The sequence below is a fragment of the Bradyrhizobium sp. SZCCHNR1017 genome, assembly GCF_032381375.1.
In the GTDB taxonomy this organism is placed as follows: domain Bacteria; phylum Pseudomonadota; class Alphaproteobacteria; order Rhizobiales; family Xanthobacteraceae; genus Bradyrhizobium.
Genome location: NZ_JAUHIR010000002.1, coordinates 56,693 through 172,035, shown reverse-complemented (window position 1 = coordinate 172,035; position 115,343 = coordinate 56,693). Strand labels below are relative to the sequence as shown.

Annotated in this window: 95 protein-coding genes (1 of these 95 cut by a window edge); 35 read left to right on the top strand and 60 right to left on the bottom strand. The window is 65.7% G+C overall.

Going from position 1 to position 115,343, the window contains the following annotated elements; genetic code table 11:
• Window positions 1–228: 228 nt before the first annotated feature.
• Both egtB and egtD read left to right on the top strand, forming a co-directional pair.
• Window positions 229–1,479, top strand: a complete 1,251-nt coding sequence (egtB, locus tag QW863_RS06350) for an ergothioneine biosynthesis protein EgtB (protein ID WP_315714831.1) — start codon at window positions 229–231, stop codon at window positions 1,477–1,479.
• 56 nt (window positions 1,480–1,535) lie between these two features.
• Window positions 1,536–2,507 (top strand): L-histidine N(alpha)-methyltransferase, encoded by a 972-nt coding sequence (gene egtD / locus QW863_RS06345; protein ID WP_315714832.1) that lies wholly within the window; start codon window positions 1,536–1,538, stop codon window positions 2,505–2,507.
• Here the strand turns inward: egtD and QW863_RS06340 are convergent.
• The gene (locus QW863_RS06340) at window positions 2,483–3,685 is read right to left on the bottom strand and encodes a low temperature requirement protein A (RefSeq protein ID WP_315714833.1); all 1,203 of its coding nucleotides are present in this window, start codon (window positions 3,683–3,685) and stop codon (window positions 2,483–2,485) included. The two genes, egtD and QW863_RS06340, sit on opposite strands and share 25 nt — an antisense overlap.
• Window positions 3,686–3,717: 32 nt before the next feature.
• On the bottom strand, window positions 3,718–3,957 hold the full coding sequence (locus QW863_RS06335; protein WP_315714834.1) for a BolA family transcriptional regulator: 240 nt from the start codon (window positions 3,955–3,957) through the stop codon (window positions 3,718–3,720).
• Between the two features lie 255 nt (window positions 3,958–4,212).
• Between QW863_RS06335 and QW863_RS06330 the strand changes: the two genes are divergently transcribed.
• Entirely contained in the window at window positions 4,213–4,578 is a 366-nt protein-coding gene (locus QW863_RS06330; protein WP_315714835.1) for a DUF427 domain-containing protein, read from the top strand.
• 82 nt (window positions 4,579–4,660) lie between these two features.
• Here QW863_RS06330 and QW863_RS06325 read toward each other — a convergent pair whose 3' ends face one another.
• A complete protein-coding gene (locus QW863_RS06325; RefSeq protein WP_012045337.1) occupies window positions 4,661–4,834 on the bottom strand; it encodes a DUF1328 domain-containing protein in 174 nt (57 codons plus the stop codon).
• Window positions 4,835–5,268: 434 nt separating this feature from the next.
• On the opposite strand from QW863_RS06325, the gene QW863_RS06320 reads away from it, so the two are divergent.
• Window positions 5,269–6,465 (top strand): acyltransferase, encoded by a 1,197-nt coding sequence (locus QW863_RS06320; RefSeq protein WP_315714836.1) that lies wholly within the window; start codon window positions 5,269–5,271, stop codon window positions 6,463–6,465.
• Window positions 6,466–6,655: 190 nt separating this feature from the next.
• On the opposite strand, the gene purL is transcribed toward QW863_RS06320, so the two are convergent.
• On the bottom strand, window positions 6,656–8,866 hold the full coding sequence (gene purL / locus QW863_RS06315) for a phosphoribosylformylglycinamidine synthase subunit PurL (RefSeq protein ID WP_315714837.1): 2,211 nt from the start codon (window positions 8,864–8,866) through the stop codon (window positions 6,656–6,658).
• Between the two features lie 196 nt (window positions 8,867–9,062).
• Between purL and QW863_RS06310 the strand changes: the two genes are divergently transcribed.
• Window positions 9,063–9,545 (top strand): PaaI family thioesterase, encoded by a 483-nt coding sequence (locus QW863_RS06310; protein WP_315714838.1) that lies wholly within the window; start codon window positions 9,063–9,065, stop codon window positions 9,543–9,545.
• 245 nt (window positions 9,546–9,790) lie between these two features.
• On the opposite strand, the gene QW863_RS06305 is transcribed toward QW863_RS06310, so the two are convergent.
• The 5 genes from QW863_RS06305 to QW863_RS06285 all read right to left on the bottom strand — a co-directional run bounded on the left by QW863_RS06305 (window position 9,791) and on the right by QW863_RS06285 (window position 13,762).
• Window positions 9,791–10,528, bottom strand: coding sequence for a tetratricopeptide repeat protein (locus tag QW863_RS06305; RefSeq protein ID WP_315714839.1), 738 nt, complete (start codon window positions 10,526–10,528; stop codon window positions 9,791–9,793).
• Window positions 10,529–10,704: 176 nt separating this feature from the next.
• Window positions 10,705–11,565 carry an amidohydrolase family protein gene (locus QW863_RS06300; protein WP_315714840.1) on the bottom strand — a complete coding sequence of 287 codons (861 nt, stop codon included), beginning with the start codon at window positions 11,563–11,565 and terminating at the stop codon, window positions 10,705–10,707.
• Between the two features lie 16 nt (window positions 11,566–11,581).
• Complete coding sequence (locus QW863_RS06295) at window positions 11,582–12,382, bottom strand: SDR family NAD(P)-dependent oxidoreductase (protein WP_315714990.1); 801 nt, start codon at window positions 12,380–12,382, stop codon at window positions 11,582–11,584.
• Window positions 12,383–12,384: 2 nt separating this feature from the next.
• A complete protein-coding gene (locus tag QW863_RS06290; protein ID WP_315714841.1) occupies window positions 12,385–12,933 on the bottom strand; it encodes a carboxymuconolactone decarboxylase family protein in 549 nt (182 codons plus the stop codon).
• 13 nt (window positions 12,934–12,946) lie between these two features.
• Entirely contained in the window at window positions 12,947–13,762 is an 816-nt protein-coding gene (locus QW863_RS06285; protein ID WP_315714842.1) for an alpha/beta fold hydrolase, read from the bottom strand.
• Between the two features lie 98 nt (window positions 13,763–13,860).
• Between QW863_RS06285 and QW863_RS06280 the strand changes: the two genes are divergently transcribed.
• A complete protein-coding gene (locus QW863_RS06280) occupies window positions 13,861–14,805 on the top strand; it encodes a LysR family transcriptional regulator (protein ID WP_315729347.1) in 945 nt (314 codons plus the stop codon).
• Window positions 14,806–14,807: 2 nt separating this feature from the next.
• Here QW863_RS06280 and QW863_RS06275 read toward each other — a convergent pair whose 3' ends face one another.
• The 6 genes from QW863_RS06275 to purC all read right to left on the bottom strand — a co-directional run bounded on the left by QW863_RS06275 (window position 14,808) and on the right by purC (window position 20,406).
• Window positions 14,808–16,118 carry a cation:dicarboxylate symporter family transporter gene (locus QW863_RS06275; RefSeq protein ID WP_315714843.1) on the bottom strand — a complete coding sequence of 437 codons (1,311 nt, stop codon included), beginning with the start codon at window positions 16,116–16,118 and terminating at the stop codon, window positions 14,808–14,810.
• 165 nt (window positions 16,119–16,283) lie between these two features.
• Window positions 16,284–17,546 (bottom strand): DUF1236 domain-containing protein, encoded by a 1,263-nt coding sequence (locus QW863_RS06270; RefSeq protein ID WP_315714992.1) that lies wholly within the window; start codon window positions 17,544–17,546, stop codon window positions 16,284–16,286.
• A 214-nt stretch (window positions 17,547–17,760) separates the two neighbouring features.
• Window positions 17,761–18,336: a hypothetical protein gene (locus QW863_RS06265; protein WP_315714993.1), complete on the bottom strand. Its 576-nt coding sequence runs from the start codon at window positions 18,334–18,336 to the stop codon at window positions 17,761–17,763.
• Window positions 18,337–18,493: 157 nt separating this feature from the next.
• On the bottom strand, window positions 18,494–19,195 hold the full coding sequence (gene purQ, locus QW863_RS06260) for a phosphoribosylformylglycinamidine synthase subunit PurQ (protein WP_315714844.1): 702 nt from the start codon (window positions 19,193–19,195) through the stop codon (window positions 18,494–18,496).
• Window positions 19,196–19,382: 187 nt separating this feature from the next.
• The gene (gene purS / locus QW863_RS06255; protein WP_315706343.1) at window positions 19,383–19,625 is read right to left on the bottom strand and encodes a phosphoribosylformylglycinamidine synthase subunit PurS; all 243 of its coding nucleotides are present in this window, start codon (window positions 19,623–19,625) and stop codon (window positions 19,383–19,385) included.
• 13 nt (window positions 19,626–19,638) lie between these two features.
• Window positions 19,639–20,406, bottom strand: coding sequence for a phosphoribosylaminoimidazolesuccinocarboxamide synthase (gene purC, locus QW863_RS06250; protein WP_016843454.1), 768 nt, complete (start codon window positions 20,404–20,406; stop codon window positions 19,639–19,641).
• A gap of 310 nt (window positions 20,407–20,716) precedes the next feature.
• Here purC and QW863_RS06245 point away from each other — a divergent pair, with 310 nt between their 5' ends.
• The gene (locus QW863_RS06245) at window positions 20,717–21,040 is read left to right on the top strand and encodes a DUF1476 domain-containing protein (RefSeq protein WP_315714845.1); all 324 of its coding nucleotides are present in this window, start codon (window positions 20,717–20,719) and stop codon (window positions 21,038–21,040) included.
• 84 nt (window positions 21,041–21,124) lie between these two features.
• On the opposite strand, the gene QW863_RS06240 is transcribed toward QW863_RS06245, so the two are convergent.
• The 8 genes from QW863_RS06240 to QW863_RS06205 all read right to left on the bottom strand — a co-directional run bounded on the left by QW863_RS06240 (window position 21,125) and on the right by QW863_RS06205 (window position 28,370).
• Complete coding sequence (locus tag QW863_RS06240; RefSeq protein ID WP_315714994.1) at window positions 21,125–21,469, bottom strand: gamma-glutamylcyclotransferase family protein; 345 nt, start codon at window positions 21,467–21,469, stop codon at window positions 21,125–21,127.
• Window positions 21,470–21,598: 129 nt separating this feature from the next.
• Window positions 21,599–22,087, bottom strand: a complete 489-nt coding sequence (cynS, locus tag QW863_RS06235) for a cyanase (protein ID WP_315714846.1) — start codon at window positions 22,085–22,087, stop codon at window positions 21,599–21,601.
• A gap of 46 nt (window positions 22,088–22,133) precedes the next feature.
• A complete protein-coding gene (locus QW863_RS06230) occupies window positions 22,134–23,036 on the bottom strand; it encodes an ABC transporter ATP-binding protein (protein ID WP_315714847.1) in 903 nt (300 codons plus the stop codon).
• Window positions 23,037–23,198: 162 nt separating this feature from the next.
• Complete coding sequence (gene ntrB, locus QW863_RS06225; protein WP_315714848.1) at window positions 23,199–24,038, bottom strand: nitrate ABC transporter permease; 840 nt, start codon at window positions 24,036–24,038, stop codon at window positions 23,199–23,201.
• A 211-nt stretch (window positions 24,039–24,249) separates the two neighbouring features.
• Window positions 24,250–25,635, bottom strand: a complete 1,386-nt coding sequence (locus tag QW863_RS06220; protein ID WP_315714849.1) for a CmpA/NrtA family ABC transporter substrate-binding protein — start codon at window positions 25,633–25,635, stop codon at window positions 24,250–24,252.
• A gap of 96 nt (window positions 25,636–25,731) precedes the next feature.
• The gene (locus tag QW863_RS06215; protein WP_315714850.1) at window positions 25,732–26,607 is read right to left on the bottom strand and encodes a sulfurtransferase; all 876 of its coding nucleotides are present in this window, start codon (window positions 26,605–26,607) and stop codon (window positions 25,732–25,734) included.
• A gap of 49 nt (window positions 26,608–26,656) precedes the next feature.
• Window positions 26,657–27,793 carry an acyl-CoA dehydrogenase family protein gene (locus QW863_RS06210; protein ID WP_409977891.1) on the bottom strand — a complete coding sequence of 379 codons (1,137 nt, stop codon included), beginning with the start codon at window positions 27,791–27,793 and terminating at the stop codon, window positions 26,657–26,659.
• Window positions 27,794–27,827: 34 nt separating this feature from the next.
• Window positions 27,828–28,370 carry an OsmC family protein gene (locus tag QW863_RS06205; RefSeq protein ID WP_315714851.1) on the bottom strand — a complete coding sequence of 181 codons (543 nt, stop codon included), beginning with the start codon at window positions 28,368–28,370 and terminating at the stop codon, window positions 27,828–27,830.
• A gap of 257 nt (window positions 28,371–28,627) precedes the next feature.
• On the opposite strand from QW863_RS06205, the gene QW863_RS06200 reads away from it, so the two are divergent.
• Complete coding sequence (locus QW863_RS06200; RefSeq protein ID WP_315714852.1) at window positions 28,628–29,311, top strand: TetR/AcrR family transcriptional regulator; 684 nt, start codon at window positions 28,628–28,630, stop codon at window positions 29,309–29,311.
• A gap of 31 nt (window positions 29,312–29,342) precedes the next feature.
• Here QW863_RS06200 and QW863_RS06195 read toward each other — a convergent pair whose 3' ends face one another.
• The 4 genes from QW863_RS06195 to QW863_RS06180 all read right to left on the bottom strand — a co-directional run bounded on the left by QW863_RS06195 (window position 29,343) and on the right by QW863_RS06180 (window position 33,204).
• Window positions 29,343–29,558, bottom strand: coding sequence for a hypothetical protein (locus tag QW863_RS06195; protein WP_315714853.1), 216 nt, complete (start codon window positions 29,556–29,558; stop codon window positions 29,343–29,345).
• A 39-nt stretch (window positions 29,559–29,597) separates the two neighbouring features.
• Window positions 29,598–30,716 carry a DUF2336 domain-containing protein gene (locus QW863_RS06190; protein ID WP_315714854.1) on the bottom strand — a complete coding sequence of 373 codons (1,119 nt, stop codon included), beginning with the start codon at window positions 30,714–30,716 and terminating at the stop codon, window positions 29,598–29,600.
• A 187-nt stretch (window positions 30,717–30,903) separates the two neighbouring features.
• Window positions 30,904–31,749 (bottom strand): hypothetical protein, encoded by an 846-nt coding sequence (locus tag QW863_RS06185; protein ID WP_315714855.1) that lies wholly within the window; start codon window positions 31,747–31,749, stop codon window positions 30,904–30,906.
• A 255-nt stretch (window positions 31,750–32,004) separates the two neighbouring features.
• Window positions 32,005–33,204, bottom strand: a complete 1,200-nt coding sequence (locus QW863_RS06180; protein ID WP_315714856.1) for a TrmJ/YjtD family RNA methyltransferase — start codon at window positions 33,202–33,204, stop codon at window positions 32,005–32,007.
• Window positions 33,205–33,502: 298 nt separating this feature from the next.
• Here QW863_RS06180 and QW863_RS06175 point away from each other — a divergent pair, with 298 nt between their 5' ends.
• Entirely contained in the window at window positions 33,503–34,717 is a 1,215-nt protein-coding gene (locus QW863_RS06175; RefSeq protein ID WP_315714857.1) for an NADP-dependent isocitrate dehydrogenase, read from the top strand.
• Between the two features lie 99 nt (window positions 34,718–34,816).
• Window positions 34,817–35,323, top strand: coding sequence for a DUF3455 domain-containing protein (locus QW863_RS06170; protein ID WP_315714858.1), 507 nt, complete (start codon window positions 34,817–34,819; stop codon window positions 35,321–35,323).
• A 6-nt stretch (window positions 35,324–35,329) separates the two neighbouring features.
• Here the strand turns inward: QW863_RS06170 and QW863_RS06165 are convergent, their stop codons facing one another.
• Window positions 35,330–36,988: a copper resistance D family protein gene (locus tag QW863_RS06165; protein WP_315714859.1), complete on the bottom strand. Its 1,659-nt coding sequence runs from the start codon at window positions 36,986–36,988 to the stop codon at window positions 35,330–35,332.
• 2 nt (window positions 36,989–36,990) lie between these two features.
• Window positions 36,991–37,356, bottom strand: coding sequence for a copper resistance protein CopC (locus QW863_RS06160; protein WP_315714860.1), 366 nt, complete (start codon window positions 37,354–37,356; stop codon window positions 36,991–36,993).
• A gap of 319 nt (window positions 37,357–37,675) precedes the next feature.
• On the opposite strand from QW863_RS06160, the gene ilvD reads away from it, so the two are divergent.
• The 3 genes from ilvD (at window position 37,676) to QW863_RS06145 (ending at window position 41,597) form a co-directional block, all read left to right on the top strand.
• Entirely contained in the window at window positions 37,676–39,517 is a 1,842-nt protein-coding gene (gene ilvD / locus QW863_RS06155; RefSeq protein WP_315714861.1) for a dihydroxy-acid dehydratase, read from the top strand.
• Window positions 39,518–39,733: 216 nt separating this feature from the next.
• Window positions 39,734–40,699: an amidohydrolase family protein gene (locus QW863_RS06150; RefSeq protein WP_315714862.1), complete on the top strand. Its 966-nt coding sequence runs from the start codon at window positions 39,734–39,736 to the stop codon at window positions 40,697–40,699.
• 394 nt (window positions 40,700–41,093) lie between these two features.
• Window positions 41,094–41,597 carry a hypothetical protein gene (locus QW863_RS06145; protein WP_315714863.1) on the top strand — a complete coding sequence of 168 codons (504 nt, stop codon included), beginning with the start codon at window positions 41,094–41,096 and terminating at the stop codon, window positions 41,595–41,597.
• Between the two features lie 105 nt (window positions 41,598–41,702).
• Here the strand turns inward: QW863_RS06145 and QW863_RS06140 are convergent, their stop codons facing one another.
• Together QW863_RS06140 and QW863_RS06135 are read right to left on the bottom strand one after the other, a co-directional pair.
• Window positions 41,703–42,725, bottom strand: coding sequence for a fatty acid desaturase (locus QW863_RS06140; RefSeq protein WP_315714996.1), 1,023 nt, complete (start codon window positions 42,723–42,725; stop codon window positions 41,703–41,705).
• A gap of 443 nt (window positions 42,726–43,168) precedes the next feature.
• On the bottom strand, window positions 43,169–44,248 hold the full coding sequence (locus tag QW863_RS06135; RefSeq protein ID WP_315714864.1) for an AI-2E family transporter: 1,080 nt from the start codon (window positions 44,246–44,248) through the stop codon (window positions 43,169–43,171).
• 286 nt (window positions 44,249–44,534) lie between these two features.
• On the opposite strand from QW863_RS06135, the gene QW863_RS06130 reads away from it, so the two are divergent.
• On the top strand, window positions 44,535–45,182 hold the full coding sequence (locus QW863_RS06130) for an ATP-binding cassette domain-containing protein (RefSeq protein ID WP_315714865.1): 648 nt from the start codon (window positions 44,535–44,537) through the stop codon (window positions 45,180–45,182).
• Here the strand turns inward: QW863_RS06130 and QW863_RS06125 are convergent.
• The 5 genes from QW863_RS06125 to QW863_RS06105 form a co-directional block, all read right to left on the bottom strand.
• On the bottom strand, window positions 45,179–48,301 hold the full coding sequence (locus QW863_RS06125; protein WP_315714866.1) for a CusA/CzcA family heavy metal efflux RND transporter: 3,123 nt from the start codon (window positions 48,299–48,301) through the stop codon (window positions 45,179–45,181). The genes QW863_RS06130 and QW863_RS06125 overlap by 4 nt on opposite strands.
• 42 nt (window positions 48,302–48,343) lie before the next feature.
• Window positions 48,344–49,582 carry an efflux RND transporter periplasmic adaptor subunit gene (locus QW863_RS06120; protein WP_409977890.1) on the bottom strand — a complete coding sequence of 413 codons (1,239 nt, stop codon included), beginning with the start codon at window positions 49,580–49,582 and terminating at the stop codon, window positions 48,344–48,346.
• 1,135 nt (window positions 49,583–50,717) lie between these two features.
• Window positions 50,718–54,329, bottom strand: a complete 3,612-nt coding sequence (locus tag QW863_RS06115) for an error-prone DNA polymerase (RefSeq protein WP_315714868.1) — start codon at window positions 54,327–54,329, stop codon at window positions 50,718–50,720.
• A gap of 325 nt (window positions 54,330–54,654) precedes the next feature.
• Window positions 54,655–56,244 (bottom strand): DNA polymerase Y family protein, encoded by a 1,590-nt coding sequence (locus QW863_RS06110; protein ID WP_315714869.1) that lies wholly within the window; start codon window positions 56,242–56,244, stop codon window positions 54,655–54,657.
• Window positions 56,138–56,932: a DNA repair protein gene (locus QW863_RS06105; protein ID WP_315714870.1), complete on the bottom strand. Its 795-nt coding sequence runs from the start codon at window positions 56,930–56,932 to the stop codon at window positions 56,138–56,140. The genes QW863_RS06110 and QW863_RS06105 overlap by 107 nt, the downstream gene beginning before the upstream one ends.
• A gap of 183 nt (window positions 56,933–57,115) precedes the next feature.
• Here QW863_RS06105 and QW863_RS06100 point away from each other — a divergent pair, with 183 nt between their 5' ends.
• Both QW863_RS06100 and QW863_RS06095 read left to right on the top strand, forming a co-directional pair.
• Window positions 57,116–58,354, top strand: a complete 1,239-nt coding sequence (locus tag QW863_RS06100; protein WP_315714871.1) for a putative DNA modification/repair radical SAM protein — start codon at window positions 57,116–57,118, stop codon at window positions 58,352–58,354.
• A gap of 152 nt (window positions 58,355–58,506) precedes the next feature.
• On the top strand, window positions 58,507–59,988 hold the full coding sequence (locus QW863_RS06095; protein WP_315714872.1) for a UdgX family uracil-DNA binding protein: 1,482 nt from the start codon (window positions 58,507–58,509) through the stop codon (window positions 59,986–59,988).
• 48 nt (window positions 59,989–60,036) lie between these two features.
• Here QW863_RS06095 and QW863_RS06090 read toward each other — a convergent pair whose 3' ends face one another.
• The 7 genes from QW863_RS06090 to QW863_RS06060 form a co-directional block, all read right to left on the bottom strand.
• Complete coding sequence (locus QW863_RS06090; protein WP_315714873.1) at window positions 60,037–61,392, bottom strand: TfuA-like protein; 1,356 nt, start codon at window positions 61,390–61,392, stop codon at window positions 60,037–60,039.
• Window positions 61,389–62,678, bottom strand: coding sequence for a YcaO-like family protein (locus tag QW863_RS06085; protein ID WP_315714874.1), 1,290 nt, complete (start codon window positions 62,676–62,678; stop codon window positions 61,389–61,391). Before QW863_RS06085 ends, QW863_RS06090 begins: the two co-directional genes overlap by 4 nt.
• A 39-nt stretch (window positions 62,679–62,717) precedes the next feature.
• A complete protein-coding gene (locus QW863_RS06080; RefSeq protein WP_315714875.1) occupies window positions 62,718–63,833 on the bottom strand; it encodes an aKG-HExxH-type peptide beta-hydroxylase in 1,116 nt (371 codons plus the stop codon).
• A gap of 93 nt (window positions 63,834–63,926) precedes the next feature.
• Window positions 63,927–65,132: a radical SAM protein gene (locus QW863_RS06075; RefSeq protein WP_315714876.1), complete on the bottom strand. Its 1,206-nt coding sequence runs from the start codon at window positions 65,130–65,132 to the stop codon at window positions 63,927–63,929.
• Entirely contained in the window at window positions 65,129–66,160 is a 1,032-nt protein-coding gene (locus QW863_RS06070; protein ID WP_315714877.1) for an aKG-HExxH-type peptide beta-hydroxylase, read from the bottom strand. The genes QW863_RS06075 and QW863_RS06070 overlap by 4 nt, the downstream gene beginning before the upstream one ends.
• 239 nt (window positions 66,161–66,399) lie before the next feature.
• Window positions 66,400–66,747 carry a hypothetical protein gene (locus QW863_RS06065; RefSeq protein WP_315714878.1) on the bottom strand — a complete coding sequence of 116 codons (348 nt, stop codon included), beginning with the start codon at window positions 66,745–66,747 and terminating at the stop codon, window positions 66,400–66,402.
• Window positions 66,748–67,224: 477 nt separating this feature from the next.
• Window positions 67,225–68,394: a M20 aminoacylase family protein gene (locus QW863_RS06060; protein ID WP_315714879.1), complete on the bottom strand. Its 1,170-nt coding sequence runs from the start codon at window positions 68,392–68,394 to the stop codon at window positions 67,225–67,227.
• A 173-nt stretch (window positions 68,395–68,567) separates the two neighbouring features.
• Between QW863_RS06060 and QW863_RS06055 the strand changes: the two genes are divergently transcribed.
• The gene (locus QW863_RS06055) at window positions 68,568–70,187 is read left to right on the top strand and encodes a GMC family oxidoreductase (protein WP_315714880.1); all 1,620 of its coding nucleotides are present in this window, start codon (window positions 68,568–68,570) and stop codon (window positions 70,185–70,187) included.
• Between the two features lie 156 nt (window positions 70,188–70,343).
• Here the strand turns inward: QW863_RS06055 and QW863_RS06050 are convergent, their stop codons facing one another.
• Window positions 70,344–71,516, bottom strand: a complete 1,173-nt coding sequence (locus QW863_RS06050; RefSeq protein WP_315714881.1) for an acyltransferase — start codon at window positions 71,514–71,516, stop codon at window positions 70,344–70,346.
• 223 nt (window positions 71,517–71,739) lie between these two features.
• Between QW863_RS06050 and QW863_RS06045 the strand changes: the two genes are divergently transcribed.
• From QW863_RS06045 to QW863_RS06030, 4 genes are all read left to right on the top strand, one after another.
• A complete protein-coding gene (locus tag QW863_RS06045) occupies window positions 71,740–72,684 on the top strand; it encodes a metallophosphoesterase family protein (RefSeq protein WP_315714882.1) in 945 nt (314 codons plus the stop codon).
• 14 nt (window positions 72,685–72,698) lie between these two features.
• Complete coding sequence (locus tag QW863_RS06040) at window positions 72,699–73,016, top strand: cupredoxin family copper-binding protein (RefSeq protein ID WP_315714883.1); 318 nt, start codon at window positions 72,699–72,701, stop codon at window positions 73,014–73,016.
• A gap of 97 nt (window positions 73,017–73,113) precedes the next feature.
• On the top strand, window positions 73,114–73,662 hold the full coding sequence (locus tag QW863_RS06035; protein ID WP_315714997.1) for a sigma-70 family RNA polymerase sigma factor: 549 nt from the start codon (window positions 73,114–73,116) through the stop codon (window positions 73,660–73,662).
• Between the two features lie 3 nt (window positions 73,663–73,665).
• The gene (locus QW863_RS06030) at window positions 73,666–74,454 is read left to right on the top strand and encodes an anti-sigma factor (protein ID WP_315714884.1); all 789 of its coding nucleotides are present in this window, start codon (window positions 73,666–73,668) and stop codon (window positions 74,452–74,454) included.
• A gap of 110 nt (window positions 74,455–74,564) precedes the next feature.
• Here the strand turns inward: QW863_RS06030 and hpnO are convergent, their stop codons facing one another.
• On the bottom strand, window positions 74,565–75,956 hold the full coding sequence (hpnO, locus tag QW863_RS06025) for an aminobacteriohopanetriol synthase HpnO (protein WP_315714885.1): 1,392 nt from the start codon (window positions 75,954–75,956) through the stop codon (window positions 74,565–74,567).
• A 101-nt stretch (window positions 75,957–76,057) separates the two neighbouring features.
• Between hpnO and QW863_RS06020 the strand changes: the two genes are divergently transcribed.
• The gene (locus QW863_RS06020) at window positions 76,058–76,684 is read left to right on the top strand and encodes a DUF2147 domain-containing protein (protein ID WP_409977889.1); all 627 of its coding nucleotides are present in this window, start codon (window positions 76,058–76,060) and stop codon (window positions 76,682–76,684) included.
• A 62-nt stretch (window positions 76,685–76,746) separates the two neighbouring features.
• On the opposite strand, the gene QW863_RS06015 is transcribed toward QW863_RS06020, so the two are convergent.
• Window positions 76,747–79,347, bottom strand: coding sequence for an MMPL family transporter (locus tag QW863_RS06015; RefSeq protein WP_315714887.1), 2,601 nt, complete (start codon window positions 79,345–79,347; stop codon window positions 76,747–76,749).
• A 486-nt stretch (window positions 79,348–79,833) separates the two neighbouring features.
• On the opposite strand from QW863_RS06015, the gene ispH reads away from it, so the two are divergent.
• Both ispH and hpnH read left to right on the top strand, forming a co-directional pair.
• Window positions 79,834–80,760, top strand: coding sequence for a 4-hydroxy-3-methylbut-2-enyl diphosphate reductase (gene ispH, locus QW863_RS06010; protein ID WP_315714888.1), 927 nt, complete (start codon window positions 79,834–79,836; stop codon window positions 80,758–80,760).
• 34 nt (window positions 80,761–80,794) lie between these two features.
• Entirely contained in the window at window positions 80,795–81,943 is a 1,149-nt protein-coding gene (gene hpnH, locus QW863_RS06005) for an adenosyl-hopene transferase HpnH (RefSeq protein ID WP_315714889.1), read from the top strand.
• Window positions 81,944–82,051: 108 nt separating this feature from the next.
• Here hpnH and QW863_RS06000 read toward each other — a convergent pair whose 3' ends face one another.
• The 5 genes from QW863_RS06000 to QW863_RS05980 all read right to left on the bottom strand — a co-directional run bounded on the left by QW863_RS06000 (window position 82,052) and on the right by QW863_RS05980 (window position 86,583).
• Window positions 82,052–82,816, bottom strand: a complete 765-nt coding sequence (locus QW863_RS06000) for a phosphorylase (RefSeq protein WP_409977888.1) — start codon at window positions 82,814–82,816, stop codon at window positions 82,052–82,054.
• Between the two features lie 343 nt (window positions 82,817–83,159).
• A complete protein-coding gene (gene hpnE / locus QW863_RS05995; protein WP_315714891.1) occupies window positions 83,160–84,410 on the bottom strand; it encodes a hydroxysqualene dehydroxylase HpnE in 1,251 nt (416 codons plus the stop codon).
• Window positions 84,410–85,249, bottom strand: coding sequence for a presqualene diphosphate synthase HpnD (gene hpnD / locus QW863_RS05990; RefSeq protein ID WP_315714892.1), 840 nt, complete (start codon window positions 85,247–85,249; stop codon window positions 84,410–84,412). The genes hpnE and hpnD overlap by 1 nt, the downstream gene beginning before the upstream one ends.
• On the bottom strand, window positions 85,246–86,124 hold the full coding sequence (hpnC, locus tag QW863_RS05985; protein WP_315714893.1) for a squalene synthase HpnC: 879 nt from the start codon (window positions 86,122–86,124) through the stop codon (window positions 85,246–85,248). Before hpnC ends, hpnD begins: the two co-directional genes overlap by 4 nt.
• A 222-nt stretch (window positions 86,125–86,346) precedes the next feature.
• Window positions 86,347–86,583, bottom strand: a complete 237-nt coding sequence (locus tag QW863_RS05980) for a hypothetical protein (protein ID WP_315714894.1) — start codon at window positions 86,581–86,583, stop codon at window positions 86,347–86,349.
• A gap of 476 nt (window positions 86,584–87,059) precedes the next feature.
• Between QW863_RS05980 and QW863_RS05975 the strand changes: the two genes are divergently transcribed.
• Window positions 87,060–87,554, top strand: coding sequence for a hypothetical protein (locus tag QW863_RS05975; RefSeq protein WP_315714895.1), 495 nt, complete (start codon window positions 87,060–87,062; stop codon window positions 87,552–87,554).
• A 319-nt stretch (window positions 87,555–87,873) separates the two neighbouring features.
• Here QW863_RS05975 and QW863_RS05970 read toward each other — a convergent pair whose 3' ends face one another.
• Both QW863_RS05970 and QW863_RS05965 read right to left on the bottom strand, forming a co-directional pair.
• Window positions 87,874–90,231, bottom strand: a complete 2,358-nt coding sequence (locus QW863_RS05970; protein ID WP_315714896.1) for an efflux RND transporter permease subunit — start codon at window positions 90,229–90,231, stop codon at window positions 87,874–87,876.
• 394 nt (window positions 90,232–90,625) lie between these two features.
• Window positions 90,626–92,212: a B12-binding domain-containing radical SAM protein gene (locus tag QW863_RS05965; RefSeq protein WP_315714897.1), complete on the bottom strand. Its 1,587-nt coding sequence runs from the start codon at window positions 92,210–92,212 to the stop codon at window positions 90,626–90,628.
• Between the two features lie 582 nt (window positions 92,213–92,794).
• On the opposite strand from QW863_RS05965, the gene QW863_RS05960 reads away from it, so the two are divergent.
• The 9 genes from QW863_RS05960 to QW863_RS05920 all read left to right on the top strand — a co-directional run bounded on the left by QW863_RS05960 (window position 92,795) and on the right by QW863_RS05920 (window position 103,492).
• Complete coding sequence (locus tag QW863_RS05960; RefSeq protein ID WP_315714898.1) at window positions 92,795–94,531, top strand: methyl-accepting chemotaxis protein; 1,737 nt, start codon at window positions 92,795–92,797, stop codon at window positions 94,529–94,531.
• A gap of 90 nt (window positions 94,532–94,621) precedes the next feature.
• Window positions 94,622–95,242, top strand: coding sequence for a GTP cyclohydrolase I FolE (folE, locus tag QW863_RS05955; protein WP_315714899.1), 621 nt, complete (start codon window positions 94,622–94,624; stop codon window positions 95,240–95,242).
• Between the two features lie 205 nt (window positions 95,243–95,447).
• Window positions 95,448–95,993, top strand: coding sequence for a sigma-70 family RNA polymerase sigma factor (locus QW863_RS05950; protein WP_315714900.1), 546 nt, complete (start codon window positions 95,448–95,450; stop codon window positions 95,991–95,993).
• Window positions 95,990–96,640 carry a ChrR family anti-sigma-E factor gene (locus tag QW863_RS05945; RefSeq protein WP_315714901.1) on the top strand — a complete coding sequence of 217 codons (651 nt, stop codon included), beginning with the start codon at window positions 95,990–95,992 and terminating at the stop codon, window positions 96,638–96,640. The genes QW863_RS05950 and QW863_RS05945 overlap by 4 nt, the downstream gene beginning before the upstream one ends.
• Before the next feature lie 162 nt (window positions 96,641–96,802).
• Window positions 96,803–97,399, top strand: a complete 597-nt coding sequence (locus QW863_RS05940) for an RNA polymerase sigma factor (protein WP_315714902.1) — start codon at window positions 96,803–96,805, stop codon at window positions 97,397–97,399.
• Window positions 97,400–97,429: 30 nt separating this feature from the next.
• Window positions 97,430–98,956 carry a cryptochrome/photolyase family protein gene (locus QW863_RS05935; protein WP_315714903.1) on the top strand — a complete coding sequence of 509 codons (1,527 nt, stop codon included), beginning with the start codon at window positions 97,430–97,432 and terminating at the stop codon, window positions 98,954–98,956.
• Window positions 98,957–99,071: 115 nt separating this feature from the next.
• Window positions 99,072–100,355, top strand: a complete 1,284-nt coding sequence (gene nhaD / locus QW863_RS05930) for a sodium:proton antiporter NhaD (protein ID WP_315714904.1) — start codon at window positions 99,072–99,074, stop codon at window positions 100,353–100,355.
• Between the two features lie 13 nt (window positions 100,356–100,368).
• Complete coding sequence (locus tag QW863_RS05925) at window positions 100,369–102,417, top strand: PQQ-dependent sugar dehydrogenase (RefSeq protein WP_315714905.1); 2,049 nt, start codon at window positions 100,369–100,371, stop codon at window positions 102,415–102,417.
• Window positions 102,418–102,598: 181 nt separating this feature from the next.
• Window positions 102,599–103,492 (top strand): SMP-30/gluconolactonase/LRE family protein, encoded by an 894-nt coding sequence (locus QW863_RS05920; protein WP_315714906.1) that lies wholly within the window; start codon window positions 102,599–102,601, stop codon window positions 103,490–103,492.
• A 733-nt stretch (window positions 103,493–104,225) separates the two neighbouring features.
• On the opposite strand, the gene QW863_RS05915 is transcribed toward QW863_RS05920, so the two are convergent.
• The 4 genes from QW863_RS05915 to QW863_RS05900 all read right to left on the bottom strand — a co-directional run bounded on the left by QW863_RS05915 (window position 104,226) and on the right by QW863_RS05900 (window position 111,457).
• A complete protein-coding gene (locus tag QW863_RS05915; RefSeq protein WP_315714907.1) occupies window positions 104,226–104,606 on the bottom strand; it encodes a hypothetical protein in 381 nt (126 codons plus the stop codon).
• Between the two features lie 99 nt (window positions 104,607–104,705).
• Entirely contained in the window at window positions 104,706–105,584 is an 879-nt protein-coding gene (locus QW863_RS05910; protein WP_315714908.1) for a transglutaminase family protein, read from the bottom strand.
• Entirely contained in the window at window positions 105,581–108,112 is a 2,532-nt protein-coding gene (locus tag QW863_RS05905; protein ID WP_315714909.1) for a circularly permuted type 2 ATP-grasp protein, read from the bottom strand. The genes QW863_RS05910 and QW863_RS05905 overlap by 4 nt, the downstream gene beginning before the upstream one ends.
• A gap of 30 nt (window positions 108,113–108,142) precedes the next feature.
• Entirely contained in the window at window positions 108,143–111,457 is a 3,315-nt protein-coding gene (locus tag QW863_RS05900) for a transglutaminase family protein (RefSeq protein ID WP_315714910.1), read from the bottom strand.
• A 432-nt stretch (window positions 111,458–111,889) separates the two neighbouring features.
• On the opposite strand from QW863_RS05900, the gene QW863_RS05895 reads away from it, so the two are divergent.
• On the top strand, window positions 111,890–112,087 hold the full coding sequence (locus tag QW863_RS05895) for a hypothetical protein (protein WP_008964013.1): 198 nt from the start codon (window positions 111,890–111,892) through the stop codon (window positions 112,085–112,087).
• 207 nt (window positions 112,088–112,294) lie between these two features.
• On the opposite strand, the gene QW863_RS05890 is transcribed toward QW863_RS05895, so the two are convergent.
• The 3 genes from QW863_RS05890 to QW863_RS05880 form a co-directional block, all read right to left on the bottom strand.
• Window positions 112,295–113,818 (bottom strand): altronate dehydratase family protein, encoded by a 1,524-nt coding sequence (locus QW863_RS05890; RefSeq protein ID WP_315714911.1) that lies wholly within the window; start codon window positions 113,816–113,818, stop codon window positions 112,295–112,297.
• 111 nt (window positions 113,819–113,929) lie between these two features.
• Complete coding sequence (locus QW863_RS05885) at window positions 113,930–114,709, bottom strand: HpcH/HpaI aldolase family protein (RefSeq protein ID WP_315714912.1); 780 nt, start codon at window positions 114,707–114,709, stop codon at window positions 113,930–113,932.
• Between the two features lie 131 nt (window positions 114,710–114,840).
• A protein-coding gene (locus QW863_RS05880; protein WP_315714913.1) for a malate/lactate/ureidoglycolate dehydrogenase crosses the window boundary here: on the bottom strand, window positions 114,841–115,343 show its final stretch. The gene runs 583 nt beyond the window's last position; the window shows 503 of its 1,086 coding nt (coding positions 584–1,086); its start codon lies off the right edge, out of view; its stop codon occupies window positions 114,841–114,843.

Genomic DNA, 115,343 nt, shown 5'->3' with positions numbered 1-115,343 from the left:
CGCAGCCGACCGTCACTCCTCTATATGTAGCGCAAACCGTTGTTCAACCAAAGTAAAATGCCGAGGATCGGCCGGCGACCCAGGCCCCGGCCGGACCATAGGCTGACGGCAGCAATATTATAGCCGGCACGAGGGTTTCATCCCGTAACCAAGCCCCTATTTAGGACGAACTGTCGAAAGGAACTTGTTCCGTCGAACATCGTTTTCTGCTGGCAAACGGAGACCCTCGTGACCAGTTCTGCCTCCGCTACGGCCCCGATCCCCGTTACTGATGCGCTTCAGAGCAGGTCCGGCTCCCTCGCCGGGCGCCTGACCGAGGCGTACCTCGCCGTCCGGGGCGAGACCGAGCGGCGCGCGGCGCCGCTGAGCCCGGAGGATCAGGTCATCCAGTCGATGCCGGACGCCAGTCCGGCCAAGTGGCATCGCGCCCATACGACCTGGTTTTTCGAGCAGTTCGTGCTGGGCGAGCACTGCCGGGGATATACCCCTTTTCACGCCGACTACGCGTTCCTGTTCAATTCCTATTACGTCAGTGCCGGCCCGCGCCACACGCGGGGCGAGCGCGGCCTGATCACCCGCCCGGGCGTGGCCGACGTCACGGCATATCGGCGGCATGTCGATGCGGCGATGGTGGACTTCCTGGGCAGCGCCGATACCGCCACATTGGCCGCGGTGGCGTTGCTCGTGGAGGTCGGCCTCAACCATGAGCAGCAGCATCAGGAGCTGATGCTGACCGATATCCTGCATGCGTTCGCGCAGAACCCGACGGCCCCGGCCTACGATCCATCCTGGACCTTCCCTGCCCCCACGGAAACGGGCGAGGATTGGATTCACCTCCCCGAGGGCATCCATACCGTCGGGCACGCCGGCGATGGTTACCATTTCGACAATGAGGAGCCAGCCCATCGCGCGCTCGTCGGGCCGGTAGGCATCGCGCGCAATCTCGTCACCAATGCCGAGTGGCTCGCCTTCATGGATGACGGCGGCTACCGGACCGCCACGCTCTGGCTCATGGACGGATTCGCCACCGCCAGCCGCGAGGGCTGGCAGGCTCCCGGGCATTGGTACAAGGTCGAGGGCGAATGGCGCATCATGACGCTCGGCGGACTGCGGCCGGTCGATCCCGCTGCTCCGGTGTGCCACGTCAGCTACTACGAAGCTGACGCCTTCGCGCGCTGGCGCGGCAAGCATCTGCCGACCGAGATGGAATGGGAGGTCGCCGCGCGCGGCAACCAGCTCAACGATGCCTTCGGCATTGTCTGGCAGTGGACCCGCAGCGCCTACAGTCCCTATCCCGGCTATCGTGCCATCGAGGGTGCGCTCGGCGAGTACAACGGCAAGTTCATGGTCAATCAACTGGTGCTGCGCGGCTCATCGCTCGCGACGCCGGTGGGCCACAGCCGCGTCACCTATCGCAACTTCTTCTATCCGCATCATCGCTGGCAATTCACCGGGCTCCGGCTCGCCGACTACACCTGAGCTATCAGCATTCGTTGCCCGACAGTCGCGCGTGTGTGCGCGTCCAGGAGAGTATCATGAACGTGCACGTCAACGCGCTGCTCGACGCCCATCTCCCCGACGACAAGACGTCGGCCTTTGCGACGGACGCAGTCGCAGGCCTCGCCCAGCAGCCCAAGCAGCTATCGCCGAAATATTTCTACGATGCCGCCGGATCCGATCTGTTCGAGCAGATCACGCGCCTGCCGGAGTACTATCCGACGCGGACCGAGCTCGGCATCTTGAGGGATCGCGGCGCCGAGATCGCGGCAGTCATTCCCGACGATGCCGCCCTGGTCGAGTTCGGCGCCGGCGCCACCACCAAGGTGCGGCTGCTGCTGGAAAGCTGCCGCTTCGCGGCCTACGTGCCGGTCGATATTTCCGGCGAGTTCCTGACCGCACAGGCCGACAGCCTGCGCCGCGACTTCCCGCAGCTCGCCGTGCACCCGGTCGTCGCCGACTTCACGACGGCGTTCAAACTACCTGACGCCATCGAAGGCAAGCCGAAGGTCGGCTTCTTTCCGGGATCGACGATCGGTAATTTCGAGCCGCATGAGGCGTGCCGCTTCCTGCGCTCGGCACGCGAGATCTTGGGGACCGGCGCGCGGATGATCGTCGGCGTCGACCTGGAGAAGGACGAACGTGTGCTGCACGCCGCCTACAACGACGCGGCCGGCGTGACCGCGCGCTTCAATCTCAATCTGCTGCTGCGGATCAACCGCGAACTCGGCGGCAATTTCGACCTGTCCGCCTTCGTCCACCGCGCGATCTACAATCGCGAGCAGCACCGCATCGAGATGCATCTGGTGGCGCGGAAGCCGCAAACGGTGCGGCTACTCGGCACCACCATCTCGTTCCGGGCCGGCGAGAGCATTCACACCGAGAACAGCTACAAATACAGCATCGCGCGCTTCAGCGCGCTGGCCCGCGGATCCGGCTGGAAAGTCCAGACCGTGTGGACGGATGCCGAGAAGATGTTCTCGGTTCAGGCGCTCGTCGCCGAGGCGTGAGGCTCCGGCTTCGACCGCAACGACAGCGTCTCCCACAGCGCGACGATCGCCAGTAGCGCGCTCGTCAGCGCCGAAAGCACGAGAGGCGACAGTTCGGTCGCGAACCAGCCGAGCCCGATCAGTGCGAGCAGTCCGGCGCCGTGCGACAACTGCAGGAAGCCGCGGATGTTGAACTTGAAGAGGATGGTCCCGAGCAGAAACACGAACGGACCGCCGATCGTCGTCGCCGCCGTATTCAGGTCGGTATGCCCGAGCGGGTGCTTCAGGACGATCTCGTCCGACACCGCCGAAACGATGATGCCGGCGACAATCGGCATGTGCAAGTAGGTGTAGGCCGAGCGCGCCATCAGCCCGGATTGGGCCGACTGCGAAATCACTTCCGATCCCGCCTCAGCGCCGCGGTTGAAATACACCGCCCACATCGCCACCGTGCCGATGAAGGCGCTGGCGAAAGCGGCAATGTTGGCTCCAGTCCAGTCGAGCTCGGCAAAGGTCGCGCCGGTGACGACGATGGATTCGCCGAGCGCGATGATGATGAACAGCGCACATCGCTCCGCCATGTGGCCGCCTTCGACCATCCAGTCCTCGACGGTGGATGCACCCAGCCCGGGCACCCAGAAGCGGACGGCCGGCGACACATATTCCAGGGTGAGCGCCGCCCCCCACAGCCCCATCCGCGCCGGGCCCTCGGCAAGGCCGCCGAGCAGCCAGAGCACGGCGGAGGCACTGAGCCAGGAGAGAATGCGGCCGGCGTTGCGGCGGACGGCAGATCGCTGCGGCGGCGTCGCGGTCAGCCAGAACGCGGTCCGGCCGACCTGCATGGCGGCGTAGGCCATGGCGAACCACAGGCCGCGGTCCTCGAACGCCCGCGGGATCGACATCGACAGAACGAGGCCCGCCAGCATCAGCGCGAACAAGAGACCTCGGACCAGCGCCTTCTCGGGATCGAGCCAGTTGGTAACCCAGGCGGTGTAGACCCACACCCACCAGACCGCGAGAAACAGAACGGCCGTCTGGGCGGCGCCGAGCGGCGAGAAATGGCCGATCAGATAATGCGAGATCTGCGTGACCGCGTAGACGAAGACGAGATCGAAGAACAGCTCGACGAACGTGACCCGGCTGTGCCGGTTCGGCTCGATGACGCGAAACAGCGCACCACGCGGATTGTCCACCGCCATCTCCCCCGGATGAGCGATCTCCCCCTAAGCAGTCAGCGCTGGTCCGGCACCCCGGTCTGCAGGGCCAGAGCATGCAGCACGTCACCCATCTGGCCGCGCAGCGATTGATAGACGAGCTGATGCTGCTGAACGCGGGATTTGCCGCGGAACGATTCCGAGATCACCGTCGCGGCGTAATGGTCGCCGTCGCCAGCGAGATCGCGAATCGTCACCTGTGCGTCAGGGATGGCAGACTTGATCATCTGCTCGATATCGTGGGCATCCATGGGCATCCCGGTGCATCTCCTTGTGTCGGGCAGGCGCCGCATCCCGTGGACGATGTAGCCCGCAGGGCCCGCGGCTTGGCTGCAGCTCCCATCAGTGGCCCGCGGAGCGCGGCGAATCAAGGCGTTCTCGCGGGACCGTGATAGTGAAATCTAGCGCGAACCGCTTTCGAGGTCACGCGCGGAACCACTATATACCGGGACCAGACGAGATGCGTCGGACTGGGTGACGCACCCAAATGGCCGAATCGCGAGGACGACGACATGAAGCTTCCAGGACCGGATCATCCGATCACCGTCACCCCCAATCCGAAACGCGTACGGGTGATCGCCGACGGCGTCGTGATTGCCGACACCACCCGCGCGTTGACGCTCAAGGAAGCGAGCTACCCCGCGGTTCAATACGTGCCGCGGGCCGACGCCAACATGGCGGCCTTGCACAAGACTGATCGTGTCACCCATTGTCCGTACAAGGGGGATGCGAGCTATTTCAGCGTCATCGCCAACGGCAAGACATTGGACAATGCGATCTGGAGCTACGAGGCGCCCTTCCCGGCGATGACCGAGATCTCGGGCCACCTGGCGTTCTATCCGGACAAGGTACGGATCGAGGAGGTCGCAGCTGATTGAACTGCGGTGACAGCCCGCCGCGCGGCCGGCACGAGGCCCATACCGGCGCGGCGGTCGTTTCGGTCACTGACCTGATGGCGTGCTACACTCTGAAAATCGTAAGCCCGAGAATCAGCAGCACGAGGAAGATCACCAGGAAGATATAGAACAGGATCCGCGCAATGTCGGCGGAAGCTGCCGAGATGCCGGTGAAGCCGAGAATACCGGCCACCACCGAGATCACGAAGAACAGCAGCGCCCATTTGAGAATAGTCACGGTATGGTCCTCCGGTTCTGCGCCGCGCCGGCGCGGCGCCTCACTAACGATGACGCGGGGAACCGGTTCCTTCGGCCATCGGTCCCGGTGCCGAAGAAATGCGCAACCCACGACAGTCCCGGCCGTAACTTCGTAGGTCGTCGGTTCGTAAGGATATCCGGAGCGGAAATCGGCAGAGTGTGTGAGAAACCGGCTTGCGGACCGCGGCACTTGCTGATTTGCAGCACCAACGACGACATCTGGTAGTCCGGCGCCGTCATTCGCTCGCTTTTGGGCGACTCCAGCGAATGGCGGTGCCAGAGGGTCACACGAGCTCATCCACTCATTCCAGCTCGCGCAGCCTTGGACGACGTTTGCATGACGCCCCGCGGCGAAGGGGGATGCGAACGTCACATCCGCTGCACGGGCCGGGCAGCAGCGACGCCGGGGGGCGTATGGTCATATCGGTTACACAATCGGCGGCGGCCGCAAAGGTCGAGCTTCAGGCCCGCCCGCGCGCTCGGGCACGCAACGCCGCGCTCGATCACGCCCGGACATTCCTGACGCTGGTGGTGCTGCTCCACCACGCCGTGATTCCCTATACCTATTTCGGGCACACCGATCCGACGTCCTTCCTCGGTTTCGACGCCATCGTGCTGGCCACCGACAGCTTCTTCATGGCCATGTTCTTCTTTCTGTCGGGCCTGTTCGTGTGGTCGGGCCTTGCCCACAAGTCGACGCTGCAGTTCCTGCGTGACCGGCTATTGCGCCTTGGCCTGCCCTTCGCCATCGCGGCCCTGACCGTCATTCCGCTTGCCTATTACGCGATCGAGCTGCGCGCCAATCCCGACGCCCGCTTCGCTTCCTTCTGGTGGAAGACGGTCACGGTCGGCCCATGGCCGAGCGGGCCGATCTGGTTCATCTGGGTGCTGCTGGCGTTCGACACCTCGGCAGCCCTTTTGTACCGCGTCTCGCCCCGCCTGCTGGATCCGATCAATCGGCTGTCGCAGCGCGCCTTCGAGCATCCGCGCGACTTCTTCTTCGTCTTCCTGCTGATCACGGGCGGGCTCTACATCCCGTCCCGGCTCTATTTCGGCCCGACGTTGTGGTTCGAGGCAGGGCCGCTCTCGGTGCAGGCCAGCCGCGTCTTGCTCTACGCCGCCTATTTCTACGTCGGGGCTGGCATCGGCTCGGCCAATTTCGAACGCGGCCTGCTGGCCGCAGAAGGGCAGATGTCGCAGCGCGGACTCGGGGCCTGGATCGTGGTCACGCTCGTGCCCTATGCGCTGCTCTGGGTGCTCATCACGATCAAGCGCCAAGTGCTGGGCAATCCGCCCGTGTTGCCGCAATGGTACGAGGCGGCCTATGGCTTCTTGTTCGTCATCTTCAGCGCCGCGATCCTGTTTGCGATCCTGTCCTACTTCCTGAACAACCGCCGCTCGGAATTCTCCGTGCTCGATCGCATGCAGGCCGATGCCTATGGCATGTTCCTGGTGCACTATCCGATCGTGCTGTGGATCCAGTACTGGCTGTTCGACTTCGGCCTGCCAGCCATCGCCAAGGCGACGATCGCCTTTGTCGGCAGCATGCTGCTGAGCTGGGGCGCGACCTGGGTGCTCAGGCAGATTCCGGGGGCGAAGAACGTGTTGTAGGACGGTCCTGCCTCCTCCGTCATTGCGAGGAGCGCAGCGACGACGCAATCCAGACCGCATCCGCGGATGGCGGTCCTGGATTGCTACGCTGCGCCCGCAATGACGCTGGGCGAGGCCAACGCTTTCACGACGAACTCCGTCGTCGTTTGCCAGCGTGCCTGACCGTGACCGCCGCGGCGTGCGTCCGGGGTCAGGCGGCTGACCCGCCCATGTATTTGGGCAGCCAGCTTTCGAATCCCGTCTTGAGCGCGGCGACCTCGACGGCACCATCGCCGGCGATCGCCAGCGCAGTGCCGCCTGTCGTGCCGATGCGCGTGCACGGCACGCCGGCGCCGCGCATCTTGGCCAGCACGCGGCCAGCCTCGGTCTCCGGCACCGTCACGAGATAGCGCGCCTGGTCCTCGCCGAACCAATAGGCATGCGGCACGATCGAGGCAGGCGCGGCCAGCAGCCGCGCGCCGATGCCGGAGGCCATTGCCATCTCGGCGAGCGCGACGAGCAGACCACCGTCGGCCAGATCATGCGCAGCTGTCGCCGTGCCCGCATGGATCATGCCGCGGACGACATCGCCGATGCGCTTCTCGGCGGCGAGGTCGACAGGCGGCGGAGCGCCCTCCTCCCGGCCGCAGACGTCGCGCAAGTAGACCGACTGGCCGAGCCAGCCATGGGTCTCGCCGATCAACAGGATCGCCTCGCCCTCGGCCTTGAAGGCGATGCTCGCCGACTTGGTGAAATCATCGAGCAGGCCGACGCCGCCGATCGAGGGCGTCGGCAGGATCGCGCGGCCGTTGGTCTCGTTGTAGAGCGAGACGTTCCCGGAGACGACGGGGAAGTCGAGCGCGCGGCAGGCCTCCGAAATGCCTTTCAGGCAGCCGACGAACTGGCCCATGATCTCGGGCCGCTCCGGGTTGCCGAAATTGAGATTGTCGGTGATCGCAAGCGGCCGGCCACCGACCGCGGTGATGTTGCGCCAGGCTTCGGCGACGGCCTGCTTGCCACCCTCGAAAGGATCGGCCTCGCAATAGCGGGGCGTGACGTCGACGGTGAGCGCAAGCCCCTTCGGGCCATCCTGCACGCGCACCACGGCGGCATCGCCGCCCGGCCGCTGCACGGTGTTGCCGAGGATCACATGGTCGTACTGCTCCCAGATCCAGCGCTTGGAGCACAGATCGGGCGTTGCGATGAGCTTCTCCAGGGCCGGGATGATGTCCAGGGGCGGCTTGACCTCGCGGGCATGGATCACCGGCAGCGCCGACGAGGCCACGTGCGGGCGGTCGTACAGCGGCGCCTCGTCGCCGAGCTCCTTGATCGGCAGGTCGGCCATGACGTCGCCGCCATGCTTCACCACGAACCGCTTGCTCGGCGTGGTGTAGCCGACCACCGCGAAATCGAGCCCCCATTTGCGGAAGATCGCTTCCGCCTCCTTCTCCTTCTCCGGCTTCAGCACCATGAGCATGCGCTCCTGGCTCTCGGAGAGCATCATCTCGTAGGCGCTCATGCCGATCTCGCGGGTCGGCACGGCATCGAGATCGAGATCGACGCCGAGGTCGCCCTTGGCGCCCATCTCGACCGCCGAGCAGGTCAGGCCGGCCGCACCCATGTCCTGGATCGCGATCACGCAATCGGCAGCCATGATCTCCAGGCACGCCTCCAGCAGCAGCTTCTCGGCGAAGGGGTCGCCGACCTGCACCGTCGGGCGCTTCTCCTCCGAGGAATCGTCGAACTCGGCCGAGGCCATCGAGGCGCCGTGGATGCCGTCGCGGCCGGTCTTGGAGCCGAGATAGACGATCGGCATGTTCACGCCGGAAGCCGCCGCATAGAAGATCTTGTCGGCGTCGGCGAGGCCGACCGCCATGGCGTTGACCAGGATATTGCCGTCATAGCGGGTGTGGAAGCGGGTCTGACCGCCGACCGTCGGAACGCCAAACGAGTTGCCATAGCCGCCGATGCCGGCCACCACCCCGGACACCAGATGCCGGGTCTTGGGATGCTCCGGCGCGCCGAACGACAGCGCGTTCAGGCACGCGATCGGGCGTGCGCCCATGGTGAACACGTCGCGCAGGATGCCGCCGACGCCGGTGGTCGCACCCTGATACGGCTCGATGTAGCTCGGGTGGTTGTGGCTCTCCATCTTGAACACGACGGCCTGGCCGTCGCCGATGTCGATCACGCCGGCGTTTTCGCCGGGGCCCTGGATCACCCAGGGCGCCTTGGTCGGCAGTCCCTTGAGATGGATGCGGGACGACTTGTACGAGCAGTGCTCGTTCCACATCGCCGAGAAGATGCCGAGCTCGGTGAAGGTCGGCACCCGCCCGATCAGCTTCAGGATGCGCTCATATTCATCGGGCTTCAGCCCGTGGGCGGCGACGAGCTCGGGGGTGATCTGCGGTTCATTGCGCATGGAGAAATGCCTTTGCCCGTGGGCCGCTGGTCCCTTGAAGCCTGCTTCATAGAAAGATCGCCAGGGCGGGAAAAGGCCTTTTACGGCCCTATTCCGCCCTGTCCAGAGCTTTGGCCCGGACCGCCAGAAGGGATATTTGCAGATTGGCGACCAATCGGATTTAAGACGGTAAATCAACAGTTAAAGGCCCTGACACGTGCACGACCTGTCCCGTTCCGCCTTCGAGAACCGCCCTGGCATCCACATCGCGACCGACGGCGAGTTCGCCGGCTGGCGGACCTGGATGCGCGACAGCTACGAATCCCACACCGGGCCATTCTGGCACCGGATGGAGGACGATGGCTCGATCCGCTGCGCCTTCCGGGTCGAGAAGAAGCACCTCAACGGCGGCGGTAACGTCCACGGCGGCTGCCTGATGACCTTCGCCGACTACTGCCTGTTCGCCTTCGCCGCGCCGATCATGCAGGGCCCGGGTGTCACGGTGTCGTTCTCGTCCGAGTTCCTCGATGCCGCGCGTGAGGGCGAACTGATCGAGGCTACCGGCGAGGTCACCCGCGCCGGCGCCTCGCTGATCTTCCTGCGCGGCATGCTGCATTCCGGCCCAAAGCCGCTGTTCTCGTTTTCCGGCACCATCAAGCGCATCAGGCGGCGGACACCGGAGGCGGCGAACTCGCCGTAGGGACGGAGCAAGGGGGATCGCGCTCAACTCTCTCCGTCATTCCGGGGCATTCGCGCGCAAAATGGCGTAGCCATTTTGAAGCAGCGCGAATGAGCCCGGAATCCATAATCACAGCCGCAAAATGGTCGAAGAACAGCGCCACGCGCATCCCGCCTCCCAAGACATGCGTGGTTATGGATTCCGGGCTCGCGCTTCGCGCGCCCCCGGAATGACGCGCGGAGAAGATGTACCCTGCCGTTGCGGAGCTACCCCGCGAGCTGCTTCTCCGCGATCGATATCCACTCGGCCTGCGCCTTGCGCACATGTCGTGGCGCGCGCTTCATCTGGATCAGCAGCTCGGTGAACACGACCTTGGCCTCATCGATCCGGCCGACTAGCTTGAGCAGCGTGCCGTAGCGGACCTTCGCCTCGCTGCCCGGCGCATAGTCCAGCAGCGCCTGGTACTCCTCGATGGCCTCATCGGTGCGGCCGGCTTCCTGCAAAGCCCGCGCATAGAGCAGATGCGCCTCGGCCGAATTGTAGTCCGGCCAGCTCTTCTGCAGCTCGTCGAGCGTCGCCAGCGCATCCCCTGGGCGGCGGCGCGCGAACTGCGCCTTGGCCTTGCCGAGCGCGAACAGCGGCTCGTGGCCCATCGGCAGGCTCAGGATGTGATCGTAATGCTGCTCGGCCTCCTCATAACGCCCGACCGCGACGCATTCCTCGGCCAGCGCCGCGCGGTTGGCGATCGTGTCCGTGATCGCGACACGATCGGACAACTCGCGGTAGTCTTTCTCGGGGTCCAGCTTGTTGGCGACGCGCTTGCGCGCCTTCTGGACGTCGTGGCTGCCCAGCCATTCCGGCACCAGTTCGACGACGATGTAGGCGAGCGCGCCGATCATCGGCACCATCAGGATGATGAAGGCCCAGGGCTGCAGACGGCCAGTCCGCGACGCATGGTAGATCAGCGAAATGTCGAGCAGCAGTACGACGAGCGCGATAGGCACGGCAGATCCCCAACTCACGGCGAGATTTTACACGCCGACGTTGATAGCGTGGCCGGCCAGCCCGGACAATCCCGCGCTCACGCAGGCCGTTGCGGACGATCCCGTTTTGACGCATCACGGCCACAGCAGGTTCAATGGACGCACGCCTGTGGCGGCGGCCTCCGCGACGCTCGTAGCTAAGCTCCCACGGGGCCCCGGCGAGATTCATCGAAGCGAAAGAACGCCGAGGGATTGTCGACCAGAAGCCGCTGTCGCGCCGTCTCCGACGGCGCGATCTCGGCCACGAGGTCGGCCAGCACCGCATCGTCCGGCATTTGTCCCTTGATGTTGACGTGCGGCCAGTCGCTGCCCCACAGCACGCGCTCAGGGGCGTGCGCGGCAAGGCTTCGGGCGAACGGCACAACGTCATGATAGGGCGCGCCCTCGCGCGAGATGCGATCGGCACCGCTGAGCTTGATCCAGACCCGCCCGCTGTCGAGCAGGCGACACAGGATCGCCTGACAGGCGCCGAGATTCCGGCCGAGGTCCGGCCGGGCCATGTGGTCGATCACCATGCGCACCTCGATGGCCGCGATCAGCTCGGCATAGCGGATGAGATCGGCGGCCGTGACATGAATGGCGACATGCCAGTCGAACGGCCTCACCAGCGCGAGCACGGCCCGCATGCGCTCCGCCGACGGCGCGCCGCCGAGATGCGCCAGAAAGTTGAAGCGGGCACCGCAGACGCCGGCTGTATCGAGGCGCGCGACCTCTGCAGCCGTGACCTCCGCGCCGAGCACGGCGACGCCGCGGTAGCGGCCTTCTCCCACGGCCAGCGCATCGAGCAGCGGGCGATGGTCGCGGCCATGACCCTGGCTGTGGACGATGACCGCGCGATCGATGCCCAGCCGATCGTGCAAACGGCGCAGCGCCGTTTCCGGCGCGTCCGGCGGCGTGAAGCTGCGATCGTCGGGCAGCGGAAAGCGGTCGAACGGACCGAAGATGTGACAATGCGCATCGCAGGCCCCTGCCGGCCATGCGCGGGAAACGGCAGCCATGCCCGTGCTCATGGGTTCAGTCACAGCGGGCGCTCATGCCGCCATCGACAACGATCTCGGTGCCGGTAACGAAGCGCGCCTCGTCGGAGGCGAGGAACAGCGCGGCGTGGGCGGTGTCGCGGCCGTCGCCCATGAAGCCGAGCGGGATGCGAGCCTGCCGCGTCCGCAGCAGCGCCGCGACATCGCCGCCGGCGCGCTGCCCGGCGAGGCGCGCCTCGACCATCGGCGTGTGCATCTGGCCAGGCACCACCGTGTTCACGCGCACGCGCTGCGGGGCATACTGCACGGCAACGACGCGCGAGAACTGGATCACCGCGGCCTTGGCCGAGGCGTAGCCGACCTGCGCCGATCCGGTCCAACGGATGCCCGAGGTGGAGGCCGTGTTGACGATGGCCCCGCCGCCCTGCGCCGCCATGTGCGGCAGCACCGCCTTGCAGGTGAGGAAGACGCTCTTCACGTTGAGATCGAGCTGCGCGTCCCAGCCCTGCTCGCTCAGCTCGACCGGGCCTCCCGGCGCCGAGCCGCCGACATTGTTGACCAGAATATCGACGCGGCCGAACGCTGCGATACAGGCGTCGACCATCGCGGCGACATCCGCCGCATCGGTGACGTCGCAGCGGCGGGCCTGGATGACGCCGCCGTGGTCCCGGGCGCGCGCCAGCGTCTCGTCCACGCGGCCGCCATCGCTGTCGACGGCGAGGACCCTGGCGCCCTCGCGCGCGAAGATGACCGCAGCGGCGCGGCCGTTGCCCCAGCCCGGACCGACGCAGCCGGCACCGGTGATGATCGCGACCTTGCCCTCCAGGCGCTTCGTCATGGTCATGGCTCCAGCTCCGGCGTCTCGCCATCGGGCAGGCCGATGTCGAACGCGTTGAGGGTCAGCGCCACCAGCCCGTAGTAGCCGATGATGCCGACGAGATCGACGACGCCGCGCGTGCCGAGGGTTGCGGCCGCCAGCGCGTGCAGATCGTCCGGCACGCGGCCGCTGGCGAGCAGCAGCCGGGTGTAGTCGTGAACGAGCTTCGCGGCGGGATCGGTGAACTCTGGATCACGCCGTTGCGCGATCGCGTCGATGACCGACGGGGCGATGCCCGCCGCGAGCCCATCCCGCTTGTGGGCATACCATTCGACATGCGAGGTCCAGTGCCGTGCCGTCACGAGGATCGCGAGCTCGGACAGCGCAGGCGGCAATGACGTCTCGTAGCGGGCGAACTCGCCGAGCTTCTGGGCCCGGCGTCCGAGCTCCGGACTGTGCAGCCAGGCCCGCAGCGGCGCCGGGATCCGGCCGCGCCGGCCGGCGATGGCCTCTTTGGCCACCGCGCGCTGCGTCTCGTCCATCTCGGCCAGGGCAAGGTCCTCGATGCGCATGCGATGCTCCTGGTCACGAGGCGCGAGGAATCGGCCGTGTCGCGGGCGTGGCAAGAAAAGCCGTCAGCCGCCCCGCCAGCTCGGCGGGGGCCTGCACCTGCATCAGATGACCGGCCGTGTCGACGGTCGCGAACGCCGCGCCGGGAATGAGACGGGCGAGCGCCTCGACCTGCGCCTGCGGCCGCAACAGATCATGCGCGCCGGCAAGCAGCAGACAGCGCTGCCGAACCTCCGCGAGCCGTTCGCGCAGATCGACCTCGGCGAACGCCAGGTTGTTATGGGCATATCCGACCGGATCGTTGCCGAGGAAGCGGCCGAGATAAGCGAGGTAGGCATTGCGGTCGGTTCGCAGCACCGGCGGATAGGAACGATCGAGCGTATCCGCCGCCACGGCGCGCATGCCGGCGCGCACGCAGAGCGCGGAGCGCGCCGCCAGATACTGCACGCGACCAGCATCGACGCTGAGGGCCGGCGCGCACAGCGCCAGCGCGCCCACGCGCTGCGGATGCGCCAGCGCGAAGCTGACGGCGAGCGCCGCACCGGCGGCGACGCCGGCGATATCGACCGGTCCGTCGGCGCCGAGCGCCCGCAGCAGCCGGTCGAGGTCGCCGACGTGATCGGCGAAGCCGAACGGCGCGCGCGGCTTTTCCGACAGGCCGGCGCCGCGCAGATCATAGCGCAGCACCCGCAGGTCGTCGGGCAGCTCTGGCATCAAGGCATCGAAGCTTTCGAGGCTGCCGCCGAGCTCATGCAGCAACACCAGCGTCCTCGCGCCACCGCCGCGCAGCTCATAGCGCAGCGTCAAGCCGTCGAGATGGATGAAGTTCATCGGCAAGGCGCCCGTCTCATCGTTGTCGGCGCGCGGTTTGACTCGCCCTGGGCCGCTTGCAATAAACTGCGGCGGGCAGCGGCGCGGAGGACACGGCCATCGACATCCGCGAGCTTCGTTACTTCGTGCAGGTGGCGCGCGCCGGTAGCCTGAGCCGGGCATCGGCATTGCTTAATGTCGCGCAATCCGCGCTCAGCCGGCAGCTGATGAAGCTGGAGGACGAGCTTGGCGTCGCGCTGCTGGTGCGGCACGGCCGCGGCGTCCGCCTGACCCGCGCCGGCACGACGTTCCTCGAGCACGCCCATGCCGTCCTGCTGCAGATCGACCAGATGCCCGGCGCGGTGCGCTCGCCGGATTCGAGCTTCGCCGGTCACATCGCGCTCGGGGTGCCGCCGGTCGCGGGCCTGCGCATCGCGCCGTCCGTGGTGGTCGAACTGCGCCGGCGCTGGCCGCAGGCCTCCGTGCAGGTCCGCGAGGGCATCAGTTCGTCGCTGGAGGAATGGCTGCTGGACCGCCGGCTCGACATCGCCGTGCTCTACAATCCCCCGCCGCTCGACGGCATCGCGCTGACCCCCATCCTGCACGAGCGGATGGTCGTCGCCCTGCCGCCGGCCAAGCGCGGCGACACCGTGGCCGAGACGATCGGCTGGCGCGAGCTGGCCGGCCTGTCGCTGATCCTGCCGAGTCTTCCGCACAGCAACCGGCGGCTGATCGAGCAGGCGGCGATCCAGAACGGCACGCGGCTCAACGTCGCCTTCGAGGTCGACAGCGTGAGCATGACGAAGGCCATGGTTCGGCGCGGTCTCGGCGCAACGATCCTCGCCCATGCCGCGGTCGTCGCCGAGGCGAAGCGCGGCGAGCTCACCGTGCGGTCGATCGAGCGGCCGCCGCTGATCTCGACCGTCTCGATCGGCATGCCGCGGGAACGCCAGCCGACCTGGCTGGCCGACGAGCTGCTGGCGCTGATGCGCGAGGTGATCGCGCAGAGCGTGGCGGACGGCGCCTGGCCCGGCGCCAAGATCATCGGCGACTACGTGCGCTGAGCTCATTCGCCCGCACCGGCGATTGCAGCGTGGCCCTCGTCGACGGCCGCCTCCGCGACCGTCGCCGCGGTGCCGCCCGCGAGATAGGCATCGAGCCTGGCGGCATCCAGCGCATTTTCCCAGCGCGCGATGACGAACACGGCAACGGTGTTGCCGACGACGTTGGTGAGCGCGGTGCAGGTCGCCATCAGGCGGTCGATGCCGAACAGCAGGCCGAGGCCGTTGAGCGGCAGCACGCGGACGGATTGCAGGGTCGCCGCGAGCTTGATGAAGGCGCCGCCCGCGACGGTGGTGCCGCCCTTCGAGGTCAGCAGCATGACCGCGAGCACCGCCAGCTGCTGGCCGTAGCTGAATGGCGTGTCGGTGGCCTGGGCGATGAAGCCGACGGCAATCGCCATGTAGATGCCCGTGCCGTCGAGATTGAAGCTGTAGCCGGCCGGCAGCACGAAACCGACGATGGCGCCGTCGCAGCCGGCCTGCTCGAGCTTCTGCATCAGCCGCGGCAGCGCAACCTCGCCGGACGCGGTCCCGAGCACCAGCAGCAGCTCCTCGCGGATCAGCCGCAGCAGCTTGAGCAGCGACAGCCGCATGATGGCGCACACGCCGCCGAGCACGACTGCGACGAAGACGACCGCCGTGATCCAGTACAGCAGCACGACCTTGCCGAGATAGAGCAGCGTGGCGCCGCCATGCGTGCCGATCGCCGCCGCCATGGCGCCGAACGCCCCGAGTGGCGCCAGCTTCATGATGAAACCCAGCATGCGGAACAGCACGTCCTGCCCCTCCTCGATGCCGCGCAGGATCGCCGACTCCGTCTTCAGGCCGACGCTCAGCGCCGCGCCCACCATCACCGAGATGAACAGGATCTGGAGAATCTCGCCCTTGGCGAAGGCGTCGACGATCGTGGTCGGGATGATGCTGAGGAAGAAGCCGATAGCCGTGAAATTGCTCGCGGCGTTGGAGATGCGCGTCACGCTGTCATTGAGCGCGAGGTTGCCGGCATGGAGCCCGTCGCCGGGCTGGAACACGTTGACCGCGATGAAGCCGACGACCATGCCGAGCGTGGTCAGGATCTCGAAATACAGCAGCGACTTGAACGCGAGCCGGCCGAGCTGCCTCATATCGCGGACATGCGTCAGCCCGAGCACCACCGAGCAGAAGATGATCGGCCCGAGCATCATGCGCAGAAGTGCGATGAACGCATCGCCGAGCGGCTTCATCTGAACGGCCGCCTCTGGCGCCAGCAGGCCGACGGCGATCGCGAGCAGGATCGCGATCAGGACTTGGACATACAGCTGGCGGATGATCGCCATGGCTCGTTTCGCTCCCCTTGTGGACGAGATGGAATCTCGTTCCCCGTTGTGAGCGAACTGAAGCAGAGCCGGACGTGCTATGTCCAAATCAATCTTTCGATGGCCTCCCATGCCGCAGCGGCAAGGGAGGCCATCGATGAGACAAGGCGCAGCCGCGCCTCGGCCCTACTGCTGCTGGTCGATGACCTGCACCACCTTCTGATCGCGCGGGTCGACCAGCACGACCTGCTCGCCGATCGCTAGATACTGGTAGTTGGCGAGCTCCGGATTGCTGCGCGCGAGCTCATCGGGCACGCGGCGCAGGCTCAGGCAGCTCGATCCGGACGAGGACGACGACGATGTCGTCGAACCCACAGTGCCCGTCTCGGTGGCGGCGCGGCGCAGAATCTGGCGCTGATCGTCCGACAGCACGATGCGGGTCGAGCCGACGCCATAGCCGCCGCGATCATAGCCGCGGTCCGCGCGCATGCCGTTCTGCGGGATTACGTCGACGATCTCGCGGCTGCGCGGGTCGACGATCGCGATCTCGTCATGGATCACGGTGTACTCGTAGCCGCGATATTCCGGCACGATCGTCACGATGTCCGACGGCAGCGGACGCGGCCGCACGCGCTCGGGCAGGCGCTCGCCGACGTTGATGTTGATGTTGAGATTGGTACGCGCCTGGTCGAAGTCGTGATCGCGCTTGAGCTGATCAACCACGCGGGTCTTCTGCTGCTCGTTGACCGACACCTGCGTGCTGGAGCGGCTGCCATTGGGCTGGGTCTGATTGTTGGCCTGCCCGGTCTGATCACGCTGACCGGCGCCGGTCTGCTGGTTCTGCTGCGCGGTCGTGTTCTTGCTGTCGGCCGCGTTCGGCTGGTTGGCCTGCTTGTTGCGGTCGCCGGTCTGCTTGTCCGCGGCCTCGTCGGACGTGCCGGTCTTGCGCTCGTCCTGGCTCTGCCGGGTCTTGTCCTTATCGTGATCATTGCGATCGGCCTCACGGTCGGACTTCCGATCCGTCGCCCCCGACTTACTCTCGGCGGCGCGATCCTCGCCCTTGCGCGGCTCGTCGGCGCGCCCCTGCTGTTGCTTCGACTCAGCCTTGCTCTTGCTGTCAGACTGCTTGTCGGCCTGCTTGCTGTCAGTCGACGACTTCGACTCGGCGTTCTCCTTGGCCTCGCGGCCACGCTCGGCGGCCGCACCGCCCTTGCTCTCGGCGCTCTGCTTGGCATCATGTGCCGACCGCTCGGAGGACCTTTCCTGAGCCTGCTCGCGTCCTGCTGCGGATGAAGGCTCGCCACGGCGCTGCTCCTGCGCGCTCTGCTTTGCCTCGGCGCCGGCACGTTCCGCCGCGGCGGCGCCGCCCTTTGCCTCTCCCTTCGCCTCGGCCGCCGGACGCGTGGCCTCGTGCGCCGTCGCAGCGGCCGGGCCTCCCTCGCGCTTCATGTCGCCTTGCGCCGATGCAGCACCTGATGCCGTTCCGATCGCCAGGATGATCGCGGCCGTTCCCAGCCAATGTTTCGTCGTCATATGAGAACCTCCTTGGATCCCTGCCCCATTCGCTGGCGGACAACGCAAACAGCCGCCCGGCGTTGCCGGACGGCGCGAGAAAAAACTCCGGAACGATTTTGATGAACGGCTTCGGCGCGCCGTCACGCGATCATTTTGACCGTGGCGCGAGCAGAAGCATGACCGGGACCGCGAATTGCTTGAAGTTGGCCGTGCTGTTCGCCTCGCCAGTAGCGGAGCTGATCAGGCTGGCACTGCCTCTCGCGCCGAACAGCATGCCGCTCACTTGATATTCCTTCTCTCCGCCTGGCGACACTTTCAGGCGCCGTGCATAGAACATGCGCGGCAGCCCGCTGCCCTTGCCGCCCTCGACGCCCAGAATCGTCGTGGTCTGCCCCGGCACGCGCTGGTCGAGCAGCTTGACGGTCTGGTCCTGGGAGGCGCGGAATTGCTCGATCGTCATCGTCGTGTTGGGTCCGTAGAGCCGGTAGCTCACCTTCGAGCCAGGGCCGCATTTCGCATCGTCGCACAGGAAGAAGGTCACATCGGTGCCGTTCGGCCGCTGCGGTTTCCAGCCGCCCACGGTGAACGGCAGAGGCGGTGGGGCGACCGACGGCGTCGTCGACGGGGTCTCGGCCCGAGCGGCGCCAACGCCCGTGACGAGCGAGAGCGACACGGACAGGAGAAGCCAGCGCAGGGCGCGCTGAGTGAGAGGCAGCGTCGACATCAAGGCACCGTCGGGATCGAGGAAGTGGCAGGCAGGACGGACGTCAGGGACGATCCGGGAGATGGAGGACGTCCCGCAACCTCGATCACCAATCGGTCGTTTGTGGGTCGGGCCGGGCGAGCGGCCCGACGGAAACGTCACGGGCGCAGCCCGCCGATCAGGCCGCGCGGTCGAGATGGGCGACGAGGCCGGCGAACAGGCCACGGCCGTCGGTGCAGCCCATGATGTCCTCGACGTGATTCTCGGGATGCGGCATCATGCCGAGCACATTCCCGTTCTCGTTGACGATGCCGGCGATGGAATGCGCAGCGCCATTGATGTTGCTGAGGTCGCCGACCTCGCCATCGGCCGAGCAGTAGCGATAGAGCACGCGCCCATCGCCGTTCAGCCGCTTCAAGGTCTCCTCGTCGGCCGCATAATTGCCCTCGCCGTGAGCGACCGGCACGCGGATGACCTGACCCGCATTGTAGCCGCGGGTGAACGGCGAATCGGAGCGCTCGACCCGCAGATGCACGTCCTTGCAGATGAATTTCAGCTTATCGTTGCGCATCAGCACGCCCGGCAGCAGGCCCGACTCGCACAGGATCTGGAAGCCGTTGCAGACGCCGAGCACGAGCCCGCCCTTGGCGGCGAAATCGCGTACTGCGTCCATCACCGGAGCCCGTGCCGCGATTGCGCCACAGCGCAGATAGTCGCCATAGGAGAAGCCGCCGGGCACCACGACGAGATCGGTGCCCTTCGGCAGCGACGTCTCGGCGTGCCAGACCATCGCAGGCTCATGGCCGGAGATCATGCGCAGCGCGCGGGCCATGTCGCGTTCGCGGTTGATGCCGGGGAAGACGAGGACGGCGGATTTCATGATGCTACGTGTTTGCTCGATAATGATCCCCTCGCAGCGTCGCGAGAGTGTGTGAGTCCGACGAGAGCTCTCTGTTCAACGCTCGCGCACCAGCAAGCAGCTCATCGACTGAATGTTCGACACGGACCTGAGCACGCGGGATTTCCAGCAGAAGCTCGTAGATCTCGCGGTCGATCACGGCCATTGCCTACCCCAGCAACTCCACCCGGTAATTCTCGATCACCGTATTCGCCAGCAGCTTGTCGGCGGCCGCCTTCAGGGCGGCCTCCGCCTTGGCCTTGTCGGCACCGGCGAGCTCGATGTCGAACACCTTGCCCTGCCGCACGCTGGCGACGCCGTCGACGCCGAGCGATTTCAGGGCGCCCTCGATCGCCTTGCCCTGCGGATCGAGGATGCCGGATTTCAGCGTCACCGTGACACGCGCTTTCACGTCTTGTTCCCTTTTAGCTCTTGACCAGGACCGGGCCGGAGCCCGCCGGGCGCTCGTTCTCGATGAGGATGCCGAGCCGCTTGGCGACCTCGGTATAGGCCTCCAGAAGGCCGCCAAGATCACGACGGAAGCGGTCCTTGTCGAGTTTCTCGTTCGACTTGATGTCCCACAGCCGGCAGGAATCGGGGGAAATCTCGTCGGCGACGATGATGCGCATCATCTCGTTCTCGAACAGCCGGCCGCATTCCATCTTGAAGTCGACCAGGCGGATGCCGATGCCGAGGAAAAGCCCGGTCAGGAAGTCGTTGACGCGAATGGCGAGCGCCATGATGTCGTCGATTTCCTGGGGCGTCGCCCAGCCGAACGCGGTGATGTGCTCCTCCGACACCATGGGGTCGTTGAGCTGGTCGTTTTTGTAATAGAATTCGATGATCGAACGCGGCAGCTGGGTGCCTTCCTCGATGCCGAGGCGCTGCGACAGCGAGCCCGCCGCCACATTGCGGACGACGACCTCGAGCGGCACGATCTCGACCTCGCGAATCAACTGCTCGCGCATGTTGAGCCGGCGGATGAAGTGAGTCGGAACCCCGATGTCGTTGAGGTGCTGAAACAGGTACTCCGAGATGCGGTTGTTGAGGACGCCCTTGCCTTCAATCACCTGGTGCTTCTTGGCATTGAAGGCGGTGGCGTCGTCCTTGAAGTGCTGGATCAGGGTGCCCGGCTCGGGGCCTTCATACAGGACCTTGGCCTTGCCTTCATAAATGCGACGCCGACGGCTCATTGGGATGTACCGTGTTTTGTTGAAATCCATGAAATGGTGGGCTCCGGATGACTTTGGACAGGACCACGACGGAGCTGCCGCGAGGGCCCGGACGGACGGAAACAGAACAAGAACCGGGCCTGTGGGAAACCTATCTCATTGGTGTCCCGAGCACAATCGATCCGGGCCTCGGGAGCGGAGTTTTACCGCCCTTCCCTGCGGCCTCGTACCCGTTGTATTGGCAAGATGTTCCAATTATTTAGGCGTGCGGCCACCGCCCCGCAACCGCCTGCGCGGTTAACCCTCTTCGGCAACACTGGAAGTTCCGACCATGACCACGTTCGACAAGCGCGAGGACGCCTTCGAGAAGCAATTCGCCCATGACGAGGAATTGAAGTTCAAGGCAGAAGCCCGCCGCAACAAGCTGCTCGGCCTGTGGGCAGCCGAAAAGCTCGGCAAGTCCGGCGCTGACGCCGACGCCTACGCCAAGGAGGTCGTCGCGGCCGATTTCGAGGAAGCGGGCGATGCCGACGTGCTGCGCAAGGTGCTGGGCGACCTCACCGCCAAGGGCGCGGCCGTCACCGAGGCGGACGTGCGCGCGAAGATGAGCGAGTTGCTGGTGACCGCCGTGGCGCAGGTCAAGGCGGGACAGTGAGAAGAAGCGAATAGCGAGTGGGCGAATAGCGAATAGGGAGTGGCGGACAGCGATGTCCTTCCCGTATTCGCTACTCCCTATTCGCTACTCGGCTGCTTTGACGTACACCCACGCCCGCGTGCCGGAGCGCAACACAACGTCGACGCGCTCGTAATCGGCGACTTCGTACTGGTCGGCTGCACGCAATTCATCTGACGTGATTTCAAACACAGTCCCGTCGACAGCGTCGTCAGGATCGTCGCTCGGCACGACGATAGGGTGAAACCGCTCACCACTGCTAGCGAGCACGTCTGGATCCGTGATCTCGATGAAGCTCTTTCTGAAGCCCGGCATCGAATCCGGACGACCGACAAGCCGTCGACCGAAAGATTTCAGTTGAACGCTTTCGAGCTGAAGCGTGCCATAAGAAAATAGGAAGTTGGTCTGCATGACGCTCACGCCGATTCTCCGCCGATATGGGCCCATCGCGGCTTGAGATATCCGAGACGAGAGTGAATGGCGAGTAGTGAATAGCTGAGATCCCTATTCACTACTCCCTATTCGCGACTCGCCCCTCCCCTATTCCTCCTTGAAGCCATATTCCGGCACGTTGCCGCTGGCGCCGTAATATTTGTACGGCAGGAACTTGCCCGACATCGTGATCTTGACGCGGTCGCCCTTGGCATTGGGCAGGCGCTCCATCACCATGTCGAAATCGATCGCCGACATGATGCCGTCGCCGAATTCCTCCTGGATCAGCTCCTTCCACGCCGGGCCGTTGATCATCACGAGTTCGTAGAAGCGGTAGATCAAGGGATCGGTCGGGGGCATCTGCACGCCCTCGCCGCGCATCGGCGTCTCGTTCAGCATCGCGATCTCGGATTTGGACAGGCCGAACAGCTCGCCGGCGTTCGCCGCCTGCGGCTTGGTCAGCTTCATCTGGCCGAGAACGGCGCCGACGATCAGCACCTCGGAATAGCCGCCGATCTGATCGCAGATGTACTTCCAGCTCCAGCCCTTCTCGCGCTTGATGTCGAGCAGCTTCTCGGTGAGGTCGGATCGCTTCATGCTTGGTCTCCCTTGATGGCTCTTCGTTGATGGGTTTCTCCGAGCCTCAGCGCGCGACGGCCTGCGGCGCGTCGCTGTCGGCCGGCTTGGACGCGACGATCGTCGGCTCGGTGCGCCCGATCTTCACCACCGGCACCTTACGCGGATCGTGATCCGGCGTCTCGGCAGTGAAGGTCCTGCTGCGGCTGACCAGGAAATCGATGATGTGGTTGCGCAGCGCGTAGTACAGCGGATGGCGATGCAGGTCGCCGCGCAGCCGGTCCTTCGGCAGCGGGTTCTCGACGATCTCCGCGAGCACCGCGCCGGGTCCGTTGGTCATCAGCACGATCTTGTCGGCGAGATAGATCGCTTCGTCCACGTCGTGGGTGATCATGAACACGGTCTGCCCGGTCTCGACGCAGATGCGGCGGACCTCGTCCTGCAGGGTGCCGCGCGTCAGCGCATCGAGCGCGGAGAACGGCTCGTCCATCAGCATGATCTTCGGCGTGATCGAGAGCGCGCGGGCAATCCCGACGCGCTGCTTCATGCCGCCGGACAGCTCCGACGGCCGCTTGTGCTCGGAGCCGGACAGGCCGACGAGCTCGATGTATTTCAGCGCATGCGCCTTGACCTTGGCGCGATCCCATTTGCGCCATTTCGACGAGACGGCATAGGCGACGTTGCCGAGCACCGTCCGCCACGGCAACAGCGCATGGCTCTGGAAGATGACCGCGCGGTCGAGACTCGGACCTTCGATGGCCTGGCCGTCGACGATGACGGCGCCTCCGCTCGGCACGTCGAGGCCGGCAAGAACATTCAGCACCGTGGTCTTGCCGCAGCCGGAATGCCCGATCACGCAGACGAACTCGCCGCGCGCCATCGCGAGCCAGAGATTCTCGAAGATCGTCGTGCTGCGCGCCCCGTCGTAGCGCTTGGCGATGCCCTCGATGGAGATGAATTTGTCGGTCATGGCAACATCTTTCCGTTCCCTCCCCCCTTGTGGGGGAGGGTCAGGGAGGGGGGTCCCCCACGAAGACTCGCGCCTGGGGCACCCCCACCCCTGACCCCTCCCCACAAGGGGGAGGGGAACAGAGGTACGCGCGTTGCAGCAGCTCGCTTCATCATCACCGCCCTACTCCGGAAACGTCACGAGTCGCGAGACGCGGGCCAGCATCTGATCCAGCACCATGCCGACCAGGCCGATCAGCAGGATCGCGATGATCACGTTGGTGATCGAGAGGTTGTTCCACTCGTTCCAGACGAAGTAGCCGATGCCGGTGCCCCCGACGAGCATCTCGGCGGCGACGATGACGAGCCAGGCGATGCCGATCGAGATCCGCATGCCGGTGAGGATCGTCGGCGCCGCAGCCGGCAGGATGACCGTGAAGGCCCGGCGGAAATTCCCGACCTCGAGCGTGCGGGCGACGTTGATCCATTCCTTGCGCACGCTGGCGACGCCGAAGGCGGTGTTGATGAGCATCGGCCACACCGAGCAGATGAAGATCACGAAGATCGCCGACAGGCTGGAATCCTTGATGGTGTAGAGCGCGAGCGGCATCCAGGCGAGCGGCGAGATGGGCTTGAGAATCTGGATGAACGGATCGAGCGCCTTGCTCATCAAGGGCGACATGCCGATCAGGAAGCCGAGCGGGATCGCGACCGCGACTGCGATCAGGTAGCCAAGCATGACCCGCCCGAGCGAGAAGGCGAGCTGGATGCCGAGCCCCTTGTCGTTCGGACCATTGTCGTAGAACGGCCGCCGCAGATGCTCCCACAGCTTGGCACCGACATCGAGCGGCCCGGGCATCGCCGACTTGCCCTGCGTGGCCGTCATGCCCATCAGCTTGGCGTATTCCGGGCTCATGTTGGCCGCGGCGCCCGTGCTGCGCGTCGCGATATGCCAGGCGCCGAGGAACACGGCCAGCAGCACGATCGAGACGACGGCGGCGCGCAGACGAAGAGAGGAGGTCATGCCGGCGCTCCACTCACAGTGTCGTCCCTGCGAACGCAGGGACCCATAACCACCGTCGTCAGTTGGTGGAAACGATTGTCGCTACCGCCCCCGCCCCAAGACAGGTCACGGCGTATGGGTCCCCGCGTTCGCGGGGACGACACCGGTGGTGTGGTTGGCGGCGTGTTCATCACCATGGGTGGGATCAGCAGCGTCGCGCCCATTCCTCCCATCACGACGCCTTCTTGATCTTGAAGCTGGCGACGTAGTCGTCCGGCTTGGTCGGATCGAACGACTTGCCCATCACCGAGAACGATTTATAGGAGTCCGTCGGCGGCGTCAGGCCCATCTCGGTCATGACCTTGCGGGTGTCGGTGGCGAGATAGATCTGCTCGGCGACCGCCTTGTAGTCGACGTCGCCCTTGATCTGCCCCCAGCGCTTCATCTGCGTCAGCATCCACACCGCGAAGGACTGCCACGGGAACGGATCGAAATCGACGCGCTTCGGATCGGTCTTCACGCCGCCGAGGCCATCGGCGTAGGTGCCGGTCAAGACCTGCTCCATGACGGTCACCGGCGCATTGATGTAATTCGCCGGAGCGATCGCCTCCGCGATCTGCTTGCGGTTCTCAGCCTTCGACGCGTACGCGGTGGCATCGACGATGGCGCGGGTGAGAGCGGCAAAGCTGTTCGGCGCCGTGGTGATGAACTCGCGGCTCGCCGCGAAGCTGCAGCAGGGGTGACCGTCCCAGATCTCCTTCGACAGGATGTGCAGGAAGCCGACGCCGTCAAAGATCGCGCGCTGGCAGATGTTGTCGGGCGCGAGGAAGCCGTCGATGTTGTCGGCGCGCAGGTTCGCGACCATCTCCGGCGGCGGCACCGAGCGCAGCTGCACGTCGGTGTCGGGATCGATGCCGTGCTCGGCGAGATAATAGCGCAGGAGATAGTTGTGCATCGAATAGTCGAACGGAATGGCGAACTTCATGCCCTTCCAGTCCTTCGGGTTGCGCTTGTCCTTGTGCTTCATCGCAAGCGTAATGCCCTGCCCGTTGATGTTCTCGATCGCGGGCACGGTGAACGGGATCGGCTGTGCACCGAGGCCGAGCGAGATCGCGATCGGCATCGGCGCCAGCATGTGCGAGGCGTCGTATTCCTTGTTGATGGTCTTGTCGCGGATGACGGCCCAGCCGGCGGTCTTGACGACCTCGACGTTCAGCCCGGCCTTGGCATAGAAGCCGAGCGGCGCCGCCATGATGATCGGGGTCGCGCAGGTGATCGGGATGAAGCCGACCTTGAGATCCTTCTTCTCGGGCGTGCCCGCTTCGGCGAACGCCTCGGTCGCGGTCTTCAGCGGGAAGAACTGGGACACTGCGGCGAGCGCAGTGGCGGCGCCGACCGACTTCAGAAACGCGCGGCGGGTGGCAGCTTGCGGAAACACCGCGCGCAGCACGGCTGACGCGACCACGTTCTGGTAGCGCTTCTCGGTGGAGTCCGCCACGGGCTCGCAGCGCAGCGCCAGCGCGGCGTGCTCATGTTCGGCCGGGCTGCGATGCTGGCCGCAGATACAACCGGCATTCACGCGTGAATCGGCATCGAACGGATCATCGAAAATCGACATGTGCTGCGCCCCTTTGTCACACCTGCGCTGTCAGCGCCTTCGAACTGCTCATCCGGCCGCATTTTTCAGCGGCCGGACGTGCTTAACATGCAGCTTCTATGCCGCCTTGCTGGTCATCGCCGGCATCGGAAGTCCTTCCTCGATCGGCAGGGACGGGTCGCGCGACCACTCGTTCCACGAGCCGAAGTACATCCGCACATCCTTCACGCCGGCGTTCTTCAGCGCCAGGAAGGTGTTCGAGGCCCGCGCGCCCTTGAAGCAGTAGAGATAAACCGGCGTGTCGACCGTGATGCCGACGGTGGCGCATTCGGCGAGGATCTCGTCCTTCGACTTGAAGCGCGGGCCTTCGGCGGTCGGCTTCATCATGCGGTACCATTCGAGCCAGACGGCGCCGGGGATGCGGCCTTTGCGCGGACAGAAATCCTTGCCGTAGGGCGAGGAGGAATCGCCGATCCACTCATCGACATCGCGGACGTCGAGGATCGCGATAGCGGGATTGCCAACCGCCGCCAGCATCGCCTTGGCGTCGATCAGGATGCTGCCCGCCTCCGGCACGATGGCGAACGAGGCCTTGGCCGGCGACGGCACGTCGGTCGTCACCGGCATGCCGGCGGCCACCCAGGCATCGTAGCCGCCATGCAGCACCTTGACCTTGGGATAGCCGAGCATCGTGAGCAGGAAATAGCCGCGGCACGACTGGCCGAAGCCGGAGTTCATCGACTGTTCGTAGACGACGGCGGTCTCGGCGCCCGAAAGGCCGGCGGCGCCGAACGCGTCCGCAAACTTCGTCTTCAATTCCTCCATGCCTTCCGGCGTGGACGTCGCGAGATAGGTGAAGATCTCGTGGACGTTGACGGCGCCGGGGAGATGTCCCGCGGCGTAGGCATCGGGATTGCGGGTGTCGATCACGACACACGGCTCGGTCTTGGTGAACTCAGCGAGTTCGCCGGCTGTAATCAGAACGTCCGTCATGGCAGGCCTCTCCTGGTTGGGATTTGTTGGTTTGCCGTTCTCGCCGGCGTCAGCCGTCGGCGAGCATCTTGCGGAGCTGCTTGGTCGCGGGAGTCACGATCGCGACGAAATAGGCCTCGCGCAGGCGACGTTCGGCGCGATTGCCCTTGAGGTAGCCGCGGGCTCCGCAATGGAGCATCGCGGCATGAGCCGCAGCGACGCTGGCCTCGCCGGCACGCAGGCGCAGCGCCACGACCTTGCGCCAATAAGTCTCGTCGGGGTTGAACGGATCGCTGGCGAGTTCGGCCGTCTCCTTCGCGAGTTCATCGGCGAGCGCGCTGAAATCGACCGGCTGCTGCGGCAGATAGCGGTTGACGTGGCCGAGCGGCGCCTCGACCTCCTGCATGATCTTGATGCAGTCCTTGATCAGGCCGAGCGCCATGCCGGCCTGCAACATGATGAATCCGGCACGGATCTTCTTGACGAAGGGACCGGCGGGATCGGCCAGGATCAGTTCGTCCGGCACGAACAGGTCGCGAAACTGGATGCCGTAGGTGCCGGTGCCGTCCATCGCCAGGAACGGCTGGCATGGCTGCAGGGTCACCGCCGGATCGGCACAGTCGGCGATGAACATCACGATCTCGCCGGGCGCGTCCTCACGCTCGAAGATCGTGCCGAACATGTGGTCCGGCCCGAGGTTCGAGACCCAGGGCAGCACGCCGCGCACGACGTAGCCGCCCTCGACCTTGCGCCCCCTGAGCTTGAGCTTCTCGATACCGAAGAAGCTCTTCATCGGATTGGACAAGCCGGTGCCACCGAGCAACCGGCCGCTCGCGGCGTCGTCGAGAAGACGGTCGACGAGCGCCTTGTTGGGCGAGTTGGCGATGTACCAGACCAGCGTGTTCTGGCACCACGCCATGAAGGCAGAGGCGCCGCAGACCTCACCGATCGCGCCGATGGTGTCGATCGCGCAGTTGAGATCCGCCGCGCCATTTTCCGGCACGTGGCTGCTCCACGCGCCGACCTCGCCGAAGCGGCGGAGCACGTCGGCCGGGTACACCGTCCCGGCGTCGATGCCAGCGGCCAGCGGCGCGAGCTCCTTGCGCGCGATCGCCGTGACCTGCTCCACGGTCGACGGTATGGGCATGACGCCCGCGCCGTCGACCGCCAGATGCTGTCCGAGTGAACCCGAGACTACTGAGTTCATGACGTCCTCCGCTACGCTGACCTCGAGGGCCGCCTCAGATCCCGACCTCGAGATTGACCGGACGCGTGAAGGTGTTGGCGACCGGCGACCACTTCTTGACGTGGTCGATCAGCGCCTTGACCTCCTCCTGCGGAATGCCCTCGCACTCCATGTCGACCTTGACGCGGACGTCGGTGAAGCCGACCGGCTTCTCGCTGACGTCGCCGGTGCCCCAGACTGCGGTGATGTTGAGATCGCCCTCGAGCTCCAGCTCGAGCTTGTTGACGGTCCAGCCGCGATGCACCGCATTGGCATGCAGGCCGACGGCCAGGCAGGAGCCGAGCGCGGCGAGCGAGGCTTCCGACGGATTTGGCGCAGTGTCGTCACCGAGCAGCCCCGGCGGCTCGTCGACGATGTAGGGCGCGAGGTTGCGGATGTAGTTGGCGTGGCGGAACTTGCCCTCGGCGACGGTCTTGCACTTCAGGGTCTTGATGACCTTGGGGTTGGCCTTGCCGTTGACGATGAGCTGTTCAAGCCCGTTCTTGTCGATGGGTGCAAGGCAGCCCGTCAGCGCCGTCTTCTGAACCACAGCGGTCATCTCATTTCTCTCCCTGGGATGAGGATACCGAACGGTCTGTATCCTGCACGAAGCGTGCCAGAGAGGCCGAAAATCAAAAGCCGGAGTGATCCTCGCGGCTTACGCGATCATCGCGGCAAGTGGCGAGCCGTTGCGTCACCTCCGCTGCCCAAGCGCAGTGCAGAATGCCGCCTTCGGAGATCAAATTGAGCGCAATGCTGCCTCGAGCACATCAGCAGTCTTGCTGAGTCACGCGCACAGCGATTAAGCTTGCGCGCATGGCAAAGTCAGTTGCGGGCAAACAAACCGGCAAGAAGCAGGCGATCGCGAGGACGATCTCGGCCGGCGATGACGAATCCGCGCGCGGCCGCCTGCTCGGCGCCGCCACGCGGCTGTTCTGCAAGAACGGCATCAATGCCACCGGGATCGATGCGATCATCAGCGAGGCCGGCACCGCGAAGACCACACTCTACAAGCTGTTCGGATCGAAGACCGCGCTGGTTACCGCCGTGCTGGAAAGCGAAGGCAAGCAGTGGCGCGAATGGTTCATCGCGGAAATGGAGAGCGGCGGCGGTGACGCCGAGACCAAGCTGGCACGCATCTTTCCGGCGCTGAAGAGCTGGTTCGGCGAGGAGCGCTTCTACGGCTGCCCCTTCATCAATGCGGTCGGCGAGCACGACAAGGACCAGAAGCAGTTTCGCACCATCGCAATGCGCCACAAGAAAGTGGTGCTGGCGCATATCGAGAAGCTCGCCCGTGAGATGGGCGCTGCCGAGCCGGAGAGCTTCTCGCATCAGCTTGCACTGCTGATCGACGGCGCGATCGTGGCGGCGATGGTGTCGCGCAATCCCGAGGTCGCGGACACCGCCGGGCTGGCCGCGAAGGCGCTGATCGAGCCGGCGAAGCTGAAGGCGGGCCAGCGCAACAGCAAGGCGGCGGGCCCGCAGCTCGCTGCGGTCTGAGCCGCCCTGCCCCGCGAACCGAGCGACAGAACTAGCGGAAATACTCCGTTACCAGCTTCAGGTCCGCCTGATCTGCGCCCGCGCCGTTGAGGCTCGCATCGATGACGCGGCGGCAGGCGGCCACTGCAGCCTCATCGCCGAGCTCGTTGGCCGCTTCGAGCACGTGCCAAGCCGCATCGACCGCCGCGCGGTCCGCAGGCGCCTCGCGATGGCCGAGCCGTTGCTCTCTGCGAAGAGGAAGTCCCATACCCTTCATCCGCGATCACCTCCATCCGTCGCTGCAGGTTCAATAGGCTACGGCGCGCGGCGCGGATGCTTTGCCGCCTTTGCCTGGATTCTTGCGGGACTGATAGAATTCGAGCACGCTGCGCGATGTCAGCGACTGGAGCTTGGCATAGTCACGCTCCAGCTCCTGCAACTCGCCGGCCGTGATGCGGTGGTCGCGGGCGCCGAGGAACGCGAGCGCCATCATCGTATCCCAGGTAAAGCCAAGCGCCTTGGCGAGCATCAGCAGCATCTCGCGGTTGCGGTCGAACAAGGCGCGCTCGACGACGTCGACCGGCAATCCCGACAGCAGCGCGAGGCCGATCGTCACCTCCTCGACCTTGTGCGCGGTCGCATAGCCGGCGATGGTGCTCTCGTGCAGATTGCCGAGGCGGTGCTGGATCGTCACGGTCCGCTTGGCGACGAAGTAGTTGCGCGAGCCGGGTCCGAACTTCGACTGCAGGTCGCCGGCGATGTTGGCGACCGAGCTGTTGATCTCGCCAAGCAGCTCCGGCCGCTCCCCTGCCAGCCGCTTGCCGACATCGTCCGAGGCCTTGGCGATCAGTTGCTGGAACAGATGGCGGGGGATGTCGAGCCGGCGGCCGAGATGCTCGGCGAGAATCGAGTCGTTCTCGGCCCGCTTGACCATGTGCAGGAATCCGGCGCCGGAGAACTGGGCGCCCTGATTGCGCGCCACCGCCGTGGCGACGGCACGGTCGCCGCGCGTCGCCAGCACGTCGGTCACGGCGGGGCTCAACGTCTTTCGTTCGGCGATCGCGAGCAGATGGTCCTGGCTCTTGGTGCTGGCGTTCTCGACCAGCGTGGCGTCATCGAGCCGCTCGGATTCGCGCAACACCGGGCCGGCGACCCAGATCTCGTCGTCGAAGGCGAGCTTGCGGATGACGCTGGCCGGCGAATATTCGATCCTGGCGAGGCGATCCGCGAGCTTGGCGCGCGCTTCGATCTCGATCTCGTCGGCGAGCCGGCCGATCACCTCGCCGAAGGTGGCGATCTCCTCCTCGCAGTAGCGCCCCGCGATCAGCAGGTCGGTCGCATGCCACAGCGCGCGCTCGCGGCTGTCCGCGGTCCCCCGCGCAATCGCATCCTCGAGGTCCCGCAACACGGATCTGGTTTCGTTCATGATGAAAGGCCGCACAGTTGCAACGATGAAAGGGCAATGCGCAGACCATACCGTTCGAACCCGAGCGTTCCGTAACCCGCCGCGTGCGGATTTGACCGGGCATTTTCACTCAAATGCGCACGCGCGCGTTAAGCATGCGGCCGGAGAACAGCTCGCTGCGGGATTGCCGCGCCTCTCCGCATGACTTTTACGGCATGATGCGGAGCGCGCGCGCCTCCGCCTCGGCGACCGAGCGTTCGCGCGATGTCAACGGACACTCGGCGAGAGCCCGGTCGATCAGTTGCATGGCGTCGCGCTCACGACTCTGGTCGAGCATCAGCTCGCCGGCGAAGAAGCTCGCCTCGCAACGCCGTGCCCGGCGCGTGACGGGAGCACCGCGGTCGGCCGCCGCAAGCACAGCCTCCGTCGTCTCCTGCCCGAGGAAGAGACGGACGATCGGGGCCGGCCATTTGCCCATGTCGAGCCGCTTCGCGTGGTCGGCGAGCTCGCTCCCCAGCCCGGCACGGCGGCGCGCCAGATCCAGCCACAAGGCCGCCTCCGCATTGTGGGGATCGATCTCGCTGAGCCATCTGAAATCGTCCTGCGCCTCCTCCAGGAGACCGGCCTGGAAGCTTGCGATCCCCAGCGCGCGATAGGCCTGCGCGCGGTAGCCGTTGCGACCGAACGCCCGCCCGAAACCCGACCCCGGCTGCGGCTCGCTCTCGCGCAGATCAGGAGCGGCGCGATCGAATGCGGCAAGAAGACCAGCCGAGGACTGCTCGATGACGATCTTGTAGTCGTCGATCGCATGCTCGACGTCTCCCTTGTGGAAGTAGGCGCCGGCGCGTGCGAAACGGGCTTCGATCACCTGCGGCGTCGCCGGCTTGCCGCGCTCGATCACGACAGTGCAGCCGGCGATGCGCTCGTCGGCACCGAGATCGGCCGCCGTCGTGCACCGCTTCGGTGCCGCCGGTTCGGCGCTTGCCGACAAGCCGAAGATCGAGCCGATGATCAACGCACAACACAGAATCGAGCGCCATCGTCGCGTAGCCATGAATGCCCCCTTAGGTCTTGCTCTTGGTGCTGCGATCTAACCAGAACCGATTGGGAGAACCACAATCTGGAATTGCGTTCACAAATCATCGTTCAGCCGGTGTAAACGAGATCGCAGACTCGGGGCCTGCCGGGCGCGGATGAGTTGCGAGGGCCGCGCATGCCACGCGGCAACTCAATCGACGCTTGCGCGTGATGAACGGACGCGCGAAGCCATTGATAGCCGCCACGCGGCTCGCGATGCGACCGTCGGCGACTACTTGGCTGCGGCGATCACCGCCTGCAGCCGCACCAGCTCGGCCTCCAGATTCGCCTCGACATCCGCCGCCTTCACCTCGGTGACGCGATAGTCGCGGCTTTCCAGCCACGCCCGCCTTGCGCTGCGATCAGCGACGACGCCTTCGCTCTCGTCGGGGCCGACCAGCTCGATGGCGAGGCGGTGGATGAAGGAGACGAAGTCGGGGATGTGGCGGCCGACCGGGGTCTGGCGCTTGAACTGGCCGGCGAAGCGGCGGTCGCGCGACAGCGCGTGCCACAGCGCGCGCTCGGCGTCGGTCGGGTTGCGGCGGAGCAGCCGCGCCAGCCCGCGCAGCGAGCCGCGCGAATCCGGCAGGTTGGCCACCGTGCCCTGCTCGGCGATCAGCGCCCGCAGGCGCGTCGCCTGCTCGCTGTCGAGCACGCCGCCCTTGGCCGGCCCCTTGCGCCCCTCGGCGATCGCCATGACCACGCCGTGCAGGGTGTGGATGTCCTGCCGCGACGGCTCCATGCGGAAGAAGATGTTGCGCAGGTTGACCAGCATGGTCTCGCGCTTCTCGGCGGGCCGCAGGAATTCGACCCGGTCGAGCTCGCGCACCAGGTTCTCGAAGAACGCCTCCATCTGTCCCTGGCCGGCGCGCTCCGAGCGTTCGGGCATGGCGAAGGGCAGCGCGCCCGATGTCACCAGCTTGAACCATTCATAGCCCATCAGCAGCACCGCCTGGGCGAGGTTCAGCGAGGCAAAGCCGGGGTTGACCGGGTAGGTGATGATGCGGTTTGCGCGGGCGACCTCCTCGTTGGTGAGCCCCGCCCGCTCGCGGCCGAACAGGATGCCGGCCCGGCCGCCGGCGGCAATCTGGCCCTGCATCTCGCGGGCGGCCGCCTCTGGTCCCATCACCGGCTTGGCCTGGTCGTGGGCGCGGGCGGTGGTCGCGAACACCAGGTCGAGGTCGGCGATCGCCTCCGGCAGGGTGTCGAACAGTCGGACATGATCGATGATGTGGTCGGCCCCGGCCGCCGCCCGCTGGGCGGCGATGTTCGGCCAGCCGTCGCGCGGGTTGACCAGTCGCAGCTCCGACAACGCAAAATTGCCCATGGCGCGCGCGGCCATGCCGATGTTCTCGCCGAGCTGCGGCTCGACCAGGATCACCACTGGCCCTGCGATCTCCACGCCCGCCTTTGTCTTGTCGGTGCCCGACACGCTCAATCCTCGACTTCCAGATCCGGTTGAAGCGCCGATCGCGCCCTGCCCGCTCGTTGGCCCGGCTGATGAGAATTCTCAAGCAAAATAATCGGCTTAAGCCTGAATTTTGCAGTTTGCGCGAAACGGCAGGCCGGCCCGCGGCCGCCGTTGCCCACCGCATGAGCGGGCTGCGAAAATCAGCACCGGACGCATACCGGGTGCGCTTCCGCCCGCGGTGCAGCAGTGCTATGACGCGCTTGATTTCACAAGCGCTTTCCATTCCTGGCGCGCTGTTCCCAAGAAGGCCCCATCGATCATGGCAAAAATCAAGGTGACCAACCCGGTCGTCGAGCTCGACGGCGACGAGATGACCCGGATCATCTGGCAGTACATCAAGGACAAGCTGATCAACCCCTTCCTTGATATCGACCTGATGTATTTCGACCTGGGGATGGAGAGCCGCGACAAGACCAACGACCAGATCACGATCGATGCCGCCAACGCCATCAAGAAGGTCGGCGTCGGCGTCAAGTGCGCCACCATCACCCCCGACGAGGCCCGGGTGAAGGAGTTCGGTCTCAAGGAGATGTGGAAGTCGCCGAACGGCACCATCCGCAACATCCTCGGCGGCGTCGTGTTCCGCGAGCCGATCATCTGCAAGAACGTGCCGCGCCTCGTTCCCGGCTGGACCAAGCCGATCATCATCGGCCGCCACGCCTATGGCGACCAGTACCGCGCCACCGACTTCAAGTTCCCCGGCAAGGGCGTGCTGACGATGAAGTTCGTCGGCGACGACGGCACCGTGATCGAGAAGGAGGTCTTCAAGGCGCCCGGCGCCGGCGTCGCGATGGAGATGTACAACCTCGACGAGTCGATCTACGACTTCGCCCGCGCCTCGCTCAACATGGGCCTCGCCAAGAACTACTCGGTCTACCTGTCGACCAAGAACACCATCCTGAAGGTCTATGACGGCCGCTTCAAGGACATCTTCCAGGAGGTGTACGAGAAGGAGTTCAAGGACAAGTTCGAGGCCAAGAAGATCACCTATGAGCACCGCCTGATCGACGACATGGTCGCCGCGGCGCTGAAGTGGTCGGGCGGCTATGTCTGGGCCTGCAAGAACTATGACGGCGACGTGCAGTCCGACACCGTGGCGCAGGGCTACGGCTCGCTCGGCCTGATGACCTCGGTGCTGATGACCCCGGACGGCCAGACCGTCGAGGCCGAGGCGGCCCACGGCACGGTGACCCGCCACTTCCGCGAGCACCAGAAGGGCAAGGAGACCTCGACCAACTCGATCGCCTCGATCTTCGCCTGGACCCGCGGCCTGTCGCACCGCGCCAAGCTCGACAACAACGCCGAACTGGCGAAGTTCGCCGCCACCCTGGAGAAGGTCTGCGTCGACACCGTCGAGTCCGGCTACATGACCAAAGACCTCGCGCTCCTGGTCGGCGCCGATCAGCGCTGGCTCTCGACCACCGGCTTCCTCGACAAGATCGCCGAGAACCTGACCAAGGCGATGGCGGCGTAAGTTTCCCCACTTTCGCCTTCTGGTTTCGTCACCTATCAACGGGCCGCGCCACAAGCGTGGCCCGTTTCTGTTTCACTCCTGCTGTCGAGGAACCTGATCATGCGCTTGACCTCATCGCTCGCCCTGCTGTTGCTCGGGGCCCAGATCGGCTCCTCCCACGCTGCAGAGACCACGATTCCCGACGCGCTGATCGCCGCCGGCGAAAAGGCCGTGCTGACGCTGCATGCCGAAGGCGCGCAGGTCTACGACTGCAAGACCGACAAGGACGGCAAGCTCGCCTGGACCTTTCGCGAACCGATCGCCAGTCTGTTCGAGGACGGCAAGACCGTCGGTCGGCACTACGCCGGCCCGAGCTGGGAGCACCAGGACGGCTCGATCGTCGGCGGCCGCGTCCAGGGCACCGCCATCGGCGCCACCGACAACGACATCCCCTGGCTGAAGCTCGCCGTCGTCTCCCACCGCGGCAGCAAGGGCGTGCTGTCGGACGTCACCACCGTGCAGCGGATCAACACGTCGGGCGGCAAGCTGGAGGGCGCCTGCGAGACCGCCGGGCAACTCCGCAGCGTGGCCTATTCCGCGGACTACGTGTTCCTGCAGAAGCAGTAAGGCTGCTCACGCCTCGCGATAATCCAGCAGGATCAGCCCGACCAGCACGAAGGCCACCGGCCAGACCCAGGCGGCGGCGCGGCTGATGCGGCCGTCCAGGCGCAGCTCGAGCCAGCGCGCCCAGCCGGCGATGATGCCGCACAGCGCCAGCGGCGTGTGGCTCATCTCGATCAGGAGCTGATCCTTGATGTTGGCGATGGCGTGCGAATGGGTCAGCAGCAGCGCGCCGCCGGCGGCGACCGTCAGCGGAAACACCAGCGCCGCCCGCCCCGCCTGTTGCCCGCGCAGCCGCACCCGCCATTCGAACAGGCCGAACAGGACGATCAGCACCACGAACAGCCGGTGCTGCGCCACTTCGGGATCGCGCAGCGACGCGAAGAAGCCGATCGGGCCGAGCGGCCAGGCCATCTCGTCGGCGCGGAGAAACAGGAACGCCGCCATCACCAGGAACAGCAACGGCCAGTGCCGTGCCCAGCGTCCCCAGGCGAAGCGTTCGATCAGCGCGAGCAGCCCGATCAGCACGACGAAGATGCCGGCCCAATGGTGGTTGTATTCCGACCAGGCGATTTCGGCGGCGCTGCGCGGCAGGATCACGCCCTCGCCCGGCACGTAGGCTTGCGGCGCCGTCACGCGCTGCGCGTCGGCGGCGTCGATCCTCGCCTGCAACTGCGAGATCGTGAGCTGGTCGACCGAGGGGCTGGTCAGCCGCGGCCGTTGCGGCGCGGCGCGCTCGACGATCTCGGCCCAGTTCAGGCGGTCCTGGCTGAGGTCGATGCCCGGCGGCAGCGAGGTCAGCGAGCCCGCCGTCAGGAGCACCGTCAACCCGATGCCGAGTTCGACCTCGACGAAGCGCTTCATCCGCAGCAGCGGCGCTGCGGGATCACGGCGACGCAGGCGCTCCACGGCCAGGAAATTGCCCGCCCCGAGCGCGAGCAGCATCAGCAGCATCGCGACCTTGGCCGAGGTCATCACACCATAGGCCGTACCGTAGATCGCCGCGAACGAGCCGAGATAGGCGATCGCCATCACGATGCCGCCGAGCACGATCGCCGCCACCGAGACCATCGACATCAACGAGTAGCGCCGTCCGATTCTGCGCTGATCGTCATCCGCCTTGCAGCCGTTCAGCGCCATCATGAAATACGGCAGGCCGCCGATCCAGACGCCGGCGCCGAGCATGTGAAGGAAGTCGGCGGCGAGCAGCGGCCAGCGCACCTCGAGCCGGCTCGCCGCGTGCGTCAGGTTGAGCTGCAGCAGCAGCGCTGAGACGGCCAGCACGGTCAGCGTCAGGACGCGCCAGGCGGCCCAGCTGCCGGTCCGGGCGAGCACGGCGATGCCGAGCGCGCACGCGGCAACAGCCAGGCCGGAGCGTGCGAAATCCGCGCTCGCCGCCGCGCCGAGCGACAGATCGAGCGTCCCGATCAGCGCGCCCATGTTGACTGCGAGCGAAGCCAGCACGACCGCGAACCAGCCGAATGCGCTTCGGCGCAGGAAGCGCTGGCCGCGCTTCCCGACCACGATCGCGTCAGCGGACAGCCTTTGCTGTAGCGGGCGCAGCAGCAACAGCAGAAATGCCAAGCCGCCGATGGTGAAGGACTGTGCCAGCAGGGTCAGGCCTCGCAGCACCACCGAGAGATAGCCGAAGATGTCGAGCAACAGCGACACGGCTAGCGCACGTTGAAAGGAATGTCGCCGCGGGTGATGTGGCCATCGACGCTGAGCACCTGCCATTGCAGGTGCCAGGCGCCGGGGCTGAGCGCCTTGGCCTCGGCGTCGATCTCGTCGGCCGGCGCATCGACTGCCGGAGTAAGCGCCTGCTCGGCACCGTCGGGCGCGCGCAGCTTCAGCCGCGAGCGGGCGTGATCGATGCGGCTGTTGAAGCGCAGCCGGATCATTGTCGGCTGCGTCTCGATGGTCCCGCCCGCCGCGGGCTGCGACGAGACGATGACGGCATGAGCCGAGGCGGCGCCGGGAACGCCCAGAAGCAGCGCGGCAAGGGTCGGCAGATGGCGGAAGCGGATGACGGACGGCATGGGACGCGCGGGCGGCGGAGGCTGCGGCAGGAACGTTCGGGCTGGATCGGGACGAACAAAACTCGACCGTTCTAATCTAAGCGACCTTCCTGTTCCCCACGTAGCCACAAACGCGTGACCGGGGCCGGCCGGCACCTCCGGCAGCGGCACGAGGCCCCGGCCCTGCCCGCAGGGCATCCCGGAACAGCGAAATTTAGGGTCGAATCATCAAGCACTTCGCTGTATGCCTCGCCGCATCATTGCCGTCCGTCGGTTGTCGGGACCCTTCCGCCCGCGGACCAACATTGCCTGATCCCGAGGAACGCCTAAGGAAACCGTCATGCCCGCCTATCGCTCCCGAACCTCCACCCATGGCCGCAACATGGCCGGCGCCCGCGGCCTGTGGCGCGCCACCGGCATGACCAACGAGGATTTCGGCAAGCCGATCATCGCCGTCGTCAACTCCTTCACCCAGTTCGTGCCCGGCCATGTCCACCTCAAGGACCTCGGCCAGCTGGTCGCCCGCGAGATCGAGAAGGCCGGCGGCGTCGCCAAGGAGTTCAACACGATCGCTGTCGACGACGGCATCGCGATGGGCCATGACGGCATGCTCTACAGCCTGCCGTCGCGCGAGCTGATCGCCGACAGCGTCGAATACATGGTCAACGCGCACTGCGCCGACGCCATGGTCTGCATCTCCAACTGCGACAAGATCACGCCCGGCATGCTGATGGCCGCGATGCGCCTCAACATCCCCGCGGTGTTCGTCTCCGGCGGCCCGATGGAGGCCGGCAAGGTCAACATCGAAGGCAAGCTGCGCAAGGTCGACCTGATCGACGCGATGATCGTGGCCGCCGACGACAAGGTGTCGGATGCCGATGTCGAGGTGATGGAGCGCTCGGCCTGCCCGACCTGCGGCTCCTGCTCGGGCATGTTCACGGCGAATTCGATGAACTGCCTGACCGAGGCGCTCGGCCTGTCGCTGCCCGGCAACGGCTCGGTGCTGGCGACCCATGCCGACCGCCGCGGCCTGTTCGTCGAGGCCGGTCATCTCGTCGTCGACCTCGCCCGCCGCTATTACGAGCAGGACGATGCGTCCGTGCTCCCCCGCAACATCGCCAACTTCAAGGCGTTCGAGAACGCGATGAGCATGGACATCGCGATGGGCGGCTCGACCAACACCGTGCTGCATCTGCTCGCCGCCGCCCATGAGGGCGAGATCCCGTTCACCATGACCGACATCGATCGCCTCTCGCGCAAGGTCCCCTGCCTGTGCAAGGTCGCGCCGGCCGTGGCCGACGTGCACATGGAGGACGTGCATCGCGCCGGCGGCGTGATGGGCATCCTCGGCGAGCTCGCCCGCGCCGGCCTGCTGCACACCGAATTGCCGAGCGTGCATTCGGCCTCGCTGGCAGCAGCGCTGGAGCGCTGGGACATCCGCCAGACGTCGAGCGAGAGCGTGAAGAACTTCTACATGGCCGCCCCCGGCGGCGTGCCGACGCAGGTCGCGTTCAGCCAGGACCGCCGCTATCAGGAGCTCGATCTCGATCGCGAGAAGGGCTGCATCCGCGACCTCGCGCATGCCTATTCCAAGGATGGCGGCCTCGCGGTGCTGACCGGCAACATCGCGCGCGACGGCTGCATCGTGAAGACCGCGGGCGTCGATGCCTCGATCCTGAAGTTCTCGGGTCCTGCGCGCGTGATGGAGAGCCAGGACGCCGCGGTCGAAGCGATCCTGACCAACAAGATCAAGGCCGGCGACGTCGTCGTCATCATCTATGAGGGCCCGCGCGGCGGCCCGGGCATGCAGGAGATGCTGTATCCGACCAGCTATCTGAAGTCGAAGGGCCTCGGCAAGGCCTGTGCACTGATCACCGACGGCCGCTTCTCCGGCGGCACCTCGGGGCTGTCGATCGGCCACGTCTCGCCGGAAGCCGCCGAGGGCGGCCTGATCGGCCTGGTGCAGGACGGCGACCGCATCGAGATCGACATTCCCAGCCGCGCCATTCATCTCGCAGTGTCGGACGAGGAGCTCGCCAACCGCCGCGCCGCGATGGAGGCGAAGGGCGATCAAGCCTGGAAGCCAAAGACGCGCGCCCGCAAGGTCTCGACCGCGCTGAAGGCCTACGCCGCGTTCGCGTCGAGCGCCGCCAAGGGCGCGGTGCGGATCGTCAAGGAGTAAGACCGATCTGTTCGGTCGGCAGCACCGGTCCTTTCCGACCGGTTGCTGCGGCCGGCGGCCGCGGCCTCACCATAGACTTCCTCGTCTCGCTCTCGTCCTGCGAACAGCCATGCCGCACTTCGTTGTTGCCCACTGACGACAGCGGGTTCAGGCTCCCTTCATCGACAATGAGCGCGTCAGCCACAATGCACGCGCCAGGCCCTGGGAAGGATCGCCATGCTGAACCGCCGCAGCCTGCTGCTCGCCTCGCTTGCCGCCGGAGTGACGATGACCACGACAGCCGCCCGCGCCAAGCCGGCGCAACCTTCGACCCCGGTCGATTTCGACGTGCCGGCGCAAGCCTGCGACTGCCACACCCATATCCACGGTGATCCGAAACAATTCCCGTTTGCAGCGAACCGCGTCTACACGCCGGAGCCGGCCCTGCCCGAGGAGATGGCGGCGCTGCACAAGGCCCTGCACATCCAGCGCGTGGTGATCGTGACGCCAAGCGTCTACGGCACCGACAACTCCGCGACGCTGTACGGGATGAAGGCGCGCGGCAATGACGCGCGCGGCGTCGCCGTCATCGACGACAAGACCACCGAGGCGCAATTGGATGCCATGCATGCCGAGGGCTTCCGCGGCATCCGCCTCAATCTCGCGACCGGTGGCATCAATGACCCCAATGTCGGCCGCGCCCGCTTCCAGGCCGCGGTCGAGCGGATGAAGGCGCGGGGCTGGCACGTCCAGCTCTACACCAACACGGCGATGATCGCGGCCATCAAGGACCTCGTGATGCAATCGCCCGTGCCGGCCGTGTTCGACCATTTCGGCGGCGCGCAGGCCGATCTCGGCCTCGGGCAGCCGGGCTTTGCCGATCTGGTCGAGCTCGTCCGCAGCGGCAAGGCCTATGTGAAGATCTCCGGCGCCTACCGCGCCTCGACCCGCGGTCCCGACTACACCGATGTGATCCCGTTCGCGAAGGCCCTGATCGAAGCCAACCCGGACCGCATCGTCTGGGGCACCGACTGGCCCCACCCGGATTCGTCGCCGCATCCCGAATTGAAGGTCACGGATATCAGGCCCTTCTATCCCATCGACGACGGCCGCCTGATGAACCAGCTCCCGGTCTGGGCGCCGGACGCCGCGGTCCGCGAGAAGATCCTGGTCGATAATCCGGCGAAGCTGTACGGGTTTTGATGGCGTTGTTAGTCCGTAGGGCGGGTTAGCGCAGCGTAACCCGCCGCACGATGCTACGCCGCCCTGAAGGCCTACGCCGCGTTCGCCTCAAGCGCCGGTGAGGGATTGAGCCTTTAGCCCGCAGGACGGACAAGGCATCTGCCTTCGCTCGACAGAGCGAAGGAAGATGCGTGCCTGCCGTCCTACTATGAGGTCGATTACTACGACCGACGGGCGGTGGGCACGGCGCGTCCGCTGACACTCCGCACCAGCCTTTTACTCAATCTGAAATTGCACTCCACTCGTGATGGTTGATTCAGATCAACGCCCGATCTAGCGCCGTGCCGATACTGCGTCAGAATAGGGCCGCACGTGTCCCGGCGGTCACGCCGGCCCGCATGGATGGGAGACGATCATGTCACAAGAGCCGCTCCTCGACGAGCCGCGCCTCGCCTACCAGATCATCGTCACTGCGCCGGGCACGAGATCGCAGAACTGGCACGGCGTGCTGTACGATCAGAAAGGCGAGCCCATGACGATCGCCGCCGGCGCGACGGTCAAGACCGGCGTCGGCGTATTCGTCGGCGTCCCCGAGGACCGTCCTTTCCATCCCTTTGGTGCGATCCACGCCGACACCATCGCCTGGATGAAGACGGCGCAGGGCAACGTCATCATGGACACCGAGCCCTGGGCCTACCGGCTTCATGTCGGCGCGGAAGGCTCCAAGAACGAAGGCTGGCAGGGCGAGTTGCTGCATGGTCGGGGTGTGGTCGGGCCCCAGCCCGGCAAGTTTGAAACGCCGATGGGACCGTTCATCTGGTTGGAACGGACTCACCCCTGGGGCCTCGGCGGCTGGTTCCACGCATCCTGGTCGGCGGCCCAACGACAGGCACCGGCCAAACAAAGCGGCGCGGCCTGAGACGCGCGCGGTCGTCGCGCCTGGGTTTCCATCTGACGGCCCAATCCGCCGGCTCAGAACTTGTATGTGGGCAGGTCGTTCGCGCGCCTCTGCCTCATCTACGTACTATGGTTGTGGCCCAGCGAGCTTCGGTGTCGTTGTCCGAAGCTCCAATGCTCCCGCTCCGGCTTCGCGGAACGACACCAGCCGGCGCTGCGACTCGTCCCACAGCACCAGCCGGACGCAGCGCAGGCTCTCGGGCAGCGTGATGCGGCCGATCTCGCGCAGCTCGGGATGATCGCGCAGCACCACCGGCAGCCTGTAATAGGGAATCCGGCTCGAGAGATGGTGGACGTGGTGGATGCCGATATTGGCGGTGAGCCAGTGCAGCCATGCCGGCAGGTCGTAATGTGAGCTGCCGTAGAGCGCGGCCTGCTGCTGCGTCCAGCGCTCGCTCCGCTCCCAGACGGTGTGCTCGAACTGATGCTGGACATAGAACAGCCACACCCCGGCCATGGCGGCGAGCAGCATGATCGGGAGATGCACGACCAGGAACGCCTGGATGCCGATCAGCCACACCAGCCCGGCGACGATCAGGGCGATGCCGAAATTGGTCGCCATCGTGCTGACCCAGGGCGACCAGCCGGCGCGCATGAGGCCGAACGGCAGGCGGTGCTGCAGGAAGAACAGGTAGGCGGGTCCTGCGACGAACATGACCAGCGGGTGGCGGTACAGCCGGTAGCGCAGACGGCCCCAGGTCGATCGCGCCTGATATTCCCGCACCGTCAACGTATCGATGTCGCCGATGCCGCGCCTGTCGAGGTTGCCGCTGCTGGCGTGGTGGATCGCGTGGGTGCGCCGCCACCAGTCGTAAGGTGTCAGGGTCAGCACGCCGAGGACGCGGCCGACCCAGTCGTTCGCCTGACGCCCGGCGAAGAAGGTGCCGTGGCCGCAATCGTGCTGGATCATGAACAGGCGCACCAGGAAGGCGCCAGCAGGAATCGCGATGAGCAACGACGCCCAGGCATGGCCGAGCGAGAATGTGAACCAGGCTGCCGCCCACAGCGCCACCAGCGGCACCGCCGTGATCACCAGCTCGGTGACGCTGCGGACGCGGTTTGGTGTGCGATAGCTGCTGAGAATCTGCATCCAGTAGCGGGCGTCGGCCGCCGCGCGGCCCTCGTCGTCGCCGGCGCGCGGCGTGGCGCGGTCCTTGGGCGGCACAGTCGCCGTCGCGACTGGCTGATCGAACTGCAATGTCGTCTCCACCTTGTGTTCTTGGCGATCGCGCATGGCGCGACCGCGGCCAAATGGACCCCTGCGCAGCGCCGAACGGGCTGCAGGAGTTCGAAATCACGAGCTTTCGTCGGTTTAACCGCCGTCGAAGCCAAATGGTTCATCGTGCGCCCCGCGATGAACCGCTCTGGACGAGAAAGTCTGGGATGCGGACGCCCGTCAGGAGACGGGTAAAGAGCGCGTGCGGCGGATCAATGGAACTTAACCCGTCGAACGCCTCATTGCTAGGAGAGGACGGGTTACGATCCGTTAATCCGCCCGATGAAATGCCGCTTCGATTGTGCACCGCGTTCCCTTCACCCCGTCCCGCGCGAGGCATCCTGCGCCACGGCCCCCTCGCGACGCGAGGTGGAGAAAATGTCCCAGATTGCGATGAACATTGCCGCGATCACGGGCCCGATGACGAACCCGTTGAGGCCGAATGCCTCGATCCCGCCCAATGTCGAAATCAGCACCACATAGTCGGGCATCTTGGTGTCCTGTCCGACCAGGATCGGACGCAGGACATTGTCGACGAGGCCGATGACGAGGGCGCCATAGGCGATCAGGACCACGCCCTGCCAGATCGATCCGGTGGCCAGGAGATAGAGCGCGACCGGAAACCAGACGAGGCCCGCTCCCACTGCCGGAAGCAGGGACAGGAAGGCCATCACGACCGCCCACAGCAGGGGCGCGTTGATGCCGAGAAACCAGAACATCAGGCCGCCCAGCGCGCCTTGCGCCAGAGCGACGAGCAGACTGCCCTTCACCGTCGCGCGGATGACCACCGTGAATTTGCGCAGCAGCGCATCGCGTTGCTCCGGGCGCAGGGGAATGGCGCTCTTGATGCGCTCCGATAGCGTCTCTTCGTCACGCAGCAGGAAGAACAGCAGATAGACCATGATGAACAGATTGACGAAGACCTCGAACGTCCCCTGTCCGATCACGAGCGCCTGGCTCGCAATGACCTCGCTGCCCTTCAGCAGGCCGGCCGACAGCTTGTCCTTCATTCCGGCGAGGCTGCCGAGCCCGAATCGGTTGAGCATATCGACCACCCATGTCGGAAGCGCGGCCAGCATCTTCCGAAAGTACTGTCCGATGTCGAGCTGACCGGACTGCATCTGTTTGTAGACTCCGGAGGCCTCCTGCGCCAGCGACGCCCCGATCAGTGACAGCGGAAGGATGACGATCACGACGAAGATCAACACCACGACGGCCGCCGCCAGGCCGTGTCGGCCGTGCATCGATCGCGACAGCCAGCGGTGCAGCGGAACGAAGACGATGACGCCGATGATGCCCCACAGAACCGCGCCGTAGAACGGCAGCAGGATCCACCCGAACATCAGCGATATCGCGACGAGCAAGAGAAGCAGGGCTCGGTCTTCGAGGCTACGCATCTGGCTTTCCTATCGGACCGGGACCGTGAGTTGGACCGTTCCTTCCTCCACGGCGGACGGTTTGCCGCCTGGTCGCGAGATGGTCAACGTTCGAATTCGACTTTGGCCCCCGCCACGACGCGATGTTGCCGGCGAAAACATGCTCCAGAATGCCGAATTTGTCTGCCGCTCCAGCAACAACGCCGATTTCAAGAGCCTGCGCGACAAATAAATCGCTTCTGAAAATCAGCAAACGAGCAGAGTTCTGGACGTCGACGAGCGCGCAAGCGGCTACGGCTCGTCGGAGGTGATCAGCAACGTCGGTTTTGCGCTCGGCAAAGCCGAAACCCTCGCCATCGTCGGCAAGAACGGCATGGGCAAGACCTCGCTGCTCAAGGCCATCGTCGGCTTCCCGCCGGCCTGGTGCGGCGGAGTGAAACTTGCAGGCAAGGACGTGACGCGAATAGCGCCGCATCTGAAGCGGAAGATGGGGCTGGTCTATGTTCCCCAGGAACATGCGCTGTTCCAGGACCTGTCGGTCCGCGACAATCTCAGACTTGGCGTGCTCACGGACGGTGACATGAGCGCGCGTTTCGAGCAGGTCGGAGGCTGGTTTCCGGTGCTGACCAGGCGGCTGAGCCAGCGGGCCGGCACGCTGTCCGGCGGCGAGCAGAAGATGCTGATCGTGGCGCGCGCGCTGATGGCGAAGCCCGACGTGCTGCTGCTCGACGAGGTCACGGAAGGTCTGCAGCCGTCCGTCGTCGACCGGCTGTCCGAGGTGCTGGTGCGCGTCCGGCGCGAGATCGGCACCTCCATGATCGTGGTCGAGCAGCATCTGCCATTCGCGCTCTCGATCAGCGACAGATACCTCGTGTTCAAGCGCGGCGAGATCGTCGATGCCGCCGCGGTCGATCGTGACTCCGCCGCGCGCATCGACGAGCACATGCGCATCTAGCGGACCCGTCGCCGCGAGAACAGCGAGATCAGGACCGGCAGCGTGATGAGGATGACCACCGGCGCCAGCATCATGCCGGTGACCACGACGATCGCGAGCGGCTTCTGCACCTGCGAGCCGATGCCGGTCGACACCGCGGCCGGCATCAGCCCGATGCCGGCGACGACGCAGGTCATCAGCACCGGACGAAGCTGCAATTCGCCGGTGCGGATGACCGCCTCGATGCGGTCGACGCCCTCGTCGATCAGCTGGTTGAACTGCGAAAGGATGATGATGCCGTCCATCACGGCGATGCCGAACAGCGCGATGAAGCCGATCGCCGCGGACACGCTGAACGGAATGCCGGTCAAAACGAGGCCGACCACGCCACCGAAGATCGCCATCGGGATCACGCTCATGGCGAGCAAGGTGTCGGCCATCGAGCCGAAATTGAACCACAGGAGCACGCCGATCAGCGCGAGGCTGATCGGCACCACGATCGACAGCCGTTTGATCGCGTCCTGGAGATTGCCGAACTCGCCGACCCACTCGACGCGCGAGCCCGGCGGCAGCTGCACCTGCTCGGCGACCTTCTGCTGCGCCTCCTGGATCGCGCTGCCGAGGTCGCGCTCGCGCACCGAGAACTTGATCGGCAGATAGCGCTCCTGCTGCTCGCGATAGATATAGGCTGCGCCCGAGACCAGCTTGATGGTCGCGACCTCGCTCAGAGGAATCTGGGTGATGCCGTTCGGCCCCTGCGCGCCGATGCGCAAATTCTCGATCGCCTCCGCGCTCTTGCGATATTCCGGCGCCAGACGAACGATGATCGGGAAATGCCGGTCGGAGCCGGGCTCGTAGAGATCGCCCGCAGTGTCGCCGCCGATCGCCACCTTGATGGTGGCGTTGATGTCACCGGGCGCCAGCCCGTAGCGCGCAGCCTTGGCCCGATCGATGTCGATCTGCACCGTCGGCTGGCCGAGCGAGGTGAACACCGCAAGATCGGTGACGCCCTGCACCGTCGACAGCACCTGCTTGATCTTGTTGGCGGTGTCCGTCAGCGCCTGCAGATCATTGCCATAGAGCTTGATCGAGTTCTCGCCCTTCACGCCGGACACGGCTTCCGAGACGTTGTCCTGCAGATATTGCGAGAAGTTGAACTCGACGCCGGGAAAGCGGTCGTCGAGCTGCTTCAAGAGCTCCGCGGTGAGCTGGTCCTTGTCCTTGGTGCCGGGCCAGTCCTTGACCGGCTTCAGCGGCGCGAAGAACTCGGCATTGAAGAAGCCGGCCGCGTCCGTGCCATCGTCGGGACGGCCGTGCTGCGAGACCACCGCCTCGACCTCGGGCCGCGCGCGGATGATCTTGCGCATCTCGTTGACATAGGCATTGCCCTCCTGCAGCGAGATCGTCGGCGGCAGGGTCGCGCGGATCCAGAGATTGCCCTCCTCCAGCTTGGGCAGGAATTCGAGCCCGAGCAGCCGGCCGACCACCGCGGTCAGCAGCACGAGACCGATCGCGCCGGTCATCACCAGATTGCGGTTGCCCACCGCCCAGCGCAGCACCGGCGAATAGATCGCGTGCAGCAGCCGCATCAGCCGGGTCTCGGTCTCCTCGACATGTGCCGGCAGGATGATCGCGCTCAGCGCCGGCGTCACGGTGAAGGTCGCAAGCAGACCGCCGGCGAGCGCATAGGCATAGGTGCGCGCCATCGGCCCGAAGATGTTGCCCTCGACGCCGCTCAGGGTGAACAGCGGCAGGAAGGCGGCGATGATGATCGCCGCGGCAAAGAAGATCGAGCGCGACACGTCGGCAGCCGCCGACAGGATCGCGTGGCTCTTCATGCCCATCATCGTCTCCGGCGAGATGTGGCTCTCCTCGGCCTCGGACAATGGCGTGGTTTGCGTCAGCCGGCGGAAGATCGCCTCGACCATGATGACGGTGGCATCGACGATCAGGCCGAAATCGATCGCGCCGACCGACAGCAGGTTGGCGGACTCGCCGCGCAGCACCAGGATGATGACGGCGAAGAACAACGCAAACGGAATCGTGGCGCCGACGATCAGCGCGCTGCGCAGATTGCCGAGAAACACCCACTGCAGCAGCACGATCAGGCCGATGCCGACCACCATGTTGTGGAGCACAGTGTGCGTCGTGGTATCGATCAGGTCCTTGCGGTCGTAGATGCGCTCGATCCGCACGCCGGGCGGCAGGATGCTGGAGCTGTTGATCTGGTCGACCAGTTGCTCGACCCGCGCGATGGTCGGCGAGCTCTGCTCGCCGCGCCGCATCAGCACGATGCCCTGGACGATGTCGTCGTTGTTGTTGAGGCCGGCGATACCGAGCCGTGGCTTCTCCGCCACCGTGACATTGGCGACGTCCTTCACCAGCACCGGATTGCCGCCGCTCTGCGACACCATGGTGCTGGCAAGGTCCTCCATCGAGCGGATCAGGCCGACGCCGCGCACGACCGCCGACTGCGTGCCGATCTCGACCGTGTTGCCGCCGACATTGATGTTGGAGTTGCCGACCGCCTGCAGGAGCTGCGGCAGGGTCAGGCCGTTGGCGACCAGCTTGTTGAAGTCGACCTGGATCTCATAGGTCTTGGTCTTGCCGCCCCAGCCGGTAACGTCGATGACACCCGGCACGGCGCGGAAGCGCCGCTGCAGCACCCAGTCCTGCAAGGTCTTGAGGTCGAGCACGCTGTAGCCGGGCGGACCGCGCAGCCGGTAGCGATAGATCTCGCCGACCGCGCTCAAGGGCGAGATTTGCGGCGTGACGTTGCCGGGCAGCGGCGACAATTGCGACAGGCGGTTCAGCACCTGCTGCAGGGCCTCGTCGTAGGTGTAGTCGAACGAGAACTGCAGCTTGACGTCGGACAGGCCGTACAGCGAGATCGTCCGAATGGTGCGCAGGTTCTTGATGCCGGCGACCTGGGTCTCGATCGGGATCGTGATGTAACGCTCGATCTCCTCGGCCGAGAGGCCGGGGCTCTGCGTCACGATGTCGACCATCGGCGGGGTCGGATCGGGATAGGCCTCGATGTTGAGCTGGCGGAATGCGATCAGACCCCCGATCAGGACGGCGACGAACATTCCGACCATCAGGAAGCGCCGCTGAACGGCGATGGCGACGAGACGGTCCATTCAGATCGGCACTTTCAGGAAGGCATGCAGGAGAAGCGCATCTCAGCTGCCCGAGGCTGCGCGATCGATGAACAGGCTGCCCTTGGTGACGATCTGCTCGCCCGCGCTCAGATTGCTTTCGACCGCGACCTGGTCGCCGTTGATCAAACCGGTCTTGATCTTGCGCAGCTCGATCGACTTGTCGGGACGGGCGACCCAGACGCGGACCTGATTGCCTTCGTAGATCAGTGCCTGGCGGGGCACCGCGACCGCGGGCTGTTCGCCCGGCGAATAGATCGTCACATTGGCGAACATCTCGGGCTTCAGCAGGCCATCCTTGTTGTCGATGGTCGCGCGGACGAGCAGCCTGCGGCTCGCCGGATCGATCGAAGCGGCGACGTAGTTGATGCTGGCCTTGAGCGGTCGGCCGGGCAGCGCCAGCACGTTGACGAGAATCTCCTCGCCGATGTTCACAAGCGCCGCGTCGCTCTCGCGGACGAACGCCGTGAGCCAGACGGTGGAGAGATCGCCGATCACGAAGACCGGGTCGCTCGCGCCGGAGTTGACATATTGTCCGGGGCCGACCTTGCGCTGCACGACCGTACCGGTGATCGGCGAGTAGATCGTGATCTCGCGGTCGATCACGCCCTTGCTCTGAAAATCGGTGATCGCAGCATCCGTGAAGCCGAGGATGCGCAGCTTGTTGCGCGCCGCCTCCAGGGCCGTTTGTGACGACCGCATGTCGTTCTGGGCCTGAACGGAGGTCGCCTCCGCCTGCTGAAAATCCTTCAGCGGGATCGCCCGGCCTTCGAACAGGTCCTTGGCGCGCTTGTACTGGATATCGGCGAGGTCGAGCGCGGACTTCGCCTTGTTCATCGCGGTGATGGCGGCGATGAAATCGTTCTGGGCCTGCACGGTGTCGGCGGCCTCGATCACGAACAGCGGCTGGCCCTGGCGCACCGTCTCACCCGGGCGCGCCAGCAGCTTGGTGACGCGGCCGGCATAGGGCGAGAAAACCGGTGTCGAGCGATCCTCGTCGACGGCAACCTTGCCCTCGGTAACATGCTCGGCACGAAATATCTTCTCACACACCGGCTCGATCGTCAGCGTCGACCATTCCGCTGCCGACGGCGTAAAGGTGGTGCCGTTGCGTTTGGACTGGCTGGAGAGCTCGATATTGTCTTTCGCAGCCGTCTCCGACCGGACTTGCATGTAGCCATAGCCGCCCGCGCCGGCCATCGCCAGGGCAGCAAGGCCGATCAGCAACCGCTTGGTGCTGAGCATCTGGGGGGATGGGTTCATGTCAGACGCCATGGCTGGTCAGATCGGCTCGCGTGGTCGGTCGACGATTCCGGCTTTGGCGGTCTCATCGTCGCGCTAATAGTGCGGAACTGGAGCTTTAAACAACCTAAAAATCGCCCAACTCGCCTCTGTTTTGCTTTAAAAATTTGAAAGTTGAACGACAGCCATTCAGCTTGCATTCAGCTCGCTTTGGGCGATCGCGGTTCCACCGCGACGCACCATGACGTCGTCTGAGCGTAGGGGATCGCCGGGACGATGTCGCGACTTCACAAGCCAACCTCTGCGGGTACGCGCCTACCCCCCGGCGTCGGAGCCATGTTTCACACGTGCGCGGCGGGTCTGACCGGTCCTGGTGCGAGAGAGATGGTGACACGGTTCATCGCGGGTCTCCGAGATTCATCAATTGCGCAATGAACATTGGAACGCCGCCTCGCGGCGCGGATGCGTCCGAGTTGTGCTGACCGTTTCACCCTCTCGTGAGGAGGGCGCAGGGAAGGCCAGGCGCCGACTGACGCCTGCGGCCCGCCTGCGAAAAGAATGCAGGCGGCAGGTACCACAGGTGCAGCCGAGATCACCCGGCCTTCCCTGCGCGACGGTTTTCACGCTTACTGCGCGCTCTCCCCGGTGTCCGGCTTGTTAGCCACCGTCGTCGGCGGGATCATCGCCCGCAGACTTGGCGCCAGCATCGGGGCGCCAGGACCACACGCCTTCGCGTCCGCAAGCTGCCGTTCGTCCGCGCAAGGCCTCGCCCCGCGCTGCGGCATCTCGCAGCCATCGCTCCCCGCCCCGCGTGTCGTGACGATCGCGCGCTACGCCCCTTCTCGATGGAGCGGGATGGCGGCAATAGAGCATGATTTCGGAAAAAGTGAAAGTAGAATTTTGTGGCGAGACGCGATTTTTCTGAATTTCTGAATCGCGTCACTGCACTCCATATGAATATGACGGTGAGTACCGTGTGACGGCCGGTGGGCACGTCACGACGCGCGATGCGCGTCGCGCCTTTGCCCACCCTACAATTCGTGGCGCCCATCTCTCAACTCATAAAGAACCATAGGGTAGGCAAAGGCGCTTAGTCGATGCGAAGGATCGCACGAAGTGCCGTGCCCACCATGTCGCAACAAGTCCGCGGCCCCCCTCAATGGAAATCCCGCGAGCGCGGCAGGATGCGGACGTTGCGGGGGTGGCTGACGCGCTGGGAGGGAGTGTCGGGATGATCGCGGCGGTCGTCGTTGAGCGGCTCGACGGGCATCGGGCCGTGCGGCACGGCACCGAGACGATCGTCTGACAGCAAGGTGAGATCGGCGCTGCGGTCGACCAGGCGCTCGGCGACGAGATGGACCACCTTCTCCGGGCTGCTCTGGATGCGGCCTTCGACCAGCACCAAGCGCGCGCCCATCACCTCCTTGCGGAAGGTCTCCATCACCTTCGGCCACACCACGATGTTGGCGATGCCGGTCTCGTCCTCCAGGGTCATGAACACGACGCCCTTGGCGCTGCCCGGCCGCTGCCGCACCAGCACCACGCCGGCGCACCGGACGCGACGGCGGTCGTTGGCATCATTGACGTCGCGGCAGGCCAGCACGCCTTCGGCAGCGAAACGCTCGCGCAGGAACTCCATCGGGTGCCCCTTCAACGACAGGCGGATGGTCTGATAGTCCGCGACGACGTGCTCCGGTAGAGGCATCTCGGGCAGCGGCCTGGCGCCCTCGTCCGGCTGCTCGCGGGCGATGGCAGCCTCGAACAGCGGCAGCGGCACGTCGTCGGGCAGCCGGCGCACGGCCCAGAGCGCGGCGCGACGGTCGAGCCCGAGCGAGCGGAACGCATCGGCATCGGCCAGCAGCAGCAGCGCGCGCTTGGGCAGAGCGGTGTCGCGAGCGAAGTCTTCCAGCGAGGTGAAGGGGCCGCGGCCGCGCGCCTGGATGATGCGGTCGGCCCAGTCGTCCTCGCGGTCGAAGATGTCGGCTTGTGTCTCGTTATCGTTGCGGGGCGATGCGTTTGCATGCTCTCCAAATGCACCAAGCGTTTGCGAGTTAGAAACAACTCCACCCACGCCGTCATTCCGGGGCGCCCGGAGGGCGAGCCCGGAATCCATAACCACGATCGGGAGTATGGATTCCGGGCTCGCGCTGCGCGCGCCCCGGAATGACGATGGGGAGAGAGCCTCCCCAGCACCTTTTGAAGATGTTGGAGCAGGCTGCGCCTTCCTCCGCAGCGCCTCCGACAATTTCCTGATCCGCTCCTCGTCGCGGTCGATCCAGCGGAAGCCGTCGATCTGGCGGAAGCCGAGGCGAACGGCGCAGTATTTGCCACCCATTTCCTCCAGCGTGTTGTCGGCGAAGCTGTAGGACACGTCGATGTTGCGGATCTCGACGCCGTTCTTGCGGGCGTCACCGACGATCTGGGCCGGCGCGTAAAAACCCATCGGCTGCGAGTTCAAGAGCGCGCAGCAGAACGCGTCGGGGTGGAAGCATTTCAGCCAGGACGAGACATAGACGAGCTGGGCGAAGCTCGCGGCATGGCTTTCCGGAAAGCCGTAGGAACCAAAGCCCTTGATCTGGTCGAAGCAGCTCTTGGCGAAGGCGGGATCGTAGCCGCGCGCGATCATGCTGCTGACCATCTTCTCTTCATAAGAGCCGATGGTGCCGACGTTGCGGAAGGTCGCCATCGCGCGGCGCAGGCCGTTGGCCTCCTCGGGCGAGAATTTGGCGGCTTCGATCGCGATCCGCATCGCCTGCTCCTGGAACAAGGGCACGCCGAGCGTCTTGTGCAGCACCTTGTAGAGCTCATCCGCCGGGCCGTGATCCGGCGACGGCGACGGATAGCTCACCTTCTCCAGTTTGTTGCGGCGGCGCAGATAGGGATGCACCATGTCGCCCTGGATCGGCCCGGGCCGGACGATCGCGACCTCGATGACGAGATCATAGAAGGTGCGTGGCTTCAGCCGCGGCAGCATGTTCATCTGCGCGCGGCTCTCGACCTGGAACACGCCGAGCGACTCGCCTCGCTGCAGCATCCGGTAGACTTCGTTATCGTCCTCCGAGCGGATATCGGAGAGCACGTATCGCTTGCCCTTGTGATCGGCGATCAGGTCGAAGCATTTGCGGATGCAGGTCAGCATGCCCAGCGCGAGCACGTCGACCTTCATCATCGACAACGCATCGACGTCGTCCTTGTCCCACTCGATGAAGGTACGGTCGTCCATCGCGGCATTTCCGATCGGGACGTAACTATCAAGTCTATCCTGCGTCAGCACGTAACCGCCGACATGCTGCGACAGATGACGCGGGAAGGTGATCAGCTCCGATGCCAGCTCCACGGCGCGGCGGATCATCGGATTGGCGGGATCGAGCCCGGCCTGGCGCACCTGCATGTCGGAGAGGCCGTCGCCCCAGCTGCCCCACACGGTGTCGGCGAGCACAGAGGTGACGTCCTCGGTCAGGCCCAGCGCCTTGCCGACGTCGCGAATGGCGCTGCGCGGACGATAATGGATGACAGTGGCGATGATCGCCGCGCGGTGCCGGCCGTAGCGGCGATAGACATATTGCATCACCTCCTCGCGTCGCGAATGCTCGAAATCGACGTCGATATCGGGCGGCTCCAGCCGCTCCTTGGAGATGAAGCGCTCGAACAGCAGGTCGATCTTGGTCGGATCGACCGAGGTGATGCCGAGCACGTAGCACACGGCCGAATTGGCCGCCGAGCCACGGCCCTGGCACAGGATGCCTTGGCTGCGGGCGTAGCGCACGATATCGTGGACGGTGAGGAAGTAATGCGCGTAGTTGAGCTCGGCGATCAGCGCCAGCTCCTTGTCGAGGACAGCGCGCAGCCGGTCGTCGAGGTCATTGCCGAAATAGGTCTTGGCGCCGGCCCAGGTCAAATCCTGCAGATGCCCCTGCGCGGTCTTGCCGGGCGGCACCGGCTCGTCGGGATATTGATATTTGAGCTGGTCGAGCGAGAACACGATGCGGTCGGTGAAACGGAGGGTCTCGGTCACGGCGTCGGGGTGGTCACGGAACAGCCGCGCCATCTCGTGTCCCGGCTTGAGATGGCGCTCGGCATTGGCCTGGAGCCTTCGGCCGATGGCCTCGATCGAGGCTTTCTCGCGGATGCAGGTCAGCACATCCTGCAGCATCCGCTGTCGAGGATGATGATAGAGCACGTCATTGGTGGCGATCAGCGGTACCTTGCTGGAAGCTGCGAGCCGCGACAGCCGCGCCAGCCGGCGCCGGTCGTCGCCGCGATACAGCAGGCTGCCGGCCAGCCACACGCCTTCGGCGGGGCTGTCTTTCAGCCGCGTGAGAATGGTGGTGAGCGCGGCTTCGTCGAAGCGATGCGGCGGCATCAGCACCAGCAACTGTCCCTCGATGAACTCAAACAGGTCCTCGAAGCTCAGGCGGCAATCGCCCTTGGCGACCTTGTCCGCGTCACTGCCGCGCTTGCCGCGGGTGAGCAGCTGGCACAGCCGGCCGTACGCGGCGCGGTCGCGCGGATAGACCAGGATGTCCGGCGTGCCGCAGGTGAACACCAGCCGCGCGCCGTAGAGCAGCTTCGGTCTGTAACTCAGTCGGTCGTTACTCAGCTCGCTATAGGCGCGGACGATGCCGGCCAGCGTGTTGTGGTCGGCGATGCCGATGGCGGTGAGGCCATATTCGGCGGCCTGGTGCACATAGTCCTGCGGATGCGAACCACCATGCAGGAAGGAGAAATTGGTGGTGACGCCGATCTCGGCATAGGGGATGGGAGTCATGGCGCGGCTGCGAAGGCTGGGGCGGCGCGTTGCCCATGCGATACGAAAGACAGCCCCTCACCAAGCGGCTTGCGCAGCTGCCCACCCTCCCCTGAAGGGGGAGGGTCGACGCGCGCAGAGCGCGCGGCGGGGTGGGGTGAGCCCAGCAACCGGTCGTCATTGGGCCCGCTCTTCTCAGCCGTGCGTGAGTTGGCTTCGACGAGCACCGCAGGTGCGGATGGTCCGTCACCCCACCCCGGCTCGCATGCGCGCATGCGAGCCGACCCTCCCCCTCCAGGGGAGGGTGAGCAGCGAGATCGCCGCGAGAGATGTGCGATCCCGGCCCTCATGCGAACAGGCCATGCATGTACCAGGCGGGCTGCACCGGCAGGCCCTCCGGCTGCTCGAACTCACGATCATACAACCCGTCGCGATAGAGCCAGAAGCGCAGGCCGTGCTCGTCCTCGACGCGGAAATAATCGCGGGTGAGGCCCTGCCCGTCCGGCCGCCACCATTCCATCGCGATGCGCTCCGGGCCCTCGGCGCGGACCACCGCATGCGCGGCACGGCGCCAGACGAAGCGCGCGGGCGGGCCGTCCGGCACGCCGGCGATGACCTGGATCGCCTCGGGGTGCGCGAACAGCCGCAGAGGTCGCAGCGGCGGCTCGCCCTCGGCGCGCTCCGGCCAGGCGGCAGCAGTGGCGGCGGCGAGATTTTGCTGCGCCGGCAGCGGCAGCGCCACGCGCTCCGGAACATGGGTATCGACCGGCAGATGCACGACCACGCGCTTGCCGCCGATGCGCGCGGCGATGCGGTCGATCAGTGCCGACAGCTCGTCATTGTCGTGGACATGGGCATCGAGATCGCGCTGCTGCTGCACCACGATCTCGCTGCGGCCAGCGGCGAGCCGGATCATGTCGAAGCCGAAGCCGGGATCGAGCGGATCGTTCAGCGCCTCGAGCCGCTCGCGGAACAGCCGGTCGATGATTGCGGCCTCGGTGACCGGCTGGCCGGTGTCGACCGTGATCACGCGCACCATTCCATCGGTGCGGAAGAAGCAGGCCTCCAGCCGCCGCGCGCCCTTGCCCTGCTGCGCCATCGCCGCCACCAGCATCGCGGCCAGACGGGAGAGGCTGGCCGCAATCACCGTGTCGGTCGCGACCGGCTCGGCAAAACGCTTGTCGACGATGTAGTCCGGCGGGACCTTGCGCGGGCTGATCGGCGCATCGGCCTCGCCCAGCGCCTGCGCCAGCACGCGGGTGAAGGCGGCGCCGAACCGCGCGGTGATCTCGTTGCGGCCGCGCGCGGCGACGTCACCGATGGTCTTGAGGCCGGCTCGGCGCAGGCCGAGCGTAACAGCCTCGCTGCCGCCGAGGGCGGCCACCGGCAGCGGCGCCACCGCGGCCGCCTCCTCGCCATCGGGCACGATGCGGCCATGGATCTGCCGGTTCAGGGTGCGCGCGCACACCGCATTCGAGGCGATCGCAGCCGATACAGTGAGGCCATGCGCGCTCAAGGCATCGCACACCGACTGCATCAACTTCGCTTCGCCGCCGAACAGATGCACGCAGCCGGTGATGTCGAGCGACAGGCCATGCGGCGGATCGAGCGCCACCAGCGGCGTGAAGCGGTCGCACCAGTCGGCGATGCTCTCCAGCATCTTTGCATCAGCCGCCAAATCGGCTTCGTGCGCGACGAGGTCGGGACAGACCGCGCGGGCATTCGCCAAGGGCTGGTCGAGCGACACACCGTGGCATGCCGCCGCTTCGTCCAGCGAATGGATCAAGAGCGCATTGGCGTCCTTGATGACGACGACCTGCGGCTTGCTCTCAGGCGGAGCGCCTGTGAGCGCCCGCTGTCTTTTGATGCGATCGATGGGCAGGCGCGGCAGCCACAGGCTGAGGATCCGCCGCCGGTTCGCTGAAACGGCATGCATCGGGGGTCCACTCCATGATCCATCGTCCGGTCTGGCCGTGACGGTTGCGAATGAGCTCGACATCGAGGCGCGGCGCGCCCCACGCCATCCACGGGGCAACGAGCGGTGACGGCGCGGTGCGCACGATCCAGCGCGTCTCCGCGGTCGACGGCTCGGGCGCAGCCGCAATGCGCAACATGAGCGCGGTGACGCCGGATTCCTGCGCCGCCAGGGTCAGCTTGCGGCTGGCGACGAGATCGAGCTTTTGCGTCTCCCCCCACACCTCCAGCATCACGCTGCCGAGCGCATCGCAGGCGAGCGCGTCGGCGGCGGTGCGCAAGGCGTGGTCGAGATCGGGCGCGCGCACGATGACGATGCGGCGCGGATCGAGGCCGAGCTCGGCGAGCCCGCTCATCGACAGCGCGCCCATCTCGCGCTCGGCGAAATCCTGCCGGATCCAGATCAGGGGCCGGCGCGCGGCGACACGCGCGGCAAGCCCGCACAGGAAGCCGGTCGCGGCTGCCGCCTGGCGGCCGGTCTCGGCGAACACCTCGTGCAGCGCGCCGGTAGCGAGCCCGCCCTGCAAGGTCGCGTCGGCCTCGTCATGGCCGAGCGCGACCCGGCGCAAATCATGTGCGCCATCTCCCGCCTCGAGACGGGCAATGCGGCCGCGCAGACGCGCGAGCGTATCCATGCGTGCGCCGGTCATCCGTCGCCGCTCCTCTTCAATCCATCGTGCGGGCGCTGCCGTTGTTTCAGTGATCAGGCAGTGAACCCGCGACGACCTTCTTTGTTCATGATACGTTCTAATATAAAGCTAACGCCTTCGAGAGAGTCAATCGGGATTGACCCGGGTGTGATTCAACGAATGGAATCAAAGGGATTCAAAGCCATGGAGCTGTTGCGCAAACTGGAGATCCTGGCCGATGCCGCCAAGTACGACGCGTCCTGCGCCTCCAGCGGTACCGAGATGCGGGATTCCCGCGACGGCAAGGGCCTCGGCTCGACCTCGCCCGGCATGGGCATCTGCCATTCCTATGCGCCGGACGGACGCTGCATCTCGCTGCTCAAGATTCTGCTGACCAATGCCTGCAACTTCGACTGCCTGTATTGCGTCAACCGCGCCTCCTCCAACGTGGCCCGCGCGCGCTTCACGGTCGACGAGGTGGTGAAGCTGACCATCGACTTCTATCGCCGCAACTACATCGAAGGACTGTTCCTGTCGTCGGGCATCATCCGCAGCCCCGACTACACGATGGAGCAGGTCGTGGGCGTCGCGCGCAAATTGCGCGAGGAGCATCGCTTCCGCGGCTACATCCATCTGAAGACGATCCCGGAGGCTGACGAGGCGCTGATCGCCGAGGCCGGCCGCTATGCCGACCGGCTCAGCATCAACATCGAGACGCCGCTGGAGGCGAGCCTGACGACGCTCGCGCCGGAAAAGGACCAGCGCGCCATCCGCCGCACCATGGGCCGTCTCCGGCTCAAGCTCGACGAGACGGCGGAGGCGAAGAAGACGGTGCGCCGGGCCAAGCCGCCGCGCTTCGCGCCGGCCGGCCAGAGCACGCAGATGATCGTCGGCGCCGACGACGCCAACGACCGCGTCATCCTGTCGACCTCGGCCAATCTCTACGGCGCCTACAAGCTCAAGCGCGTCTATTACTCCGCCTTCAGCCCGATCCCCGATGCCAGCCGCGCGCTGCCGCTGCAGGCACCGCCTCTGGTGCGCGAGCACCGGCTGTACCAGGCCGACTGGCTGATGCGGTTCTACGGCTTCGATGCCGACGAGATCGTCGAGGAGAACGAAGGCATGCTGCCGCTCGACATCGACCCCAAGCTCGCCTGGGCCTTGCGCCACCGCGACCGCTTCCCGCTCGACATCAACAAAGCAAGCCGCGAGGAGCTGTTGCGCGTGCCCGGCTTCGGCACCCGCACCGTCCAGCGCATCCTCGCCACCCGCCGCACCACCACGATCCGGTTTGCGGATCTCGCCCGGCTCAACGTGATCCGGAACAAGGTCCTGCCGTTCATCGTTCTCTCCGACCACCGGCCACAGCCGTCCCTGCTCGACGGTGCCAGCCTCAGAGCCCGGCTGCGGCCCAAACCGCAGCAGTTGGGATTTGGATTCTAACGGAAGCCGTCATCGCGAGCGCAGTGACATAGCTGCCGTCATTCCGGGGCGCCTCGAAGAGGCGAACCCGGAATCTCGAGATTCCGGGTCTGGTCCTTCGGACCATCCCGGAATGACGCGGCGGCTTCGCTCGCAATGACGAGAGAGATGAGATGCACGTCGTAACCCTCGACAGCGACACTGATTTCGACGGCTGGCGTCAGGCGGCGCGGGCGCTGGCGATGAACGACGTCAAGCCGGCCGATGTCAGCTGGCGCGTCAAGGGCGCGGCGCCCGACCTGTTCGACGATCAGGCCGACACGCAGCTTCCCGAGGTGCCAAAGGGCGCGTTCTCAGTGCCGGCGAGCTTCATGGAGCTCGCCGAGAGCGCGATTCTGCACAATGATCCCAACCGCTTCGCCCTGCTCTACCGGCTGCTGTGGCGTCTGCGGACCAACCACGATCTCATGGAGATCGCGACCGATCCTGATGTCGCGCAGGCCAACGCGCTCGCCCGGGCCGTGCGCCGCGACGTCCACAAGATGCACGCCTTCGTCCGCTTCCGCGAGGTCGGCCGCGAGCGCGAGGCGCGCTACGTCGCCTGGTTCGAGCCGGAGCACCACATCGTCGAGCGCGCCGCGCCGTTCTTCGCCCGCCGCTTCGCCGACATGCCGTGGTCGATCCTGACGCCCAAACTCTGTGCGCATTGGGACGGCAGCCGCGTCAGCTTCACGCCCGGTGTGAGCAAGGCTGAAGCGCCGTCGGAGGACCGGCTCGAAGAGGTCTGGCTGCGTTATTACGCCAGCATTTTCAATCCGGCACGGCTGAAAGTGAAGGCGATGGAGAAGGAGATGCCGAAGAAATATTGGCAGAACCTGCCCGAGGCCAAGCTGATCCAGCCGCTGATCGCGGCAGCCAGCCGGCGCCCGTCATCGATGATCGCCGAAGCCGGCACTGAACCCCACAAGCCGCAGAAACGCGTCGAGGAGACCGCGATGAGCCGCAAGCCGAAAGCCCACGCACCGGCTGCCGAGACCTCACGTGATGTCGAGGCCGCCGATCTTGAGACCTTGCGCGAAGAAGCCGCTTCCTGCCGCGCCTGCCCGCTGTGGAAGGACGCCACGCAAACCGTGTTCGGCGAAGGCCCCGCGCATGCGCCGCTGATGCTGGTCGGCGAGCAGCCCGGCGACAAGGAGGATCTCGCCGGCCATCCCTTCGTCGGCCCGGCCGGCCAGATGCTGGACCGCGCGCTTGAAGAGGCCGGCATCGACCGGTCCAAGGTCTACGTCACCAATGCGGTGAAGCACTTCAAGTTCGTGCCGCGCGGCAAGATCCGGCTGCACCAGAAGCCGAACACGCCGGAGATCAAGGCCTGCCGGCAATGGTACGAGCGCGAGCTCGCCGCCGTGCGTCCGGCGCTGGTGGTGGCGATGGGCGCGACCGCCGCGCAAGCGGTGTTCGGCAAGATCACGCAGGTCACCAAGAACCGCGGTCATGTCGCCGACCTGCCCGACGGCCCCAAGGCGATGGTGACGGTGCACCCGTCCTACCTGCTGCGGCTGCCGGATGCCGACGCCAAGGCGCGGGAGTATGAGCGCTTCGTCGAGGACCTGAAGATTGCCGCGGCCGCGATCAAGCGCGCACATGCGGCGTGACGGGCCGGCATGGCCTCGACCGGGCCGCCCCCACGCGACAACGGGGCCTCAGGATTTGCGCGACGTGTAGACGTGCTCACGCAGCAAGGCCTGGATCAGCGCTGCTCGGTCGGGAAAGCCGAGCGACACCGCCACGTCCGCCTCGTCCCGGTCGGGTGCGCCGGCCTGCATCGCGGGCAGGTATCTCGCCATCAGCTCGCCCTCGCTGAGGCCATAGTCCGCCGGACTGCCACCGCCGTCGAGTTCCGTCTGCTTCAGCACGTCGCATTTGTCGCGCGCGCGCGCCAGCAGATCCTCGAAATGGCCGTCGATCCGCGCCCAGTCGGCCAGCGCATTCAGGGCCGAGCCGTTGAGCCCCTTCCTGAACGATCGAATGCGCGCCTCGTCCAGCATCAGCTCCAGAAATTCCGACCGGGTCAGGCGGTTGCGCGCGATCCATGCCTCGAGCTCGGCCGGGTCCATCAAATCCCTGCTCTGCCGAAACCGGATGATCTCCGCGCTCAGCGCTTGGGCGTCGACCCTGATGCCGCGGCGCTTCGCCTCCGATGCCGCGAGAAATCGCGCGATCGCCTTGTCGGACAGGTCGCTGCCGCGCACGGCCAGCAGGCGCAGCTCGTCCAGCAGGTGCGGCGTTCCGTCCGGCATCACCGTCTCGCGCGCTGCGGCCGCCGAACGCTGCGCGTCCTGCATCAGGCCGTCCCATAGCTGGGTGTGCTCGAAGGCGTAATCGACCGCCTTGGGCACCGTGTCTCCGGCAAACCGGCGCCGCATCGTCTGCAGCATCTCCAGCGCATCCTCGCGCTTCTGGTCGACGCGGTGATCCGGCAGCCACGCCTCCAGCGCGTCGATCTCCTGCGCGGCCAGGCTGCCGTCGGACCGCGCGCCCTGCAGCAGCGCCGGGTAGCTGCGCTCGGGATAGAAGCTCGCCTTGCCGAGCGCCTCCAGGACCAGGCGGGACGCCTCCGAGATCACGCCATGGTCGACCGCCTTCTGCAGGGTGAAGCGGATGTTGACCAGCGGCTCGGACAGCGCGGGAAAGCCGAGCTCAGCCGGTCCGTGAATCAGGGCGACCTCGTCGTCGGCCTCGAACACGCCGTCGCGATACGCCGCGAACACCTTGCCGACGCCTTCCATGCCGAACGCGTGCAGCTCGGCCGCGCGCAGCGCGCCCATGCTGGCGCTGCCGAACACGTGGATGCCGTTGGCCATCGCCCACAGGATCTCCTTGTGCCACACCGAGGGCACCTGCTCGAAATAGCCGTCGATGATTCCGATCGCCGCAGGCTTCGCCAGCGCGGCACGATAGACGTCGCCCTGCTGCACCGGCGGGAGATACTCGGCCTCCAATTCGAGCGCCGCGTCGCGCGGATGCAGCGTCGGCCCGGTGAATACGATGCACGTCATAGCGGATGCCCCGATGGCTGATGCCGCGAGATCTGATCGCCGGCGAACGCCCGCGCTCTGCGCCCCGGGCTGTAGTCAGGATTCTTGTCGAAGGTTTCGAGCCCCGGAATGATGATCCTCACCACGGGGATCTCGAACCTGCTCTTGGTGAGATCGACCGCAATCACCTGCCGGACACCGGCGGATTGCAGCCGTTCGAGAACCACGGCGAGATCATCGTTGAACGTCTCCGCTGCCAGCGACGGAGTTTCGCGCAGGCTTCGCGTCGGCGGGCTGTTTCGCAGCAGCGCCCGCTGCTCGCCGAGAAACTGTGCGGCCAATGCCTTCTCGTCATATTCCTCGCGGAACACGTCGTCGCGCGCGCCCGCGATCAGCGTCAGCCGGCTCTGCGCGGCTTCCGTCAGCGCCCGCAGGAAGGCGATCTCTGGCGACAGATGCGCGCCCATGCCCAACGCCGCGTAGAGATCCCGCCCCAGCTCCTCGTCACGATCGAAGATCAGGCACTGGCAGGCGGCGAGCCCGACATCGGAGCTGATGTCCCACGCCACGACCTCGAGGCCCGCGCGCTCGCACATCTCCAGGAGCCGCCGGTTGCCTTCGTCCTGAACCGTCTCGAGCGCGACGCGCCGGCTCTGCTGCTCGTCCGGACTGCGGAGGTGCCAGAGCGTGGTCGCATCGCGCTCCACGACCTCGCAGATGCCGTGCAGGACCGCCTCGATCAGCTGGTTGCCGGACGCCAGCCCGTTCGACGACGAGATGAAGCTGCCGGCCGGCATCTCCGGCCGCGAGGTCGACAGGTTCACCATCTCGAACGGCACCCAGACGTCGGCATCGGCCATGAGATCGCGCCCTTCGATCCACAGCATCTGCAGATCGGGATGGAAACGCCCGCCGGCGATCAGCGGCAAGTCCGCCACGTCGACCACCTCATGGTCGCTGATCAGCTCGGCATAGGTCGCAAGCTTCAGCGGCAATGTGATCGTCTCGGCGTGAAACAGCTCGATCGATTCCATCACGCCCGACGCCTTCGCAGCATCCAGGGTCAGCCCCTTGCCCTGCGACACCGAGACCGAGCGCGAGTTCGGCCGGCAGACCATGGTGACGGGAATGCCGACGCGGTCGAGACCCGTGACGTCAGCAATGCGCGTGATTCCCATTTCTCCCAGGAACGGACGCACCCGCTCGACCGTCTGCGACGGCGGCACCGACCGCTGAGTTCCCCATCGAAAGCTCTTCGGGACCGGACGCGCCAGACGATCCCGATGCAGTGCCGTTCCATTCGCCATCCGCAGCCTCCACACTCAACCGCCGCTGACGTCGTCGCATCAGCCCGCACGGCGGACATCGGCAAAGGCGCCGACCACGACGTTCTGCATCTCCTCGATCGTCTTCTGCACGTCGGCGTCGACCACCGACGAAAACTCCGCGATGCTGTCGAGCAGCGGCTGCCTGCAGAAGCCGCGTAGGCAGAGCTGGATGCGCTTCATCGCGACGCCCTGCTCGAACGCGCCGGACTGCATCGCCAGGCTCCAGAAGTGCAGCAGGCCGTACCAGACGAAACAGGCCTGTAAAAAAGACGGAAACGGCAGCCGGCTGCCGCTCCAGGGCGAGGTGATGCGCGGCAGCGAGCCCTTCGCCGTCGAATCGAGGAACCAGGGCTGTTCCTGCTCCTGCATGTAGAGCAGCGCGTGGATGCCCTCATGGACGAGCGCATCGGCGATGTGGGATTCGTCGATCTCGGGAAGATGCGGGTTGGCGAGGAAGGTGCGGCCGATGTAGTAGCCGTTCGATCCTGACGAGAAGCTGCCCGGGCTCTCCGGATCCTTCTGCAGGATGAGCGCGATGTTGAAGCGCGCGACGAAGCGGGGAAGCCCCGCTTCGGTCCGTTCGAGCGCATCCCGGGACCGGTGCAGCAGATCGTGCAGCCGGTCGATTTCGTCCTCGGAGAACGGCGGGCGCTGCGGCGGGACCGGCCGGTCCTGGCCGGACAGATCCACCTTGACCGCATGCGGGCTGCCGTAATCGGTCACGGGCATGCCCTCGATCTGCGGCCAGATGCAGGCGCCGTCACGCCGATAGCCGCGATCGCCGAGCGCGGTCCACAGCTCCCGATCGGCGGTGATCTCGAGTCCCTGGCGCAAGGCCTCAGCCACGAATGAATCGCGCAGAAATCGTCCCTTGTCCTCGGCGTACCGGCCCGGCGCCGACAGCAGACGGAACGAGGTCTCGGGGGCATCGAGAACCCGCATGAAGCCGTCGTCCGCCACGCGATCCATCAGGCTGCGCAGTTCGTCCCCGCCCGCAGGGTCGTCGCGGCCGATCTCGCCGAGGGCTTCGCCCAGCTTCTGCGCGAGCCGGTCGCCATAGGTCGCAAGCACGCCGTCACACACCGCCTCGTAGTCATTCCAGCGCAGAACGTCAGGCATCAGGGTGATCGTCATCGTGCGCACTCCTTCCACGTTCCACTCTCGACCACGCCGCCTTGCAGCAGGCCCGCGCGACAGCGCGCATAAGTCGGCGATCGAGGTCCGACCTCAGCCGATGGCCGGAGATTCCTGCTGCAGCCCCACCGCCCGCCGCAGGGCGGTGTCGAGGAGATGAGCCCGGCGCAGCTTGGTTTCCTCCACCGACGTTCCCAGCCGCTCGCGGACGTGATCGAACAGTTTCAGGAGATCGGCGCACCACACCGTCGGATTGTTGAAGCCCGTCCGCGATGCATAGCGATGCGGAAGATAGCCGCCGGCACACGTGTCGCGCTCGCGGCACGCGCGACAGCCGTCGGGCAGCGGCATGCCCTCGAACACCGCCGCACGATGGAATTCGCCGGCGTGCCGGACGTCCATGAAGTCGGACGTCCGCACATTCAGGCCGGTGCGCGCGGCGCCGTCGTAGCAGACCCGCAGCACATCCAGCCCTTCGATCTCGCCATCGGTGTTGACGAACAGGAAGGTCAGCGGCTGGTTGCCGAGCATGTCGATGCGGCTCTCCCCGCCCTGGACCAGCCAAGCGATGTTCCAGAAGATCTTGATCCGGAGATCCAGCGTGCCGTCCCGCCACCAATCCTCGAAGATCGGGATCAGGAAATCGGCACAGGGTGTCGGTCCATACCGGTCGCGAACCGCCGCGATGGTGTCGTGGGTGAAATCCGGCAGCAGATAGTCGATGGAGGCCGGGCCCAGGCTCGTCAGATGGCGATGCACCGCGGCACCGCTCGCCCCGAGCTGGATCACCGACAGGAAGCGCAGCGGAATCCCGGCGCGGCGCAGCACGGCAAGGCCCTGCTCGACATCGCGATAGGAGCCACGCCCGGCATGATCGACGCGCAAGGCATCATGCACCTCGGGGGTTCCGTCGATGCTGATCCCGAGATCGATGTCGAACCTCTTGATGATCTCGGCCCAGCCGTCGTCGAGCAGCGTGCCGTTGGTCTGCATGCAGAGCTGCACCCGCGCGACGCCCGACAGCCCCTCCTTGATCTTCCGGCACCATGAGCTGAACCGCTCCTGCTTGACCAGGCACGGCTCGCCGCCATGAAAGGTGATCGTCAGATAGCTCTGACCCGTTGCCTGGCAATGGCGGCGGATGCGGTCGATCGCGATCTCGACGACCTCATCATCCATGATCGCGGGCCGCTCTCTCCACGTGCTGTCGCCCTTGTTGTAGACGTAGCAATAGGAGCAGTTCAGATTGCAGCGCGACGCGACCTTGAACACGAAGTGAAGATGGGGACCGTCGTTCATTGGTACGCAATCTCGGCGGTGCGATCGACGAAGATGCGGCCGTCCTCGGTCAGGAACGGCCGGGCACCGTCCAGTACGACCTGCGCCTCCTTGAGCTTGGTCAGCATATTGGCAAGCTCGGCCTGATACTCGGCTGATCCGCCGAACCCTTGCTTCTCGGCCTCACGATAGAAGGCGCAGATATAGGCGATGGCGTGAAAGGCCAGCAGGATCCCGCGCAAGGGCCGCGGCTCCGGCCGCAACGGCGATGCGTAGCGCCCCTGGTGCTGCGGATCCACCAGGGGTCCCGACGCCTCCGCCATGAACAGATGCAGATGCGCGGATTCGTGGACGATGGCCTCCATCACCTGCATCAGGCCGCCGAACAGGTCGGCGTAAACCATCCCGGGCACATCGGCTTGCGACCCGCTGCGGAAATAGGATCGCTCGCTGCTGCGCAGGGGGATCAGGACCCGCGTCACATCGGACACCCAATTCACGCACTCGGGAAACTTCTTCGCGGCGGTCACGAGGATCTCGAGCGCGTTCGTCACCTCGCGCGTCATCCGGGCCTGCTCGTCGGCCGAGAGATCGGTGTGCTCGGCCCAGGTGTCGGGAATCGGAAATCCGAGGGAGTGGCACCCCACGTCGACCGATATGTCGTAGGGCCATTCCTTCATCGGGAGCAGCCCAGCGAGCTCGTTCAGGTCATAGCTGCCGGCCTCGATCCGGTAGCCTCCGACCGGCGACCACAAGGTCAGCGGCTCCGGCGTCGTCAGCGAGGTGGATGCGGTCGGCGCATTCGCCGCCGTCCAGATCGCCACCTGCAGATCACGCTGCGGGCTCTTGTCATGCCCTTCATAGGTGATGGAGTTCATGCAGGGATGACGAAGCCAGTCCGCTTCACGCGCGTTGGCTTCGATGAGCGACGCCTTGAGCGGCTCGCAGTCGAGGCCGAGGCGATCCTCCGGCTGCCATCTCAGGATCCTGTCGTTGAATTTTTCATGCCAGGCAGATTTCGACGGTCGCCAGGTCCACGCGTCACTCATGATCGAGCATGCCTCCGGAAATACGCCAACGAAGCCGGCCGCAAGCTGTCCCGCCGTCAGACAGGACCGCAACCGATGCCGGAATCAAGAGCAGCTATCAGGAAAGGTCACGCTGATGACGGCGACCATTGCCCGTCATCCGCACCAGCGAGTCGCGGGCGGGCCCACGACACGTCACGTCGGAAAGATCCGACATCGCAGGCCCGCTTCGCTCCGTCTGAGCCGAACGATCGATCCATTCACCTGACCGATTTCGGCGCGCCCCCCGCCTGCGGCACGCTAAATTGACCCTTGAGGTCCTTCACCGCCCGTACCTGCGTGAGACGCTCCGCAAGAGCCCCCAACACCGCGGGATCGTTGGCGATTTCACGTTCCATCTCGTCCGGACGCTCCATCGCCGCAAGGCGGCTGAAGACGATGCCGCGCGAGAATGGATTGGTCTTGCTGAAGATCGCTCCACGCGAGAATGGAACGCCTTCTGCCATGATGTCGATCTTCAGAGACGCGCGTGCGATCTCTGAGTCGACTACGGATTTCAGCGCCAGATCGACCTTCTTGCGCATTTCCGCCGGATCGCGATCAGCCATTCCTATACTCCCAGTCGGTTGAGAACCGCCATCGTTCAGAAAGGAAATAGCAACGTCCCGGTACAAGCTCTGTGATCTCGCGCCCTGAACTCACAGAACCTGAAGCAATGTAGCTGTGCTAAGCACTTCGCTCAGGCTGTCCCAATTCGCCAGTCGTCGAAGCCAGAAAAAAACTAACATGAAGCTAGTTCTTTAACAATAGAGTAGTTTGTCAGATACACCTGTTGATTGCTCGAATGAGCGACGCACTGCGGTCGTCTCAGGCCGGCAGTGACCACGCGTGATGACGTCTTGCGCTCTCGGATGTCACCCGCCAGGCATATTGTCGCACCTCATTCCGCGGCAGCGCACATTCTCGCGTAGCTCATGAAGCTCGACGTGCATATGGAAAGCAAAAGGCCCGCGCTCATCGCACGGGCCCTGCCAGTCCACTTTCGTGCCTGATCGCGGCGGTGCCGCTGCACGCGGCCGCGAGCCTCACGCCGCCAGCGTATTCTCCACCACCTTGATGAAGAACGAGGTGCCGTAGACGATCGCCTCGTCATTGAAGTTGTAGGCGGGGTGATGCAGGCCGGCGCTGTCGCCATTGCCGACGAAGATGAAGGCGCCGGGGCGCGCCTCGAGCATGTAGGCGAAGTCCTCGCCGCCCATCATCGGCGGCATCTCGTGCACATTGGCGTCGCCCGCGACCTCCTTGGCGGCGCGGATCGCGATCTCGGTCTGCTCGGCGTGATTGATGACGACAGGATAGCCGCGTGCATAGTTCAGGTCGATCTTGGCGCCGGTCATCTGGGCGACGCCGGTCACGACCTCGCGCACGCGCTTCTCCATCAGCTCACGCACCTTCGGCGTCAGCGTCCGCACGGTGCCGCGCAGCACCGCGCTCTGCGGAATCACATTGCGGGCATTGCCGGCGTGGAACTCGCAGATCGACAGCACCGCGGCCTCCAGCGGGTCGACGCTGCGCGACACGATCTGCTGCAGCGCGGTGACAAGCTGGGCGCCGACCAGAAGGGAGTCGATGCAATTGTGCGGCTTGGCGGCATGACCGCCATGGCCCTCGATCGTGATGTCGACCGCATCGGTCGATGCCATCAGCGGCCCCTGGCGAATGGCAAACGCGCCGACCGGCAGGCCGGGCCCGTTGTGCATTCCGTAAACCTGGTCGATCTTGAAACGGTCGATCAGCCCGTCCTTGATCATCGCGTCCGCACCGCCGCCGCCCTCCTCGGCGGGCTGGAAGATCACCGCGACCTCGCCGGCGAAGTTGCGGGTCTCGGCGAGATAGCGCGCGGCGCCGAGCAGCATCGCGGTGTGACCGTCGTGGCCGCAGGCATGCATCATGCCCGGGGTCTTCGAGGCATAGGGCAGCCCGGTCGCCTCCTCGATCGGCAGCGCGTCCATGTCGGCGCGCAGTCCGAGCACCTTCACCTCGCCGTGGCCGGGCTTGCGGCCCTTGATGACGCCGACCACGCCGGTCTTGCCGAGGCCCGTCACGACCTCATCGCAGCCGAACTCGCGCAGCCGCTCGGTGACGAAGGCCGCCGTCCGGTGCACGTCGTAGAGCAGCTCCGGATGCGAATGGATATCCCGCCTCCAGGCCTGGATATCGGGCTGCAGATCGGCGACGCGGTTGACGATGGGCATGGGGAATCTCGTAACTCCGGTGGGACTTTGCGCCTGTTTAGCATGCAAAAGCCGCACCGCCCAAGATAAGGGCTGCGCCCGTCTCATGGCTCGGTCAACCAGCCATGAACGTGGCGCTTGTCCGGCCCCGTCTGAGCTGACTAAAAGCTGGCAACGATGGGAAGGGAATGCCGATGCCGAGACAGCTCGAGGGGGATTACGACTATATCGTGGTGGGCGCCGGCACCGCCGGCTGCATCCTCGCCAACCGGCTGTCGGCCGATCCGAAGCGCCGCGTCCTGATTCTCGAGGCCGGCGGCAATGACAACTGGATCTGGTTCCATATTCCGGTCGGCTACCTCTTCGCGATCGGCAATCCGCGCTCGGACTGGATGTTTCGCACCGAGGCCGAGCCGGGGCTGAACGGCCGCTCGCTGGCCTACCCCCGCGGCAAGGTGATCGGCGGCTGCTCGGCGATCAACGCCATGATCTCGATGCGCGGCCAGGCCGCTGACTACGACCATTGGCGCCAGCTCGGTCTCGCCGGTTGGAGCTATGCCGACGTGCTCCCGGTGTTCAAACGGCTGGAGGATCATTTTCTCGGCGAGAGCGAGCATCACGGCACCGGCGGCGGCTGGCGCATCGAGGCGCCCCGGCTGTCCTGGGCGGTGCTGGACGCGGTCGGCGATGCCGCCGAGCAGATGGGCCTCCGCCGCATCCCCGACTTCAATACCGGCGACAATGAAGGCATCAGCTATTTCCACGTCAACCAGAAGCGCGGCCGGCGCTGGTCTTCCGCGCGGGGCTTCCTCAAGCCGGCGCTGAACCGGCCGAACCTGCGGCTCGAAACCAACGTCCTCGTCGACCGCCTGATCGTCGAGAACGGCCGCGCCGTCGGCGTGCGCTACCGGCAGAACGGCGAGACCATCGAGGCGCGCAGCAGGGGCGAGGTGATCCTCAGCGCCGGCTCGATCGGCTCGGTGCAGGTGTTGCAGCGCTCGGGCATCGGCCCGGCCGACTGGCTCGGCGAGCTCGGCATCGATGTCGTCCTCGACAGACCGGGCGTGGGACGCAACCTGCAGGACCATCTGCAGCAGCGCGCGATCTACAAGGTCACGGGCGTGAAGACGCTGAACGAGACGTACTACTCGCTGGTGCGGCGCGGCCTGATGGGGCTCGACTACGCGTTCCGGCGCCGCGGGCCGCTGACCATGGCCCCGTCGCAGCTCGGCATCTTCACGCGCTCGGATGCGACGCGCGACCGCGCCAACATCCAGTTCCACGTGCAGCCGCTGTCGCTCGACAAGTTCGGCGATCCCCTGCATCGCTTTCCCGCGATCACGGTCAGCGCCTGCAACCTGCGTCCGACCTCGCGCGGCACGGTCCGGATCAGGTCGGCGGGGATAGACGAGGCGCCATCGATCGCGCCGAACTACCTGGCGACCGAGGACGACCGCCAGGTGGCGGCCGACGCCATCCGCGTCACCCGCCGGCTGATGAAGCAGAATGCGCTCGCCGCCTACAGGCCGGAGGAATATCTGCCCGGCCCATCCGTCGGCGATGACGACGCGGCGCTGGCCAAGGCCGCCGGTGACATCGGCACGACGATCTTTCATCCGGTCGGCACGGCGAAGATGGGCTCCCCTGATGATCCGATGGCCGTGGTCGACGAGCGGCTGCGCTTTCGCGGCATCGAACGGCTGCGCGTCGCCGATGCCTCGATCATGCCGACCATCACGTCAGGCAACACCAACACGCCGACGGCGATGATCGCGGAGAAGGCGGCGTCGATGATCTTGGAGGATGGGCGCTAGGCGCTCACGTCCAGCAACCACCGCTGCCGTCATTGGGAGCGAAGCGGCGAACCGAAGCAATCCAGAGCCTCGTCCCCACTCTGGATTGCTTCGTCGGCTTCGCTCGCAATGACACCATCAATGAACGGTGGCCTTTGACGTCAGAGAGGTTCAGCTTCAAATGATCCGCGCCACCAGCGGAACCCGGCGCAACAGTGCTGCTGCGAGCCAGCTCACCGACAGCGTGCCGATCAGCACGATCGCGAACTTCACTCCCGCCGGCCACGCCGGGTCGTAGACCAGATATTGCAGCCACAGCAGCGGCAGGAAGTGCAGCAGGTAGATGCCGTAGGCCGACGGCTGCAGGCGATCCATCAGCGTCAGCGGCGCCTTCGCCCAGCGCAGGAAGAAGGTCGGCACGCCGAACGCCATCGCGGCGCAGAAGCTCGCCACCGCCATGCCATAGGCCGCGCGCCACCACGGTGGCGGGGAATCGAAATCGGCGATCCAGTTGTGATGCGCGTAGGCCAGCAACAGGATCGCGCCATAGCAGCCGTAGGAAAGACCGAACCAGGTCCACCAGCGCCGCACCAGCGCGCCGTCGGCTGCGAACGGCCCCGTCCGCAGCCCGGCTGCGCCGATCGCGACGCCGCCGACGAAGAAGGCCGGATAGAGCAGCACCCGGCTCGCCTGCAGCGGCAGCGGAAAATGTCCGGGCATGAACCAGAATCCGTCACCGAAGCCGAGATGCGGCGGCAGATAGACCAGGTTGGCGATCACGAGGAAGATCAGGAAGCCAGTGAGCGGATAGTGCAGCACCATTCCGGCCCAACGCCCGAGTGCGCCGACCGCCTGCGGTGCCAGGACCCAGACGAACGCAGCCAGCATATCAAACCCCAGCAGTACGCCGAGAAACCAGGCCGAGCCGGACGGCCACGGCCCCTCTCTGATCATCCGCCACCACACCGCGCTGAACTGATCCTCCGCCACGTAGTAGCGGTAGTAGGCGATCGGCATGATCACGAAGATCGACACCATATAGGGCACGCCGAGCCGCAGCGCACGGCGCCCGACATAGTCCGACGCGCCCCTGCCCGCCAGGCTTGTCGGCACGAACAGGCCGGAGATGAAGAACATGCACGACATGAAGTAGCTGTCGTTGAACAGCGCGACGAGATCGAAGCCGAGCCAGTGCATGCGGTCGCCGCCCTGGCCGAAATCGGTGTAGTTGATAGCGGAGTGATAGAGCACGACCGAGAGCGTGATGAAGGTCCTGGCGCGGTCGAGCGGCACGATCCGATCGCGCGACGTCTCGGTTCGTTGCAGGGTCGGGGTCACGCGCTCATGCATCGACGTCGCATCCAGTCCATCAGCCGCCCCTCGGCGGCGCGCGCCGCTCATATCATTCGCCCGGCCCTGCGCCGACATCCTGCGTGACCAGGTGAGCCGTCGGCCATTGCCGCCATGATCACGAACACGTCATCGCGTTTCGATCGCGAGAAGCCGGGAATAAAACCGGGCCGCGACCGCTCTTCTCACCCGCAAGCCCGATGACGGGCAACGGGAGATGACGATGAGCCTTGGTGATCATGACGAGAACGGCGTCAGCCGCCGCAAGGTGCTGGAGTGCATGACATGGGCGGGCACGGGCGTGCTCTGGACGCTGTCGGGCGGCGTGCCACGTTCGCTCGGCCTGGTCGACGCGGCGCGGGCGGCCGAGCAGCCCGCCTCCGGCCTGACCTTCCTGCAGATCAGCGACAGCCATGTCGGCTTCGACAAGCCGGCCAATCCCAACGCGACCGGCACGCTCGAGGAGGCCGTCAACCGCATCAAGGCGATGCCGGTGAAGCCGGCCTTCATGATCCATACCGGCGACATCTCGCATCTGTCGAAGGCAGCCGAGTTCGACGATGCCGACCGCATCATCTCGCAGTCCAGGCTCGACGTGCACTACGTGCCGGGCGAGCACGACTTCCTCGACGAGGACGTCAAGCTCTACAAGGAGCGCTACGGCAAGGGCACGCGCGGTGCCGGCTGGTATTCGTTCGATGCCAATGGCGTGCACTTCGTCGGGCTCGTCAACGTGGTCGATCTCAAGGCCGGCGGGCTCGGCAATCTCGGCGCCGAGCAGCTTGCCTGGCTCGAGCAGGATCTCAAGGGCCGCTCGAAATCGACGCCGATCGTTGTGTTCGCGCACATCCCGCTGTGGACGGTGTATCCGCAATGGGGCTGGGGGACCGAGGATGGCGGGCGCGCGCTCGACAGCCTGAAGGGCTTCGGCTCGGTGACGGTGCTGAACGGCCATATCCATCAGGTGATGCAGAAGGTCGAAGGCAACGTCACCTTCCATACCGCGCGCTCGACCGCCTTTCCGCAGCCGGCGCCGGGCACGGCGCCCTCGCCCGGCCCGATGAAGGTCGAGGACGCCAGGCTGCGCAGCCTGCTCGGCATTGCCAGCATCGACTTCAAGGTCGGGGCCGAGCGGCTCGCGATCATCGACACGCCGCTTGCGGGCTGAGGGACGAAAACGCGATGATCCAGCCTGTTCTTCGCGGTGCCGGCTTGGCCGCCGTACTGCTTGTTTGCGCCACGCCGCTGCGCGCCGAGACCATCAAGGTCACGATCGACAATTTCACCTTCACCCCGACCGAAGTGACGGTGAAGGTCGGCGACACCGTCACCTGGACCAACCACGACGACATTCCGCACACGGTGGTGTCGGCCGGGAAATACCGATCGAAAACGCTCGACACCGACGACAGCTTCTCCTTCACGTTCGCAGCCGCCGGCGACTACAAATATTTCTGTTCGCTGCATCCGCACATGACGGGGCTGGTCAAGGTTGAGTAGCATCGCGAACCAGGGCATGAGCATCGTCGGATGGGCCGGTCGGCGGCGTACCGCCGGCCGCGCCGTGCGACCGCGAACCGGGCCGGAGACCTCGCCGGTGACGACAGCCAGTGACGATCCCGAGAAGGCGCGACGCTTCCGCGAGGCGGCGCTGCCCTATCTCGACGATGTCTACACGCTGGCGCGCTATCTGCTGCGCAACGCCGCCGATGCGGAAGACGCGGTGCAGGAATGCTACCTGCGCGCGCTGAAGCATTTCGACACCTATCGCGGCCCGGCGATGAAACCGTGGCTGTTCGCGATCCTGCGCAATGTCTGCCACGCCGAATTCGCGCGCCGGGCCGGCGCGCCGGTCAAGGCGCTCGATGACGCGCCGGAAGCGGCCGAGCAGCCCCCGCTGTGGCAGGAGAGCGCCGAGACGCCGGAAGGCGCCGTGTTGCGGGAACGTGATGCCTCGGCGATCCGCCGGCTGATCGACACGCTGGCCGAGCCGTTTCGCGAGACGTTCGTCATGCGCGAGGTCAACAATCTGTCCTATCGCGAGATCGCGGAGGCCGCCGGCGTGCCGGTCGGCACCGTGATGTCGCGTCTTGCCCGCGCCCGCGCGATGCTGCGCGCCGCCTGGCTCGCGCAGGAGGAGCCTTAAGCCATGACCTGCGATGAAGCCGAGATCCTGATCCACGCGCTGGCCGATGGCGAGCTCGATGCCGGCCACGCTCGTGAGGTCGAAGCCCATGTTGCGACCTGTCCGCGCTGCGCCGCGGAGCTTGCTGCGATCAGACAGATGAAGCAGGCGCTCGCCGGCGCCGAGCTCACGTTCAAGGCGCCATCTGCGTTGCGCCAGCGCATCGAGGCCGCTCTGCCCGCGGCTCAGCCGTCTGCCGTGACGCCGCTAGCCGCGCCGCCGAGCCGACGCACGCTGCTGCGAGGCTTCGCCCTGGGCTCGGCGGTGTCGGCGCTGGCGGCCGCCGGCCTCGTCGCCATCGTGCTGCGCAATGACGACCAGCAGCGGATCGAGGCCGAGATCGTCTCGGCGCATCTGCGCTCGCTACAGGCCGGCCACCTCACCGACGTCATCTCGACCGACCAGCACACCGTCAAGCCCTGGTTCAACGGCAAGCTCGACGTCGCGCCGCCGGTGATCGACCTGACCGCGCAGGGCTTCACCCTCATCGGCGGGCGGCTCGATTACGTCGACGCACGCGCGATCGGCGCGGTGGTCTATCGCCGCCGCCAGCACGTGATCAATCTGTTCGTGGCGCAGACCTCGTCCACCGAGCGCCGCGCCGCACGGATGGACACGATCCAGGGCTTCAACATCCGCTCTTGGCGCGACCGCGGCCTGAGCTATTGGGCGGTCAGCGATATCGGCGCCGACGAACTCAACGAGTTCGGCGAGCGGTTCGAGCGCGCGATGGGTGCGAACAAGGAGGGGTGAAGCGCTCTTGCGCTTCAGTCATTGCGAGCGAAGCGTGCCCACGGTCTGTCCGGAGACGAACTGAAACGGTGGGCACGGCGCCACGCGCCTTTGCCCACCCAATGCGAACATCACGCCGACTTGCGGATCGCGTTGTCGACGAGGGTCTTGCCGAGCGACCAGATCGCGCCGGGGACCTTGTGGCTCTGCGCGATGACGTCGTCGAAGGCGCGCTCGATCCAGGCGCAGTCCTCTTCGGTGATGGTCAGCGGCGGCAGCAGCTTGATCGTGTGCAAGCCGTGGCCGGCGACCTGGGTCAGGATCTTGTGATCCTTGAACAGCGGCACCGTGATGAGCTGGCAGAACAGGCCCTTGTTGGCGCTCTCCAGCATGGTCCACGACGCCTTGAGGCGCAGCGATTTCGGCGGACCGAACTCGACGCCGATCATCAGTCCCTTGCCGCGCACTTCCTTGAGCAGCTCGTAGCCCGGCACCATCCGCGTCAGCGCCAGCCGCAGCTCGGCGCCGCGCTTGGCTGCGGCCTCCACCAGCTTCTCGGCCTTCATCACCTCGAGCGTGGCAATGCCGGCGGCCATCGCGAGGTCGTTCTTGGCGAAGGTCGAGCCGTGCACCACGGCGCGGTCCATGCGGTTGAAGATCTTGTCGAAGATCTGCTTGCGCGTCAGCAGCGCGCCGACCGGGACATGGCCGCCGGACAGCGCCTTCGACAGCAGCACCATGTCGGGTTCGACGTTCCAATGTTCCACCGCAAGGAACCGGCCGGTGCGGCCCATGCCGGTCTGGATCTCGTCGGCGATGAAGATGGTGCCGTATTTCTTGCAGAGCGCCGCGGCGCCGGGCAGGAACTCGTCGGAGGGCATGTTGACGCCCTTGCCCTGGATCGGCTCGACGATGAACGCTGCGATCTCGCGCGACGACAGCGCCTGCTCGAGCGCGGCCAGATCGTTGAAGGGGATCGCCGTGCAGCCCGGCAGCAGCGGCTCGAAGCCGTTGCGGAAGTTCGAATCATCGGTCAGCGACAACGCGCCGTAGGTGAGACCGTGATAGGAGTGCCCGCAATAGACGATGCCGGGCCGGCCGGTCGCGCCACGCGCGAATTTGATCGCGGCTTCCACCGTCTCGGCGCCGGAATTGGCGAAGAACACCTTGTCCAGATACGGGACATATTCCAGCAGCCGCTCGGCAAGAACGCCCGCCAAGGTCGAGACGTCGAGCTGAACGAGATTCGGCAGATCGGTGTCGAGGACGCTTTTCAGCGCGGCGCGCAGCGTCGGATGATTGCGGCCGATTGCAAAGACGCCAAAACCGCTGAGCAGGTCAAGATAACGGGCGCCATCACGATCGTAGAGATATTGCCCTTGTCCCTTCTGGAACCCAACATCATATCCAATCGTCTTTAGAACGCGGACAAGCTGCTCGTTCAGATGCCGAGAGTGCATCGTGCTGCGCTGCGCTTGGCGCTCCACAAACATCTCGGAAACGTCTAGATTGGGTTTTAGCATCGGCTACATACTTCGGTTGATGGACGTGACGTCAACTGAAAACGCGCAATGCGGCGTTTTGCCCTCATTCGCACCATCAAAGCAAGCACGGGTTTCTGCCAATGTTGCATCGCCTTAGATATCTCATGTCGACGACACTAGCATACTCCGCAGTCGTGTTCGCAGCAGGAATTTCTTCCGCGCTCGCGGCCGACCCCACCGGCGACTGGCGGGTCGCCGACGGCGTCGCTAACATCCGAGTCGCACAATGTAATGGCAGCATGTGGGGCGTCGTGGCCTGGGAGAAGACCCCGGGCGGACGCGACAGCAACAACCCCGATCCGGCCCGCCAGAGCCGGCCGACGCTCGGCATGCCGATCCTGATCGACATGAAGAAGAAGCCCGGCGCAGACGCGTGGGAAGGCCAAGTCTACAACGCCAAGGATGGGCAGCTCTACAGCTCCACCATCACGCCGGTCGACCCCGATCACCTGGAGATCAAGGGCTGCGTGCTCGGCTTCCTGTGCGGCGGCGAGACCTGGACGCGGGTTGCTCCGCCGATCCCGTCGAGCCCCGTAAACAGCATGGCCAAAGGTACACAGAAACCAATCGCGCCGGCCCCTGCCCCGGCGGCCAAGACCACGACCGGCGTCGGCAGTGGCGCAACCGCATCGGCCAAGCCGGGACACAAGCCCGCGGACCAGGTCGGCGATATCTGCCTGCTGCCCGATATTGCGCGCGCCCGCTAGTTGGCGTCCGTCACCCGAACAAAAAAGCGGCCGAGAGATCGGCCGCTTTTTCTATTCGGTGATCAAGAGCCCTCTTGCTCCTTGACCTCGCGAGGCTTGCCCATCAGGGCCGGCTGGAACAGCAGCACGGCGGCGAGCGTGGTGACCAGCGACAGCGCCAGCAGCTTGCCCATGCTGGACGTGCCGGGATGGCTCGACAGCCACAGGCTGCCGAATGCGGTCGCCGTCGTCAGTGCGCTGAAGAAGATCGCCCGGGTCAGGCTGGTCTGGAGCAAATTGGTGCGGCCGCCGCGCCACGCCACCACGTAGTAGATCTTGAACGCGACGCCAATGCCAAGCAGGAGCGGCAGAGCGACGATGTTGGCGAAGTTCAGCGGCAGCTTGATCAGCACGCAGATCTCCAACGTCACGGCGCCTGCGACCAGCAGCGGCACGATCGTCATCAGCACGTCGGTGAAGCGCTTCAAGGTCACCCACAGCAGCAGGCTGATCACGACCAGCGAGTAGATGCCGGCGTGGATGAATGCCTTAACGATCGTGTCACCGGACTTCAGGATCGAGACCGGCCCGCCGATCGCGTTGGGCTCGGCCGTCAGGACGGCGTTGGCGAATCGCCTGAGATTGTCGTTGTCGTTCGGATCGCCCTTGGGCTGGGCCTCGACCCGAATCAGTCCGTCCTTGCTCTTCCACTGCGACACCAGTTCCGGCGGCAGGTTCGCGAGGCTGACCGGCTGCGCCTGCAGGGTGGCGCTGAGCTGCGTCAGCGTGATCTTCCACGGCTCGACGAACACCGCCTGTGCCTTGTTGCGAACCGCCTCGCTCGCGCCCGCGAGCCTGGCAAGCGCGTCTGCGAGCCGCCGCGACGCGACCGCGCCCGGCCCACTGCTCTCGCCCGCGGTGCGCCGGAGATTGTCGACGGTCGAGTTCAGGGCGTCGACATTCTCCTTGTCGCTCGGCGCCGCATCGACCTGATCCGGATTGAGCGCAGGCCCCAGCACCTTCGCGCCCTGCGCGATCAGCTTCAGCTTGGCCGGCTGGTCCTCGGGAACGAAGCTGTCGAGCGACATCACGCGCGCCACTTCGGGGAGCTTCTCGAGCTTGGCCTCGATCGCCTTGGCCTCGGTCTCGGAGCGCGTCAGCACGTCGATCGCGTTGGCGCCCGTGTTCGGATCCTTTCGCAGGTCGAGATAGGTCGCGATCGACTCGGCGCGCGGATTGCGCAGGTTCATCGGGTTGAAGTCGAACTTCATGTAGTAGAGCAGCGGCAGGCCGGCGACGACCAGACCGAGCGTGCCGACGATGATCGGCACGCGGTGCTTCTCCAGGAAATGATCGACCGGCGCCAGGAAGGCATAGCCGACCGGCTCCTTCTCGCCAGGCGGATTGAGAATCCTCAGCAGCGCCGGCAGCACCGTGATCGACGACAGGAACGCGATGATCATGCCGGCGCCGGCGATGGCGCCGAGCTCGGAGATGCCCTTGTAGTCGGTCGGCAGGAAGCACAGGAAGCCGGCAGCCGTTGCCATCGCCGCGAGCGACAGCGGCACCGCGGAGCGGCGCGCGGCTTCCGCCAGCGCCTCCGGCAGATTGTCGTTCTTGAATCGCTCGGAGCGGTAGCGCACGCTGAACTGGATGCCGAAATCGACGCCCAGGCCGATGAACAGCACGGCGAACGCAACCGACAGCAGATTGAGCGAGCCGACCATCATCAGGCCGACGGCCGTGGTGAGGGCGAGGCCGATGAACAGGTTGATGAACACGGCCGAGATGATCTTGGCCGAATGCAGCGCCAGCCACAGGATGATCAGCACGACGACCACGGTGCCGATGCCGTTGACGACGGCGCCCTCCTGCACGGTGGCGTATTCCTCGTTGGCGATCGGCACCGGACCGGTCAGCCGCACGCGCGCGTGAAAGCGGTTGGGGAAATCGAGCTCGGCCGCGGCCTGCCGGATCGCATCGGTGGCGGCCTTGCCGGGCTCCAGGGCCTGGTAGTCGAGGATCGGCTTGAACTGGATGAAGGCGCGCTTGTCGCTGTCTTCGAGCGGCTTGTCGGAGATCAGCTGGCGCCAGGAAAAGGTCGCATCGCCCTTGTCGAGCACGGTCTCCACCGTCTGGGAGATGTAGTCGAACGGCCGTGCGGCATTGTCGAGCTTGACCTGGCCGCGCTTGACGCCGGCAAGGCCGGTCTCCAGCGCACCGGTCAGGCCGCGGATCGAGGGGTCCCCGGCCATGATCTCGACGAGCGGCGCTGCCGCCGCGAACTGGTCCGTGAGCTGCTTGACCTCCTCGGTCGGCAGGAACAGCAGGCCGTTCCTGGCGAAGAACTCGCCGCCGCCGAGCAACTCGACCGATGAGAAGTTCGCGGTGTCGCCCTTGAGCTTCTTGGCGAGCGCATCGGCCGCCACACCTGTCATCTCGGGCGTCGCCGCTTCGACCACCGCCAGGATCATCCGATCGCGATCGAAGGCCTGCTCATATTGCTGGTCGCGCTTGCGCCAGTCGAGATCAGGCGAAATCAGCTTGTTGATGTCGGTATTGATCGAGAAATGACGCGCCGTATAGAAGCCCGCACCTACGGAGAGCAGCAGGGCCGCAATCAATGTCGGCCAGGCAAACCGGGTGCAGGCCTTGACGATCGAGACGACAAACGTGGTCAGCACTTCGTGACTTTCTAATGTTTAGAGAGCTGGGCGGAAACGTCCGCTTCATGGCGGAGTTCCCCGATCAGGGCGAGCCCCGGACGCACACATCCTGAGCGGCGCCCCGACCCGGCCTGGCCCAACCTTGAAGACGAGGGTGGTCCGTCGACGGCGGATCAGGTCGAACGATGCACGGAACCGTCGGGGCGGCTGATATAGCGGCTGTTCTCGGCGGTAAAGTGACGAACGAGTGAGAGCATAACCAACTCAATTGATTGATCTAATTTATAATTACTAAATTACCGGTGACCTATTGCGGGCTGTGTGCGACGTGTCACATGCGAGCCACTTGCAGACCGGCTTTCTTCTTCGCTCGATTTTTGACACAAAGTCCTGCGTTTCCATCCGTGTGGCGGGCCATTGGGCATTCGCTGGTGCGATTATTGCAACCCTGTCGCACGCACAGAGGTGCCAGGTCGAAAGTGAGGCAACGTGGCTGGACGTCCAATGCAGGTGTATCTCGCGCAGCCGCGCGGTTTTTGTGCTGGAGTCGTGCGTGCGATCGAGATCGTGGAGCGCGCGCTGGAGAAGTATGGCCCGCCGGTCTATGTGCGTCATGAGATCGTCCACAACAAGCACGTGGTCGAGAGCCTGAAGGCCAAGGGCGCCATCTTCGTCGAGGACCTCTCCGAGGTCCCCCCGCGCGCCGTCACCGTGTTCAGCGCCCACGGCGTCGCCCGGACGGTGGAGGAGGAAGCGGCCGCCCGCGGGCTGCCGGTGCTCAATGCCACCTGCCCGCTGGTGACGAAGGTCCACAACCAGGGCAAGCGCTACATGTCCAAAGGCCGTACCCTGGTACTTATCGGCCATGCCGGCCACCCGGAAGTCGAGGGAACCATGGGCCAGGTTCCCGGCCCGGTCCACCTGGTGCAGAACGTGGCCGATGTGGCCACCCTGCCCCTGCCGGTCGATACCCCGCTGGCCTATATTACCCAGACTACGCTCAGCGTGGACGACACAAGAGACATCATTTTAGCCCTCCAAGCCCGCTTTACAGACCTTCAAGGTCCCGATATCCGGGATATCTGCTATGCGACACAGAACCGGCAATCTGCGGTAAGGGACTTAAGCAAGCTGGTGGACGTCATCCTGGTGGTGGGCGCCGCCAACAGCTCCAACTCGAACAGACTGCGCGAGATCGGCACCGAGGCCGGGGTCGCAAGCTATCTGATCGCTGATGGCAGCGAGCTCGATCCGGTTTGGCTGAAGGATGCCAAGGCCGTCGGCATCACCGCCGGCGCCTCGGCTCCCGAAGTTCTCGTCGACGACGTCATCGAAGCCCTGCGGCGCATCGGACCGGTCGAGGTCGCGGTGGTCCCGGGGCGGGAAGAAAACATCGAATTCCGCCTGCCGGCCGAATTGGTCGCGGGCTGATCGGTCCTCGTTTGGTCCAGAAAGAAGAGACGTAATGGCAATCCCCTTCCATAAGGAACTGCGTATCGGGGCCTATCTGATGAAGCAGAAGCTTCTCGGCCGGAAACGCTATCCGCTCGTGCTGATGCTGGAGCCGCTGTTCCGCTGCAACCTGGCGTGCGCCGGCTGCGGCAAGATCGACTATCCCGACGCGATCCTCAACCGCCGCATGAGCGCGCAGGAGTGCTGGGACGCGGCCGACGAGTGCGGCGCGCCGATGGTCGCGATCCCCGGCGGCGAGCCGCTGATCCACAAGGAGATCGGCGAGATCGTGCGCGGCCTGGTCGCCCGCAAGAAGTTCGTCTCGCTCTGCACCAACGCGCTGCTGCTGGAGAAGAAGCTCGACCTGTTCGAGCCGTCGCCATATTTGTTCTTCTCGGTGCACCTCGACGGCCTGCGCGAGCATCACGACAAGGCGGTGTCGCAGAAGGGCGTGTTCGACCGCGCCGTCTCCGCGATCAAGGCCGCCAAGGCGCGCGGCTTCACCGTCAACGTCAACGCCACGGTGTTCGACGGCCATCCCGCCGAGGAGATCGCCAAGTTCCTGGACTTCACGACCGAGCTCGGCGTCGGCGTGACCATGTCGCCCGGCTATGCCTATGAGCGCGCGCCGGACCAGGAGCACTTCCTCAACCGCACCAAGACCAAGCAGCTGTTCCGCGACGTCTTCAAGCTCGGCAAGGGCAAGAAGTGGAATTTCATGCATTCCGGTCTGTTCCTCGACTTCCTGGCCGGCAACCAGGAGTTCGAGTGCACCCCCTGGGGCATGCCTGCGCGCAACATCTTCGGCTGGCAGAAGCCCTGCTATCTGCTCGGCGAAGGCTACACCAAGACCTTCAAGGAGCTGATGGAGACCACCGACTGGGACTCCTACGGCACCGGCAAGTACGAGAAGTGTGCCGACTGCATGGCGCATTGCGGCTACGAGGCGACCGCCGCCAATGCGGCGTTGACCAACCCGATCAAGGCGATGTTCGTGTCGCTGCGCGGCATCAAGACCGAAGGCCCGATGGCGCCGGAGATCGACCTCTCCAAGCAGCGCCCGGCGCAGTACGTGTTCTCGTCGGAGGTGCAGAAGCGCCTCTCCGAGATCCGTCACGACGAGGCGATCGAGGCGCAGCAGAAGGCCTCGACGGCCGCCTGATCTTCACGGCTCTGATCAATCAAAAGGCCGCCGAGTGATCGGCGGCCTTTTTCATTGAACTGATCTGTGGATCGGGATGGACGCTACGCTCCGCGATGAGCAAACGGCTCACGCCTCGGCAGCGGCCAGCGTCTCGGTCTCGAGGAAATGCTCAGCCGCCAGCATGCCGCTCAGCAGCAGGTCGCGGGCGCCGCGCAGCGAGCGCAGGGCGCGATTGAACTCGATGCCCGTCGACACCAGGCCGCGCAGCACGGCCGGATTGCGGGCGACGCCGCGCAGGATCATCGGCAGGTCGATGTCGCCGTTGGGCTTGATGGCGTCCTTGGCAAGCGACGGGAGGGTGCGATGGGCGGGATCGGAGATCACCCGCAGCGCCGCGAACGGCAGCCCGTACTCGGCGGCATAGGCGGCGGCGATGTGGCTCTCCATGTCGACCGCGGCCGCGCCGGTCTTCATGCGCAGCGCCGCCTTGCGGGCCTGGGCCACCACCACCTCTTCGGCCCCGGCGAGCACGCCGCGCACGACGCGGCGCTTCTTCAGGGCGGCGCGGGCGATGTGCTCCTCGCGCAGCGACAGGCCCGACAGCCAGCGGGCATCGCCGGCGGTCACTTCGGTGGCGACGACGATGTCGCCGGCCTTGAGGCTCGGATCGAGACCGCCGGCCACGCCGAAGCTGACGACGCCGCGGATCGAGGTCGGATCGAACACGGTGAGCAGCGAGCGCAACTGCCTGGGGTCGCTCGAGCTGCAGATCACCATCATGCCGGGCCCGGCAGCAATCCGGGCCTCCTGCACCAAGCCCGTCACGACCAAGACCGGCCGCGAATCAATCGGGCGATCCGCGGACGTGTCGTCCCCCATCCCCAACTTCACAATCCGACCCCTGACACCTTCTCGGACGTCGCCTGATCCGACGTCTCCGTCTCTTGTTCCAAAGCCTCAGCCACGGCGGCGCCAGAGCGGAAAGGCCTTAACAAACCGAGGATTACGCAGAAAAAATCCGCGAGGAAACCCCGTTTGCGCCGCACTGCACCGGCACCTGATGCGTTTTTTGCCCGGTGTTGCCATTTGGCCCCGCCGATCCCTGTTCCGTCCTGGAACAGATTGCGCCGGTGCCACCGGGCGTGGAACTTTAAGCAAGAACCACGCCACGAAAATGTGAGACTCACGGCAAGCGGCATGACGGCGCGGGCAGATCCGGCCGCCCCTGCGCCGGTCAGCCGTGCCCGAGCAGGAGATTCGCAGCGCGGTCGCCGGAGCGCACCGAGCCTTCGATTGTTGCCGGCAGGCCGGTATCGGTCCAGTCCCCCGCCAGAGCGAGATTGCCGAACGCCGTCTTCGCTCCCGGTCGGAGCGCGTTCTGCTCGGGCGTCGCCTCGAAGGTGGCGCGACGCTCGCGCACGATCTGCCACGGCGGCAGCTCCGCCGTGATCCCGGCGGCCTTGCAGACGTCGGCCCAGATCGCGGCGGCGAGCTCCTCGCGCGGCACGTCGACGAGGCGATCGCCATTGCTGATGGTGACCGAGAGCCGCTGCGGGAAGGCGAACAGCCACTCGACCAGGCCGCCGACAACCCCGAGAAGAGCTGGTGCATCGCGCGGCGGCGTGATGCGGAAATGGGCATTGACGATGGCACGATATTTCGTCGGCCCCGTGAGCCCCGGCAGCAGGGCCATCGCCGGCCGCGGCGGCACGGCGAGCACCACGACATCGGACGGACCGAGCGCGACGGTTTCATCGCCGCCGAACCTGAGCCCGGTGACGCGACCGCCCCCATCGTCGAGGCCGCGCAGCTCGCGGCCGATCCGCACGCTGCCGCCCTTGCCTTCCAGGAATTTCACGGCCGGATCGATCAGCACGCCCGACAGGCCGTCGCGCGCGATCAACGGCCGGCAGGCCTGGCCGCCGGCGAGCAAGGTCTCGCGAACGATGGCGCCGGCCAGCCCCGCCGACCCCTCCGGCGGATCGCAGTTGAGCGCCGCAAGCAGCAGCGGCTGCACCAGACGGTCATACAGCGTACCCTTGCAGGGGATCGTGCTGCCGATCGTCCTGGACGTACCGGCCCAGATCAGCGGCGACAGCGCGAGATAGTCGCCTAGCTTGGTATCCGGCACGCGGCGGCCCTCGTCGAACACCCACAGCGGCAGCCGGCCGTTGCCGAGATCGAGCAGCCAGCGCTGGCCGCTCCGGATGTCGACGAAGGCGAACTGCGCCTTCTCCGGCCCGACCAGCCCCGCTTCCGAGCCGATCGCGCGGGCATAGGACAGCACGTGATGATTGGCCGACAGCAGCAAATGGTTGCCGTTGTCGATCACCAGGTCGGTCGCGGCGTCGTAATAGGACCGGCAGCGGCCGCCGAGCTGCTGCGTCGCCTCGTGGACATGGACGATGTAGCCCGCATTGGCGAGCCGCACGCCGGCGGAAAGGCCGGACACGCCGGCGCCGATGATGTGAGCTGTCTTCTGCATCAGATGATTGCGTAACGAAGGATGATGCCGATCTTCGTGAGCTTGCTCACGCGGACGGGCTCGCGCGGCAGCGCGAAGCCTCGCTCGAGCAAGAGGTCGAACACGGCACGATAGTATTTTGACATGATCCGCGGCGCCCGCACGGCGCGCCGGCGATTTCGCCGCATGATCTCGTCGGCCTTCTCGAAATGCGTCTTGGCCCTGACCGCAACCGAGTTGCAGACCTTGGGCAGCGCGCGCTCCTGCGTGACCTTGGCCGGATCGTCGCCGGTGATGCCGGCGAACAGCAGCGCCTCGCGCGGCAGGTACAGCCGGCCGATCGCCGCGTCCTCGTCGATGTCGCGCAGGATGTTGGTGAGTTGCAGCGCGCGGCCGAGATGATGGGCAAGCAGGATGCCGTCCTCCTCGGGCATGCCGAAGATGCGCACCGAGAGCCGGCCAACCGCGCTCGCCACGCGATCGCAGTAGAGGTCGAGCGTCGCGAGATCGGGCGCGCGGATCTCCTGCGGCACGTCCATCTCCATGCCGTCGATGATGGCGAGGAAGTCCTCGCGCTTCAGCCCGAAGGTCTTCACCGAGCTGACATAGTCGCGCAGCCGCGGCGGCGGGTTGCCCTGGTACAGCGCGTCGATGTCGTCGCGCCATTTCTGCAGCGCCGCGAGCCGCTCGGGCCGCGGGCCGTCGGAATCGGCGATGTCGTCGACCTCGCGGCAGAAACTGTAGACCTGGAACATCGCGTCGCGCTGGGCGCGCGGCAGGATGCGCATGGCGGCATAGAACGAGCTGCCGGAGGCTGCCGTGCCGTGATCGATATTGTCTGCGGTTGCCTCGAGGGTCATGCGCCGGCTGCCGATTTGGTGACGGGATGACGCCCGGCCACGCGGCGGCCGATCTCGCCCATGACCGACGTGAAGGTGAGACCGAGCATGCCGACGGGCGACAGGTGCACGCGCTCGCTCAGCGGATCGCGCACCTTCAGCAACGCCACGATGCGGTCGGCGAAAGCCTGGATCACGGCGATCTCCAGTCCGAAGCGGAAATCCTTGACGCCGCTGTTGAGGTCCCTGCCCTCATCGAGCAGCGCCGCGTTGCGCACCGCGAGCTTCTGCAGGCAGGTCAGCAGAGGCGGCGGCGACTTGGCCTCGCCGAGCATCTCGACGGTCGCGCCGGCTTCCGCCAGCGCATCGCGCGGCAGATACACGCGGTTGAGCGCCTTGTAGTCCTTGCCGCAGTCCTGCAAATGATTGTTGATCTGCAGGCCCGCACAGATCGCGTCCGAGGCCGGCCAGGTCGCGGTGGACTCGCCGTGCACGTCGAGCATGAAGCGTCCGACCGGCATCGCCGAGTAGCGGCAGTAGTGGATGACCTCGTCCCAGTTCTCGTAGCGCAGCTTGGTCACGTCCATCCGGAAGGCAACCAGCAGATCGAGCGCGTGCCGGGGCGGCATGCCGCGCTCGGCGAGCGCCCGGCGCAGGCTGACGGCGACGTCCTGGGTCTCGCCGGTCCCGGTCAGCTCGGCTTCGAGCAGATCGAGCAGCCCCAGCTTCTCGTCGCCCGGCAGGCTCGGATGGTCGGCGATGTCGTCGGCGGTGCGCACGAAATTGTAGAAGGCGAGGATCAGCGCCCGGTGCTCGGGACGGATGATCCACGACGCCACCGGAAAGTTCTCGTCCCGGTGTGTCTTGCCGGATCGCAAATCGCTCGCGGTGGTCATGGACGAAACAGCTATCAGGTTGAAAGGGCGCTACCGAAAACAATGCCCGCCGCTTCGCTCATGCGAACGGATTGCTCGCCCCATATAGGCGAAGATCCCGCCAAAACCAATGCAATCGATGTCGGGCAGTCCATAGGACCGAACCGCCGGCCTCCCCTGAGGGGCGGGCCGGCGGTCGTTAACCAAGGGAGTTCGGAAACAACCGTTCCGAACGGCAACCGCTTACTGGTTGTGGGTCTTCAGAACCTGGTCGCAGGCCGGGCTGATCTTGGGCCGGTTCTCCTTGAGGCACGCCAGAATGGTGAAGTCACCCTGATCGATGACGGCACGGCAGAACTTCTGAACGTCACGCGTGCAGGCCGCCTGCTCTTCGGGCGTGCCGCCGCGGCCTTGCGCGAACGCACCGGTGGAAACGGACACCGACGACAGCAGGGAAAGTGCCAGGAAAATCTTACGCATCGTGTTCCTTCATTTTGACAGCGGAGGAGACCTCCCGGATCGCCGATGCTGCCCGGGAAACACCTGTTTGGTTTGGCAAGGACCGCAAGCCCCCCAGCGCCGGAGGTACGCTGCCAAATGCGGCCAAATTTGCGCCCTATGATCCCGAGCGGATCAAGCTCGGAGATCACAGCTTTGGCACAAACAAGGCGTTGATACTAGGGCGTTATTCTCGGAACACGTTTTTCGCATTTGGCTGTTGCAAGCATGCCGCGCGGACCGTTAGATGCAGCGCCGTCGAGGCGGCTTGCGTGCAGCCGTCTTGCGAGGACGACCATTCGGCGCCGACCGGTCGCACGGCGTCGGCGGGCATCATGGCATCCGGTCGCAGCGCCCGACCGGCCGTCATTTGAACCTAACCTTCGGCGAGAACACCAAGTGTTCGAAGCGGCGGCATACGCCGACACAGCGGTGTCATTTTGGATGGGAAACTCGATATGAAACTGTTCGGCTCATCTTTCTCGGGGCACGTCATCAAGGCCGCCGGTCTCGGAGCGGCACTGTTCGTGGCGGCGACCGCAGTTCAGGCTCAGTCGGGCCCCTTCGCCGGCTTCGACGGCTCGTGGTCGGGCAACGGCACGGTCGCGCTGTCGGACGGCACCACCGAGCGCATCCGCTGCAAGGCCAGCTACAAGGTGGCCGGCGCCAATCTGAAGCAGAGCCTGCAATGCGCCAGCGACAGCTACAAGTTCCTCCTGTCCAGTGACGTCACCAGCCAGGGCGACCGCATCTCCGGCAACTGGAGCGAATCCAGCCGCAACGTGAACGGCGAATTGCAGGGCACCGCCGGCAACGGCCAGATCGACGTGTTCGTGCAGGCCGCCGGCTTCGCCGCCAGCATCACCCTGAGGACCAGCGGCAACAAGCAGGTCGTGCAGATCTCCTCCAAGGGCGAGATCCGCGGCGTCAACATCACGATGTCGAAGACCTGATCCTTGGACCGGAGCGCGTCGCGCGCTGACGGGCAGTCGAATGCGCAAACGGCCCTGACAATGTCAGGGCCGTTTTGTTTTGCGGTGCTTCCGCAACCCTCGGATACGAATGAGACCCGCCGCTGTCGTCGCCCGGCTTGCCGCCTTCGCTAAAGCTCCGGCGCGCCCTTGAACTCATAGCCGCGTCGAAGCCGAAGGCGCAGACGGGACCGGGCGACCCAGTCTTCCAGAGGCTGTCGTGATTGAACCGATAGGCCGCGGCGTACTGAATCACCCGCTTTCACGGGTGATGACGGCCTGGTTTACGCAATAGCCTGGGCTAAAGCGGCTTGCGCTTCAGCTTCTGCGACAGGTTGATCAGGAACATCGCGGTCGGGCGGAGGATGAAGAGGTCGGCAAACAACGCCGCCACCATCGAGAACGCGCTGAGCCAACCGAACAGCCGCAGCGACGGCAGATCCGAGAACACGGTGACGACCAGGCCGCAGGCCAGCACCACGGTGGTGAGGATCAGCGCCGGTCCGACCAGCACGGTGGCGCGCTCCACTGCGACGGCGGCACTGACGCCGGGCGCGCTTTCCATCCGCAGCCGGTTCAGGAAGTGGATAGTCGCCGACAGGCCAAGGCCGAAAGAGACCGTGAGCGCCACCACGCTGGCAAATTGCAGCCCCTCCCCCATTGCCCACAGCACGGTACCCGACATCACGACAGGGAAAATGCCGGGCAGGATGCAGGCGAGCATGACGACCCAGGACCGGAAGGCCAGCCCGATGAACATCGCCACCAGCGCGAACTCGATCGTCAGCCCATGGTTGAGCTTTTCGATCATGCCGGCGGAGTTGCGCGCGGCGATGGCGGCGAGACCGGTAACGGCGATTTCATAGCCGGGATGCTTCTTTCTCACCGCATCGAGCTCGCGGTCGAGCTTGTCGACCACCGGCAGCAGCTGGCTGGAATCGACATCCGGCACACGGCCGGCGACCACGACGGCGTCCTGCTCCTTGTCGATGAAGCGGCGCACGAGGTGCTCGGGGATCAGATTGACGTATTCCTGCAACGTCGCCGTATCCGACGAGCCGGCCTTCTCGGCCAGCCAGCGCCGGAGCGTCTCGACCGACCAGACGTTGCCGACACCAGCGGTCTTTTCGACGGTGGCATGGACGTCGGCGATCGCCTGCAACGTCTCCGGCGCATAGAGCGAGGCGCCCTTCGGAAACTGGATGAGCACGTTGACCGGATTGGCGCCGGTCAGCTTGGCATCGAGCCGGTTGCTTGCTGCAACCGCCTGCTGCTTGTCCGGCACCTGGTCGGCGAGGCGATAGCGCGGCTCCAGGGTCGAATACACCACCGCGAGCGAGCCGACGAACAGCACCGCGATCAGGCTGAACAGGCCGGGACGGCCGACCATGCGCACCGCGATCCAGTAGCAGAAATTGCGCAGCGCCTGGACGCCGGCGTCGGCGCCCTGGAATTTGACCGCGAATGTCTTCTCGTTGCGCACCAGCAGCACGCCGAACACCGGCACCAGCGACAGCACCGCGACCAGCGCGATGATGGTGGCTGCGAGCCCCGCCTCGCCGAACTTGCGGATCAGGTCGCTGTCGGAAAACTGCAGGGCGATGAAGGAAATGCCGGCGGTGGCGTGGGTCAGCACGCAAGCCGGGCCGACGACCAGCACGGCGTTCTTGAACGCCGTCACCTTGTCCTGCCCCGCGATCAGGCGGTCGCGGGCGGCGAAGGTAAGCTGCATCGAATCGGAGAAGCTGATGACCATGATGAGCGGCGTCATCACGTTCAGGAACATGTTGAGATTGAAATTGGCCCAGCCGAGCGCGCCGAGCGCGAGCATGATCGCGATCAGCGGCGGAAACGCCGCTGCGATCATGAAGGAGACCTTGCGGAAGAAGATGATGGCGATGATGCAGCCGGCGAGAATGCCGAGAATGTTGTAGGTCAGCCCGTCACGTTCCACCGCGTTGCGGATCTCGAGCTGCATGACCGGCACGCCGGAAAGCTGGACATTCAGGCCGGTGTCGCCGAGGTCCTCCGCCATCAGCTTCCGGATGTCGCCCACCACCTTCCCGAGATCGTTCGAGGCCACCACCTTGGGCTCGAGCGACAGCACGATCAGGGCGAGCGTACCGTCCTCCGACAACAGCTTGCCGCGGATGATCTCGTTCGACTTCACCGTTTCGATGAACTTGTCGTAGGCCTCGCCCTCCGGCAGATCCGACGGAAACAGCGCGGCCGGCAGCTTGCCGGGCGCCGGCGCCTGACGGGCCGAGAACAGCGACACCAGGCCACGGGTACCCTCGACCAGTTGCAGGTCGGTCACGAAGTCACGAAGCTTCTCGAGGTTCTGGCGGGCCAGCAGGGTCTTGCCCTCGACCACGACGAGGACGTCGAATTCCTCGGCCGGGAACTTCTTCGTCACCTCCTCGTACTGGTGGAATTCCTTGCTGTCGGAGCGAAACAGCTGGCTGAGCGAATCGTCGATCTGGATGCGCTTGATGCCGAACACCGCCGCCACGATGAGGACGAGCAGGACGACGCAGGAGAAGATCGGCGCCTTGACCGCGAGGAGGCCGAGTCGTTCGATGCCAAAAGCGATGCTGTCGGCCGGCCGGTGCTCGACCTTCTCGACATGGACTTCGTTGTCGTGCCTGACTTCCAGCATGCGGTGTCCAGTGGTTGGGGTGCGGCCCAATTCTGAGGGCCTGAGCGCATAGGGCAGAAATAAGGCCGCTCAGCGAAGCAGAGATGACCGCATTGTGGCCCGCAGCCCAAGCTAATCCTTGAAAACACGTGAAAATTCGTCGAGGCGATCTAGCAGGGTTCACTCCCCGGCCGCAACCATGCGCGGCCACACAATACGGCGAGCCGCCACGGCTTCCGATCACGCCACGATTCTGCCGTGCTTGAAAAGAGCGTGGATGGCCCCGACGGACGCGGGGCCTCGAAACCTGAACGACTCAAGGACCGGTATCCGACCGAGCCGTCCCTTGCTCTGGGCAGGCCGCGAGCCGGTGCTGGCGAGCACCACCCGCCGCCCCCAGTTCCACAGAGGACCATCACCCTGCGGGAAGGGCGGCCTCGCGCAGCCGGATCGAGTAGTTCGACGCGTTCTGATGCCCGCGCGAGGCGGCGCGCGCAAACATGATGAGGTGATGCGCGATCAGCGCCACGGCGATGAAATTCTCGATCTCGCCTCGCTTGAGCTGGCTCCAGGCAAAGCGCCAGAACGGCCGCTTGTAGTCGCCGAGCACGCCCACCTTCCAGAAAATCTTGCCCATCATGACCAGGCCGCGCCTGATGTTCGGCCAACTCTTCATCTCGTCGCTGACCGGCACCTCGATACGGTTGGCGTAGGTGGTGTCGCATTGGTGCTTGTAGCGCGCGAACAGCCGCTCCGGCTCATAGGCCACCTCCATGCAGCGCCGCCACGCCGTGACCACCTCGTCATAGGGCATCAGGAATTTCACGTTGGAGTCGCGACCGTCATCGTGGACCAGCCTGCCCTCGCGCTCGAGGCGGTCCCACAGGGGCGTCTTCGGCAGCGCCTGCAGCAGATTGATCGTGAGCAGCGGGATCCGGCTCTCCTCGACGAACTGCAGCAGCGCGTCCGCGGTCTGCGGCGTGTCGGTGTCCAGCCCCATGATGATACCGGAGACGACCTCCATGCCGTAGCTGTTGATGGTCCTGATCCCCTCCAGGATCGGCACCATCATGTTGTGATCTTTCTGCATCGCCGTCAGCGCATCTGGATCGGGCGTCTCGATGCCGCAGAAGATGGTGATGAAATAGGCCTCACGCATCTTCTCCAGGATCTCGGGCCGCTTGGCGATGTTGAGCGTGGCCTCGCAGGCGAGCCGCATCACATAGCCGGTGCGCTTCTGCCATTCGATCAGATGCGGCAGCAGCTCCGTCGCGGCTTTGCGGTTGCCGATGAAGTTGTCGTCGACGAAATAGACCGAGCCGGTGACGCCGCATTCCCTGAGCTTGTCCAGCTCGGCGATGATCTGCTGCGGCGACTTGATGCGCGGGTTGCGCCCATAGAGGCCGGGGATGTCGCAGAACTCGCACTGATAGGGGCAGCCGCTGGAATACTGGATACTGCCGAGAAAGTACTTCTTCACCTCGGCGAGCTCGTAGGCCGGCACCGGGAAATCGGTCATCGCCACCCGCTCGTTGGTCCGCAGCACGACCTGCTGCGCAGGCCGTGACGGATCCCGCGCCAGCCGCGCGATCAGCTCGTCGGTCGCATCGCCGAGCTCGCCGACATGCAGATAGTCGAAGCTCGGGTAGTAATCCGGACAGGCGCTGACCGAGGGGCCGCCGAGCGCGACCGGCAGGTCGAACGCATGCGCCCGCTGGCAGATGTCGTTCATCTGCTGACGCTGGATGTGCATGCCGCTGACGAACACCGCTTCGGCCCATGAGAAATCCTCGTCCTGCGCCGGGCGGATGTTCTCATCGATGAAGCGCACCTGCCAGGAACCTGGAAGATAGGCCGCGATCAGCAGCAGCCCCTGCGGCGGCATGAAGGCCTGGATGCCGTCGGTGAGCGGATAGGCATGCTCGAAGGTTCCGAACGACGAAGTGTAGCGCGGAAACACACAGAGAATGCGACGTACCGTTTCGATGCCCTCGAATCTCATCGACTGCCCCTCGCGACAACCCGCTAACCGGTTACCTTACGGCCGAAGATAAGGCTTCGCTACCCCTTCCGGAAAAGTTGAGTGCGATCGCGCCTTCCGCTCCTGTCGCAAGGCGCGACGTCCCCGCCGCGTGCCAGATGCTCACGCTGCCTAGCATGATCAGACGCGACCTGATGAGGCGACCTGATCCGATGCATCGCAATACGGATGGCGGAATGCGAAGGGCGATCCAAAGTTCCAATCGAATGGATAATTGATCGGTCGAGCGCGACGACTGCTCCCGCCTGTCTCCGATCGGCGAACCAATTGCGGAGCGCGTGTGCGCGCGGCCACTGGCTTGCAATGCATTTGCAGGGGAACGAGGGGCCTCGAAATGGCGCATGCCTCCGTAGTCAACCGGATGCCCTGGCGCCCACCCCTGCTGCGGAGCACCAACTAATCGATTGAAACACCAAGCAAAGTGCGCTGTGGTTGCATAATACTGACGGTGTCCACTTAACGCTTTCTCCATGAAGGTTTTGCATAACTATTAACAATCAAGCGCCTCCTCCGTCGTAGCAAAAACTCGCGGTATCTCACCTCATGACCTCACGCCCGACGTCAACGAAGACGGCCACGCGCCAATCCATCGCAGTCAAGCTCTACGCAATCTTTGCGTTGTTTGCGCTATTGACCGCCGCAATCACCTGGCTGTCCGACTACAACTCGCGGCGAGCCACGGAGCTCATCAAAGCCATCGAGACAGCCAATCTCGCCGCTCACAACGTTCAGCTGGTCAACGGCCTTGTCTATGCCGTCGTCATGGAGTCGCGCGGCGTCTACATGTCGACAGACCCCGCCGTCGTGAAGCAATACGGCAACGGCTTGCTCAAGTTCAATGCCGACATCCTGAAGGTCGTCGACAAGTGGCAGGCGATCGTCCAGGCCGACGACGCCCAGCAATTCGCAACGTTCAAGAAGCGGATCGAGCAATTCGTCGAATTCCGCGCCGAACTGGTCCGCCGCGCCAATGAAATCAGCCCGGCTGCGGGACGCGAGTGGGGCGACAACGATGCCAATCGCTCCGTGCGCAAGGCGCTCAACACGGATCTCGAGGCGCTGTCCAAGGTCTATGTCGAGCGCGCAGGAAAGATCGCCGAGGAAACGGCGCTGAACAACAAGCTCTCGCTCGTGCTGACCGGCCTTGGCGGCCTGATGCTGGTTCTGGTCGCAGCCGGCGTGGTGATCATCGCCCGCTCGATCGCTCGGCCGCTGTCTCAGATCACCGATACGATCCGCCGGGTCGCGACCGGCGCCGAGAACGTCGAGGTGCCGCATGCCGGGCGCGCCGACGAGGTCGGCGAACTGGCCCGCGCCATCGGCGTGTTCCAGCAGGCGATGGCCCACAACCGCGACCTCAATGCCCAGGTCTCGCAGGACTCGGAAATCCGCGAAGCCCGGGCCCGCCACATCGAAACCGCGGTCGAGGAATTTCGCACGGCGATCGGCAGCGTGATGCGGACCGTCACCGAGAACGCCGCCGCGATGCGCACCACCGCCGAGACGATCACGCGGCTGACGGCCGACGCCAACGAGCGCGCGGTCACCGCGGCCGGCGCCACGTCGCAGGCCTCGACCAACGTCTCCGCCGTCGCCAGCGCCGCCGAGGAGCTGTCGACGTCGGTCGAGGAGATCGGCCGGCAGATTCGGCAGTCGGCCGGCGCCGTCGAGCAGACCGGCCAACGCACCGAGAAGTCGGTCACGGAGATCGAGGGCCTTGCCGCCGCCACCCAGCGCATCGACGGCGTGCTGACCCTGATCCAGACCATCGCCGAGCAAACCAATCTCCTCGCGCTGAATGCGACCATCGAGGCCGCCCGCGCCGGCGAGGCCGGCCGTGGCTTTGCCGTGGTCGCTCACGAGGTCAAGGCGCTGGCCGGGCAGACGGCCAAGGCGACCGAGGAGATCAGCCAGAACGTCGGCCTGATCCAGGCCTCGACCAAGACCGCGGTCGACGCAGTCCGCGAGATTGGCCAGGCGGTCCGCGGCATCAACGAGATCACCTCGAACATCTCCAATGCCATCCAGCAACAGGACCAGGCGACGCGGGAGATCTCGACCAACGCGCAGTCGACTGCCCAGGGCAACCAGACGCTGGTCATGAACATCGACTCGCTCCGCGACGCCATCAGCGAGACCTCGACGGCCGCCGCCTCCGTCCTGTCGGCATCCGGCGACCTCAACGCGACCGCGCAGACGCTCGCCAACGAGGTCGAGAAGTTCTTCCAGAACCTCCGCTCGGGTCCCTCCGCGGAGATGCGGCTGCGCAAGGCGAGCTGACGGCGGCGAGCCATCGGTTGCGGAAATCGCCCCCGCAAGACGTGATCCGTTCCGACACCGGAACCGTTTCTTGGTTTTTGGAGAGCCCTCGTGCGCCAGACAGCCAAGAAACTTCCGTTCGCCTGCGACCCGGTTGCGGTCACCCAGGATGACGTCGAGGACGCCATCCGCACCATCCTGACCTGGATCGGCGAGGACCCGTCACGCGAGGGTCTCTCCGAGACCCCGGCCCGCGTCGCGCGGGCCTACAAGAGCTATTTTTCCGGCTATGAGCAGAACCCCGAGGAGTATCTGCGCAAGACGTTCGAGGAGACCGCCGGCTACGACGAGATGGTGCTGTTGCGGAACATCCCGTTCCAGAGCCATTGCGAGCACCACATGGCGCCGATCATCGGCCGCGCCTGGGTCGGCTACGTGCCGCGCAACCGCGTGGTCGGGATTTCCAAGCTCGCCCGGGTCGTCGAGGCCTATGCCAGCCGGCTGCAGATCCAGGAGCGCATGACCGCCGAGATCGCCAACATCATCGACGAGGTGCTACAGCCGCAGGGCGTGGCGGTCGTGATCAAGGCAGCCCATCACTGCATCAGCTCGCGCGGCGTCAAGAAGCACGGCGTCGATCTCACCACCAGCCGCATGCTCGGCTGCTTCCGCACCGACCCGATGAGCCGCCAGGAGTTCCTGGCGATGGTCAATTCGGACCTGAAGGATTGAGGGGCACGGAAAATCGTCCGCCCGCTGTGATCCAGCCGTCCATGAGCCACGTTATCCGGGATCAAGCATGCGTGCCGGGGACCATGACCACGCGATGAGAGCGGCTGGATTAGCGCAATGGAACGTGGCATCGTCCCGGCATCGATTTGCACGGGCCTTGGGCGCCCGTACCAAGGTGAATGTGAGCAGAGGGCCGAAGGCGACTGTGGATTGGGCTGAATTGATCGGACGCGTCGCCGCGCGCGGCGACCGCGAGGCGTTCAAGGCCCTGTTCGCGCATTTTGCGCCCCGCATCAAAGGTTTCCTCATCAAGACCGGCTGCAACGCCGACGACGCCGAGGAAATCGCCCAATCCACCATGGTGGCGGTGTGGACGAAGGCGGGGCAATTCGATCCGTCGACGGCCGGCGCGGCCGCCTGGATCTTCACGATCGCGCGCAACCAGCGGATCGACGCCGTGCGCAAGGCTGCTCGCGACAGCCGGCTGAGCAGAGAAGTGGGGCGCGACGAGGAAGCCGATCCGACGCCCGCAGCCGACCAGATCGTCTCGCGTGTCGAAGATGCCACACGGGTGGCGGCCGCGATCGAAAGATTATCGGCGGAGCAATCCACCGTGATCCGCCTGTCGTTCGTTGAAGAACGACCGCATTCGGAAATCGCGGCAGTGCTCGGCCTGCCGCTGGGTACGGTAAAGTCACGAATCAGACTGGCGATGAATCGCCTGAGAGACCTGTTGGACGACGCGACATGACGATCAGCCACCACCCGCCGGAAGACCTGCTGGCCGACTACGCCACTGGTGCGCTCGACGAGGCCGAGCGGCTGGTCGTCGGTGTCCATGTCGCCGATTGCGGCCGATGCCAGCGCTTCGTCCGCGCCATCGAGCAGCTGGCCGGCGCCTCGCTGGACGCGGCCGAGCCGATCGCGACGGGCGCGGATGCTTTCGATGCCGTGATGGCCCGCATCGATCGACGCCCGCAGGCGGCGCCGCAGGTGAGCGAGGTCGCCGAGCACGATCCCGAGCTCGCGGATCTCCCCGAGATGGTCAAGCGCTGCAAGATCGGCAAGCGCCGGCGCGTGGCACCCGGCATCAGCATGCGCCCGATCCTGCTGCCTGGCACCGGCAAATCGCGCGCCTTCCTGCTGCGCTCGGAGCCAGGGGCGCGGATGCTGGAGCATACGCATTCCGGCAATGAGCTGACCTGCGTGCTGAAGGGCAGCTTCAGCCATCTCGGCGGCTATTACGGACCCGGCGACTTCGACTATGGCGACGACGAGGTCGACCATCGTCCGGTGGTCGGTGACGAGGGCCCCTGCCTCTGCCTCGTCGCCATGACCGGCGACCTGCGCATGCACGGCCTGCTCGGCCGCCTCATCAGCCCCTTCGTCCGGCTCTGAGCTTTGATCGCATCGTGGCGAGCCGCCGCGGAGCAATCAAGACGAGCTCGATCGGCTGGACGATTCGCCACTTCCCTCCGCGCGATACCGACAGCACGCTGGCGGTGATCCGCATCTGACTCTGACCCGTTTCCGCTCAGAGAGAGCGCATGGAGGAGAATGATGCGATCAGCAAGCGCGGATCAGAAGGGTTGCGTCGCGCATCTTGGCAGCCTGCTGGCCCGTGCCGGACGCGACGATGAGCAAGCCTTTGCCGAGCTCCATGCTGCGACGATCTTGAAGATGCGGAAGACCGTGCGCGCCTTGCTGCCGTCCGCGGCTGATCTCGACGACATCCTGCAGGATGGCTACCTGAAGATCTGGCGGCATGCCGCGAGCTTCGACCCGACGCGCGCCTCGCCCATCACCTGGATGTGCAGCATCATGCGCAACACCGCGATCGACGCGCTGCGCGCCACCGGCGTGCCGACCTCGGAGCTCGATGAGGCCCTCGCGATCCCTGATCCCGCCGACAACGCCGCCGACGAATTCGACTACGCGCTGGCGGAACCGATCGCCCGCGAGGCGCTTGAGCGGCTGCCGGAGGAGCGCCGACGGCTGCTGGCGCTCGCCTATCTCGAGGGCGAAAGCCGGACGCGTCTGTCGGAACGGTTTGGCGTGCCGGTCGGCACCATCAAGACCTGGCTGCATCGCAGCCTGCTCACGGTGCGCAAGGACTGTCTTGGCCAGGCCCACGCGGTTACCGCGGCGGCCGCCTGATCGGCTGCATGGCGTGATGACCAAGGTCCCATGACCAGGACACGTGCCGTAAGACACCTTGTCATCGTGCTGGGCGACCAGCTCGATGCGGACTCGGCGGCCTTCGACGGCTTCGACCCGGAGCAGGACGCCGTGCTGCAGATGGAGGTCAGCGACGAGGCCAGCTACGTTCCGCAGCACAAGATGCGCATCGCGTATTTCTTCGCGGCGATGCGCCACTTCCGCGCCGATCTCGAGAGCCGCGGCCGCACCGTCCATTACGTCCGGCTCGATGATCCCGCCAACACCGGCGCACTCGACAGCGAGATCGCGCGGCATCAGGCGGCGCTGCGGCCTGCGGCGACCATCGTGCTGGAGCCCGGCGATTTTCGCGTGCGCGAGGGCTTGCGCAAGCTGCCGCAGCGGCCCGACATCCGCGCCGACCGCCACTTCCTGTGCACGGCGGAGGAGTTCGACGCCTTCACCGAGCGCCATCCGCGCCCGATCATGGAGACGTTCTACCGCGCGATGCGGCGCAAGACCGGCATCCTGATCGACGAGAGCGGCCGCCCGGTCGGCGGCAGCTGGAATTTCGACGCCGAGAACCGCAAGGGATTCGGCAAGTCGCGCCCGCCGATCCCCGTCGCCAGATCCTATGCGCCCGACGCGATCACGCGCGACGTGCTCAAGCTGGTCGCGGCGCGCTTCTCCAACAGTCCCGGCAAGCTCGACCGCTTCGACCTGCCGGTGTCGCGCGTCGACGCGCTGACCGAGCTTTCCGATTTCGCCGGCTGGCGCCTCTCCTTGTTCGGCACCTATCAGGACGCGATGCTGAGCGACGAACCGTTCCTGTATCACTCGCGGCTGTCGGGCGCGCTGAACCTGCACATGCTGAATCCGCGCGAGGTGGTCGCGGCCGCGCTTCAGAGCCGCAACGCGCCGCTGAACGCGCTCGAGGGCTTCGTCCGCCAGATCATCGGCTGGCGGGAATTCGTGCGCGGCATCTATTGGCAGCGCATGCCTCACTACGCCGATGAGAACGCGCTCGACGCCGGCCTGCCGATGCCGCGCTTCTACTGGACCGGCGAGACCGAGATGCGCTGCCTGGCGCAGGCGATCGGCCACACCATCGACCATGCCTATGCGCATCACATCGAGCGGCTGATGGTGCTCGGCCTGTTCGCGATGCTGCTCGGCGTCCGGCCCTACGATGTGCACCTCTGGCACATGTCGATGTTTCACGACGCCATCGACTGGGTATCGCTGCCCAACACGCTCGGCATGAGCCAGCATGGCGACGGCGGCGTGGTCGGCACCAAGCCCTATGCGGCGTCGGGCCACTACATCGACCGCATGAGCGACCATTGCCGCAACTGCCGCTACGATCCGAAGCAGGCGACCGGCGACAGGGCCTGCCCGTTCACGACGCTGTATTGGAGCTTCCTCGCCAAGCATCGCCGCCGCTTCGCCAATAATGGCCGCATGCGCAACCAGTACGTCAATCTCGAGCGCCGCAGCGCGGCGGAGATCCGCGCCATCCGCAGCCACGCCGACGCGATCGCGTCGGCCCTGGTGTAATCCGGCGTTCGCCGGTCTGAACAGCGCTCACGGCTTGCTGGCCGGACGCCGATCAGTCATATCTTGGGCAGTTCCATCCCGGCACTCCGCCGATCGAGCCCGGAATGCCTCACCCATGACCGCTGCCATCGTCGCCGTCTTCACGCTCGCCTATGCCGTGGTGGCGCTGGAGCATCCGTTCCGGATCAACAAGGCCGCCACCGCTCTGGTCGGTGCCGGCCTGATGTGGACCATCTACGCCGTCATGGGCGGGACCGCGCCGGCCGTTGCGGCTGAGCTCAACGAGTCCGTGGCCTCGACCGCGCAGATCATCTTCTTCCTAATCGGGGCGATGACCATCGTCGAGGTCATCGACGCGCACAACGGCTTCGAGGTCGTGACCTCGCTGATCAGCACCAGGAATCAGGTCACGCTGGTGTGGCTGGTTGGCTTCGTGACCTTCTTCCTCAGCGCCATGCTCGACAACCTCACCACCGCGATCGTGATGGTGTCGCTGATGAAGAAGCTGTCGGGGCGTGACGAAGATCGCCTCGTGTTCGCCGCCATCATCGTGATCGCCGCCAATGCCGGCGGCGCGTGGTCGGCGATCGGCGACGTCACCACCACCATGCTGTGGATCGGCGGCCAGATCACGCCGCTCGCGATCATGAAATCGGTCTTCATCCCCTCGCTCCTGAACCTGCTGGTGCCGCTCGCCGTCGTCAGCGTCACGCTGCGCGGCAAGCAGCTCGTGCCGCCCGCGAGCGCCGGCCTCGCCTCGATCAGCCCGATCCTGCCGTTCGAGCGCAATCTGATGTTCTTCATGGGCCTTGGCATCCTGGTCGCCGTGCCGGTGTTCAAGGCGGTGACGCATCTGCCGCCGTTCATGGGCATCCTGTTCGGGCTCGGCCTGCTCTGGATGGTCGGCGAGATCATCCATCGCGAGAAGGCCTCGGAGCAGAAGCAGCGCCTGACGCTCGTGCATGCGCTGACCCGGATCGACATGCCCTCGATCGTGTTCTTCATCGGCATCCTGCTGGCCGTCGCAGCGCTGGAGCACACCCACATTCTGCAAGCGCTGGCGCAATGGCTCGACCGCACCGTCGGCCGGCTCGACCTGATCGTGATCGTGCTCGGCCTCGCCAGCGCCGTCATCGACAACGTGCCGCTGGTCGCAGCGTCCATGGGCATGTACGGCCTGAGCCAGTTTCCGCCGGACAGCTTCCTGTGGGAGTTCGTCGCCTATTGCGCCGGCACCGGCGGCTCGATCCTGATCATCGGCTCCGCGGCCGGCGTCGCCGCGATGGGGCTCGAGAACATCCACTTCTTCTGGTACGTCCGGCGCATCAGCGGCATCGCCCTGCTTGGCTATTTTGCCGGCGCCGCCGCCTACGTCATCCAGTACAATCTGCTTCACTGAGAGGGATCGACGCATGGGATGGTCGTGGCATAGTCTTGCAGCCGTCGCGACCGCCATGCTCATCGGCATCGGAGCTGGCCGCGCCGACGACGCAACGATCCGCAGCGGCTACGCGCTCGGCCCGGCCAGTTGCGGCGACGGCGCCCTCACCTTTCCGCGCCTCCAGATCGACATGAAGCCCGGCTTCTGCGCCGGCCTCGTCGCCAGCCGCGACGACGGCCTGCGATTTCCCCGCAGCATCGTGCAGATTCCCGGCCATCCGTTGTTCGTGATCGCGGACATGGGTGGCTGGGGCCATGACGACGGCCGCCTCCTCATCCTCGATCCCGCGGCGCCCGCAGGCCAGCGCGTCCGCGAGGCGATCACCAGGCTGTCCTATCCGTTCGGCCTCGCCGCGGGTCCCGACGGCAGGATCTACGCTTCGACCGACACCGCGATCTTCCGCTTCGATCCGCTCGCCGCGAACCCGAGAGCCACCATCGAGACCATCATCCGCGATCTGCCCGGGCGCCGCCTGACCTTGCCGGACGGCACCCGGATCGCGGAGAGCGCGCATCCGCTGAAGGCCTTCGCCTTCGACCGCAACGGGCGGCTGTTCGTCAACATCGGCTCGCACAGCGACAATTGCCTGTCGCCGGCGCCGATCACGCACCCCTGCGCGGCGGGCGACGGCACCTCGCCGCTGGCTTCCATCTGGTTGTTCACGCCGCCCGCCGGCGGCCTCTTTCCAGCGCTGAAACCCGGCGATTCCGCTCCGCCCCATGAGGTGTTCGCGCGCGGCTTGCGCAACTCGATGGCGCTGGCGCTGCATCCGCGCTTTCCCGATCCCGGCACCGCGTTCCTGCAGGGCGAGAACGCGCGCGACCTGCAGGACATCTTCGCGCCCAACGAGGAGATCAACGCGATCGAGCAAGGCCGCCACTATGGCTGGCCCTATTGCTACGACCTGACGACGCCGAGCCCGGAATTCAAGCGCGTGCTGCAGTCCGGCGCGCTCAAGAACCTCTGCAACACCACCACGCTCTACAAGCAGCCCTGGTCGCTGCTGCCGCCGCATGGCGCGCCGCTCGGCATGCTCTACTACACCGGCGATCGCTTCGACGACCTGAAGGGCAAGCTGCTGGTCGGCCTGCATGGCTATCGGCCGACCGGCAGCCGGCTACTCGCCTTCGAGGTCGACCCGCACGGCTTCCCCAAGCTGAGCCCGGCGCCGGTGCGCTACCATGTGAGCTGCGCCGCCGAGCCAACCCGCGCTTTCCAGACCGCAGCCGGTCCCGCGCCGGCCGCCGCGTTCGACGAGATCATCACGGGGTGGCATCGCGTCAACGGCATCCGGCCGCAGGGCGCGCCGGTCGGCATGACCATCGCCGACGACGGCGCGATCTGGCTGGTCGAGGACAAGAACCAGACCGTGATCCGCATCGACCGCTCTGGCGAGGCGGCCCCCGAACCCCTGCCCTGCGACATCAGGAGCGAGGCGCTGATCGACCGGCTTGCGGCTTTCGTGATGCAGGACGCGGCGAGTCGCGCGCGGCTCACGACCGTGCGCAGGAGCCTGATCGAAAAACATTGCAGCGGCTGCCATTCGGATTTCGGCCTCAAGGCCGAGCAATCCGATGACGACAAGGACCGCGCCGTGCTGCGCTTCATGCTGGCGCAAGACGGCTGGATCTATCCGGGCGATCCCGAAGCCGGCCGGCTGCGTCAACGATTGCGCGGATTGGGTGCCGAGCGGCAGATGCCGCCGGGCGCCAACCTCATCAAGACGGAACCAGGCTACGCCAGGGTACTTGATGTGGCGGACGATCTGGTCGCGCGTATGATTCCAGGAACCAGGATGCGGGTGAAACCGGGCGGCCCTCCGCATCGCAAGTTCTTCGCCGGCGACGGCCGCGAATGCGGCGAGATCCCGTTCGGCAAGGTCGTCGTGATGACCGAGAGGTCTGCCGTCAATAAGCCCGGCTTCAGCCGTTTCTTCCGGCCCGCCGATACCTACCTCAACGGCACCTGTACGGACGACAATGGCTATTACATCCAACAGCAGTTTCTGGTGCCGCTCTGACCGGCTTGCAATGGGCCGTAGGGTGGGCAAAGCGACCGCCGCAGGCGGCGCATGCCCACCGGCCGCGCGCACCGGCGCTGATGCTGGTGGGCACGGCGCGCACGAGCGTGCGTTCGGGCGCAAGCGGCGTCGCCCTGCGCCTTTGTCCACCCTACGCATCTCGGGTTTGGCGACTGTTCTCATGCTCTTGCTTGCGAGCGCGCCCACCCTCGCCGCACCAAAACTGTTCGAGAGCACCCAGCTCACTCCATCCGGCGAATACACCTTCGGCATCGAGGGGCCCGCCGTCGACCGCGACGGCAATCTGTTCGTCGTCAATCTCGGCAAGGCCGGCACGATCGGCAAGCTCGCGCCGGGGGCGACGGCCTCCGAAAAGTTCACCGAGCTGCCCGACAACAGCATTGGCAACGCCATCCGCATCGACGCCACGGGCACGATGTTCGTCGCCGACTACAAGCGCCACAACATCTTCGCCATCGCCCCCGGCACGACCGAGCCCCGCCTCGTCTTCCATGCCGATGACATGAGCCAGCCCAACGACATCACGCTGGCGCGCGACGGCACGATCTATGCGAGCGATCCCAACTGGAAGGCGCGCAGCGGCCGCATCTGGCGGATCGCGAAAGGACCCGACGGATCCTTGCAAGGCGCAGCCATGTCGGCGCCGCGTGCCATGGGCACCGCCAACGGCATCGATCTCAGCCCAGACGGCCGCACGCTCTATGTCGGCGAATCCAACAGCGGCGAGCTCTGGTCCTATGCGATCGACGGCGACGCGCTGACACGGCCAAAGCTGATCAAGACCTTCGAGCCGAACACGATCGACGGACTGCGCACCGACGCCAGCGGCCGGCTGCTGGTCGCGCGCATCCTCAAGGGCAGCATCGCCATGCTGGCGCCGGATGGGCGCATGATCCGGGAGATCGCGCTGAAAGCCAAGGAGCCGACCAACCTCGCCTTCGGCGGCACCGACGGCAAGACCGTGTATGTGACCCAGCGCCAGGGCGGCTTCATCGAGTCGTTTCGGACTGATGTCGAGGGGCGAGAGCATTGTTTGCAGATGCGGAAGTGCTGAGCTTCTCTGCTGGTGCCGGATTGAGCATGCCGCTCGCTGTCTGAACGACAACTAATAGATCGCGCATATCCGCCATGCTCGAATTGCCCGTCGTGCCAGTTTGTCGCACGCTTGCCCACTTGCCTCGTCGGGCAAATCAGACCGATGTTTCCGGCCAACCCGGGCTCGTGAGAGGGGCGTATCGCGGTCGTCACGAACGTGGAGCCTGGGGAGCGGTGGGCGTGTGGTGCTGCAGCGTGATCAGTCGCGCGGACGAACGGCATGATGCGCACGGTGAAGTCGTGATGTCCCGACACCCCGATGCTGGTGTCAACCTGGCGCAATACGATCGCGCTGGGGATGGTGGCCAGAAAGCCCGGCGCACCAGGGAGACCACGTATAAGCCGTAAAGCCATCGCGCAGGGAATGCCGGGTTGATCCGGCTGCACCTGTGGTTCCTGCCGCCTGCATTCTTTTCGCAGGCGGGCCATGGGTGAGGCCATCACCCGGCATTCCCTGCGCCCTCTTGTTCTCAGAGGGTTCGAGCTATCCTTCATGACTCGGACAGATCGTGTCGCGAGAACGCCGCCCCGTACCCCGTGTCATGTCCGCGCAGGCGGGCATCCGGTACGCCGCGGCGTCTCGATTCATCACCCCTTCCGGCGAGTACTGGATCGTGAGGCCGGCACCTTTCATCTCACCCGCAAATCAAGGCCCCCGCGTGCGCGAGAGCCTCGATAGCAATGGCGATCGCTTATCGCCCGTACACCACCGGCGCGCGGCGCACGATGAGCGGCGGCGGCAGGTCGCGCTCCCAGACACGGCCGTCGTCGAACTGGATGCGCATGCCGTCGGGCGAATACACTGCGCTTTCGTCACGTGCGTCGATCCAAAGCCGGCTATTGGGAGCATTCCAGTCCGGCCAGGCCTGGAGGGACTCGCCGGTTTCGGTGGTCAGGTTCACGGCATCGCCGTTCTGCGTCACGAAGGCCGGCGCGCCGATCATTCCGTCGCGGCACATCTGGATGCAGCGGTAGGTGCCGGTGAGGTTCGCACTCGGCTGGGCCGAGGCGCTGCCGGCGACGCAGGCGCCGACCAGGCCAATGACGATTGCAACACGTTTCATGTCGATCACTCCATCGCTCGAAAGGGTCAGCCAGCCCCCATTCGGGCCCCTCGGGCGGATCAAGTGCGATGCGGGAAAAATGTTCCGACCGTTCCCGGTCAGGGAACCCTACTCGACCATCACGACATCGACGGCGACGCCGAGCTTCTGCTTGCGCGAGCCGACGATGATGCCATCGACCGGCGAGACGTCGGAGAAGTCGCGGCCCATGCCGAGGATGATGTGATCATTGCCGACCAGGAGATCGTTGGTCGGATCGAAGCCGATCCAGCCGAGGTCGTCGCCGCACCACAGCGACACCCAGGCATGGGTGGCGTCGGCGCCCTGCAGCGGCGGCCGGCCCTCGGGCGGGATGGTGCGCAGATAGCCGCTGACATAGGCCGCGGGGAGACCGAGACCGCGCAGGCCGGCAATCATGACGTGAGCAAAGTCCTGGCAGACGCCGTGGCGATTGTCGAACACCTCGCGCAGCGGGGTCGAGATCACGGTCGCCTTCGGATCGTATCTGAACTCCTTGCGGATGCGCCGCATCAGATCGGCGGCGCCGGCTACGATCCCCGTCTCGGCGGAGAAGCTCGCCGCGGCGTAGTCCGTCACCGGCTCCAGCACCGGCGCCAGCGCGCTGGCGAAGACGTAGCCGATCGGCGACGACGGGCCGAGGCTCGTCGCCTCGAAAGCTGCATCGCGCACCTGCTCCCACTCCGCACTCGGCGCATCGCGCTCGGGCGGCGTGCGCGACAGCTTCACCCGCGAGCGCGAGTCGATGCGCAGGTGGCGGTGCTGAGTGTCGATCACGATGCTCTCGGTCAGTGTGCCGAAGAAATCGCGCCGCGCCGTCCGCTCCGAGGGACGCGGGCGGATGTCAACGCTGTGCGAGATCAACTCCTGGCCGTCGCCGCTGAGCGGCTCCAGGCGCAGCGAGCAGCGCGCGAAGCTGACGGCACTCCCGTATTCGTAGGTGGTGACATGGCGGATGTCGTAGATCACGCGAGGCCCGTCAGCTTTTCCGGCCGCGTCGCGTTCGGACCGTGTGGGAAGTAGTGCTGACCGATCGCCTCCGCCAGATTGAGCAGGTCCTGCTCCAGTGCAAACAAGGCGCGGCCATCGAGATGGGCCGCCTCCGCCGCGGTCAGCCGCGCGCCCAGCGAGATCGCGAGGCGTTGCGGCCGCTCGATCAGCCCGTTCTCCTTCAGCACCGGGAGGCTCGCGATGTGCTCGTTGAGCAGCTCGACCTGGAACGCGACCGAGCGCGGATTGTAGAGGTCGAGCACGACGAGATCGCGGATCGGCGCCAGCGACGGGCCGATCAAATAGCGCGAGCGGTAGGTGATCTGGCAGTCGACCAGCGTGAGCAGGACGTCGAGATCCTCGGGCGTCGCCTCGTCATAGCCGAACTGCCGCGCGAACCGCGCGGTGTTGATGGCGCGTTCGGCGCGGCGCCCCATGTCGAGGAAGCGCCAGCCGGCGGCGCGGTTCATGTTCTCCTGGGCAAGGCCGGCGAAGCTCGCAAGCCGGTCGAGCGTGAGCTCGGCGATGCTGACGACGGCGTCCTCATCCTCGGCCTCCTGCGCCAGGCGATTCGGCATCTCGGTGATGACCTGCCAAGCGTCGGGCGAGAGGCGCTCGCGCAGCGAGGTCGCGGTGCGCTGAGCCGATCTGAGCAGCGACAGCGCCGAGCCGAACTGCGCCTCGGCCTGCAGGGCCTCAGCCGCCACCTGAAATCCCTTGCTGCGCGAGGTCTGCTCAACCGCGCCCCACGCCAGCAACAGCCGCTGGATACGCTCGGAGGTGTTGAGCTGCGCCGGCGATCCCTTGCCGGGATCACGATGCTGGGCTGCGAGCGCCCGGATCAGCCGCACGGTGGCCTCGGCGCGCTCCAGATAGCGTCCGAGCCAGAACAGATTGTCGGCGGCGCGGCTCGGCAGCACGCCGGCGATGCGGCGTATCCGCACATTGTCGGAGCCCGGCAGCAAGGTGCGCGCCGCCACCGCTTTGTCGGCGACCACCCAGACGTCGGCGGCGCGCGCGCCGTCGCCCATCGACACCGCGCGCGCATCGAGCTTGTCGGCGATGCGACAGAAGCCGCCGGGCATGACGGTCCAGCCGTCGGGCGTGGCGGCAGCGAACACCCGCAGCACGAACGGCCGCGGCGCGATCCGACCGTCCTCCCACACCGGCGTGGTCGACAGCCGCACCACCTCCTGGCCGACATAATCGATGCCGCGCTGGCTGATCGCGGCGCGCAGCCGCTCGCGCTCGGCGGCCGAGAGCTCACCAGCGAGCACCGGACCGCTGCTCGCGAAGCCGGGCACGGCGCGGCCATAGGCGCCTTCGATCGCGAACTCCTCGAGCCGCGACAGCACCTCGTCGCGTGCGGACTTCTGGCCGCACCACCAGGTCGCGATGTGCGGGATCTTGAGATCCTCACCGAGCACGCGCCGCGCGAGGCTCGGCAGGAAGCCAAGCAGCGCGCGCGCCTCCAGCACGCCGGAACCCGGCATGTTGGCGATCACCACGCCGCCCTTGCGCACGACGTCCATCAGGCCGGCGACGCCGAGTCGCGAGCCGGCATCGAGTTCGAGCGGATCGAGCGAGTTGGAATCGAGCCGCCGCAGCAGCACGTCGACGCGCTTCAGGCCGGCGACGGTGCGGATGTGCACGCGGTCGCCGCTGACAGCGAGATCGTCGCCCTCGACCAGCAGAAAGCCGAGATAGCGCGCCAGCGTCGCGTGCTCGAAATAGGTCTCGCTGAACATGCCCGGCGTGAGCACGCCGATGCGCGGCTCGTCACGATCGGCGCTGGCGCGCAGAGCATCGCGGAATGCTTCGAAGAACGGCGCGAGCCGCTCCACGTTCATGGACTTGTAGATCGAGGAGAAGGCGCGCGACAGCACCAGCCGATTTTCCAGCGCATAGCCCATGCCGGACGGCGCCTGGGTGCGGTCGTTGAGCACCCACCAGCCGCCGTCGGGCCCGCGGCCGATATCGGCGGCGTAGATGCTGAGGAAGCGGCCGCCGGGCGGTTTGACGCCGCAGACCGGGCGCAGATATTCGCTGGACCCGGCGACGGCGGCTGCCGGCAGCGCGCCGCTCGCCACCAGCCGTCCCTCGCCGTAGATGTCCTGCAGCACCCGTTCGAACAGCTCGGCGCGCTGGACGATGCCCTGGGACAGTTGAGCCCATTCGGACTCGTCGATCAGCAGCGGCAGATGGCTCAGCGGCCACGATCGCTCGGCGTTGTCGCCCGGCGAGCGATAGGTGACGCCGGCTTCGCGCAGATGGCGATCGGCGGAGGCGAAGCGGCGCTCGATGTCGCTCGGCGCGAGTGCGGCGAAGGTCTCGGCAAAGCGGGTCCAGACCGGTCGCGGACGGCCGTCGGCCCCGATGAACTCATCGGGGATGCCGGGGAGCCGGGTGTAGTCGCGGGCCCAATGCTCGGCCCGGCGCAGCGGAGAACGTGCCGCCGGCCGACCGGCGGCGCTCGCTCCCTGGTCCTGGCCGCTCGAGCCGTCCATACCCTGGTCCTCCGCACAAACTCCGTGCCATCAATGCAGGAGCGGCCTGCGCAAGTCGAGGGTCATCGGGAATTCATTTGTGCGTTCCTCCGGCGGCAGCGCGATTCGTCCCGGAGTGTGGCCGTGATCCTGGAAGCGGGCGAGCCGCCGCGCCTCCGCCTCGTAGGAGTTGATCGGCTTGGTATCGTAGTTGCGGCCGCCGGGATGGGCGACGTGATAGACGCAGCCGCCCAGCGAACGGCCGTTCCAGGTGTCGATCAGGTCGAAGGTCAGCGGCGCATGCACCGGGATCGTCGGGTGCAGGCCGGAGGCCGGCTGCCATGCCTTGAAACGAACCGCCGCCACCGCTTCTGCCGACCGTCCGGTCGAGGTCATCGGCATCCTCCTACCATTGCAGGTGATGAGGTGGCGGCCTTCGATGAAACCTTCGGCTTTGACTTGAAGTCGCTCGACCGAGGAATCGACATAGCGCACGGTGCCGCCCGCGGCGCCTTCCTCGCCCAGCACATGCCAGGGCTCCAGCGCCTGCCGCAGCTCCAGGGTCACGCCGCCATGCTGCACGCGGCCGAAGGTCGGAAAGCGAAATTCGAGCTGCGCCTGGTACCATTCCGGCGAGAAGTCGTAGCCGGACGACCGCAGCTCATCCAGGACATCAAGAAAGTCTTCCCAGATGAAGTGGGGCAGCATGAAGCGGTCGTGCAGTGCCGTGCCCCAGCGCACGAACCGGCCGTCCTGCGGCTCGCGCCACAATTTGGCGATCAGCGCACGGATGAGAAGCTGCTGCGCCAGCGACATGCGCGGATCCGGCGGCATTTCCAACGCGCGGAACTCCACGAGTCCGAGCCGGCCCGTCGGTCCCTCCGGCGAGTACAGCTTGTCGATGCAGATCTCCGAGCGGTGGGTATTGCCGGTGATGTCGACGAGCAGATGCCTGAACAGCCGGTCGACCAGCCACAGCGGCACGCTCTGCCCGATCCGTGGCACGTTGGCGAGCGCGATCTCGAGCTCATAAAGGCTGTCGTGGCGCGCCTCATCGATGCGCGGAGCCTGGCTGGTCGGCCCGATGAACATGCCGGAGAACAAATAAGACAGCGACGGGTGCCGCTGCCAATACAGGACGAGACTCTTCAGCAGATCGGGGCGACGCAGGAAGGGCGAATCCTGCGGCGAGCTGCCGCCGACGACGACATGATTGCCGCCGCCGGTGCCGGTGTGGCGACCATCGATCAGGAAGCGATTGGCGCCGAGCCTCACCTTCGCGGCATCCTCATAAAGTCCGAAGGTGATGTCGACCGATTGCCGCCAGCTCGCGGCCGGCTGGATGTTGACCTCGATCACGCCGGGATCGGGCGTCACCTTGATGACCTCGATGCGCGGATCGAACGGCGGTGCATAGCCCTCCACGTGAACCTTGATCTGCATCGACTCGGCCGTCGCTTCGACCGTTGCGACCAGCTCCAGGTAGTCCTCGATGGTTTCGACCGGCGGCATGAACACGCACAGAATGCCATCGCGGATCTCGACCGACATCGCAGTGCGGACGCCGAGCCCTCCCCAGTACTGATACTGAACGTCCTGCTGCGGCTTCGGCGCGCGATCGAGCTTCGGCAGCGGCGGTACCTGCGGCACGATCACCGGACGCCCCTGCGTGAACATCGGCAGCGGCCCGCGCTGCTCCATCGGGTCCTGCTCGTGGATGTACGGGAAATCCTCCGGCGGAATGTAGGCCAGCGAGCCGATCGGCAGCCGCAGACCGAGCGGCGAGTCGCCGGGAATCAGGAACAGGCGCTTGCGCCGCAGGCCCCAGCGCTCGCTGCGCCAGCGCCGGGGCTGCGCATTCCAGCGCTGGATCGGCAGCACGAAGCCGCGCGGAATGTGCAGCCCTTCGTCGAACACCCGCGCCATGCGCGCGCGCTCTTCGGGATCGGCGAGCTTGGAGTCGAGCGCGTCGACGTTCTCGGGCAGCGCGGCTTCCTTCTGCAGCCAATGCGCGGGATCCTCGAACGCGGGCAGCACGTAGTCCGGCTCGAGCCCGAGCGTCTCGGCGGCCGTGTCCAGGAAACGCTCTGCATCCTGGATCGTCGCCCTGCGCGGGCCATCGACGCTGGCGATCAGATCCGGATTGCGCCAGATCGGCTCACCGTCCTTGCGCCAATACAGTCCGAACGCCCAGCGCGGCAGGCTTTCGCCGGGATACCACTTGCCCTGTCCGTAATGCAGCAGGCCACCGGGCGCGAAACGCGCGCGCAGACGCCGGATCAGGCTGTCCGCGAGCCCGCGCTTGGCCGGGCCGACGGCAGCCGTATTCCACTCCGCCGATTCCATGTCGTCGATCGACACGAAGGTCGGCTCGCCGCCCATCGTGAGGCGCACGTCGTTTTCGGCGAGATCGGCATCGACGGCTTCGCCGAGGCGGTCGAGCCGGTCCCACGCCTCATCCGAAAATGGCCGGGTAATCCGCGGCGCTTCGCGGATGCGCCTCACATTCATCTCGAAGTTGAAGTTGACCTCGGCAACTCCGGCACTGCCGCTGATCGGCGCGGCCGAGTGATAGTGGGGAGTCGCAGCAACGGGGATGTGTCCCTCGCCCGCCAGCATGCCCGAGGTGACGTCGAAGCCTATCCATCCAGCGCCGGGCAGATAGACCTCGGCCCAGGCATGCAGATCGGTGAAATCATTCTCGACCTCGACCGGCCCCTCGACCGGATCGATGTCGGGACGAAGCTGAATCAAATAGCCGGAGACGAAGCGAGCGGCGAGCCCGAGATGCCGCAGCGTCTGGATCAGCAGCCACGCCGAGTCGCGGCAGGAGCCGGCGGCCGACGACAGCGTCTCCTCCGGCGTTTGAACGCCAGGCTCCATCCGGATGATATAACGAATCTTTTTCTGCAACTGCGCATTGAGTTCGACGAGATAGTTGACCGTGTTGTCCGCATCGCGGGGAATCGACTTCAAGTATTCCGCGAACAACGGCCCCGGCTCGATCGTCTCGAGATAGGGCGCCAGTTCCACCTTGAGGCCCTCCGGATAGGCGAAGGGAAAACTGTCGGCGTAAGGCTCGACGAAGAAGTCGAACGGATTGATCACGGTCATCTGTGCCGTGAAGTCGACCTCGATTTTGAGTTCGTTCACCTTCTCGGGGAAAACGTAGCGGGCCAGCCAATTGCCTTGCGGATCCTGCTGCCAGTTCACGAAATGGTTGGGCGGCGTGACCTTGAGCGAATAGCTCAGCACAGGGGTCCTGGTATGTGGTGCAGGACGCAGGCGGATGGTCTGCGGGCCCAGTTCGACCGGACGATCGTATTTGTAATGGGTGACGTGATGTAATGCGACGTAGATTGACACGAGGCTTCGGCGCTCCAGCAACTTTTTTAAGCAGAACATTGCTGTGCTTAGGGATCAAGCACTAACAAAGGGCAGAGCTGCCTATTGGACGATCCTAAGCCCGAAAGGCGGCATTTGGACCGCGCCGGCCCAGTTGAGCCGCCCTATCAGGTGTCTCCGCTGCACGCACCGGTCGCTTTTCCGGCCGCTGCGCGCCTCAATCGGGCCCGTCACGAAGAACGAGAGAAGAACAAACAACCTATCCGGCCGCACGCGGAGAGTTGTCCACAGGAAGGCGCGCAGGCGCTCACGGAAGATTGACCAGGTCGTCAAAGCAGGGATTAACCCCGAATGATGAACTAACAAGAACTAATAGCGTTGCATTTGCCGCAATCGCTTGATAGCTCGACTACACATGCTATTTAGGACCATCATTGCCAAAAGGAGAATCAAGTGGCGAAGACAGCTAAGAAGGCAGCTACCAAGAAGTTGGCGCGGAAACCCTACACGCCCGCCGACATCAAGCTGCTGAAGCAGCACTCGAAGTCCAAGACCCCGGTTGCCAAGATCGCCAAGGCGATGAAGCGGACCGAAGGCTCGCTCCGTCAGAAGGCTCTGGCGCTCGGCATCGGCCTGGGCCACCAGCGGTAAATTGCTCGGCGCCGCTGTCGCGCGAGCGTCGGCAGGGCCAGCCCATGACGGACTGCCCACGACAGCCAGCCCATGGCGGCGCGCTCACCTGTCATCTGATCTCAGTTGCGATCCAGTCTCAGTTAACTTGCGATCTCAGCTGCGATCAGATGCCGGGACACCGGACCGCAGCCCCGATAGGGGCCGCCGAATAGCTGAGTGATCCAGCTACATCGTCGCGCCGAGCACCCAGGGCGCGAACTCGGCCCCGCCGAAATCGAAGCTCTCGCTCTTGGTCGGCTGCCCCGAGGCGGTCTTCAACATCAATTCGAAGATGCGCTGGCCGCATTCCTGCACCGTCTCCTCGCCGTCGAGGATGGTGCCGCAATTCACGTCCATGTCGTCTTCCATCCGCTTGTACATCGGCGTGTTGGTCGCGAGCTTGATGGACGGCGCCGGTTTGCAGCCGAACACGCTGCCGCGGCCGGTGGTGAAGCAGACGAGATTGGCGCCGCCGGCCACCTGCCCCGTCGCCGCAACCGGGTCGTAACCGGGCGTGTCCATGAACACGAAGCCCTTCTTGGTGACGGCTTCCGCATAATGCAGCACGTCGACCAGATTGGTGCTGCCGGCCTTGGCCATCGCGCCAAGCGACTTCTCGAGAATCGTCGTCAGGCCGCCGGCCTTGTTGCCCGGGCTGGGATTGGCGTTCATCTCCGCCCCTTCACGCGCGGTATACTCTTCCCACCAGCGCATCAGGGAGACGAGTTTCTCGCCGACGTCGCGGCTGACTGCGCGGCGCGTCAGCAGATGCTCGGCGCCGTAGGTCTCGGGCGTCTCCGACAGGATCACTGTGCCACCATGTCGCACCAGCAGATCGCTTGCCGCACCGAGCGCCGGATTGGCCGAGATGCCGGAATAGCCGTCGGACCCACCACATTGAAGGGCGACTGTCAGTTCGCTGGCCGGAACCGTCTCGCGCTTGACCCAGTTGGCGTCGGCGAGCGCTTCCCTGACGAAAGCAATACCGGCCTCGACGGTCTTGCGGGTGCCGCCGACCTCCTGGATGTCCATGGCCCGCAGGCGGCCGGCGAGCTTCTGCTCCTCCATCAATCCGCCGATCTGATTGGCCTCGCAACCAAGGCCGAGCACGATCACCGCAGAGAAGTTCGCGTGCCGCGCGTAGCCGCCGAGGGTTCGCCGCAGCAGCTTCAGCGGCTCGTCGAGCGTCATGCCGCAGCCGGTCTTGTGCGTCAGCGCCACGACGCCGTCGACGTTCGGGAAGTCGGCGAGCGGATCGTCACCGGTGAAGGGATTGCGCTTGAACACGTCGGCAACGAGGCCCGCGACATGCGCGCTGCAGTTCACCGAGGTCAGAATGCCGATGTAGTTGCGGGTCGCGACCCGGCCATCGGGCCGGCGAATGCCCTCGAACGTCGCCGGAAGATCGAAATTCGGCGTCGGCTTCACGTCGACGCCATAGGCGTAGTCCTTGGCGAAATCGCCCATGCCGCAGTTCTGTGTATGAACGTGCTGCCCGGGCGCGATCGGCGCGGTCGCGAAGCCGATGATCTGGCCGTAGCGGCGGATGGGCTCGCCCTGCGCGATCGGACGCACCGCGACCTTGTGCCCCGCCGGAATGCGGTCCACCGTGGCCACGCCATCGGCAACCGCGAGGCCGGGCGGCAGACTCGCACGCGCGATCAGGACGCTGTCCTCGGGATGAAGACGGATGACGGGGGCGGGAGCCATGGCAGTCTCTCTTCGTTTGTATCGGTAGGTCGCAAACAGGCATGCAAATAGCGAGTTGCGAATAGCGATTGAATGAATCCCCTATTCGCTACTCCCTATTCGCAATTCGCCTCAGGCCTTGCCGCCGGAGTCTTTGCGGGTCTGCGCGACCTGCTGGCGGGCATAGACCTGCATCAGGCCGACCTCGTTCGACAAGGTCACGAGCTTGAAGCCCATGTTGATGGCGCGGACCGCACCCTCGGCGCCGCTGCAGTGAATGCCGGGATTGAGCCCACGCTTGCCACACTCCTTCACGATCTTCTCATAGATCTTGAGGATTTCCGGCTCGTCACGATCGAGCTTCGGCACCAGGCCATAGGAAAAGCCGAGATCGGAGGGTCCGATATAGACGCCGTCGATGCCTTCGACATCGAGAATGGCTTCCATGTTCTCGACCGCGGTCCTGGTCTCCATCATCGGCAGCAGCACGATCTCGTCGTTGGCCGTCTTCTGATACTCGCCCGCACCACCATACATGCCCGAGCGGATCGGACCGTTGGAGCGCACACCCTTCGGCGGATATTTGGAATAGGAAACGAGGTTGCGGGCTTCCTGCGCTGTGTTGACCATCGGGCAGATGACACCATAGGCGCCGCCATCGAGCACCTTGCCGATGATGCCGGGCTCATTCCACGGCACGCGCACCATCGGCGTGACCGGATGGCCATGCATGGCCTGGAAACATTGCACCATCGACAGATAGTCCTGCACCCCGTGCTGCATGTCCACGGTGACGCTGTCGAAGCCGCACTGAGCCACGACCTCCGCGGAGAAGCCCGAGGGGATCGCGAGCCAGGCATTCACCACCGTCTTGCCTTCGGCCCAGAGTTGCTTGACCTTATTGTTCGCCACGACTGCGTTTCCTTCCCTTGTTGTTCAACCGATCCGTCTCGTTAGAATTCGTTCTCGCCGATGGCGCAACGCAATGCAATCCCGCTCCATCTGAGCATGGATGCTTCGCACCACCCGCAGTCACACTGATTTCACGATGTCGCCCGCTGAATGCTCGCTTCGCTGACACCCACTTCGCGTGCCGTGTTCACTATTGCCGCCCAGGTGTCATCGGGCAAGGGCACGCCATTGGCCGTACGCTCGGCCCGCATCTTGCGCTCGGGATCGCCCGGCACCAGCACCTGATCAACGCCGGAGACCGGCTTGGTCGCCCGGATGAAATCCGTATAGCGGGTGATCTCACCATCAAAGAAGCTCGCCGGATCGACCACCTTCGGGTCGATGTAGATCGCGAGCATGCCGTTGGCAAAGCGCCGATTTGCCGACGTCGCCCCGGTGCCGGTCAAGGCGCCGCCGAGCAGCTCGCAGATGAAGGCGAGACCAGAGCCCTTGTGCTCGCCGAAGGCGCGGATCGCTCCCGTCCCCTTGGTGTGGTCGCGCGTCCCCTCGGCCTCATAGGGTCCATAGAGCACCGCCGGATCCTCGCTGAGCGTCCCGTCGGCATCGATCAAGGCGCCCTTGGGCAGCTTCTTGC

What these genes read in the sequence shown, in the direction of transcription:
- egtD (WP_315714832.1), top strand. Translation starts at nt 1,536, where the DNA reads ATGAACGTGCACGTCAACGCGCTGCTCGACGCCCATCTCCCCGACGAC.
- QW863_RS06340 (WP_315714833.1), bottom strand. Translation starts at nt 3,685, where the DNA reads ATGGCGGTGGACAATCCGCGTGGTGCGCTGTTTCGCGTCATCGAGCCG.
- QW863_RS06335 (WP_315714834.1), bottom strand. Translation starts at nt 3,957, where the DNA reads ATGCCCATGGATGCCCACGATATCGAGCAGATGATCAAGTCTGCCATC.
- QW863_RS06330 (WP_315714835.1), top strand. Translation starts at nt 4,213, where the DNA reads ATGAAGCTTCCAGGACCGGATCATCCGATCACCGTCACCCCCAATCCG.
- QW863_RS06320 (WP_315714836.1), top strand. Translation starts at nt 5,269, where the DNA reads ATGGTCATATCGGTTACACAATCGGCGGCGGCCGCAAAGGTCGAGCTT.
- purL (WP_315714837.1), bottom strand. Translation starts at nt 8,866, where the DNA reads ATGCGCAATGAACCGCAGATCACCCCCGAGCTCGTCGCCGCCCACGGG.
- QW863_RS06300 (WP_315714840.1), bottom strand. Translation starts at nt 11,565, where the DNA reads ATGGCTGCCGTTTCCCGCGCATGGCCGGCAGGGGCCTGCGATGCGCAT.
- QW863_RS06295 (WP_315714990.1), bottom strand. Translation starts at nt 12,382, where the DNA reads ATGACGAAGCGCCTGGAGGGCAAGGTCGCGATCATCACCGGTGCCGGC.
- QW863_RS06290 (WP_315714841.1), bottom strand. Translation starts at nt 12,933, where the DNA reads ATGCGCATCGAGGACCTTGCCCTGGCCGAGATGGACGAGACGCAGCGC.
- QW863_RS06285 (WP_315714842.1), bottom strand. Translation starts at nt 13,762, where the DNA reads ATGAACTTCATCCATCTCGACGGCTTGACGCTGCGCTATGAGCTGCGC.
- QW863_RS06275 (WP_315714843.1), bottom strand. Translation starts at nt 16,118, where the DNA reads ATGGCGATCATCCGCCAGCTGTATGTCCAAGTCCTGATCGCGATCCTG.
- QW863_RS06270 (WP_315714992.1), bottom strand. Translation starts at nt 17,546, where the DNA reads ATGAAGCGCGAGGGAGGCCCGGCCGCTGCGACGGCGCACGAGGCCACG.
- QW863_RS06265 (WP_315714993.1), bottom strand. Translation starts at nt 18,336, where the DNA reads ATGTCGACGCTGCCTCTCACTCAGCGCGCCCTGCGCTGGCTTCTCCTG.
- purQ (WP_315714844.1), bottom strand. Translation starts at nt 19,195, where the DNA reads ATGAAATCCGCCGTCCTCGTCTTCCCCGGCATCAACCGCGAACGCGAC.
- purC (WP_016843454.1), bottom strand. Translation starts at nt 20,406, where the DNA reads ATGAGCCGTCGGCGTCGCATTTATGAAGGCAAGGCCAAGGTCCTGTAT.
- QW863_RS06245 (WP_315714845.1), top strand. Translation starts at nt 20,717, where the DNA reads ATGACCACGTTCGACAAGCGCGAGGACGCCTTCGAGAAGCAATTCGCC.
- QW863_RS06240 (WP_315714994.1), bottom strand. Translation starts at nt 21,469, where the DNA reads ATGCAGACCAACTTCCTATTTTCTTATGGCACGCTTCAGCTCGAAAGC.
- cynS (WP_315714846.1), bottom strand. Translation starts at nt 22,087, where the DNA reads ATGAAGCGATCCGACCTCACCGAGAAGCTGCTCGACATCAAGCGCGAG.
- QW863_RS06230 (WP_315714847.1), bottom strand. Translation starts at nt 23,036, where the DNA reads ATGACCGACAAATTCATCTCCATCGAGGGCATCGCCAAGCGCTACGAC.
- ntrB (WP_315714848.1), bottom strand. Translation starts at nt 24,038, where the DNA reads ATGACCTCCTCTCTTCGTCTGCGCGCCGCCGTCGTCTCGATCGTGCTG.
- QW863_RS06220 (WP_315714849.1), bottom strand. Translation starts at nt 25,635, where the DNA reads ATGTCGATTTTCGATGATCCGTTCGATGCCGATTCACGCGTGAATGCC.
- QW863_RS06215 (WP_315714850.1), bottom strand. Translation starts at nt 26,607, where the DNA reads ATGACGGACGTTCTGATTACAGCCGGCGAACTCGCTGAGTTCACCAAG.
- QW863_RS06210 (WP_409977891.1), bottom strand. Translation starts at nt 27,793, where the DNA reads ATGAACTCAGTAGTCTCGGGTTCACTCGGACAGCATCTGGCGGTCGAC.
- QW863_RS06205 (WP_315714851.1), bottom strand. Translation starts at nt 28,370, where the DNA reads ATGACCGCTGTGGTTCAGAAGACGGCGCTGACGGGCTGCCTTGCACCC.
- QW863_RS06200 (WP_315714852.1), top strand. Translation starts at nt 28,628, where the DNA reads ATGGCAAAGTCAGTTGCGGGCAAACAAACCGGCAAGAAGCAGGCGATC.
- QW863_RS06195 (WP_315714853.1), bottom strand. Translation starts at nt 29,558, where the DNA reads ATGGGACTTCCTCTTCGCAGAGAGCAACGGCTCGGCCATCGCGAGGCG.
- QW863_RS06190 (WP_315714854.1), bottom strand. Translation starts at nt 30,716, where the DNA reads ATGAACGAAACCAGATCCGTGTTGCGGGACCTCGAGGATGCGATTGCG.
- QW863_RS06185 (WP_315714855.1), bottom strand. Translation starts at nt 31,749, where the DNA reads ATGGCTACGCGACGATGGCGCTCGATTCTGTGTTGTGCGTTGATCATC.
- QW863_RS06175 (WP_315714857.1), top strand. Translation starts at nt 33,503, where the DNA reads ATGGCAAAAATCAAGGTGACCAACCCGGTCGTCGAGCTCGACGGCGAC.
- QW863_RS06170 (WP_315714858.1), top strand. Translation starts at nt 34,817, where the DNA reads ATGCGCTTGACCTCATCGCTCGCCCTGCTGTTGCTCGGGGCCCAGATC.
- QW863_RS06160 (WP_315714860.1), bottom strand. Translation starts at nt 37,356, where the DNA reads ATGCCGTCCGTCATCCGCTTCCGCCATCTGCCGACCCTTGCCGCGCTG.
- ilvD (WP_315714861.1), top strand. Translation starts at nt 37,676, where the DNA reads ATGCCCGCCTATCGCTCCCGAACCTCCACCCATGGCCGCAACATGGCC.
- QW863_RS06150 (WP_315714862.1), top strand. Translation starts at nt 39,734, where the DNA reads ATGCTGAACCGCCGCAGCCTGCTGCTCGCCTCGCTTGCCGCCGGAGTG.
- QW863_RS06145 (WP_315714863.1), top strand. Translation starts at nt 41,094, where the DNA reads ATGTCACAAGAGCCGCTCCTCGACGAGCCGCGCCTCGCCTACCAGATC.
- QW863_RS06140 (WP_315714996.1), bottom strand. Translation starts at nt 42,725, where the DNA reads ATGCAGATTCTCAGCAGCTATCGCACACCAAACCGCGTCCGCAGCGTC.
- QW863_RS06135 (WP_315714864.1), bottom strand. Translation starts at nt 44,248, where the DNA reads ATGCGTAGCCTCGAAGACCGAGCCCTGCTTCTCTTGCTCGTCGCGATA.
- QW863_RS06125 (WP_315714866.1), bottom strand. Translation starts at nt 48,301, where the DNA reads ATGGACCGTCTCGTCGCCATCGCCGTTCAGCGGCGCTTCCTGATGGTC.
- QW863_RS06120 (WP_409977890.1), bottom strand. Translation starts at nt 49,582, where the DNA reads ATGAACCCATCCCCCCAGATGCTCAGCACCAAGCGGTTGCTGATCGGC.
- QW863_RS06115 (WP_315714868.1), bottom strand. Translation starts at nt 54,329, where the DNA reads ATGACTCCCATCCCCTATGCCGAGATCGGCGTCACCACCAATTTCTCC.
- QW863_RS06110 (WP_315714869.1), bottom strand. Translation starts at nt 56,244, where the DNA reads ATGCATGCCGTTTCAGCGAACCGGCGGCGGATCCTCAGCCTGTGGCTG.
- QW863_RS06105 (WP_315714870.1), bottom strand. Translation starts at nt 56,932, where the DNA reads ATGACCGGCGCACGCATGGATACGCTCGCGCGTCTGCGCGGCCGCATT.
- QW863_RS06100 (WP_315714871.1), top strand. Translation starts at nt 57,116, where the DNA reads ATGGAGCTGTTGCGCAAACTGGAGATCCTGGCCGATGCCGCCAAGTAC.
- QW863_RS06095 (WP_315714872.1), top strand. Translation starts at nt 58,507, where the DNA reads ATGCACGTCGTAACCCTCGACAGCGACACTGATTTCGACGGCTGGCGT.
- QW863_RS06090 (WP_315714873.1), bottom strand. Translation starts at nt 61,392, where the DNA reads ATGACGTGCATCGTATTCACCGGGCCGACGCTGCATCCGCGCGACGCG.
- QW863_RS06085 (WP_315714874.1), bottom strand. Translation starts at nt 62,678, where the DNA reads ATGGCGAATGGAACGGCACTGCATCGGGATCGTCTGGCGCGTCCGGTC.
- QW863_RS06080 (WP_315714875.1), bottom strand. Translation starts at nt 63,833, where the DNA reads ATGACGATCACCCTGATGCCTGACGTTCTGCGCTGGAATGACTACGAG.
- QW863_RS06075 (WP_315714876.1), bottom strand. Translation starts at nt 65,132, where the DNA reads ATGAACGACGGTCCCCATCTTCACTTCGTGTTCAAGGTCGCGTCGCGC.
- QW863_RS06070 (WP_315714877.1), bottom strand. Translation starts at nt 66,160, where the DNA reads ATGAGTGACGCGTGGACCTGGCGACCGTCGAAATCTGCCTGGCATGAA.
- QW863_RS06065 (WP_315714878.1), bottom strand. Translation starts at nt 66,747, where the DNA reads ATGGCTGATCGCGATCCGGCGGAAATGCGCAAGAAGGTCGATCTGGCG.
- QW863_RS06060 (WP_315714879.1), bottom strand. Translation starts at nt 68,394, where the DNA reads ATGCCCATCGTCAACCGCGTCGCCGATCTGCAGCCCGATATCCAGGCC.
- QW863_RS06055 (WP_315714880.1), top strand. Translation starts at nt 68,568, where the DNA reads ATGCCGAGACAGCTCGAGGGGGATTACGACTATATCGTGGTGGGCGCC.
- QW863_RS06050 (WP_315714881.1), bottom strand. Translation starts at nt 71,516, where the DNA reads ATGCATGAGCGCGTGACCCCGACCCTGCAACGAACCGAGACGTCGCGC.
- QW863_RS06045 (WP_315714882.1), top strand. Translation starts at nt 71,740, where the DNA reads ATGAGCCTTGGTGATCATGACGAGAACGGCGTCAGCCGCCGCAAGGTG.
- QW863_RS06040 (WP_315714883.1), top strand. Translation starts at nt 72,699, where the DNA reads ATGATCCAGCCTGTTCTTCGCGGTGCCGGCTTGGCCGCCGTACTGCTT.
- QW863_RS06030 (WP_315714884.1), top strand. Translation starts at nt 73,666, where the DNA reads ATGACCTGCGATGAAGCCGAGATCCTGATCCACGCGCTGGCCGATGGC.
- hpnO (WP_315714885.1), bottom strand. Translation starts at nt 75,956, where the DNA reads ATGCTAAAACCCAATCTAGACGTTTCCGAGATGTTTGTGGAGCGCCAA.
- QW863_RS06020 (WP_409977889.1), top strand. Translation starts at nt 76,058, where the DNA reads ATGTTGCATCGCCTTAGATATCTCATGTCGACGACACTAGCATACTCC.
- ispH (WP_315714888.1), top strand. Translation starts at nt 79,834, where the DNA reads ATGCAGGTGTATCTCGCGCAGCCGCGCGGTTTTTGTGCTGGAGTCGTG.
- hpnH (WP_315714889.1), top strand. Translation starts at nt 80,795, where the DNA reads ATGGCAATCCCCTTCCATAAGGAACTGCGTATCGGGGCCTATCTGATG.
- hpnE (WP_315714891.1), bottom strand. Translation starts at nt 84,410, where the DNA reads ATGCAGAAGACAGCTCACATCATCGGCGCCGGCGTGTCCGGCCTTTCC.
- hpnD (WP_315714892.1), bottom strand. Translation starts at nt 85,249, where the DNA reads ATGACCCTCGAGGCAACCGCAGACAATATCGATCACGGCACGGCAGCC.
- hpnC (WP_315714893.1), bottom strand. Translation starts at nt 86,124, where the DNA reads ATGACCACCGCGAGCGATTTGCGATCCGGCAAGACACACCGGGACGAG.
- QW863_RS05980 (WP_315714894.1), bottom strand. Translation starts at nt 86,583, where the DNA reads ATGCGTAAGATTTTCCTGGCACTTTCCCTGCTGTCGTCGGTGTCCGTT.
- QW863_RS05975 (WP_315714895.1), top strand. Translation starts at nt 87,060, where the DNA reads ATGAAACTGTTCGGCTCATCTTTCTCGGGGCACGTCATCAAGGCCGCC.
- QW863_RS05970 (WP_315714896.1), bottom strand. Translation starts at nt 90,231, where the DNA reads ATGCTGGAAGTCAGGCACGACAACGAAGTCCATGTCGAGAAGGTCGAG.
- QW863_RS05965 (WP_315714897.1), bottom strand. Translation starts at nt 92,212, where the DNA reads ATGAGATTCGAGGGCATCGAAACGGTACGTCGCATTCTCTGTGTGTTT.
- QW863_RS05960 (WP_315714898.1), top strand. Translation starts at nt 92,795, where the DNA reads ATGACCTCACGCCCGACGTCAACGAAGACGGCCACGCGCCAATCCATC.
- QW863_RS05945 (WP_315714901.1), top strand. Translation starts at nt 95,990, where the DNA reads ATGACGATCAGCCACCACCCGCCGGAAGACCTGCTGGCCGACTACGCC.
- QW863_RS05940 (WP_315714902.1), top strand. Translation starts at nt 96,803, where the DNA reads ATGCGATCAGCAAGCGCGGATCAGAAGGGTTGCGTCGCGCATCTTGGC.
- QW863_RS05935 (WP_315714903.1), top strand. Translation starts at nt 97,430, where the DNA reads ATGACCAGGACACGTGCCGTAAGACACCTTGTCATCGTGCTGGGCGAC.
- nhaD (WP_315714904.1), top strand. Translation starts at nt 99,072, where the DNA reads ATGACCGCTGCCATCGTCGCCGTCTTCACGCTCGCCTATGCCGTGGTG.
- QW863_RS05925 (WP_315714905.1), top strand. Translation starts at nt 100,369, where the DNA reads ATGGGATGGTCGTGGCATAGTCTTGCAGCCGTCGCGACCGCCATGCTC.
- QW863_RS05920 (WP_315714906.1), top strand. Translation starts at nt 102,599, where the DNA reads ATGCTCTTGCTTGCGAGCGCGCCCACCCTCGCCGCACCAAAACTGTTC.
- QW863_RS05905 (WP_315714909.1), bottom strand. Translation starts at nt 108,112, where the DNA reads ATGGACGGCTCGAGCGGCCAGGACCAGGGAGCGAGCGCCGCCGGTCGG.
- QW863_RS05890 (WP_315714911.1), bottom strand. Translation starts at nt 113,818, where the DNA reads ATGGCTCCCGCCCCCGTCATCCGTCTTCATCCCGAGGACAGCGTCCTG.